98 protein-coding genes, 4 pseudogenes and 1 riboswitch (1 of these 103 only partly in view) are annotated in these 112413 nt (G+C 73.0%); of the genes and pseudogenes, 44 read left to right on the top strand and 58 right to left on the bottom strand.

Annotation, left to right across the window (positions count from 1 at the left end; genetic code table 11):
* The 5 genes and pseudogenes from AB0E62_RS21825 to AB0E62_RS21805 all read right to left on the bottom strand — a co-directional run.
* Window positions 1–215, bottom strand: partial view of a SpoIIE family protein phosphatase gene (locus tag AB0E62_RS21825; RefSeq protein ID WP_362196068.1) — the beginning only. It extends 1078 nt beyond the left edge of the window; 215 of the gene's 1293 nt are visible here — the first part of the coding sequence; it begins with the start codon at window positions 213–215; its stop codon lies beyond the left edge, outside the window.
* Window positions 215–1018 (bottom strand): alpha/beta hydrolase, encoded by an 804-nt coding sequence (locus AB0E62_RS21820; RefSeq protein ID WP_362196065.1) that lies wholly within the window; start codon window positions 1016–1018, stop codon window positions 215–217. The genes AB0E62_RS21825 and AB0E62_RS21820 overlap by 1 nt, the downstream gene beginning before the upstream one ends.
* A gap of 209 nt (window positions 1019–1227) precedes the next feature.
* The gene (locus AB0E62_RS21815) at window positions 1228–1719 is read right to left on the bottom strand and encodes a TIM barrel protein (RefSeq protein ID WP_362196062.1); all 492 of its coding nucleotides are present in this window, start codon (window positions 1717–1719) and stop codon (window positions 1228–1230) included.
* 334 nt (window positions 1720–2053) lie between these two features.
* A pseudogene (locus tag AB0E62_RS21810) lies at window positions 2054–2332 on the bottom strand (DUF6379 domain-containing protein); the annotation flags it as partial.
* Window positions 2333–2387: 55 nt separating this feature from the next.
* A complete protein-coding gene (locus tag AB0E62_RS21805; protein ID WP_362196059.1) occupies window positions 2388–2855 on the bottom strand; it encodes an MFS transporter in 468 nt (155 codons plus the stop codon).
* Here AB0E62_RS21805 and AB0E62_RS21800 point away from each other — a divergent pair.
* Complete coding sequence (locus tag AB0E62_RS21800) at window positions 2809–3222, top strand: GMC family oxidoreductase (protein ID WP_362196056.1); 414 nt, start codon at window positions 2809–2811, stop codon at window positions 3220–3222. The two genes, AB0E62_RS21805 and AB0E62_RS21800, sit on opposite strands and share 47 nt — an antisense overlap.
* On the opposite strand, the gene AB0E62_RS21795 is transcribed toward AB0E62_RS21800, so the two are convergent.
* The 23 genes from AB0E62_RS21795 to AB0E62_RS21685 all read right to left on the bottom strand — a co-directional run bounded on the left by AB0E62_RS21795 (window position 3206) and on the right by AB0E62_RS21685 (window position 36564).
* Entirely contained in the window at window positions 3206–4630 is a 1425-nt protein-coding gene (locus AB0E62_RS21795) for a non-reducing end alpha-L-arabinofuranosidase family hydrolase (protein WP_362196053.1), read from the bottom strand. The genes AB0E62_RS21800 and AB0E62_RS21795 overlap by 17 nt on opposite strands.
* A gap of 416 nt (window positions 4631–5046) precedes the next feature.
* Window positions 5047–6195 carry an SGNH/GDSL hydrolase family protein gene (locus AB0E62_RS21790; protein ID WP_362196050.1) on the bottom strand — a complete coding sequence of 383 codons (1149 nt, stop codon included), beginning with the start codon at window positions 6193–6195 and terminating at the stop codon, window positions 5047–5049.
* A gap of 195 nt (window positions 6196–6390) precedes the next feature.
* Window positions 6391–7278 carry a peptidoglycan-binding protein gene (locus AB0E62_RS21785; protein WP_362196047.1) on the bottom strand — a complete coding sequence of 296 codons (888 nt, stop codon included), beginning with the start codon at window positions 7276–7278 and terminating at the stop codon, window positions 6391–6393.
* Window positions 7278–8825: a DUF6519 domain-containing protein gene (locus tag AB0E62_RS21780; protein ID WP_362196044.1), complete on the bottom strand. Its 1548-nt coding sequence runs from the start codon at window positions 8823–8825 to the stop codon at window positions 7278–7280. The genes AB0E62_RS21785 and AB0E62_RS21780 overlap by 1 nt, the downstream gene beginning before the upstream one ends.
* Window positions 8826–8879: 54 nt before the next feature.
* Window positions 8880–11039, bottom strand: a complete 2160-nt coding sequence (locus AB0E62_RS21775; RefSeq protein ID WP_362196041.1) for a hypothetical protein — start codon at window positions 11037–11039, stop codon at window positions 8880–8882.
* Window positions 11039–14812, bottom strand: coding sequence for a putative baseplate assembly protein (locus AB0E62_RS21770; protein WP_362196038.1), 3774 nt, complete (start codon window positions 14810–14812; stop codon window positions 11039–11041). Before AB0E62_RS21770 ends, AB0E62_RS21775 begins: the two co-directional genes overlap by 1 nt.
* Window positions 14809–17913 (bottom strand): putative baseplate assembly protein, encoded by a 3105-nt coding sequence (locus tag AB0E62_RS21765; protein ID WP_362196035.1) that lies wholly within the window; start codon window positions 17911–17913, stop codon window positions 14809–14811. The genes AB0E62_RS21770 and AB0E62_RS21765 overlap by 4 nt, the downstream gene beginning before the upstream one ends.
* A complete protein-coding gene (locus AB0E62_RS21760) occupies window positions 17910–18302 on the bottom strand; it encodes a GPW/gp25 family protein (RefSeq protein ID WP_362196032.1) in 393 nt (130 codons plus the stop codon). Before AB0E62_RS21760 ends, AB0E62_RS21765 begins: the two co-directional genes overlap by 4 nt.
* A complete protein-coding gene (locus tag AB0E62_RS21755; RefSeq protein WP_362196029.1) occupies window positions 18299–18634 on the bottom strand; it encodes a hypothetical protein in 336 nt (111 codons plus the stop codon). Before AB0E62_RS21755 ends, AB0E62_RS21760 begins: the two co-directional genes overlap by 4 nt.
* Before the next feature lie 18 nt (window positions 18635–18652).
* Window positions 18653–19189, bottom strand: coding sequence for a phage baseplate assembly protein V (locus AB0E62_RS21750; RefSeq protein ID WP_362196026.1), 537 nt, complete (start codon window positions 19187–19189; stop codon window positions 18653–18655).
* A gap of 36 nt (window positions 19190–19225) precedes the next feature.
* Complete coding sequence (locus tag AB0E62_RS21745; protein ID WP_362196023.1) at window positions 19226–20365, bottom strand: hypothetical protein; 1140 nt, start codon at window positions 20363–20365, stop codon at window positions 19226–19228.
* Window positions 20358–20720: a hypothetical protein gene (locus tag AB0E62_RS21740; protein ID WP_362196020.1), complete on the bottom strand. Its 363-nt coding sequence runs from the start codon at window positions 20718–20720 to the stop codon at window positions 20358–20360. The genes AB0E62_RS21745 and AB0E62_RS21740 overlap by 8 nt, the downstream gene beginning before the upstream one ends.
* Window positions 20721–20727: 7 nt before the next feature.
* Window positions 20728–21414 (bottom strand): hypothetical protein, encoded by a 687-nt coding sequence (locus AB0E62_RS21735; RefSeq protein ID WP_362196017.1) that lies wholly within the window; start codon window positions 21412–21414, stop codon window positions 20728–20730.
* Window positions 21411–22037, bottom strand: a complete 627-nt coding sequence (locus AB0E62_RS21730) for a hypothetical protein (RefSeq protein WP_362196014.1) — start codon at window positions 22035–22037, stop codon at window positions 21411–21413. The genes AB0E62_RS21735 and AB0E62_RS21730 overlap by 4 nt, the downstream gene beginning before the upstream one ends.
* Window positions 22034–28654 (bottom strand): DUF4157 domain-containing protein, encoded by a 6621-nt coding sequence (locus tag AB0E62_RS21725; RefSeq protein ID WP_362196011.1) that lies wholly within the window; start codon window positions 28652–28654, stop codon window positions 22034–22036. Before AB0E62_RS21725 ends, AB0E62_RS21730 begins: the two co-directional genes overlap by 4 nt.
* On the bottom strand, window positions 28651–28935 hold the full coding sequence (locus AB0E62_RS21720) for a hypothetical protein (protein ID WP_362196008.1): 285 nt from the start codon (window positions 28933–28935) through the stop codon (window positions 28651–28653). The genes AB0E62_RS21725 and AB0E62_RS21720 overlap by 4 nt, the downstream gene beginning before the upstream one ends.
* Window positions 28926–30887 (bottom strand): ATP-binding protein, encoded by a 1962-nt coding sequence (locus tag AB0E62_RS21715; protein WP_362196005.1) that lies wholly within the window; start codon window positions 30885–30887, stop codon window positions 28926–28928. The genes AB0E62_RS21720 and AB0E62_RS21715 overlap by 10 nt, the downstream gene beginning before the upstream one ends.
* A gap of 36 nt (window positions 30888–30923) precedes the next feature.
* Window positions 30924–31841, bottom strand: coding sequence for a DUF4255 domain-containing protein (locus tag AB0E62_RS21710; protein ID WP_362196002.1), 918 nt, complete (start codon window positions 31839–31841; stop codon window positions 30924–30926).
* Between the two features lie 90 nt (window positions 31842–31931).
* The gene (locus tag AB0E62_RS21705) at window positions 31932–32672 is read right to left on the bottom strand and encodes a hypothetical protein (protein WP_362195999.1); all 741 of its coding nucleotides are present in this window, start codon (window positions 32670–32672) and stop codon (window positions 31932–31934) included.
* Window positions 32665–33393, bottom strand: coding sequence for a hypothetical protein (locus AB0E62_RS21700; protein ID WP_362195996.1), 729 nt, complete (start codon window positions 33391–33393; stop codon window positions 32665–32667). Before AB0E62_RS21700 ends, AB0E62_RS21705 begins: the two co-directional genes overlap by 8 nt.
* Window positions 33394–33431: 38 nt before the next feature.
* Window positions 33432–33956, bottom strand: a complete 525-nt coding sequence (locus AB0E62_RS21695; RefSeq protein ID WP_070029421.1) for a phage tail protein — start codon at window positions 33954–33956, stop codon at window positions 33432–33434.
* Between the two features lie 34 nt (window positions 33957–33990).
* Entirely contained in the window at window positions 33991–35850 is a 1860-nt protein-coding gene (locus tag AB0E62_RS21690) for a phage tail sheath subtilisin-like domain-containing protein (RefSeq protein WP_362195993.1), read from the bottom strand.
* 540 nt (window positions 35851–36390) lie between these two features.
* Complete coding sequence (locus tag AB0E62_RS21685; protein WP_362195990.1) at window positions 36391–36564, bottom strand: hypothetical protein; 174 nt, start codon at window positions 36562–36564, stop codon at window positions 36391–36393.
* Here AB0E62_RS21685 and AB0E62_RS21680 point away from each other — a divergent pair.
* Window positions 36563–37003, top strand: coding sequence for a VOC family protein (locus tag AB0E62_RS21680; protein WP_362195987.1), 441 nt, complete (start codon window positions 36563–36565; stop codon window positions 37001–37003). The two genes, AB0E62_RS21685 and AB0E62_RS21680, sit on opposite strands and share 2 nt — an antisense overlap.
* 36 nt (window positions 37004–37039) lie before the next feature.
* On the top strand, window positions 37040–37648 hold the full coding sequence (locus AB0E62_RS21675) for a YdcF family protein (protein ID WP_362195984.1): 609 nt from the start codon (window positions 37040–37042) through the stop codon (window positions 37646–37648).
* Between the two features lie 271 nt (window positions 37649–37919).
* Here AB0E62_RS21675 and AB0E62_RS21670 read toward each other — a convergent pair whose 3' ends face one another.
* Entirely contained in the window at window positions 37920–39677 is a 1758-nt protein-coding gene (locus tag AB0E62_RS21670) for an immunity 49 family protein (protein ID WP_362195981.1), read from the bottom strand.
* A 506-nt stretch (window positions 39678–40183) separates the two neighbouring features.
* Between AB0E62_RS21670 and AB0E62_RS21665 the strand changes: the two genes are divergently transcribed.
* On the top strand, window positions 40184–40645 hold the full coding sequence (locus AB0E62_RS21665) for a DUF3237 domain-containing protein (RefSeq protein WP_362195978.1): 462 nt from the start codon (window positions 40184–40186) through the stop codon (window positions 40643–40645).
* Window positions 40646–40778: 133 nt separating this feature from the next.
* Here the strand turns inward: AB0E62_RS21665 and AB0E62_RS21660 are convergent, their stop codons facing one another.
* A complete protein-coding gene (locus AB0E62_RS21660; protein WP_362195975.1) occupies window positions 40779–41192 on the bottom strand; it encodes a MarR family transcriptional regulator in 414 nt (137 codons plus the stop codon).
* 225 nt (window positions 41193–41417) lie between these two features.
* Between AB0E62_RS21660 and AB0E62_RS21655 the strand changes: the two genes are divergently transcribed.
* From AB0E62_RS21655 to AB0E62_RS21630, 6 genes are all read left to right on the top strand, one after another.
* Window positions 41418–42329 (top strand): SDR family NAD(P)-dependent oxidoreductase, encoded by a 912-nt coding sequence (locus AB0E62_RS21655; protein ID WP_362195972.1) that lies wholly within the window; start codon window positions 41418–41420, stop codon window positions 42327–42329.
* 16 nt (window positions 42330–42345) lie between these two features.
* Entirely contained in the window at window positions 42346–43218 is an 873-nt protein-coding gene (locus AB0E62_RS21650; RefSeq protein WP_362196287.1) for an amidohydrolase family protein, read from the top strand.
* Window positions 43219–43228: 10 nt separating this feature from the next.
* Window positions 43229–44776, top strand: a complete 1548-nt coding sequence (locus AB0E62_RS21645) for a long-chain fatty acid--CoA ligase (protein WP_362195969.1) — start codon at window positions 43229–43231, stop codon at window positions 44774–44776.
* A gap of 37 nt (window positions 44777–44813) precedes the next feature.
* Window positions 44814–45272 carry a MaoC family dehydratase gene (locus AB0E62_RS21640; RefSeq protein WP_362195966.1) on the top strand — a complete coding sequence of 153 codons (459 nt, stop codon included), beginning with the start codon at window positions 44814–44816 and terminating at the stop codon, window positions 45270–45272.
* Window positions 45273–45564: 292 nt separating this feature from the next.
* Complete coding sequence (locus AB0E62_RS21635; RefSeq protein ID WP_362195964.1) at window positions 45565–46158, top strand: GNAT family N-acetyltransferase; 594 nt, start codon at window positions 45565–45567, stop codon at window positions 46156–46158.
* Window positions 46159–46523: 365 nt separating this feature from the next.
* Complete coding sequence (locus AB0E62_RS21630) at window positions 46524–48542, top strand: Ig-like domain repeat protein (RefSeq protein WP_362195960.1); 2019 nt, start codon at window positions 46524–46526, stop codon at window positions 48540–48542.
* A 50-nt stretch (window positions 48543–48592) separates the two neighbouring features.
* Here the strand turns inward: AB0E62_RS21630 and AB0E62_RS21625 are convergent, their stop codons facing one another.
* Together AB0E62_RS21625 and AB0E62_RS21620 are read right to left on the bottom strand one after the other, a co-directional pair.
* On the bottom strand, window positions 48593–48778 hold the full coding sequence (locus AB0E62_RS21625; RefSeq protein ID WP_362195957.1) for a hypothetical protein: 186 nt from the start codon (window positions 48776–48778) through the stop codon (window positions 48593–48595).
* 142 nt (window positions 48779–48920) lie between these two features.
* The gene (locus tag AB0E62_RS21620; protein WP_362195955.1) at window positions 48921–49457 is read right to left on the bottom strand and encodes an isochorismatase family cysteine hydrolase; all 537 of its coding nucleotides are present in this window, start codon (window positions 49455–49457) and stop codon (window positions 48921–48923) included.
* 528 nt (window positions 49458–49985) lie between these two features.
* Between AB0E62_RS21620 and AB0E62_RS21615 the strand changes: the two genes are divergently transcribed.
* Both AB0E62_RS21615 and AB0E62_RS21610 read left to right on the top strand, forming a co-directional pair.
* Window positions 49986–50438 (top strand): hypothetical protein, encoded by a 453-nt coding sequence (locus tag AB0E62_RS21615; protein WP_362195952.1) that lies wholly within the window; start codon window positions 49986–49988, stop codon window positions 50436–50438.
* A 132-nt stretch (window positions 50439–50570) separates the two neighbouring features.
* Entirely contained in the window at window positions 50571–51047 is a 477-nt protein-coding gene (locus AB0E62_RS21610) for an MSMEG_6728 family protein (RefSeq protein WP_362195950.1), read from the top strand.
* A 389-nt stretch (window positions 51048–51436) separates the two neighbouring features.
* Here AB0E62_RS21610 and AB0E62_RS21605 read toward each other — a convergent pair whose 3' ends face one another.
* From AB0E62_RS21605 to AB0E62_RS21595, 3 genes are read right to left on the bottom strand one after another with little or no spacing between them, the layout of a single operon-like run.
* Entirely contained in the window at window positions 51437–52978 is a 1542-nt protein-coding gene (locus AB0E62_RS21605) for an FAD-dependent oxidoreductase (RefSeq protein ID WP_362195947.1), read from the bottom strand.
* Complete coding sequence (locus tag AB0E62_RS21600) at window positions 52975–53703, bottom strand: class I SAM-dependent methyltransferase (RefSeq protein ID WP_362195944.1); 729 nt, start codon at window positions 53701–53703, stop codon at window positions 52975–52977. Before AB0E62_RS21600 ends, AB0E62_RS21605 begins: the two co-directional genes overlap by 4 nt.
* Complete coding sequence (locus AB0E62_RS21595; protein ID WP_362195941.1) at window positions 53700–54950, bottom strand: lycopene cyclase family protein; 1251 nt, start codon at window positions 54948–54950, stop codon at window positions 53700–53702. The genes AB0E62_RS21600 and AB0E62_RS21595 overlap by 4 nt, the downstream gene beginning before the upstream one ends.
* Window positions 54951–55431: 481 nt before the next feature.
* Between AB0E62_RS21595 and AB0E62_RS21590 the strand changes: the two genes are divergently transcribed.
* From AB0E62_RS21590 to AB0E62_RS21580, 3 genes are read left to right on the top strand one after another with little or no spacing between them, the layout of a single operon-like run.
* Window positions 55432–57144, top strand: coding sequence for a phytoene desaturase (locus AB0E62_RS21590; protein WP_362195938.1), 1713 nt, complete (start codon window positions 55432–55434; stop codon window positions 57142–57144).
* On the top strand, window positions 57141–58172 hold the full coding sequence (locus AB0E62_RS21585) for a phytoene/squalene synthase family protein (RefSeq protein WP_362195935.1): 1032 nt from the start codon (window positions 57141–57143) through the stop codon (window positions 58170–58172). Before AB0E62_RS21590 ends, AB0E62_RS21585 begins: the two co-directional genes overlap by 4 nt.
* On the top strand, window positions 58169–59176 hold the full coding sequence (locus AB0E62_RS21580; protein WP_362195932.1) for a DUF5914 domain-containing protein: 1008 nt from the start codon (window positions 58169–58171) through the stop codon (window positions 59174–59176). The genes AB0E62_RS21585 and AB0E62_RS21580 overlap by 4 nt, the downstream gene beginning before the upstream one ends.
* 72 nt (window positions 59177–59248) lie before the next feature.
* Here the strand turns inward: AB0E62_RS21580 and AB0E62_RS21575 are convergent, their stop codons facing one another.
* Window positions 59249–60448 carry a PP2C family protein-serine/threonine phosphatase gene (locus AB0E62_RS21575; protein ID WP_362195929.1) on the bottom strand — a complete coding sequence of 400 codons (1200 nt, stop codon included), beginning with the start codon at window positions 60446–60448 and terminating at the stop codon, window positions 59249–59251.
* Between the two features lie 227 nt (window positions 60449–60675).
* Window positions 60676–61098, bottom strand: a complete 423-nt coding sequence (locus AB0E62_RS21570) for a DUF6003 family protein (RefSeq protein WP_362195926.1) — start codon at window positions 61096–61098, stop codon at window positions 60676–60678.
* 281 nt (window positions 61099–61379) lie between these two features.
* Here AB0E62_RS21570 and AB0E62_RS21565 point away from each other — a divergent pair, with 281 nt between their 5' ends.
* A complete protein-coding gene (locus AB0E62_RS21565; protein ID WP_362195923.1) occupies window positions 61380–62906 on the top strand; it encodes a glycosyl hydrolase family 18 protein in 1527 nt (508 codons plus the stop codon).
* A gap of 262 nt (window positions 62907–63168) precedes the next feature.
* Window positions 63169–64035, top strand: coding sequence for a Rieske (2Fe-2S) protein (locus AB0E62_RS21560; RefSeq protein ID WP_362196284.1), 867 nt, complete (start codon window positions 63169–63171; stop codon window positions 64033–64035).
* A gap of 89 nt (window positions 64036–64124) precedes the next feature.
* Here AB0E62_RS21560 and AB0E62_RS21555 read toward each other — a convergent pair whose 3' ends face one another.
* Window positions 64125–64814: a phosphodiesterase gene (locus AB0E62_RS21555; protein WP_362195921.1), complete on the bottom strand. Its 690-nt coding sequence runs from the start codon at window positions 64812–64814 to the stop codon at window positions 64125–64127.
* Between the two features lie 387 nt (window positions 64815–65201).
* Between AB0E62_RS21555 and AB0E62_RS21550 the strand changes: the two genes are divergently transcribed.
* Together AB0E62_RS21550 and AB0E62_RS21545 are read left to right on the top strand one after the other, a co-directional pair.
* Window positions 65202–69485: a HAMP domain-containing protein gene (locus AB0E62_RS21550; RefSeq protein ID WP_362195918.1), complete on the top strand. Its 4284-nt coding sequence runs from the start codon at window positions 65202–65204 to the stop codon at window positions 69483–69485.
* Window positions 69486–69522: 37 nt separating this feature from the next.
* Window positions 69523–71967 carry a SpoIIE family protein phosphatase gene (locus tag AB0E62_RS21545; protein ID WP_362195915.1) on the top strand — a complete coding sequence of 815 codons (2445 nt, stop codon included), beginning with the start codon at window positions 69523–69525 and terminating at the stop codon, window positions 71965–71967.
* A 72-nt stretch (window positions 71968–72039) separates the two neighbouring features.
* On the opposite strand, the gene AB0E62_RS21540 is transcribed toward AB0E62_RS21545, so the two are convergent.
* On the bottom strand, window positions 72040–72615 hold the full coding sequence (locus AB0E62_RS21540) for a dienelactone hydrolase family protein (RefSeq protein WP_362195912.1): 576 nt from the start codon (window positions 72613–72615) through the stop codon (window positions 72040–72042).
* A 200-nt stretch (window positions 72616–72815) separates the two neighbouring features.
* Between AB0E62_RS21540 and AB0E62_RS21535 the strand changes: the two genes are divergently transcribed.
* Window positions 72816–73670, top strand: coding sequence for an MBL fold metallo-hydrolase (locus AB0E62_RS21535; protein ID WP_362195909.1), 855 nt, complete (start codon window positions 72816–72818; stop codon window positions 73668–73670).
* A gap of 68 nt (window positions 73671–73738) precedes the next feature.
* Here AB0E62_RS21535 and AB0E62_RS21530 read toward each other — a convergent pair whose 3' ends face one another.
* Window positions 73739–75265 (bottom strand): alpha/beta hydrolase domain-containing protein, encoded by a 1527-nt coding sequence (locus AB0E62_RS21530; RefSeq protein ID WP_362195906.1) that lies wholly within the window; start codon window positions 75263–75265, stop codon window positions 73739–73741.
* Window positions 75266–75504: 239 nt separating this feature from the next.
* On the opposite strand from AB0E62_RS21530, the gene AB0E62_RS21525 reads away from it, so the two are divergent.
* Window positions 75505–76485 (top strand): membrane dipeptidase, encoded by a 981-nt coding sequence (locus tag AB0E62_RS21525; protein ID WP_362195903.1) that lies wholly within the window; start codon window positions 75505–75507, stop codon window positions 76483–76485.
* 87 nt (window positions 76486–76572) lie between these two features.
* Here AB0E62_RS21525 and AB0E62_RS21520 read toward each other — a convergent pair whose 3' ends face one another.
* Complete coding sequence (locus AB0E62_RS21520; protein ID WP_362195900.1) at window positions 76573–77076, bottom strand: MarR family winged helix-turn-helix transcriptional regulator; 504 nt, start codon at window positions 77074–77076, stop codon at window positions 76573–76575.
* Between the two features lie 236 nt (window positions 77077–77312).
* Here AB0E62_RS21520 and AB0E62_RS21515 point away from each other — a divergent pair, with 236 nt between their 5' ends.
* Both AB0E62_RS21515 and AB0E62_RS21510 read left to right on the top strand, forming a co-directional pair.
* A complete protein-coding gene (locus AB0E62_RS21515; RefSeq protein WP_362195897.1) occupies window positions 77313–78845 on the top strand; it encodes an MFS transporter in 1533 nt (510 codons plus the stop codon).
* 339 nt (window positions 78846–79184) lie between these two features.
* Window positions 79185–80723: a pectate lyase gene (locus AB0E62_RS21510; RefSeq protein WP_362195894.1), complete on the top strand. Its 1539-nt coding sequence runs from the start codon at window positions 79185–79187 to the stop codon at window positions 80721–80723.
* Between the two features lie 162 nt (window positions 80724–80885).
* Here the strand turns inward: AB0E62_RS21510 and AB0E62_RS21505 are convergent, their stop codons facing one another.
* Entirely contained in the window at window positions 80886–81608 is a 723-nt protein-coding gene (locus tag AB0E62_RS21505) for a DUF4232 domain-containing protein (protein ID WP_362195891.1), read from the bottom strand.
* Between the two features lie 332 nt (window positions 81609–81940).
* Between AB0E62_RS21505 and AB0E62_RS21500 the strand changes: the two genes are divergently transcribed.
* Window positions 81941–84247, top strand: coding sequence for a helix-turn-helix domain-containing protein (locus tag AB0E62_RS21500; protein ID WP_362195888.1), 2307 nt, complete (start codon window positions 81941–81943; stop codon window positions 84245–84247).
* Window positions 84248–84289: 42 nt separating this feature from the next.
* On the opposite strand, the gene AB0E62_RS21495 is transcribed toward AB0E62_RS21500, so the two are convergent.
* Entirely contained in the window at window positions 84290–85387 is a 1098-nt protein-coding gene (locus AB0E62_RS21495) for a DUF4157 domain-containing protein (protein ID WP_362196281.1), read from the bottom strand.
* 278 nt (window positions 85388–85665) lie between these two features.
* On the opposite strand from AB0E62_RS21495, the gene AB0E62_RS21490 reads away from it, so the two are divergent.
* The 3 genes from AB0E62_RS21490 to AB0E62_RS21480 all read left to right on the top strand — a co-directional run bounded on the left by AB0E62_RS21490 (window position 85666) and on the right by AB0E62_RS21480 (window position 87910).
* Window positions 85666–86088: a nucleotidyltransferase domain-containing protein gene (locus AB0E62_RS21490; RefSeq protein ID WP_362195885.1), complete on the top strand. Its 423-nt coding sequence runs from the start codon at window positions 85666–85668 to the stop codon at window positions 86086–86088.
* Window positions 86089–86291: 203 nt separating this feature from the next.
* On the top strand, window positions 86292–86936 hold the full coding sequence (locus AB0E62_RS21485; protein WP_362195882.1) for an HD domain-containing protein: 645 nt from the start codon (window positions 86292–86294) through the stop codon (window positions 86934–86936).
* A 23-nt stretch (window positions 86937–86959) separates the two neighbouring features.
* Window positions 86960–87910, top strand: a complete 951-nt coding sequence (locus AB0E62_RS21480; RefSeq protein WP_362196278.1) for a GlxA family transcriptional regulator — start codon at window positions 86960–86962, stop codon at window positions 87908–87910.
* A 136-nt stretch (window positions 87911–88046) separates the two neighbouring features.
* Here AB0E62_RS21480 and AB0E62_RS21475 read toward each other — a convergent pair whose 3' ends face one another.
* Both AB0E62_RS21475 and AB0E62_RS21470 read right to left on the bottom strand, forming a co-directional pair.
* Window positions 88047–88817, bottom strand: coding sequence for a formylglycine-generating enzyme family protein (locus AB0E62_RS21475; protein ID WP_362195879.1), 771 nt, complete (start codon window positions 88815–88817; stop codon window positions 88047–88049).
* A 100-nt stretch (window positions 88818–88917) separates the two neighbouring features.
* Window positions 88918–89343, bottom strand: a pseudogene (locus AB0E62_RS21470) (TetR/AcrR family transcriptional regulator C-terminal domain-containing protein); the annotation flags it as partial.
* A 77-nt stretch (window positions 89344–89420) separates the two neighbouring features.
* Between AB0E62_RS21470 and AB0E62_RS21465 the strand changes: the two are divergent.
* A complete protein-coding gene (locus AB0E62_RS21465; protein ID WP_362195876.1) occupies window positions 89421–90095 on the top strand; it encodes a hypothetical protein in 675 nt (224 codons plus the stop codon).
* On the opposite strand, the gene AB0E62_RS21460 is transcribed toward AB0E62_RS21465, so the two are convergent.
* Window positions 90036–90692, bottom strand: a complete 657-nt coding sequence (locus tag AB0E62_RS21460) for a CGNR zinc finger domain-containing protein (RefSeq protein WP_362195873.1) — start codon at window positions 90690–90692, stop codon at window positions 90036–90038. The genes AB0E62_RS21465 and AB0E62_RS21460 overlap by 60 nt on opposite strands.
* A gap of 66 nt (window positions 90693–90758) precedes the next feature.
* Here AB0E62_RS21460 and AB0E62_RS21455 point away from each other — a divergent pair, with 66 nt between their 5' ends.
* The 3 genes from AB0E62_RS21455 (at window position 90759) to AB0E62_RS21445 (ending at window position 93647) form a co-directional block, all read left to right on the top strand.
* Entirely contained in the window at window positions 90759–91523 is a 765-nt protein-coding gene (locus AB0E62_RS21455; RefSeq protein WP_362195870.1) for an AzlC family ABC transporter permease, read from the top strand.
* Window positions 91520–91828, top strand: a complete 309-nt coding sequence (locus AB0E62_RS21450; RefSeq protein ID WP_362195867.1) for an AzlD domain-containing protein — start codon at window positions 91520–91522, stop codon at window positions 91826–91828. Before AB0E62_RS21455 ends, AB0E62_RS21450 begins: the two co-directional genes overlap by 4 nt.
* Window positions 91829–91928: 100 nt before the next feature.
* The gene (locus AB0E62_RS21445; RefSeq protein WP_362195864.1) at window positions 91929–93647 is read left to right on the top strand and encodes an alpha/beta hydrolase; all 1719 of its coding nucleotides are present in this window, start codon (window positions 91929–91931) and stop codon (window positions 93645–93647) included.
* On the opposite strand, the gene AB0E62_RS21440 is transcribed toward AB0E62_RS21445, so the two are convergent.
* Entirely contained in the window at window positions 93552–94475 is a 924-nt protein-coding gene (locus tag AB0E62_RS21440) for a TIGR04222 domain-containing membrane protein (protein ID WP_362195861.1), read from the bottom strand. The two genes, AB0E62_RS21445 and AB0E62_RS21440, sit on opposite strands and share 96 nt — an antisense overlap.
* A 206-nt stretch (window positions 94476–94681) precedes the next feature.
* Between AB0E62_RS21440 and AB0E62_RS21435 the strand changes: the two genes are divergently transcribed.
* Complete coding sequence (locus AB0E62_RS21435; protein WP_362195858.1) at window positions 94682–95182, top strand: DUF4232 domain-containing protein; 501 nt, start codon at window positions 94682–94684, stop codon at window positions 95180–95182.
* Between the two features lie 51 nt (window positions 95183–95233).
* On the opposite strand, the gene AB0E62_RS21430 is transcribed toward AB0E62_RS21435, so the two are convergent.
* From AB0E62_RS21430 to AB0E62_RS21405, 6 genes are all read right to left on the bottom strand, one after another.
* Window positions 95234–95581, bottom strand: coding sequence for a hypothetical protein (locus AB0E62_RS21430; protein ID WP_362195855.1), 348 nt, complete (start codon window positions 95579–95581; stop codon window positions 95234–95236).
* 184 nt (window positions 95582–95765) lie between these two features.
* A complete protein-coding gene (locus AB0E62_RS21425) occupies window positions 95766–96770 on the bottom strand; it encodes an ABC transporter substrate-binding protein (protein WP_362195852.1) in 1005 nt (334 codons plus the stop codon).
* Between the two features lie 8 nt (window positions 96771–96778).
* The gene (locus tag AB0E62_RS21420) at window positions 96779–97546 is read right to left on the bottom strand and encodes an ABC transporter ATP-binding protein (protein WP_362195849.1); all 768 of its coding nucleotides are present in this window, start codon (window positions 97544–97546) and stop codon (window positions 96779–96781) included.
* 2 nt (window positions 97547–97548) lie between these two features.
* Entirely contained in the window at window positions 97549–98571 is a 1023-nt protein-coding gene (locus AB0E62_RS21415; protein WP_362196275.1) for an iron ABC transporter permease, read from the bottom strand.
* A 139-nt stretch (window positions 98572–98710) separates the two neighbouring features.
* Window positions 98711–98846: riboswitch (cobalamin riboswitch) on the bottom strand.
* A 22-nt stretch (window positions 98847–98868) separates the two neighbouring features.
* Entirely contained in the window at window positions 98869–99459 is a 591-nt protein-coding gene (locus AB0E62_RS21410) for a Sua5/YciO/YrdC/YwlC family protein (RefSeq protein WP_362196272.1), read from the bottom strand.
* 101 nt (window positions 99460–99560) lie between these two features.
* On the bottom strand, window positions 99561–99857 hold the full coding sequence (locus AB0E62_RS21405; protein WP_362195846.1) for a hypothetical protein: 297 nt from the start codon (window positions 99855–99857) through the stop codon (window positions 99561–99563).
* A 497-nt stretch (window positions 99858–100354) separates the two neighbouring features.
* Between AB0E62_RS21405 and AB0E62_RS21400 the strand changes: the two genes are divergently transcribed.
* Window positions 100355–100609, top strand: coding sequence for a DUF5133 domain-containing protein (locus AB0E62_RS21400; RefSeq protein ID WP_362196269.1), 255 nt, complete (start codon window positions 100355–100357; stop codon window positions 100607–100609).
* 140 nt (window positions 100610–100749) lie between these two features.
* Here the strand turns inward: AB0E62_RS21400 and AB0E62_RS21395 are convergent, their stop codons facing one another.
* From AB0E62_RS21395 to AB0E62_RS21385, 3 genes are all read right to left on the bottom strand, one after another.
* Window positions 100750–101412 carry a GNAT family N-acetyltransferase gene (locus AB0E62_RS21395; RefSeq protein ID WP_362195843.1) on the bottom strand — a complete coding sequence of 221 codons (663 nt, stop codon included), beginning with the start codon at window positions 101410–101412 and terminating at the stop codon, window positions 100750–100752.
* A 115-nt stretch (window positions 101413–101527) separates the two neighbouring features.
* Window positions 101528–101857 (bottom strand): AzlD domain-containing protein, encoded by a 330-nt coding sequence (locus AB0E62_RS21390; RefSeq protein WP_362195840.1) that lies wholly within the window; start codon window positions 101855–101857, stop codon window positions 101528–101530.
* Window positions 101850–102599, bottom strand: coding sequence for an AzlC family ABC transporter permease (locus AB0E62_RS21385; protein ID WP_362195837.1), 750 nt, complete (start codon window positions 102597–102599; stop codon window positions 101850–101852). The genes AB0E62_RS21390 and AB0E62_RS21385 overlap by 8 nt, the downstream gene beginning before the upstream one ends.
* A gap of 62 nt (window positions 102600–102661) precedes the next feature.
* On the opposite strand from AB0E62_RS21385, the gene AB0E62_RS21380 reads away from it, so the two are divergent.
* Window positions 102662–103120: an Lrp/AsnC family transcriptional regulator gene (locus AB0E62_RS21380; RefSeq protein WP_362195834.1), complete on the top strand. Its 459-nt coding sequence runs from the start codon at window positions 102662–102664 to the stop codon at window positions 103118–103120.
* A 61-nt stretch (window positions 103121–103181) separates the two neighbouring features.
* Here the strand turns inward: AB0E62_RS21380 and AB0E62_RS21375 are convergent, their stop codons facing one another.
* A complete protein-coding gene (locus AB0E62_RS21375; protein WP_362195831.1) occupies window positions 103182–104099 on the bottom strand; it encodes a LysR family transcriptional regulator in 918 nt (305 codons plus the stop codon).
* A gap of 127 nt (window positions 104100–104226) precedes the next feature.
* Between AB0E62_RS21375 and AB0E62_RS21370 the strand changes: the two genes are divergently transcribed.
* The 7 genes from AB0E62_RS21370 to AB0E62_RS21340 all read left to right on the top strand — a co-directional run bounded on the left by AB0E62_RS21370 (window position 104227) and on the right by AB0E62_RS21340 (window position 111113).
* Window positions 104227–105228 carry a fumarylacetoacetate hydrolase family protein gene (locus AB0E62_RS21370; RefSeq protein WP_362195828.1) on the top strand — a complete coding sequence of 334 codons (1002 nt, stop codon included), beginning with the start codon at window positions 104227–104229 and terminating at the stop codon, window positions 105226–105228.
* Complete coding sequence (locus AB0E62_RS21365) at window positions 105225–106187, top strand: cyclase family protein (protein ID WP_362195825.1); 963 nt, start codon at window positions 105225–105227, stop codon at window positions 106185–106187. The genes AB0E62_RS21370 and AB0E62_RS21365 overlap by 4 nt, the downstream gene beginning before the upstream one ends.
* A gap of 23 nt (window positions 106188–106210) precedes the next feature.
* Window positions 106211–107341 carry an FAD-dependent oxidoreductase gene (locus AB0E62_RS21360; protein ID WP_362195822.1) on the top strand — a complete coding sequence of 377 codons (1131 nt, stop codon included), beginning with the start codon at window positions 106211–106213 and terminating at the stop codon, window positions 107339–107341.
* Window positions 107338–108336 (top strand): amidohydrolase family protein, encoded by a 999-nt coding sequence (locus AB0E62_RS21355; RefSeq protein ID WP_362195819.1) that lies wholly within the window; start codon window positions 107338–107340, stop codon window positions 108334–108336. The genes AB0E62_RS21360 and AB0E62_RS21355 overlap by 4 nt, the downstream gene beginning before the upstream one ends.
* 4 nt (window positions 108337–108340) lie before the next feature.
* Entirely contained in the window at window positions 108341–109273 is a 933-nt protein-coding gene (locus AB0E62_RS21350; RefSeq protein ID WP_362195816.1) for a VOC family protein, read from the top strand.
* A 116-nt stretch (window positions 109274–109389) separates the two neighbouring features.
* Entirely contained in the window at window positions 109390–110361 is a 972-nt protein-coding gene (locus AB0E62_RS21345; RefSeq protein WP_362195813.1) for a fumarylacetoacetate hydrolase family protein, read from the top strand.
* Window positions 110358–111113 (top strand): SDR family oxidoreductase, encoded by a 756-nt coding sequence (locus tag AB0E62_RS21340; protein WP_362195810.1) that lies wholly within the window; start codon window positions 110358–110360, stop codon window positions 111111–111113. Before AB0E62_RS21345 ends, AB0E62_RS21340 begins: the two co-directional genes overlap by 4 nt.
* 61 nt (window positions 111114–111174) lie before the next feature.
* On the opposite strand, the pseudogene AB0E62_RS21335 reads toward AB0E62_RS21340, so the two are convergent.
* Window positions 111175–111414: pseudogene (locus tag AB0E62_RS21335) on the bottom strand (hypothetical protein); the annotation flags it as partial.
* Here AB0E62_RS21335 and AB0E62_RS21330 point away from each other — a divergent pair.
* From AB0E62_RS21330 to AB0E62_RS21320, 3 genes and pseudogenes are all read left to right on the top strand, one after another.
* A pseudogene (locus AB0E62_RS21330) lies at window positions 111371–111688 on the top strand (aminotransferase class V-fold PLP-dependent enzyme); the annotation flags it as partial. The pseudogenes AB0E62_RS21335 and AB0E62_RS21330 sit on opposite strands and share 44 nt — an antisense overlap.
* A 59-nt stretch (window positions 111689–111747) precedes the next feature.
* A complete protein-coding gene (locus AB0E62_RS21325; RefSeq protein WP_362196308.1) occupies window positions 111748–111939 on the top strand; it encodes a hypothetical protein in 192 nt (63 codons plus the stop codon).
* 186 nt (window positions 111940–112125) lie between these two features.
* Entirely contained in the window at window positions 112126–112344 is a 219-nt protein-coding gene (locus tag AB0E62_RS21320) for a hypothetical protein (protein ID WP_362195807.1), read from the top strand.
* Window positions 112345–112413 lie beyond the last annotated feature (69 nt).

Genomic DNA, 112413 nt, shown 5'->3' with positions numbered 1-112413 from the left:
CCCACCACCGCCTCCCGCTCGGCACCGAGCCAGTTCAGCAGCGTGGTGTTGATCTTCGCGATGGTGCCGTCCATCAGCGTCGACAGGTACCCGCACGGTGCGTTCTCGTACAGTTCCTCGGCGCTGTCCTCGAGCAGCGCGGCGAACGCGGCGTCGCCGGCGGATACGTCGTCGCCGGTCTCGTGCGGCTCGGGCTGCTGCCCGGTGCGGCACATCATCGCAGGGCCGCCAGGAACTCCATGATCGCCTGGTTGGTGGCCTCGGGCGCGGACAGATGCGGGCAGTGCCCGGTCGCGTCCAGCGTGACCAGCGTCGAGCCGGGGATCGCCCGGTGGACGAAGGCGCCCACCTCCCGGGGAGCGATCACGTCCTGGGTACATTCCAGCACGAGAGTCGGCACCCGCACGCTCTTCAGGTCGTCCCTCGAGTCCGACAGGAACGTGGCCCGGGCGAAGACGCGCGCCATGTCGGGATCGGTGGCGCAGAAGCTGTTCTTCAGTTCCTCGCCCAGTTCCGGCCGGTCCGCGTTGCCCATGATGACCGGGGCCATCGCCGCCGACCAGCCCAGATAGTTCGCATCGAGGGACGCCAGCAGCTCGTCGATGTCATCGGCACTGAAACCGCCGTGGTAGCCCTCGTCGTCGATGTAGCGCGGCGACGGGGCGACCATGACGTGCGCCCCGATCCGCTCGGGCACCAGGGCGGCCGCCAGCACGCCGATCATCGCGCTGACGGAGTGGCCCACGAACACGGCGTCGCGCAGATCGAGGGTCTCGCACACCTCGACCACGTCCTGGGCGTAACCGGTCAGGGAGGCGTAACGTTCCTCCGAGAACGCGGTCGCGTCCGAGCGGCCCGAACCGACGTAGTCGAACAGCACCACCCGGTAGTCCTCGGCCAAGGCAGGCAGGGTCAGCCGCCACATGTTCTGATCGCAGCCGAACCCGTGTGCCAGTACCACCGCCCGCCCCTGCGGATTGCCGGTGACGGTCACGTTGTTCCTGCGGGCGATGTCCATACCCGCCAGTCTCTCAGGCCGCTCCCGGTGGTCCGGTCCGGCCCCTGGTCCCGCCTCCGCACACGGCTCGCGGCCCCGGCGGACCGGCGCCTCGCGGGATCCGGCGGGAGACCGCGGTGGGCGGTGGGAGCGGCCGGACCGCCCCGCCCGGAGGCGGGCGGCAGGCCCCGTCACCGGCGCCCGTCACGCCCTCGGCCCGCCCGGCGTCGTCATGCCAGGGCGGCGCTCCCGTTCAGCGAGCGGAGCAGTGCGTGCTGGCGGCGGACCTGGTCGCGGCCTCGGCAGGGCTCGCGCCGTCCCTCGTACTCGCTGGAGAGCCAGCCCTGCCAGCCTGCCGTGCGCAGGGTGGTGATGATGTCGTGCCACGGGATGTGCAGGTCGTGGAGGTCATCGTCGATCTCGAAGAACTTCGCCTGGATGAAGTGCACGTGCGGCAGCACGTCGGCGAGGTCGGACATGGGGACGGCCAGGGGTTCCAGGAACGCGGGGCGCTTCTTGCCCTCGAAGCCCTCGTGGCCGTCGTCGACCGGGGCGGTCTGGAAGATGCCGGTGTCGATGAGCAGCTTGAAGTGGTCGCTGCCGGTCCGGTCGATGAAGTCGAGGTACGCCTGGGTGACCGGGTGCTTGATCGGGGTGGGGCTGTGGATCTCGGGGCAGATGACGATGTCGAGGTCCGCCGCGAGGCCGAGGACCCGCTCCACGGCGGGCTGCCAGAGGGGGTGCGGGTCGAGTTCCGGGGTGACGACGCCGAACTTGGGCCGGATCGAGGTGAGCCGAGCAGCTTGGCCAGGCGCAGATCGCGCTCCAGCTGTGCGCGGCCCTCCTCGGCGGTGAGGTCGCGGTCGCGTACAGGTCGCCCGAGTAGCTGTAGAGCGAGACCCCGTGGCGCAGCCCGTGGGTGGTGCCGTCCTGGCCGGGCACGATCGTGGCGTCGGTGGCGGCGCGGAAGACGGAGGGTCCGGCGACCTCGGGGATGTAGGGCCGGCGCAGGTGGACCGCGACCTCGATCCGGTGGACGCCCGCGGACAGGCCGCCCGGGTGGTCGACGGTGAGCGTGGCGGTCTCGTCGAGCTGCCAGCGTACGTCCCTGGAAGCGCGCAGTTCGCCGAGGGTGAAAGTGCGGCCCTGGAGTGTCCAGCGCTGCGCTTCTCGCGGGAACGGGTGTCCGTCGACGATCACGTCGGCGCCGTCGACGAGGCTGCCGGCGACCCCTCGGTAGTTGGGGTTGCGCAGGAGGAGCTGGAAGCCCGTGACACCGGTGCCGTCGGTCGCGTTGCGGAATCCGCGCTGCTGGATGATCGGCCGTTCGAGCATGGTCGTCCTTCGTGACTGGGTGCGGTGAGGAGGGGTGGTGGGTGCGGCCGCGGGGTCAGGCCGTGCGGTCTTCCAGGCCGTAGAGGGCCATGCAGGCGGCCTGTGCCAGGCAGAGCGCCGCGGGAAGCCCGATGAAGGCCCACTCGATGGCCTGGCTCGCCCGCGCGGAGACGTGGTCGGCGTGGTATCCGCCCCAGGCCAGGGCCCAGGCGAAGAGGGAGCCGCCGAGGGCCGTGCCCACCTTGGTGGCGAAGCTGTAGCCGGCGTACAGCAGGCCCTCGTCGCGGCGTCCGGTGAGGGTCTCGTGGTGGTCGATGGTGTCCGAGACGAGCGCCGGGGCCGCGACGAAGCCGAAGCCGCCGATCAGGTTGGCGAACAGGAAGACGGCGAGGAACACCGCCGGCTGTCCGTCCAGGAAGAAGAGGAGGACGTACAGGGCCGCGGTGACGGCGAGGCCGGTGTTGATGCCGCGGCGCTTGCCGGCGCGCGAGCCCGATGCCTGCGGGCTGCCCGCCCCGCGCATCCACTACCGCTACAGCGACCGCGACCTGGCCACCATCGAACAGGCCAAGAAGGCCGTCGCCGAGGCGGCAGCCGCGATCGGCATCCCCCTCGGCGACAGCCCTCTCCTGCTGCCCGCGGGCAGCTCACTGCACTACCAGGGCACCACCCGCATGGGCCCGGCCGATGACGGCACCAGCGTCTGCGACAGTCACAGCCGTGTGTGGAACACCCGCGGACTGTGGGTCGCCGGCAACAACGTCATCCCGACCGCCACCGCCTGCAACCCCACGCTGACGTCCGTCGCCCTCGCCGTCCGGGGCGCCCGTGCGCTCCTGGACCACCTGGAGCGCACGGCCGGGCAAAGCAGGGTCAGCGCTGCAGGGTGAGGACACCCGGGCGCCACGGCAGCTGGTCGTAGGGGCCGCTGGCGCTGGGGGACTTGCCCTGGTAGAGCAACTGCAGGTTGCAGGGGTCGATGGTCATGGTCTGGTCCGGGTTGTCGCGGACCAGGTCGCCGTGGCTGATGTCGTTGGTCCAGCCGGCACCGCTGTTGGCCTTGCCCGCGAAGGGGTTGCTCTCGCTGGCGGCCTGCGGGGTCCACGAGCCGCTCAGGCTGGAGGCCGTGAAGGAGCGGAAGTAGCGCCCGTTCGCCCCCATCGCCTCGACGATCATGAGGTACTGGTTCTGGCCCTTGACCTTGTAGACCTGCGGTGCCTCGAACAGGTTGGCCGTCGTGTCGCTCATGACCGTCGTGTACGACGAGCCGAAGTTGCCCGGGAAGTTCCCGATCGGCATGCTCGCCCGGTAGATCTTGCCGTTGTCACCGGCGAAGAACAGGTACATGTTCTGGTCGTCGGCGATCAGGGTCTGGTCGATCGGACCGGTGCCGGAGCCCGAGATGCTGCCGGTGAACAGCGGCTGCGGGGCGGACCAGCCGTTGGGGTTGGTGGGGTCGCTGGAGGTGCGGTAGATGAACGGCCAGGCACCCCACTGGTAGGCCAGCACCCAGATCTTCTTGGGCGCGAAGTAGAACAGCGTGGGCGCCACCGCGGACTGGCTCATGCCGGTCTGGCCGGCCGACGCCATGTCCGACCAGTTCGTGAAGGGACTGAACGCCATCGAGCCGTACGACGATCCCGAGACGTTCGACGCGTAGACCAGGTGCTTGCCGTTGTACGTCACGTTGGTGAAGTCCTTCAGCGCGGCCCATCCGTTCGCCGGCTGCGCCAGGGCGCCCGTGGACGACCAGCGGTACGTCGACGGGAGAGCACACGAGCCGTCCGTCGGCGGCGTCCCGGTCAGCCCGGTCCACTTCTGGTTGCTGCCGCCGTTGCACGTCCCGATCTGCACCGCCGTGCCGTTGGCCGTACCGGCGCCGGCGGCCTCCAGGCACAGCCCGGACTCCGTGCCGACGACCGTGCCGTCCGCGTTCACCCGCCACTGCTGGTTCGCACCGCCGGAGCAGGTCCAGATCTGCACCCGGGTGCCGGCCGTGGTGGCGTGCCCCGGGACGTCCAGGCACTTGTTGCCGTACACGGTCAGCTGGTTGCCGTCCGTCAGCGTCCACTGCTGGTTGGTCCCGCCCCAGCAGTCGTAGAGCTGCAGGGACGTGCCGTCGGTCTGGCTGGCGCCCGGCACGTCGAGACAGCGGTTGGAACCGACGCCTCGCAAGGCGCCGCTGGCAGCCGCCTGCGCCGGCGTGGCCACGAGCAACGCCGCCAGCGCGGCCAGGGCCGCGACCAGGGCGCCGAGGACCGCGGGCGTATGCCCGCGGGTGGAACTTCTTCCGTACATGGGGACTTCCCAACCTTTCCTGGGCGGCTCCGGTTCACCTCGCGCGCGGCGCGTGAATTGAGGAGGACATGACATATCCACGCGACAGGCTCCCGGCTCACCTTTCGCCGAGCGGGAGACGCGGGGCCCGGCGACCGCCCTCTGTGTGATGGAAACGGCTCTCAGGTTCGTGATATCGAACGTCGCTCGGAATGTCGAGCATGCTGAATCATAAGGAACGGTTGAACGTCGTCAATACCTCTCGCAGATGTCGCTTCTGACAGCGAAATGTTTCGCAGTGCGCATGCGCTGTCGCCGCACGTCACGCCCCTGTCGTGCCGCCTGCCGGAAGGGGGTCGGCCGCGCGTTGCCTCGCGTGGCGAGCGCAAGATTCGGCGGACGGTCCGGGGCCCGCGCGGCCCGGACCGTCCGCCCCGTCACCAGTCGAGCGGCAGGGTGGCGAGGTGCCGGTCGAGCAGGCCGGAGATGATCCGGTGGTCGTGCAGCGAGGGGTGCCAGTCGCAGCCGAGCCGGTCCAGGCCGGGATCGTCGTAGTACCAGTAGCCGACCCGGCCGTCCCCCCGGGCGTTGCGCTCCCTCACGACGGCCCGGGCGGTGTCGGCGAAAGCGCTGCCGGCCACCGGGGTGGCACTGACCACCAGGAACGTCCTGCTTCCGTAGCGCGCCCGCAGTGTGTCGAGGAAGCCGTGGTAGGCGCTCGCGTAGGCGGTGATCAGCTCGCTCTGCGTGGCCCACGGCTCGCCCGGGCGGAGCGGGGTCGAGAAGTCGTTGATGCCCAGGCCGATGACCACGACCTGCGGCCGCCAGCCGCGCGGCTTCCGCCAGACGTCGCCGGCGACGTTCAGCAGGGCCCGGTCGTAGTAGGTGCGGTAGTCGGTGCCGGGGTCACCGCCGTTGTAGTTGCGGACCATGCCGCGGCCGGAGAACGCGTTCTGCTGGTAGTCGGCGTCGAGCTTCCGGGCGGTGAGGGGACCGAAGGCGAGGTTCGCGTTGCTGTTCCGGTCGACTCCCCCGTTCGCCGAACAGTCCCGCGTACCCGAGGCGTTGCCGTACCCGGCGGTGAAGGAGTCGCCGATGAACTCGATCTGCCTGCTCCGCGCCGCGGGGGCGGCGAGCACCTTTCCTCCCCGGGCGGCGGTGAACCCGCCGAAGCGGCCGGCGGCCCACGCGCTCTCCGTCCGCTTGACGAGCCGCACGGTGTGCTCGGTGTCGGCGAGATCCCTGACCCAGGACGTGGTGCGCCCGGGCGTCACCAGGGTGGCGACGGTCGTTCCGTCGATCTGGACGTCGTAGTCGTTGGCGGAGTCGTCGAGCACGATGCCGACGCCGGTGCCGCGGAACCGGCCTTCGAAGACGATGCCGGGCCAGGTGTACTGCACCCAGCCGTCGGCCGCCTCCTTGACCCGGCCCACCGTCCGGAACCCGGCGAAGCCGGCGGACGGCAGGGCGCGGCGGGCGGCCGACGCCTCGGCGGGGGCGGCCGCCGCGGCGGCGACGGCCGCGGTGACGCTCGCCGCGGCGGCCGTGAGCAGGGTCCGCCGGGAGACAGGGGGAGCGGTACGCATGAGCGGTCCTTCCGGTGTCGGAGCGCGTACGAGAGTGCGGGAGCGCTCCCATCATGGCCCTGCCGGAGCGGCACGGGGAGTGGCCGGTGACGACGGGCACGAAAGACACCGGTGGGGCGGCCGGAAAGACGCCCTCACGGCCTTCGTGTGCGGCGCGGGCGCCGGGCCGGCCGGCGCCCGCGCCGCACGGGCCGGTCAGTCGTCCGACGGGACCTTCAGTCGGTCCCAGCTGGCCCGGCCGGGCACCCCGTCCGCGTCCTTGCCGCGGTAGCCGAGTTTCCGCTGCCAGGCCGCGTAGGACGTGCGGTCGGCGTCGGTCCACTCGGGGCCGGGGCCCTTCCCGTAGTGGCCGCAGCCCTCGGCGACGAGGCGGCGGCCCATGGCGGTGATCACGTGGGACTTCTGCCCGGTGCGGAAGAAGCCGGCGCCGGGGAAGGGCACGTACTCGGGCTCGGTTCCGGGCTTGGGGCCGCCCGGCTCCTTGCCGCCCTTGCCGGCGAGCCGGTCGGCTATGCGCGCCCGCATGGCGTCCATGGTGAAGCCCCGCGGGTCCTGCTTGCCGGGCTGCCACTCCTTGTGGCCGATGACGGAGCGCTCCGACCATCCGTGGTGCCGGCAGATCGCGGCGGACACCTTCTCGATGGCCTCCTTCTGCACCTCGGGCCAGGGGTCCTTGCCATCGCCGAGGTTGACGCACTCGAAGCCGTAGAAGTGCCGGTTGCCGTCGACGTCGGCCTGGTTGTCCCGCGGCAGTCCCGTCTCGTCGACCACCGCCCGCAGGACGTCGCTGTCGCCGAGACCTGCGTGGTTGGCGCGGCCGTTGCCGACGAGGTGGACGTGGCCCTCCTTGTCGATGACCCCGTGGCACAGGGGTCCGGGCAGGCCGGGGTAGCCGTCGTAGCAGATGTTCACGGAGTTCCGGGTGCCCGAGGTGACGGTGTGGTGGATCATGACGCCGTTCACCGGGCCCCAGGGCCCCTTGGTGTTGCGGTTGTGGTGGCGCCAGTCGCGCACCTCGTGGACCGTCAGGCCCTCCGCGCGCAGGACTTGCAGCAGCTTGGACGCGCTCATCGGCTGTGCCATCACTCGTCTCCTTCCGCGGCGGCCCCCGCCGCCGTGGTCCGGGAGCGGCCCCGGGAGGGGCCGGCTTCGGCGGTGCGTTCCTCGTGCGCGGCGCGGGCCTCGGCGTCCAGGGCCGCCTGGTCGGCGGCGGGGACGTCCGCGGCGAGCGCGCCGAAGGCCCGGCGCAGATCGGCGGTGCTGCCCTCGCCGGTGACCAGGGCCAGCGGGGCGAGGTGCCGGTCGATGCCCGCCGGGGCCTTCAGCAGCGGGCGGCGGGCGGCGTCCGTGTCCCACTCGACGCCTCCGGTGGCGGTGCGGGCGGGGATCAGCCAGTGGTCGCCGGTGCGGTACGCGCCGTTCTCGGCGAAGTAGACCTCGACGCCGTCCTCGAGCGGCAGCCACTGCCCCTCGGTGAGCGGTACGGCGCCGCCCTTCAGGGAGGGCGCGCGGCCCTTGCGCCGGGGTCCTTCGCGGTGGTCCCAGCGGCGCAGGAACGGGTGCAGGTGCGGCAGGCGTCCGACACGCGGGTCCGGCTCGGCGGACAGGCGGACGCGGCGGCCGGGCAGGTCCAGTTCCTCGACCCGCAGCAGGGGCAGCGCCTGAAGCCGGGAGGCGTAGGCGGTATCGGTGAACTCGACGTGGTCGCCGACCTCCAGGGCCAGTTTGGAGTCGAGGCCCAGGGTCGCCAACTGCACCCAGGTGCCGTCGAGTTCGTCGACCGGGAAGACGACCGAGCCGTTCTCCCGGGACCACTTGAAGGTGGCGTCGGCCGCCTCGCCGCCCGTATGGATCTCCACCCGGTACAGCTGGTTCTCCGGGCCCCGGTAGCGGGCGTCGGGGCGGACCAGGCAGGGGTCGTCGTCGGCGTGGTCGGGCCGTTCGCTGCGGGCGGCGAGCCGGGCGGAGGGCGCCGTCCGGGTCTCGGCCCACTTCTCGAAGGCGTCGCGGACGGCTTTCGGGGACGGTTCGGCACCTTCGATGTCCAGCGCGGTCAGGGGCAGCGGCAGCACCTGCCAGACGACCTTGGCGCGGACGGCGGTGTCCGGCAGCGCCGCGCCGAGGGCGACCTCGCGCAGCGCCGGGTCCTCGGCCGCCGGGACCGCCCGCTCCCACACCTGGAGGTAGACGACGAAGGGCGACCGGGCGGGCGAGGGCAGCCGGTCACCGGGCCGCTCCGGGTCACGGAAGGCGTCGGGCTGGTTCCAGTAGTCCCAGCAGGTCTCCGTCCCGGCGGGCTGCTGGTCTTCGGTGTCCTCGTCCGGTACGGGGACACCGGGCGCGGGGCGGACGGCGTCGCACAGGATGCCGTCGACGTAGTAGCGGCCGCCGTGGATGTACAGGGTGTCGATGTCGTGCCTGCCGCCCACGTACTCGATGCGGAAGCCGCAGGCGCCGGCGGGCCCGCCGTGCCGGCCGATGAGGTCGGCGGCGAGGGTGCGGGCCTGGTGGAGCTGGATCGCGGTCTGTTCGTTGAGGTCGGCGTCCAGCTGGACCCGGCCCTGCTGGGCGAGGACCGCGGAGTAGTGCCGTTCAGGGCGGAAGGTGGCGCGGGAGAGATCGGCGTGCATGAAGGGGGTCCCCCTGGTTCGGAAGTCTGCGGGTGGGTCGTACGGCGGCGCCGCTCACGTCACGAAGAAGATCCCGGCGTCCGCGATGGCGGGTGTGTACTCGGCGAGCCGTGCCCTGAGCGCGTCCTCCCGCTGGGGGCGGTACAGGTCGTGGAACGCGCCGAGTTCGCCGCCGTCGTCGGCGCCGCGCCGGATCTGTTCGGGGCCCCGGTCGGCCAACTGGCCGTACCAGGGCGTTCCGTACCGTGTGGAGGTGAACAACGGCCGTACCGACCCGGCCCGTTCGGTGCCGGCGAGGTCGGGCTGGCAGCGGTGGCGGCGCGGGGTGCGCGAGCCGGGCGGCACATAGCAGTGGCGCAGGCAGCCGGTGCCGCGCCGGGCCACGTGCAGCCGGCCGGTGAAGAGGGAGTTCTCGGCGAACTCCACGGCGTGGGTGCGCACTTCCCCGATGACGGTGGTGCGGTGCAGGTGCAGCACGGCGTGTGCGTGGCGGCAGTCGGGGGCGGACAGGGCCGTGCGGTCGTCGCCGGTGGCGTCCAGGACGCTGTCGCGCAGGTGGATGTCGAGGGGGTCCTCGCTCACTTCGTCGCCGATGACCTCGATGGTGCCGAGGATGCTGTGTTCGATCCGGAGGCAGGCGGTGGTGCGTTCGAGGACGATGCTGGGTTCGTCGGGTGAGTGCGGCGCGCACTCGGGCTCCAGCGACCAGCCGGGTACGAGGGTGCAGTGCCGGACGACGACGGCGCCGACGGCACCGGTGACGTTGAGGCCGCGCCCGGCGACGAGGAGTCCGTCCAGGACGATGCGCGGCCGCTCGTGCGGGGCGCAGTCGGCGTCCGCGGCGCGGATGTTGAGGGCGTCGGGGCGGTTGCTGTACCAGTCGAGGAGCCGGATCACCGGCCGGGTGCCCTCGGCGGCGCGCAGTTCGAGGCGGTCGCCGGGGTCGAGGTCGAGGTCCAGCTGCTCCTGGTAGGCGCCGCTGTGGGTGATCTCGATGATGCCGGTCCGCCCGGGGCGGCGGCGGTCCTGCCAGGCCCGGTAGGCGTCCATGATCCGCCGGTAGGGCCCGCCGGGGCCGACCCGGTAGAGGTCGGCGTCGGGGCGGGGGGCGCGGTCGGGGCGCTCGTACTGGCCGCCGCCCATGTCGGCGGCGAAGGCGTGGTGGTAGTCGACCCAGACGCCCTGGCGGGGGGCGCGGCGGGCGCCGAACGCGATCCGGCCCCGTTCCGGGTCGACGGCGATCTGCCCGCGGCCGGGCCGGTAGCGCCAGTCGGACAGGTCGGCGACGACGATGTCCTCGAGGGGGACGGGCCGGTCGTCGCCGTCGCGCCGGATGCACAGGCTCTTTCCGGGGCCGTAGTAGTCGGCGAGCCGGTCGTGCAGCAGCCGGCGGGTGATGAACGCGGGCACGTTGTCCACGGCGGCGAGGTGCGCGGGCGAGGGTTCGGGCACCGGGCGGGTGAGCAGCGGGGTGTCGTTGCCGAGGAGGGAGAAGGTGTAGAGGTTGCGGGCGCGGTCGACGCAGTAGGCCGGGGAGGCGGTGAGGGCGTGCGGCTCGAGCCGCCAGACGAAAAGCCCGACACCGGCCGGCGTCCGGCCCCCCTGCGTCCTCGCCGAGTCGGCACGGCGTACGTCCACGGTGCGGGACGCGGTGTCGAAGGGGCCGCCCGCGGCGGCGAGCGCCGAGCCGTCCCTGAGGTCGAGCAGCCGGCCGTGCTCGGTGCGCCGGCCGGTGCCGTGGAGCCGGACCGGCTGGGTGCGGGCCAGGTGGCGGGACAGTTCGACGGCGCGGGCGGGCCAGTCGGCGACGCGGTCGGAGAGTTCCTCCAGCAGGTGCAGGGTGCCCTTGCGGCGGCGTTGGGCGACCGTGGCGGCCACGTCCCGGCGGGGGGCGACGGCCTCGGCGAGCGCCGCGCGGCCACCACCGTGCAGGCCGGTGGTGAGAACCCGCTCGTACCCGGGGAGGGTGCGGTAGCCGACGAGGTCGCCGAGGTAGGGCAGCACCCACGGTGCGGCGGTCTCCACGAACAGGTCCTCGTAACCCTGTCGCACGCCGTCGCGGACCCGGTCCAGCTGCTCGCCGATCACCGCGAGCAGGGCCCGCAGCGGTTCGCCCTCCTCGGCGTCGCGCCATCGGTGCCAACGGGGCAGCAGTTCGGCGAGTCCGTCGGGGTGCCGGCCGTCCGGCGTGCGCGCTTCGGTGTCGGGGGACATCACTTGACCTCCGTCAGGATCAGGGTGTCCGCGGCCCGCGCCGGCAGCATGGCGAGCTGGGCCGGGCGGATGCCGCGGAAGACGACCACCGTCCGGCCCTTGGCCAGGCGCCGGGTGTCGGTGATGCCGGGGTTGAGGCGCAGCAGCCGGCCGAGCGGGATGCCGTGGCGGGCGCAGACCGAGGACAGGGTCTCGCCGCCGGGGTCGCGGACCGTGTAGGTCTGCTCGTCGTAGGCCGCCGGATGCGCGGGGACCGACTGCCGCGGGGTGCCGGGGCCGGCGAGCAGGGCGGTGAGCCGGTCCGGGGTGGCGGAGGCGGGCACGCCCGTGAAGACGTCCACGTCCACGTGGTCGACGCCGGGCACGGTGTGGGCGGTGGCGAGCACCTCGGAGAGGCGGGCGGGCCGGCCGAGTTCCCGTCCCTCGTAGCCGAGACGGAGCAGCAGCGCCTGGCGCAACCGGGGTTCGACGGTCTCCCAAGCGTGGTCCGGGGCGAGCTTCACCTTGGCGGCGACCAGCAGCAGGACGAGTTCGCGGGCGTCCACCCGGACCGGCAGGTTGGGATCGCCGTACTCGGTCAGGGCGGCGCGCAGCGGCCGGAGGTTGTCGTCGGTGAGGGGCACGTCGTCGGTGCCGGCGACCGTCACATGGAGCACGCGCCGCCGTCCGTCGAAGAGTTCGCGGGCGGCGGCCCGGCCGATGCCGGCACGGGAGCGGGCGAAGTCCGCGTAGTCGGCCGGTGAGACCAGCCGGTCCAGGGCCAGGACGGCGAGCGGGATCGTACGCCGGGTCAGACCCGGCCCGTCCGGGTCCGAACCGCCGGTGGCGGGGAGCGGGTTGGTGACCGCGGTGACGCCGAGCGGACGGGTGAGCGGTTGGGTGATCCGCTCGGCGGGGACGTCGGCGGCCTTGCCGGTGCCGAAGCGGTAGCGGGCGCGGACGTTCTCGTGTCCGCTGGGCAGCCGGGCGCCGTGGACGCCGTCGCCGAAGGTCACGGTGGTGCGGCCGTCGGCGGTGGTGCCGGTGAGGTGGACGCGCTCGGCGGGGCCGCGCCCGGCGAGGCTGTCGGTCTCGTGCCAGAGCAGGCCGTCCACGCGGATCTCCAGGACCGGGGCGGCGCCGAGGGGGTTGCCGGCGGCGAGCCAGGTCAGCGGGGACTGCCAGAGGGCGAAGGTCTGGTTGACGCGGTCGGAGTCGCCGCTGCCGATGGCCTCCTCGCGGCTCTCGCCGTGGGTGGCCTCGACGACGTTGCCGAGGACGCGCACGCTCGCCCGGCGGTAGCGGTGGGCCAGGTTCGTGGTCAGGGTGAGGCGGGTGTGGACGTGGTCACCGGGGAGCCCCGGGTCGACTGCCGGGTCTGCGGCGGCGAGGGTGACGACCTCGGCTGCGGTGACCCCGCGTGCGCCGGGTACGTCGGTGCGCTCACCGCTCACGACGAGGGTGCGGCCGGGGCGCAGTCCGTCGTACAGCTCGGCGAGTTCGATCTCGTTGCCGTGCACGTCCTCGCCGAGCGGTTCGTCGGCCGGGCGCAGCGGTTCGCCCGCCGCGTGCACGGTGGTGTCGCGGATGTGGGAGAGCAGCACGTCGAACTCGTCCAGCCAGGCGTCCGCCAGGGTGAGTTCGGTGCCTCGGCCGGTGATGCCGTAGGCGGCGTACGCGGTGGTGCGGACCGCCACCACCTGGGTGGTGACCAGGGCGAGTGCGGCGTCGCCGGGGACATGTGTGCCCTTGCCCGGGCGCTCGATCGCCACCCAGCTGCCGACGGTGACGGCGTCCTGGACGCTGTCCAGTCGCAGGACGCGGCGGTTGAGGGGAGCGGGCCTGCTCGCGATGACGATCTCGACGTTCGGTTCGGTGCTGCCGACCGTGTAGGCGACGCTCACCTGGTACTCGCCGTGGGGGAACTGCCTGCTGTCGCCGGGCTCGAGGGAGAACCGCTCGGTGGTGCCGTCGGTCAGGGCGATGTGTACGGTGCCGTCGTCCTCGGGCCGGGACACGAACAGGCTGCCCTCGGGCAGGCCGGCGTGGAGGCGGGCGGTGACGCCGGGTTCCCCGTCGGCGGCCGGACGCGCCGGCTCGTGGTCACGGGCGGCCCGGGTGGACAGGTCGACCCGGCCGGGTCCCAGGGCGAAGGTGACGGGCTGGACGGCGGGCAGGTTCTCGGCGCGCTGGTCCGAGGTGCTGCCCTCGGCGTACTGGAACTCGGCGCGGACCGGCGTCCTGCCCGCGGGGTCGTGCACCACGCGCATGCTCACCAGGGCGGCGCCGGTCAGGGGCCAGTCGGCGGTGCGGATGACCCGGCCGCGGGCGTCCTGGACCGGTTTGAGGGGGGCGTGCGCACCGAAGGGGGCGGCCGTGACGCGCATCGCGAGGAGGGCGCGCAGCAGTGGGCCGGTGGCCGGGGCGGTGGCGGTGCGCCAGGCCGGGTAGAGGCCGGCCAGGCCCGGGTCGAGGGCGGTCAGCAGGCGGGCGGTGTCGCTGCCGGGGCGGCGGGTGCGTGCTTCTCGCCGGGGCGCGGGGGCGGCGGTGCGCAGGGCGGGGAGGACGGTGTCCAGGGCGCGGAGGGCGGCTTCGCGGGGGTCGGGCCGGGTGGGGTCGGGGGCGCCCGTCCACGCTCGCTGGGTGCCGTCGCCCTGGGCGGCGGGACTGCCCGCGGCGGTGACGGCGGGCTGGGCGGGCGCCAGTGCCAGCGCTCGTGCGGCCAGTTCCGTGAGGACGGCCTCCAGTTGTTCGAACCACGCCGCGACCTGCTCGTACGGCTCCGCCAGGACCTGGGCCTCGCGCAGGCGGGCCACCGGCTCGCCGAGGCGGGCGGCGAGCTTCTCCGGGGTGTCGATGGTGTCCAGGTCGGTGCGCAGGGGGGCGAGGACCTGGTCGTCGAAGTCCTCGATCAGACGGCTGACCGGGCGCGGGCCGGGGACTTCGGGGGTCGGCGGCTCGTCACCGGGTTCGCCGGGGGCGGCCGGCTCGGCGGTCCAGCGCCGTACCTCGGCCACCAGTTCCCTGAGCGTGGGCGGGGCCGACTGGGGCAGGGTGAGCGCGGTGATCTCTTCCTCGCGGTCGGTGCGGACGCCCGCGACCGGGATCAGCTTCCTCAGTCCGCCTGCCCGTTCCCCGAAGACGAAGAGAAGCCGGTCGCCGGTCCGCAGGGAGGTCTCGGTGCCCTCGACGAACAGTTCGGAGCGGCGGGCGAGGTCCTCGGGGGTGATCAGGGCGGGCCGGCGGCGCCGCACCGTCAGTTCGTTCCAGTCCCAGCGGGCGGTGAGGTCCTGGGAGGTCTCGAAGGTCTGCGGCTGCTCGTCGGCGGAGGCGGGCACGCTGTGGCTGCGGGCCCCGCGCGGGATCGCCACCGGCAGGGTCTCGGCGCGCGGGTCGCGTTCCAGGGTGTACGCCAGGTGGGTGGTGGCGGCCACTCCGGGGCGCGGCCGGTGCCCGACGAGCCGCCCCAGCAGGACCAGGGAGCGGTGTTCGCGTGCCGTGCGGAGAAAGGCCTCGTCGGCGATCCGCTCGGAGTGGAAGGTGAGCAGGTCGGCAAGGACGGCGGCGGCGTCGAGGAGCCCTACGGCCGGGTCGTCGGGGGTGCGTACGGTGAGCCGGGCGAGGGCCGGGTACGCGGGTGAGGCGAGCCGGTCGAGGAGGGCGGCGAGGAAGCTGCCGTACTCGCCGACGCGGTAGTGGAGGGCGGTGTGGCCGGGCGGGTTGTGGAGGGATGCGGGGGCGAGGCGCTCGTCGTGGCCGCCGCACGCGCCGCCGCAGGAGCAGGGCCGGTTCATCGGGTGCCTCCCAGGGTGATCTCCAGCCGCCCCTGTTCGGGCCGGTCGGGGTCGTTGTCGCAGGTGGCGATCTCCAACGGGCCGAGCCGCAGCACGCCGTCCGCCCTCTCTCCCCGGTCCGGTGCGAACAGCCGCCGCAGCCGGGTGACTTCGACGTCCTCGACACCGGGGACGGCCGCGGCGGCGGCGACCAGACGGCTGAGCCGTACGGGTTCGCCGAAGGTCAGGGCGTCGGGGTGGAAGAAGCCGAGCCGGCCGCCGGGCAGCCGGCCGCGGCCGAGGACGCGGTACAGGTCGGCGAGGATCCGCCCGTGCTGGTGCCCGGGCAGGGCGCACACCCGCAGCGCGATGTCCACCGGCACCGGCCGGGCGGGGCCGACCACCAGGTCGTGACCGATGCGCCGGTACCTCTCCAGGGTCTGGGCCACCGTGTCGAGCAGGCGCTGCGACGGGGGACCGCCGTACGCGTCGACGGCGATGTGGGCCTCCTGGGCGCTGCCGGTCCAGCGGAGGTCGGCGGCGGCCCGCTGGACGCCGGGCACGGCGGAGGCGAGCGCCGCGTAGTCGGCGGCGGTGACGGCGCGCAGCCGGGTGCGCCGCAGCTCCAGAGGGGCCAACTGGCGCACCAGTTCCAGGGGTTCGGGCTCCGTGCCGCCGGTGGCCGGCAGCGGGTTGCGGACGGTGGCGGCGGGTACCGGCTCGCCGGGATCGCCCCCGGCCACGACGAGGTGGCTGATCGCCTCCGCGCCCACGTTGCCCGCGCTGCCGCCGCCGACGCGGTAGCGCACCGTCAGGCGTGCTCCTGGGGCCGGGGCGGCGCCGTGCCGTCCGTCCCCGAAGCGCAGGGCGAGCCGTCCGTCGTCCTCCGGTTCGCCGACGAAGTGCCGGTCGCGGGGTGCGCTGTCGAGCAGGTCACGGCGTGGCTCCCACACCGCCTCGCCGTCGGTGAGGCGTACGGCGGGCAGGGCGCGGCGCGGGTCCTGGCTGAGCGCGGCGCTCGCCGGGCCGCGCAGCACCGGCTCGTCTGGGTGGAGTCCGGCGGCGTGGGCCGGGCCCCAACTGTGCGCGATCTCCCAGGCGATGGAGGCGTCGAGGACGGTGCCGGCGCGGGCCCGGGCGGTGAGGACGGCGATGCGCCGCTGCTTGGGGGCGAGCAGCTCGGGGCCGCGGTGCAGCAGTTCGCGCAGGGCGCGGACGGGGTGCCGGCGCAGTTCCAGCCGTTCCAGCAGCTTCAGGCCGAAGATCACGGCGAGTTCGGCGATCTCGCCCTCGGCGAGTCCGTCGCGGTCGCGGGCGCTGCGCCACAGCTCGACCAGTCGTTGCCGGACCCGGTCCGGGATCGCGGCGATCCGCTCGGCCTGTGCGGCGGCGACCGTCGCCGGGTCGGGGAACGGCGCGGCCTGGGTGACGGGAGCGTGGCCGAGGACGGGGCAAAAGCGCGGCCGGATGCCGGGGTGGATGCTCTGGGCGAGCAGCGTCCGCAGCGCCGCGGCCTGCGCGTGCACCGTGCCGGGCACCACGTGTTCATGCCGTTGGCCGGCCCGTTCCAGACCGATCCCGGCGCGCAGGACGGCCCGCTCCCCCACGCTGCCGAAGAGTTCGCGGACGTCGTCCGGGCGCAGCGCCCGGCCGCTGTCGGCGCGCTCCGTCAGCGAGGCGATGAGCCGCGCCGGTGCGTTGCCCCCGGTGTGCGCCTCGCATCCGCTGCCGGGCGGGCCGCAGGGCGCCGCGACGGCCGGGGCCGGGGGCACGGTGAGCGTCCCGGCGGTGCCGGAGCGGCCGTGGTCCACCAGGACGGTGTTGCCACGGGCGAGGGTGACGTCCTCGACGGGCAGGCAGTCGCCGCCGCCCCGGGTGGTGAGGCGGAACGGGTGGCGCAGGGCGTCCTCGGCGGCCCAGGTGACCTCCAGCACGGGCTGGTGCTCGACGTGGTCCAGGCCGGGGGTGACGGAGGTGAGGCGGACGGCCTGCCGGTGGGCGGGGTCCGCGTCGCCCGGGGTGCCGGTGCGCGGGCCTTTGACCTCCTCCAGGATCAGCACGTCGCCGGGTTTCAGCGCGAGCCTGCGGCCCCGGCGGGTCTCGGGATCGGCCCACTCGTCGCGCAGGGTGGCGGCGGTGGTTCCCACGGGCAGGGCGCACACCTCGCCGTCCCAGGTCCACAGCCGGATCGCGTTGTGCGCGACCCGCAGTTCCAGCGGCTCGGTGCGGACGACGGGTTCGAAGACCTCCACGCGGCCGCGCTCGTCGAGGTCGCCGAGGTCAGTCTCGTCGATGACCGTGCCGGGTTCGGGTCGGTCGTGCGGGTCGAGGGTGCGTACGTCGACCGAGGCGAAGCGGTAGCTGCCGGGCGCCAGGGTGCGGTCGGCGGCGGTCTGGACGGTCACGTAGGCGCGGGCGTTGCAGCCGTCGTGCATCGCGTAGTCGATGAGCCGGACGTGCCGGCGTACGGAGACGCGGCGGCGGGCGGTGTCGAGGTAGGCCTCGGTGGCGACGGCGTCCTGCTGGTAGCTGATCTGGTCACCGGTGCAGGCGAGCAGTTCCACCAGGGTCGTGCCCAGGTCGGCCGGGTTGCGCTCGGCCCAGTCGGGGGTGGTCAGCGCGAGCCGGTCGAGCAGGAGCTTGCGGAGGGTGTCGTAGTCGCGGGCCGTGTAGTCGATCACGGGCGCGGCCGGGAGGGCGGGGCTCCCCTCGTCGTCGTCCGCGCAGTCGAAGGGGCTCGGGCAGTCGGGCCAGAACGCGAACTCCGCGCCGGCGTACCGCTGGTCGAAGCCGTGGTACGGCTCGGTGCCCGGTCTGCCGCAGTGGTCGGCCTCGACCAGCGACAGCCGGTAGCGGGAGGTGTCGCCGGCCCGGTCGAGGGTGACGTGGAGCCGGTCGTCCAGCTCGGGGTCCTCCTCGCGTTCCACGCTGACGTCCACGGCGGTGAGGCCGGTGACGCGCCGGCCGCCGTCGATGCGGACGTTCTCGGGGCCGAGGGCGGCCGGCGCCTTGCCCAGGAAGGTGACGGTGAGCAGCAGCCCGTCGTCGCTCACCTCGACGGCGTCGATCCCGTTGAGGTCGGCGGCGCGCACCTTGGCCCGCCGGGTGGCTCCCGCGCTCATGCCGCCCTCCCTTCGAAGAGGTCCTCGTGGACGGCGCCCGTGGCGCGGACCAGGTAGGACAGCCGGACGCGTACGGTGTCGTCGTCGCCGGCGAGGTCGAGGGACACCACCTCGATCAGATCGCCCAGCCAGCGCTGGAGGGCGGCCTGGACGGAGAGTTCGTGGGTGCTGAGCAGTTCGGGGCCGGCCGGCGCGAAGACCAGGTCGAGCAGTCCGCAGCCGAAGTCGGGGCGCATGACGCGTTCGCCGGGGCTGGTGAACAGGAGCTGTTCGATGAGGTCGTGGACGTGTTCGGCGGGGCGGGCGTGCGCGGTGCGGCCGCGGTGGTCGGCGTGGAAGGGGAACGCGATGTCGCTGCGCGGTCGGGGGTGTCGGCTGGGCGGTCTCATCGGACGGTGACCTTTCGCTGCGCGGCCTGGACGACGGGCGGCCCCTGCGGGACGAGGGCCGCGCTGAGGCACTGGGCGGCACAGGTGTCGAGCAGCACGGGCGCGCCGTCGACCGTGACGCCGGTGTCGGCGGCGGTCCAGCGGACGGACACGCACGGCGAGGGCACCTCGTCCACGGTGTGCGGGCAGCCGGTGACGATGTAGGCGTGGGCGGTCGTGGCCGCGGCGGCGCCGTCGACGCGGACGCCGCCGGAGGGTGCGGTGGCGGGTGCGGCTCGGCCGCCGTGCGGGCAGCCGATCACGGCGCCCGCGTGGAGCAGACTCCCGGACAACTGTCTTCCCCCGTTTGTCTATCGCTTGGACTGAGCGGTCAACTGGCCCTGATTGATGGTCACTTCACGGCCACGCAAGGTGATCTCGGCGCCCGCGCCGGTGGCGATGACCACCGCTTCCTTGGTGATACGGATGTAGGCGCCGCCCTGGGCCTGCAGGAGGATCCCCTGTTCGGCGCCGGGCGTGTCATTGAGGACGATCTTGTGGTCACCCGGGGTCTGTACGACGACGGGTTTGGTCGCGGCGTTCGCCTGCAACGCGCGCCGCGCGTCGGGCGGCAGCTCGCTCGCGTCGCCGTACCAGCATCCGGTCCACACCGGGAAGCTGGGGTCGCCCTGCTCGAACTCCATCCAGACGCCGGCGCCGGGCGGCGGCACCACGAACTGCCCGGACTCGGGCCCGGTGAACGGCAGGCAGGGCAGCGCCCAGGTGGACGGCTCGTCGCCGAGGACGTCCGGGACCTCGGCCGTGATCCGGCCGAGCCGCAACGGGTCGTCGTTGCTGACCACCCGGCCGCGGAACTTGCCGAGGTAGCGAGTGCTGGGTGCCGCCATGGTCGGGGTGCTCTCCTGGTCGGTGGGTCGGGTGTGTCACGGCCGGACGACGTCCCCGCGCGCTTCCAGGCCCTCCCGGGAGAGGGTGAAGTTCTGCTGGAAGGAGCCCGGACGGAGGTTGTGGGTGACGGACTTGACGTAGTAGTCGCCGTCGTAGGCCCGTCCGGCGCCGCGGACGCCGACGAGCCGGCGTGGCTGGAGGAGGTAGCCGTGCCGGTTGACGTCGAGCGAGCCGGAGCCGGAGATGACGTCGGCGGAGACGGCGGCACGGGCGAGGAGTTCGGCCTCGGCCTGCTCCCGTTGCTGTTTGGCGGTGCCGGAGAGGGTCTTGCGTTTGAGCGCGGGGGTGGCCCGGCGGCCGAGCGGCGGGCGCAGGGGGCTGATCGGCGGCTGGGGCAGCAGGGTGGACTGGCGGGTGCCGGGGTCCTGCCAGCGGGCCTGGGGTTCCTCGCGGGCGGTGCCGTCGTAGGCGAAGGTCAGCTGGTCCACGGTGGACAGGGCGTCCATGTTGACGTTGAGGGCGTGCTGGCGCAGTCCCAGCCGGATCTCGGGGCCCCAGCGTGCCGACGAGTGACCCGGGCCGGGGCCGGGTTCCAGATAGAAGGTGTAGCCGTTGGCGCGGGCCAGTTCGGTGACGTACTGGAGGTCGGTGCCGGTCTGGTAGTGGACGCGGAGGTCCTGGTGCGGGGGCTGGGCGATCTTCTCGCGGTAGACGTCGGGGCGGATGCCGTAGTCGGAGTAGCGGCGCAGAATCGCCAGCACCCGCTGGGACGGCGGCAGGTTGGGGTAGCGCGCGGTGCGTTCCTCCAGGTCCATCAGGAGCGTCAGATCCTCTCCGGTGACGGTGAGGGTGGAGTGGCCGGGGAGGTTGCTGGCGCCGACCTCCTGGCGCACGATCAGCCCGTCGAACAGCACTTCGGGGGTGCCGCGGACACTGACGGTGAGGATGACGCGGGTCTTCGGGTCGAAGAAGCCTTCGGGCAGCAGCCGTCGGCTGAGGGGCCCGTTCTTCGTGAGGTCGAAGGCGAACTGGAACCCGCTGCGCTCCCCCGCCGTGGCCGTGATCTGCGCGGACAGCAGCGCCTCGGCGACCTCCCGGGGGACCGGGCGGGCGAGCTTGGGCCCCATGAGGAGCTGCAGGTGTACGGGGCCCTTCCCCACGGGTTGTTCAGACACGCCGCTCTCCACGCGGGAATCCGCCGGCGAGCGGGATGCCGATGACCCGTCCCGGCTCGTCCGTCAACTCCCGCGGGTCCAGTACGGGGTTGGCATCCGCGATCCGCCACCACTGGCCGGGGTCGCCGAGGAAGCGCTGCCCGAGCAGGTCGGGCCGCTCGCCGGCGCCGACGCGGTGCGGCTCGGTCTCCTCGTCCAGCGGCGGGAGCAACCGCCGTTTGGCGTAACGGACTTCGGTGCCGTCGGCGCGCCGGTGAACACCGATCTCGGCGTCGTGGTACCGGCTGGTGCGTGGGTAGGGATGGGCGCCCGGAATCGAGTCCAGCGCGTTCTCGTACGGCTCGGTCTCCGCCATCTCGTCCTCATCCCCTTCCGGTCGGCAGGCCGGCACCGCCGGGGCCCGGAGGGCCGAGGCCGGCTCCGCGCGCGGCGGCCGCGAGCCGTTCCTTCTGTGCCAGGTGCGCCAGGTACAGATCCGCGCCCCGGTGTCCCGCGGGCAGGTCACTGACGGTCAGGATCTTCATCCCGATGCTGAGCGAGGCCCGGATCGGGTTGAGGTTCACGTCGAACGCCGACTCATTGACGGACAGTTCGGTGAGCCGTACCGGCATCACCCGCTTGCTCCCCCAGGTGAACAGCGTCAACGGCATTTCGATCGGACTGATCTCGATGCTGCCCTGCTGCGTCAGTCTGGTGGCGGCGCGCAACTGCGCGGTGGTCGGCTGCACCAGCATCTCCAGCACGGCGAGCTGCGGATGGATCCCGTCCGGCGCGGCGATCTCCAGCTGGTCGGTGGCGTCGATCTCGGCGGTGAACTTCCACGTCTCCTGCGCGGGGCCCTTCAGCCGGAGAGCCTCGTTCCGGTCCCCGCTGCCGGTCCCCCCGCCACCGGCGTCCCCGCTGTCCCCGGCGGACTGGGGCGAGATGCCGCGTTCCAGGGTGTCGGGGTTGAACTGGAGGACGATGACGCGTCGGGGAGTGCCGTGGTCAGGGTCCATGACGACCAGGCCGGAGCGGACGGGTCTGGGGATGTCGGGGTAGCGGGTCATGGAACAATTCCTTCCTGACGCATGTACCCCGCGAACGCGGTCGCCTGGGCGCGAATAACCGGATTCACTTCACTTTCGCTCATCGATTCGACTTCCGGGAGGAGCCGGGGCCACAACGCATGCGCTGCCGCCCACAGACCGGCCTCACGTACCTGCTCATCACCAGAGTGCATTGCCTCGATGATTTTCGCCAGAAAGCGTGGCTCTTCATCGGCGGGGGCCGCAACACCGAGACGCACCAGGGATTCCCTCTTCCGTTCGACAGAATCGGCACGGTCGACGTCGGCAAGAACCTCTTCGCCGCTCGGTGGCTCGAAATAGTCTGTCAGCATCTGCGTCAATTCGGCAACCTGCGCCTCCGCCGGCCCGGAAGCGAAGACGAACTGGATGCCGAACGGGTATTCCTTTCCGTAGTGCAGGTAGTAATCATCGACCACCCGCCACGTGACCTCGCGCGAAAGACCGATTTCCACTGATGCGACCACGTCTCGCACCTTTTCAGCGTTCATGAGAGACGCCGCCTCGGCCACATCGGTCTCGTCGAGTCCAGCAGAGAGGATGACGCGGCGGCCGCGATGGGCACCCCATTGCATGACAGTATTTCTCCTCACGTGCAGGGTCACGGGGTCCACAGCCCGGGAACCCGGTCCAGGACCTGCGGATCGTGCTCCATTATCTCGCGGATGATCTCCTGCATCCTCTCGAGCATGTCCTCATAGCCATCAAAGGTGACATGCACATCATCCGGAGTCATCCGTGCGATCCACAGCGTCGTCCTGTCGAGCAACTGCCTTCCGGTCTCCGCGGACGGCTTTGTCTCGGCCTCGGAGGGAATGCGCTGCTGTTGCTTCTCGGCCCACTTCACCTCTTTCTTGTGCACATATTTGAGCGCACTTACAGTAGGCTCCTTCAACACTTTCCGCACAACCTTGTCATCAAGATTTTCCGTATTGACCTCTCCTCCTGGGGCCACGATGTGTGCTGCTGCACGCAGGTCACGGGCCAGTGCCACATTCTTGTTCTGCGTCATCAAACCTTTACTGAGAATTTCGTCCAGCCGGACTCGCGCCTGGCTTTGGGAGTCGGCACGCTTCGCCCAGCCAATCTCTGCCTGACCCATCACCTTCATGAACGGCTCACGCCGGGACTCCACGACGGTACGCAAGAACGCGAATTCCAGCATCAATTGCATGTCCTGACCCGTGTCCGCCGCCGCTGCGAAATCTCCACGCTGAATGGCATCGACACCCTGGATGAACTTCTTGTAATCCTTGATCTTCTTGGCGGTCAGCCTCATGTCCTGGTAACGCCCCGAGCCGCTCTTGGAGAAGAGGAAGCCACCGGGATCGCTCTTGAATCCTCTGTTCCACCGCAGCACAAGATCGACGCTGGGTACCTGCACATCGACCCGCCCGCCCTTGTGGGCCTTCGCCGCGGCCATGGCCTGATCGATGACAGGGAACTGCCTGAGGAGAGGTTCCTGGACGAGATGGGCGGTGAAGGTGCTGGTCCCTTCCTTCGGTTCCAGCTTCTCCGATGCAGCAGGGAGCGCCTTCTCGGACTGTTTCCGGGCGAATTCCTGAGCCTTCTGCACCAGCTGGAACTGCTTGGCGAGCTTGTGTTTTTCGCTTCCCTCCGTCTCTGGATTCAGGCGCGCCTTGACGACCTCGCTGTCCCCACCCTCGACAGTGTGCGAGGTCAATCGATACCAGGACCGCAGCGCCGCGAGCACAGCCCGGAGCACGAACGACCCGGTCCCCTTGCGGAGCTTGGCATCGACCCGTGGCTTCGTCTTCGCGACGATCTTGCGGAGCCGGTCCTCCTTCGTGTACGTCGACTGTTCTTCCTTCTTCCGCCGGTCTTTCCTGTCGCGCCTCTCCTTTCCCTCTTCCGACCCCTTTTTCTTCGGCCTTCCCTCCGCATCCCGCTTCGCCCGCTTCGAGCCCCGACCATCCTTCCGATTCTTTTCAGGATCGTTCCGGGTTTTCTTGCCGTCCTTGCGGTCCTTTTCAGTGCCCTTGCCGTCCGCGCGGTCTTCCGGTTTCCTGCCGGCCCCTCTCCCGTCAGCCTTGGGCTCTGCCGTGTCGGCCTCGTGCTTCGGGCGGTTGGGATGCCGCTCCCCGGGTTTCGGCTTGCCCGGACCCCGGTCCGGTGCCTTGTCGTCGGCGCGCACGGGCTTGGGTTCGGGCTCGGTCCCCGGCTTCGGACGGGGCTCCGGCTCGGGCTTCGGCCTGGCGGTCGGGGTGGGCGTGGTGTCCGGCTTCTCGGTGGCAGCCTTCGGGCGGCCGTTGCTGTCCTTGGCCGTCGGCCCGGGGGCGGTGGGCCTGTTGGGTCTGCCGTCCTTGGTCCGGGGCGCCTTCGGATCCGCGACCCGTGGTGTCTTGCCGTCCGAGTCGGGCTTGCGGCCGGTGGGCTCCGCGTCCTCGGGCTTCTTCCGGCCCCGGCCCTCCGTGTCCCCCGTACCCCCGCGCCCCCGGCCCCCCGGCTTGCCGGACTTGGCGAGTCCGGCCGCGACGCCCCGCAGGCGGCGGCCCACCTTGGCGACGTACTTGCCGATCTGGCTGAGGAGGGCCTGGTAGAGGACCTCCAGGAGGGCGACCACGCCCGCGGCGACGGCCTTGGCGAAGAGGATGCCGGCGCCGCCCGTGCGGACGGCCTTGAGCCAGCCGAGGACCGCGTCGAGGGAGCTGAGAATGGCGCTGAGGGCGCCCCACGCGGTGCGGATCGCGTCGATGACCGCCATCACCCAGCCGGCGCCGGGGATGAGCTTCGCGACCACCTTGGTGATCACCAACTCGCCGATGATCAGCGGGAGTTGCGGGACGACCGCGTCCCAGGCCTCCTTGACGATCCGGGCGAGGGAGAAGCCGCCCCTGATCAGCCTGTCGATGATCGCCTTCGGGACGCCGATGATCTCCTGGATCTTCTCCTGGAACCAGGTCTTGACGGCCGTGGACACCTCTCGGAAGAGGTGGTTCTTCGCGCCGTCCACCGCGGAGTTCTTCGCGCCGCCGAGCCAGCCGCCCGGATCGGAGAGGAAGTCGACCGCGATCAGCATCCAGGCACCCAGCGCGTTCAGGAGCTTCGAGGCGAGGTCGAGCACCGACTTCACCGCCGCGACGACCGCCTTCACCGCCGCCTGGAGTGCCTTCTTCAGGATGTCCAGGAGGCCGCTGAGGAACGTGCCGATGGCGTCGAGGAGGTCGGAGACGGCCTGCTTCAGCGCCTGGGCGAGGCGGTTGACCAAAGCGATCGCCGCCGAGATCAGGTGGGTGATGAACGTCCGGATCCGCGCGGCGAGTTCGATCACCGCCCGCACCATCGCCACCGCGAACTCGATCAAGTCCTTGATGAGGTTCTTGATCGCGTCGACGATGTTCTTGCGCGCCTCGTTGATCCAGCGCTCGACCGTGTCCTTGAAGTTCCTGATGAAGCCGACGACCGCGTCGCGGGCCGCCCGGATGACCCGGACGATCGCGTTCTTGATCTCGATGACCTTCTGCTTGATCCACTCGAAGGCCTTGCTGACCCAGTTGCCGGAGTCCTTGACGGCGCCGTCGCGCTTCTGGTCCGCCTCGCGTCCGGCCTTGTCGCTCTCGTCCTGGATCTTCTTGTCGCTGTCCTTCTTCTCGTTGTCGACGTCGTCGTCGGTCTTCCTCTCCTTGTCCTCGACGTCCTTGCGGACCTTGTCGTGCCGCTCGCTCTTCTTGTCGCCGAGGGACTTGAGCCGCTCGTCCTGCTCCTTGCGCCAGTCCTCCCGCTGGGCGGTGACCTCGCCCATGGCCTTCTCGCGCTCCCCGGCCTGCGCCCTGGTACCGGCCGCGATCTCGGCGTCGACCTTCTGCCGATGCCGGTCCTGCGCGTCACGGACGTCGCGGTCCTTGGTCTGCCGGCCCTCGGACATGCCCTTCGCACCATCGGTGAACGCCGCCCGGAACTGCGGGCCCCGCTCGTGCTCCGCGACCTCGGAGGCCGCCTCCGGGGGCACGGCGCCGTTCGCCCCGCCGCTGTCGGCCGCCGCGCCCTGACCGCCCCGGGCGCCGGGCACCTTCGCGGTCATCGTCTCCCGGGGCGCGTCCGGGTAGACCTGGTCCTCGCCCATCCGCCGGCCCGCGTCGTCCCGGGCGGTGCCGATCGTCTCCTGGCCCTTGGCGTCGACATGGCCGTCCTGCTCGCCGGCCGACTGCTCCGCCGCGCCCTTCATGCCGACGCCCGGCGCGTCGCCCGCCCGGGCCTGTTCGAGGGCGTCGTCCTTCGTCGGCAGCCCCGCGAACTTCGCGGCCAGCGCCTGCGGATCCACCACCGGCCTGTCGGCGCCGAACAGGCTCGCGACACCGTTCACGATCTTGGCGCCGATGAAGCCGAGGGCCATCTTGAAGGTGTCCCAGCCCCCGGGCTCCTCGGCCTTCTCCGCCTCGATCCGGCCCTCGGGCTTCCTTGCGCCGGTGACCTCGGCGTCCTTCTGTTCCGGCGCCTGGGCTTCCTGGGGCTTGTCCTCGGAGTACTGCGCCGGGGCGTCCGTCCGCGGCTCGCCCCGCAGCGTCTGCGGCGCGCCGGCCGGGCGCTGCATCGAGGGGGGCGCGGCGGCCAGGGCCTTGTGCTCGTCGCCGACGGAGCGGTCCACCGCGCCACCGACACCGCCCATGGCCTGGAGCGCCTTGTGCGGCTTGAGTTTCGAAGCCGTCGCCAGGCCCGCCTCCGGGGACACCCCGGAGAGGTCGGGTACCGGCGCGCTGTCCTTCTTGCCCCTGGGCCGGGCCGGGGCGGCACCCGCACCGCCCCGGGAGGCTGCCCCGCCGGCCGCCTTGGGCGCCGGTGCCGGGCGCGGCGCGGACTCCGGCTCGGCGGGCGACTCCGTGGCCGTCCTCGCGGGCCCCGGGGCGGGCTTCGCGGCGGCGGGCGCGGACCGCGGCTCCGGCGCCGCTGTCGCCGTGCCGGATCTCGGTGTCGTACCGGTCTCGCCGGCGGGGGCCTCGCCCGCCGCCGGCGCAGGCGGCACGGGGACTGACGGCGCGCCCGGGGCCGTGGGCCCGGCCGGGGCGGCGGAGGCGTCCGGCACGGATTCCGGGGTCCCGGCGCCCCGCGCGCCCGCTGTCTGCCCTCCGGCGGTCCCGGCCGGACCGGCCCCCGCGCCCGCCTCGTCGGCCTCGGCGTCCTTCTGCGCCGACTGGCCGCCGGTCGCCTTCTGGGACTCCTTCTCCTGTCCGCCGGCACCCTTGTCCCCCGCGGCGGCGGTGCCCTTCTCGGCCTTCGCGGCCGCCTCCCCCGCCGCGCCGCCGCCCTCGGTGGCCCCTTCGGCCCGGCCCGGCGCCTGCTGCACCGCGGTCTGCGCGGCGACCGGGCCCGCCTTGGGGTCGTCTCCGCTCTTGGGGTCCCGGGTACCGGGGGCGGGCGGGGCCGCGGCGGCCCGTTCCACCGCGGGGTCGTCCGGACCTCCCTCGGTCTCCGGCGCGGACGGTCCGGGTCCGTCCGCCGGGCCGGTCCCGGCCGGTTCCTCCTCGGGTCCGGCCGCAGCGTCCTCCGCGTCCTCCGCGTCACGCTCGGCCTGTACCTGTTCCGCCCTGGTCGGTGGTGGGGCGGGGAAGGCCGGGACCGACGGGGTCGCGGACGTGCCGGGGTCGAGCGTGTCCGCCGTCGGTACGGCGGACACGTCGAGGTCCTGAGCCGGCAGGAAGTCCTCGGGCCGGAGTGTGACGTCCCAGGCGCTCCGCTCCCCGCCCCCGACGTCGACCTCCGACTCGCTGCCGGAGGCGAGGGGCTCGTCCTCGGTCGTCTCCCCGGAACCGTCGAGGTCCTGGTTGCGCCTGCCCTCGAGCGTACTGAACGGTCCCGGGAGCTGAATGGCCGTGCCCGCAGCCGTCGGGGAGCCGGTGGGCTCCTGCCGCCCTCCTCCGTCCTGCTGCCGCGGCTGCTGTCCGGTGACGGCGGCCTCGGCCGCACCCGGACGGTTCCTCGCCGCGGACTCCTCCTCGCTCGCGGCGTGGGTCCGCGTCTGCTCGGTCCCCTCCCGGCCCTCGGCGCCCGCCTTCCCGCTCCGCTCGCGCTCCGCCGCCGGCGCCGGCTCCGTGTCACTTCGCCGTCCGCCGTCCGGTGCCGCCCCGGAAGTGGTGGTCGGCGCGGCCTGTGGCTGCCGGCCGGGGGCCGTCGCCGTACCCTCCGGTGCCGGGTCCCGCGCCGGGCCCGGTGGCCCCGGCGGCTTCTCCCGCGTTGCGTGCGGGGCGCCGCCGCCCCGCGGCGTACTCGCGTGCTCGGGCGTACCGCCGTTCTGCGGGGTACTGCCGGCCGCGCCCTGGTCGACGGCCCGTTCCTTCTCCGGTCCCGGCGCGATCTCCAGCCGTTCCGCCTCGGCCCGCCGTTGTCCGCGGGTCCGCAGTGCCTTCTCCCGCTCGGTGCGCAGCTGTTCGGCCGTGTCCGGCTCGGCCTCGGGCGCGTCGGGCACGTCGGTCCCGAGGTCCTGGGCGTGGTCGTCGTACGCCCCGGCCTCCTCGACGAGGTCGAGCAGCCGGTCGTGCTCCGGGGCCAGCAGCCGGTTCTCCAGGCGGACCAGGACACCGTCCAGCAACTCCTCGGGCAGTCGCGCGAGTTGTTTGCGGGTCCGCCGGGACAGGTCCTCCGGGTCACCTCGCAGGGACCGTACGACCGAGTTGGCGAGCCGGTCGAGGAGGGTCGCCGGGTCCATCGCCTCCGCGCGGCCGCGGTCGGCGTCCACGGTGGCGTAGCGCAGCCAGCCGGGTGTGGGCCGGTTCTCGGTGATCTGCGGTGCGGATTCCCCGGTTGGGGGGCGGACGAGGTCCTGGGCGGCGGACTCGGCCTCGCGTTCGATGGACTGCTGGGGGAGACTGACCGTGCCGGACTCGCGCCCCGCCCGTAAGGCGCCCAGGCCGTGCGGGTTCTGGACGGAGTGCAGCAGTTCGTGGGCGAGCAGGCGGCGGCCCTCGTCGGTGCCGGGCCGGAAGGCGCCCGAGCGGAAGAGGATGTCCTGGCCGACGGCCACCGCGTCGGCGCCGAGCAGTTCGGTGAGACGGTCGGCGTCACGGTCGGTGTGCAGGCGGACGCGGCTCAGGTCGTGGCCGAGCCGCTCCTCCAACTCCCTTCGTACGCCCGGGTCGAGGGGCTGTCCGGCGCCGCTGACGATGTTCTTCGGTTCGGGCGTGCGGGACGCGGCGGCGCGTTCCCTGCGTCTGCGGCGGCGCTGTTCGGCCGTCTGCCGGTCGTCCGCGTCCTGGGTCCGGGGGGTCATGGGGTCACCTCCCCGTGGCCGCTGAGCCCTTCGTGGACCGCGCGGGCCAGCTCCTGGCCGAGGCGGCGGGCCGACAGTCCGGCGCGCAGCGGGGGCAGGCCGGTGAGCGCCGCCACGGTCACGGCGCCGTTCGCCGCGAGCGGCACGCCGTGCTGCCGTACGAGACGGGCGAGTTCGCTCTCGAACGCGGCCGAGACGCGGGCCGGGTCGGCGTGGAAGCCGTCCAGGACCAGTTCGCCGATCTCCACGCGGATGGCCGAGGGCCGCCGGTTCACACCCATCCGCGCACCTCCGCGGGGGTCAGTGAGCGCTCCAGCTTGAGGTATTCGGTGCGGGCCGCGGCGAGCATGTGCCGCATCTGCAACCGGTCGCCCTCCTCCGCGGCGAGGAACGCGCCGGACAGGGCGATGTTGCGGATGGAGCCGCCTGCGACGGTGAGCCGGGCCAGCAGATCCGGGGCGATGTCCTTCAACGGGGCCTGTGGCGGCAGCACGCGGCGCCAGATCTCGGCGCGTTCGTGCTCGCCGGGGAAGGGGAAGTCGACCACGAAGCGGATACGGCGCAGGAAGGCAGAATCGAGGGCCTGCTTCATGTTGGTGGTGAGGATGGCGAGGCCCCGGTAGGACTCCATCCGTGTCAGCAGATAGCTGACCTCCAGGTTGGCGTACCGGTCGTGGCTGTCCTTGACCTCGCTGCGCTTGCCGAACAGGGCGTCGGCCTCGTCGAACAGCAGCAGGGCGCCGCCGCGGTCGGCGGCGTCGAAGACGCGGCGCAGGTTCTTCTCGGTCTCGCCGATGTACTTGCTGACCACCTGGGAGAGGTCCACGACGAACAGGTCCAGGCCGAGTTCGTTGGCCATGACCTCGGCGGCGAGTGTCTTGCCCGTGCCGGAACCGCCCGCGAACAGCGCGGTGACGCCGAGCCCCCGGCGCAGTGTCGCGGCGAATCCCCATTCCTGGTGGACGGTGGGCCGCTGCCGCACGTGTGCGACGATCTCGCGGAGCACGGCGGTCTGGCGGTCGTGCAGCACGAGGTCGTGCCAGCCGGCCCGGGGCGCCGTCCGGCGGCCCAGCTCGTCCATGCCCGCGCGGGCCTCCTCCAGCCCGGCCCGCCAGGCGAGTTCGGCGGCGCCCGTCGCGTCCTCGTGGCCCAGTCGGCGCTCCACCGCGGCCGCGGTGGAGCGGACCACGTGCGGGGGCAGCTCGAACTGGGCGACCAGGGAGCGCAGTTCGCCGTCGCTCAGGACCGCCACGTCCGTGAAGGCGTCGGCCCACAGGGCGAGTTGTTCGTCGTCGTCCAGGCGCGGCACGGCCACGCGGGTGCCGTGCGGGCGTCCGGAGGGCAGCGGGTCCTGGCTGGAGACGACGACGGGTACGGCGGCCCCGGCGAGGAAGGCCTCGGTGGCCGCGCGTTGATCGCGGTCCAGGTCGCCGGCCTCCACCAGCAGGGCGGCGGGCAGCAGGACGGCCTCGCGCTGCCACAGCCGGGCCAGCCGGTCGCGCTCGACGGGGTCGGCCGGCAGGTCCTCGGCGCTCATCGCGTACAGCGCCAGTCCGCAGCGGGCGGCCGCCGTGGCCGCGAGTTCGGCGCGGCTGCGCGGGTCGCCGCCGGTCACCTCGGCCACGGGCGGCGCGTCGGAGCCTCGGCCGTCCTCCCGCCAGCCCTCGGCGAGCCGGCTGGCGGCCAGATCGTACGACGGCGGGAGCGTGCTCGGTGGGGTGGTGCGGCGGAGTCTGCCGTGCAGTCCGGCGTCGAGGTAGGGGGAGCCGAGCAGGAAGTGCAGGACGCGCTCGTCCAGCCGGAGCCGGGAGACGGTCAGCCGGGTCTCGTCCTCCAGTTCCACGATCCGCCAGCGGCGCAGGGGAGCCACGGGGGTGAGGGCGCTCCAGTGCGGTTCGGCGAGGGCGGCCAGGGCGAGGGAGAAGGTGGGGTACGCGCGCCGTGGGTCCCCCGCGGCCGCGGCGCACCGGGCGGCGGCGGTGGGGTCGAGTTCGTCGGCGGCGGTGAGCAGGACCAGGTCGCGTTCGAAGGGGGTGAGTCCGAAGAGGGCGACGAGGGCGTCGAGCGGGGTGACGGGGGCGGGCGAGGGTGCGGGGGCCGTGCCGGGGGCGTCCTGCTCCTCGGTGCGGCCCTGGCCGGTGCGGGCGGCGTGGGCGTCGACGCGGGCCAGGACGCGCCTGATCCCGGTGGTCAGCGCGGAAGTGCCGTCGGTCGTGGACTCGTCGTTCCCCATGTGCTCACCTGCCCTCGTCGGGTCGTTCGCGCCGGATCAGTCGTGGTCGGTGTGGTCGGTGCCGTCCGCGTCGCGGTGTGTCCTCCGCGCGGTCGGACGCGCCGCCTTCGCCGCCCTGAGGGCGCCCTTGCGGGCGCGCGCGGGCGACTTGGCGGGGGTTTTCGCGGGAGCCTTGGCGGGGGCCTTCGCCGGGCTCGTGATCACGGCCTCGGCCGCCTTCGCCGGCGCGGTTCCCTTCGCGCCGGTGCGGTCCGCGTTCGCCGGCGCGGTGTCCCTCGCTCCCGCCCGGGCGTCCTCCCCGGAGGGACCGCCCGTCCCCGTCCCCGGCGGCGGTGGCGCCCCCGGCGCGCCGAACGGCAGCACCCGTACCTCCGGCCGCTCCACCGGCCTGCCCGGCACCGGGGTCTCCCGGCCGTCGATGAGGATCAGGGACGCCTGGTAGACGACGGAGAGGGCGTAGGGGGTCTGGTAGAGCATCCCCCACAGCTTCGACGTCTCGTCGATGTCCATCACGTTCGGTGTGAACCGCACCCGCTGGGCCGTCTCCGCGAGGTCGCTGCCCGCCAAGTAGGGTTTCTCCCCCGCGAGTTCGATGATGTCCTTGGGCAGCACCGGGACCTCGTGCAGGGTGCGCACCACCGAGCCGAGCAGCCGCTGCCCGACGAGTTCGGTCTCGTCTCCGTACGCGCTGATCACGTAGTGGAGGTCCAGCGCCGCCCGGGCCCGGCGCGTCAGCGTGCCGTCGGGGGCGCGGGTGGGCAGGTCGTCGTTGCGCCGCGAGGGGTCGGGGGCGACCTGGTAGAGGAAGACGGAGATGGTGGGTTCGGCCGGCGGCTCGGCGGGCGGCTTGCGCGGCTCGACCTTGACGGCCATGTCGATCTCCGGCCGGAGATGGGACTCGATCAGCAGGGCGAGGGCCTGGCTGACATGGGCGATGGCGAGTGCGTTGCTCATGGCGTCAGTTCCCCGTTCCCTGTCTCCAGCTGCCGTCTCGTACCCGGCCGTTCACCGGCATCCCCACCCGCTCACCGGCACCGTTCGTGCTCACTCGCGCTCCCTGGCCAGGTAGTCGGCCAGGCTGAGGGTCGCGCCCGGCCGTCCGGCGGGGCGGGTGCCCGGCCGGGAACCGGTGCCGGCGGGCGGCTGGGCGGCCGTCACCTCCAGCCGGCCGATCTGCACCCGCACCACCTGCTCGGGCGCCCGGCCGGCGCGGCGCCCGGCGGATTGCCGTACCGCCGTGCGGGCCGCCGCGGTGTCCTCGGCGCTGGGGCGCGCCGCCCTGGGCACGACGGTGGGGGCGGCCTCCGCGCCCACGGGGGCGGGCTCTGTCGCCGCGATACGGTCCGCACCCGCCTCCGGGGCCGGTCGCCCGGTGCCGCGCGCAGTGGTGCGGGGCACCGGGTACGGTCCGGCCGTCAGGGGTGCGGCAGGGCGCAGCAGCCGCGGCTCGGACGGGACGGCCGGAGGTGTCTTGCCCGACTCCGGCCCCGTCGGGGCCGGTTCGGTGCGCACGACGGTCCGTTCGCGTTCCGTGCGGTGGTGAATCTCGGTGGCGGGCCGGGGGCCGTCCCGCTCGGGCGTGGTCCCGGGGGTGGTGACCGGCCCCTTGGTGCCGGCGGGGTCCGGCTCCGGGGTGCGGGGCCGGACGGCCTCGACGCGTTCGAACGGGCCGGGCAGCCTCGGCCGTACCCGGACGGCGTCCGGTGCGGTGGTGGTGTGCCGGGCGATGAGCCGGTCGAGGAAGTCGGGCGCCCGGGAGGGCCCGGTCACGGAGGGGTCAGGCATCCGCACACAGCTCCAGGTAGTAGCGGCGGCGCAGCGGGCTCAGCGCCAGGATCTCCGGTTCGCTCCAGCCGTAGGCGGTGGCGAGCAGATGGACGTCGAGGAGCGTGTCCCGCGCCCAGGCGTCGAGTTCGGTCCACAGGTAGGACGCGATGTCGAGCTCGGCGCGGGTGGCGGTGCCGCACTCGGGGCAGCCGATGTGGAGCGTCACGTCGGCGCCGGGGTCGGCGGCCTCGACGGCCTCGGCGATCCGCCGCTGTACCGGCGCCGGGAGCGAGCCGGCGGTGCGGGGTGTCCCGTCGTGGGCCGCCGAGACCAGGCAGCGGTCGAGCAGCGTGGTGCGCGGGTCGGCGGTGCGGGCCGCGGCCGCGAGGTCGGCCGCGGCGGGCAGCCGGAAGGCGATGTCCCAGCCGTCCTCCGTCAGCCGCACGACCGGCCGCGCGGGCCGGTCGAGAGTCCGGGCGAACTCCCCCGCGTCCAGGTCGAACTCCATGTCCGTGCCGCACGCGCGGCAGTCCAGCCGCACCTGCATCCGCTCCCCGAACAGGGCGCGGCGCAGGGCGAGCAGGTCGCCCTCGCGTTCGCCGAGCGGTACGGCGGGCAGCGCCCTGGAGTCGAGGTCCGGGCGCGCCGTGCCGTGCAGCAGCAGGGCGCGCCCGGCGGGCGCCTCGGCGAGGCCCGCCTCCCAGGTGGCCAGCAGCGCGGCCGGCCCGGTGTCCGCCATCTGTCCCCCCGGTTCCTCTCGCCTCACCGCGCGTCGTGTCAGGCCGGGTTGAGGAAGGAGGGCTCCTCGGGCTCGGGCACCTCGTAGTCCCGTTCCCAGCCCTCGCACTCGAGCTTCAGCGACTGGATGGCCACCGCGTTGGCGTTGGCGTCGAGTTCGCCGAGGACCTGGTACTCGCTGGGCCAGGTCCGGTACAGCTTGTGCGAGACGGCCACCTGGCCGGCCTCGTTGAGGACCTGGATGACGATGTCCTTGCGGAAGTCGGCGAGGGAGACCTCCGCACCGAGTCCCGCGCCGACCTGCCAGACCTTGTTGGCCCAGCGGTCGAACTCGGGGTCGTGGGTGACGCCGCGCTCCAGGGTGATGCCGTCGAACTCGGAGCGTCCCGGCGACTTGCGCGGGGAGCTGGGGTCTCCGCCGTGACGGTGCTTGACGACCTCGGTGGTGCGCTTGAGCGGACTGATCTTGCTGATGCCGGCGACCGTACGACCGTCCCACAGGACCAGGAACTTGAAGTTCTTGTAGGGGTCGAAACGATGGGCGTTGACGGTGAACTCTGCCATCGGATTCCTTCGGCTCTCCGGAATTCCCGCGGGACTACAGCTCGAACTGGCCGGACGTCTGCTGGATCCGCACGATCACGAACTCGGCGGGACGGACCGGTGCGATGCCGACCAGGACGTTCACGACGCCGTTCGCGACGTCCTCGTCGGTGGTGGTGTCGCCGTCGCACTTGACGAAGTAGGCCTCGCGCGGGGTACTGCCCTTGAAGGCGCCCTGCCGGAAGAGGGTGTGCAGGTACGAGGAGGCGGCGAGCCGGATCTGCTGCCACAGGTTCTCGTCGTTCGGTTCGAACACCGCCCATTGCAGGCCGCGTTGGAGGCTCTCCTCGACATGCAGGGCGAGCCGCCGTACGGGCACGTGTTTCCACTCGCCGTCCAGCGCGTCCGTGCCTTCCAGGGTCCGGGCGCCCCAGACCGTCGGTCCGGTCAGCGGGAACGTGCGCAGGCAGTTGACGCCGAGCGGGTTGAGCAGCCCGGTCTCCCGGTCGGTGAGGCCGACGGTGAGGGAGTGCACGCCGGCCAGCCGTGCCCCGGTGCCGGCCGGCGCCTTCCACACGCCGCGCTCGGCGTCGGTGCGCGCGATGACGCCGGCGACGGCGCCGGAGGGCGGGAAGGCGCGCAGCCGTCCGGTGAGCGGGTCGGTGAGCTGGAGGTGAGGGAAGTACAGGCCGGCGTGGCTGCCGCGGACCGTGTCGAAGGCGGCGACTCCGGCGCGTGCCGCGTCGGCGCTGACCCAGGCGGAGGGGGCGTCGACGAGCAGGAAGATCCGCCGCTCCTCGCACAGCCGCTGGGCGGCCGAGATCACGGTGAGGGCGTCCTCCGTCTTCTCGTACGCGGCGAGTTCGGGCAGCACGAGGAGGTTGACGTCGGCCACCTGGCGCAGCGCCTGGATGCCGGTCCTGGCGGCCTCGGAGCCGATCAGGTCGCGGGGGCCGGGTGCCGCGCCGTCCTCGCCGCCGGCCAGCGGGAAGACCGGCGGGTTGACGGAGGCCTCCAGGCCGAGGTCGTTGGCGCACTCGCCGACGAAGCGGACGACGTCCTCGGGGTCGGTGGAGCCGGCGACGACCTGGAGGCGGCGGCCGAAGACGGTGACCTGGGCGCCCGCGAAGGCGTGCTTGCCGGGGGCGTCGGGCAGGGCGCGCAGCTTGCGTTCGAGCAGCGGCGCCAGCTCGGCGACGGAGCACGGCGCCTCACCGTCGCTGTCGGGGTCGTAGAGGGTGAACTCGCGCTCCACCTCGCCGATCTTGACGGTCAGGTCGACGGCGAGGTCGGGCAGCCGGTGGCCGAACGGCTTGGAGACGGTGCCGGACGGGTCGGGGCGGCCCTCGCCGACCGCGTCGACGCGGATCAGCCGGGAGCCGGCGTTGACGACGGTGGGGGCGTAGCGGGCGCCGGCCGGGTCCATGGACAGACCGGTGAAGCTCTCGCGGGCCGCGCCCCGGGCGTCGTGGACGCGCAGGTCGAAGGTGTCGTCGGGGTGGGGGGTGTCGTGGTCGACGGCCAGGCGCAGGCCGTTGCCCCACACGCCGGGCTCCTTGGCGTGCACCTCCAGGACGTCGCTGTCGCTGTGTCCCTCGGTGGACTTCAGGGTGACGCGGGCGGCCCTTCCGCTGCACGCCCTGGTGACCCGGACGACGACGGCGACGGTGCCGCCGTTGCCGAAGAACTGGTGGACCGCGTAGCCGACCGCGCTGTGCGCGCTGAGACCGCCGAAGCGGCGCTCGAACTCCGCGAAGCTGGTGACGCGCACCGGCTCGTCGAGCGGGCCGCGCCGGGTGTGCCCGACGAAAGCGGTCACCGACGTGGTCAGGGTCGAAATGGTGCGGGTGCTGCTGGGAAGCTCCTCGACGTACACGCCGGGATACGTCGGCTTGGCGGCGCTCACCGAGCTCATCGGCTTTTCCCCTCCTGCCCCTGCCTCGGGCACCGGACAATGGCACCAAGAGGCAGGCGGCAAAGAGACAGGTTCCGTTCCGGCGTGGCAGACGGCCTCACGCGACCGATCGGTCAGCGCCGGACGTGCGCACGCATTCGAATTCCCCCGCCGATTCCCGGTCGGCGGTCGGCCGGCCGGGGCCAAGCAACGCTTGTTGCTCCTGATGCTCGTAGACGAATCAACCTTGATGGAAAGTCAGTTGGGGCAACAAGGTGCGTTCCGGCCACCCCGGACGAAAGTTTCGTGAAGGCGAATACCTGGCATTCCCGCATCGCACCCGCGTGTCACCGACAACAGATTCAAAGGATCTTCACAGGCAATACCGTCGGAATATGAAGATCCTATTCCGACGCACTCCGGACCGCGCACGGAGGAATACAGAATTCTGCCGCGCGTACATTCCGGGCTGGCGGGTTCCCATGTTTACAGGAACGCGGAGACTGCCCCGCCAGTGCCCCCGTTCCCAGGAAGGCGTGGGTGTCTCCGGTCCCCGGCGGTTCAGGAAGGCAGTGATCCGGTCAACGCGGCCTCGACCGCTTCACCGGTCAGGTCGATCAGCACGGCTTCCAGCGGCATGTCCGGGGGGAGGTGCGCATACGCTTCGGCACCGCAGAAGAAACCGGCGGCCCCGAGGAGACAGGGGGCCGCGCGACGCGACGGGAGAACCGTCATGGCACTTCAACGGATGGACAACGTCGGCATCGTGGTCGAAGACCTGGACGCCGCCGTGGCCTTTTTCGCCGAACTGGGTATGGAGGTCGAAGGCAAGGCACACATCGAGGGCCTCTTCGCGGACCAGGCCGTCGGACTCGACGGAGTCCGCAGCGACATCGCGATGATGCGGACCCCGGACGGTCACGGCAGGCTGGAACTCGCGCAGTACCGCACCCCCGCGGCGATCGGCGACGGACGGCACCACCCGCCGCCGAACACGGTGGGCCTGCACCGCGTCATGTTCGCCGTCGACGACATCGACGACACCATCGCCCGCCTGCGCGCCCACGGAGCCGAGCTGATCGGCGAGGTGGCGCGGTACGAGGACATCTACCGCCTCTGCTACCTCCGCGGGCCCTCAGGCATCATCCTCGCCCTGGCCGAACAGATCAGGTGACGGCTGCCCGGTACCGTGGTGCCCTAGAGTCGCCGCATGCGACGACGGACGGGACTGGCGATGGCCGGGGTGGTGGCACTGGCCTGGGGCGAGTGGGTGAACTGGCGCTGGTCCCGTGCCCTCGTGGGGAACAGGCCGGGCGCCTCCGAAGCCGTGGTCGTGCTGGGCTACCGGAACCCGCGATCGACGGCGAACTTCATCAACCGATGGCGAGTCCGTGCTGGAATCCGCTCCCTGGACGCTGACGGCACGCGCGACGTCCGCGTGGTCTTCAGCGGTGGCGCGACCGGCAACGGGGCCACGGAGGCCCAGGTGATGGCTGACTACGCGCGGTCCGTGCTGGAGTTCGACGGCACACTGCTCCTTGAGGAGCAGAGCACGACGACATGGGAGAACATCGCGAACGTGGTCCCGCTCCTGGAGGATGTCGACCGCATCAAGATCGTCTCCCAGCCGGCTCACGCGCTCAAGGCCCGTGCGTATCTGCGGCGGCAGCGCCCCGATCTCGCCGAGCGGCTCGTGCGAGCGGATGACTACCGCCCTGGTGAGTGGCCGGCCGGCAAACCACTGCTGGCTCTGTACGGGCTGTGGACACTCCGCGGCCTCAAGGCCGATGAACGGAAGGTCTCACACCCGCGCACGTGAGCGAAAAGGCCTCCCGGACCCGGCGTCGTGTGCCGGGCCCGGAGCCGTGATCGGTCCCTCGGCGAGCGATCAGCGGTTTCACGTGCGGCGGGTCTCTTCAGCCGCTCCTCTCCGCCCCTCTCCGCCCCTCTTCGCCCATCGGCCAGCCCCGGGGCCCGGCGTCGTACTTCCGAGAGCCACAGGCCCTCACCGCCGTGCGTCACGGACTCGTCGCCCGCCTCGGAGGATGGGCGGGTCCGCGTCGTCCTCCCAGCCGCGCTCCGGACAGCTCTCAGAAGGGCTGGGCGGCGCGCAGGAGGCTCTGCGGAAGGTAGGGGGACTCGACGCGGATGGCCCATCCCCGTCGGCGGGCGTGGCAGGCCAGGGCGAGGATGTCGAGGTTGACGGAGGCGTCCGGATCGTCGGCGCGGTCGGCGACCTGGTAGTAGTCGCGGTGGCTTTCGAGTGCGTCGGCCAGGGCCAGGTTGAAGCTCTCCTCGTCACCCTCCACGAGCTGCGAGAGCAGCACGGCCGGCGGCATCGCGAAACCCCAGTCCTCGGCCTTCTCCGCCTGCTCCAGCGCCCGCTGCGCGGCCGCCTCGGGGTCGGTGCCCTTCAGATAGGCGTGGAGGGCTTCGCGGTACGCGCTGAAGGCGGAGTCGTCGGGGCGGGCGAAAGCGGGGCCGGTGAGGACCAGCGGGGCGAGATCCTCGCGCGCGCCGGTGATCAGGGCCAGGGCGGTGGCCGTCTGCCAGGTGCCGGCGCCGGCTTCCTGACCCCGCTCGGCCGGGTAGCGCAGCGTGCGGCCGCCGATGAGCACCTCGGCCTCGGTGCCCGGTTCCGCGAGCGCGACGCGGAAGAGGGCCGCCCCCAGCTGAGAGGCCAGCCGCAGGGTCCGGAACTGGGCGTCCGTGGCGCCGTCGGGGCTTCCCGCACGCCACTTGAAGAGGCGTACCTGATCGTCCATGACACTGCCGAGCCGCCAGAGGGCGAGGGGTTCGCCATCGGGGGCGGTGAACGCCTCTCGGAGGTGTTCCTCGTACAGGGCCTCGATCTGCGGGTCCAGCGTCCCCTCGCGGCCGGGCCGCTGGACCACCAGCGGGCCCGCCGCGAGGGCCGCCACCGCGTCCGGCCGCCGGCCGCGGCCGAAGCCCGCGACCCGCGGGCCCCGGGTCTCGAAGCCGGTGATCAGCGCGTGCGGGAGGTAGTCGGAGCGGACGGCGGGCGTCCAGCCGAGAGTCCGGTACGCGAGCGCGGCCAGGGTGATGGGGACGAGGGGCAGAAGGGAGCGAGCGGAGGCCGTCGGGCCGTGCTGGGTGCTGTGCCCGGCCAAGAGGCCGGCCAGCGTGGCGTCGAAGGCCTTCCGGTCCTCGGCCACCAGGGCGCGCAGCGTGCGCAGCGCCCCCGAATCCGGGTGGTCCAGGAACGGTTCGCCGGTCGCCCGGGCATGGACGGCGATGCGCTCCAGGGCGGCGTCGAGGGCGGAGAGCTTGGCCCGCGCGCTCGGTGGGTACTCCTCGTCGTCGCCGGTGTCGTCCAGGACCACGGCCGTCAGTCCGGTGGCGAGCTCGCCGGCGGGAGTTCCCTGCGCGCGCCCGACGAACTTCTGCCGGGCGAAGTGGAACGCCTCGCCGTGCCACTTCGCCTTGTCGTTCAGGACCGCCAGGCACAGCGCGTCGATCCACTCCCCCGGCGTGACGCTCTCCGCGGGCGCGTCCTCCCCGGGGTCGTAGCTCATGCCGAAGTTCACGTAGTCCAGGAAGACCTGGAAACCGCAGTGCGGGTGGTACGCGGCGTAGCGGACGGCTCCCGCCGCGGCTTCGGAGGCGTCCTTGAGGACGGCCTTGGCCTCCGGGGTGCCGAGGTCCGGTGTCTCCACCGACAGAGCGCCCAGGTAGGCGAGGAACTCGTCGGCGATCGACTGCCATTCGTAGGTGGCCATGCGGCCTGCCCGCGACATGGACCGCACCTGTCCCCCGATCCGGTCCGTGAAGTCCTCGCGTGCCGCCGACACGGCGGCCGCGCCTACCTGGTGACGCTCTATCTGCACTGCCTGCTCCTTGATCACATCTTGGGAGAGCAGCCTAGGCGCCGGGTCCGACAAGAGAGCGGGAGGGCTGGTGCGGGACAACTGTTGTCCGGTGACGGTCTTCCGGCGGTTCGTCGGCCCGGGACTGGCTCAGAGCCCATGAGGGCGTCCACGACGGTTCCGGCGACACGGCCGGCTCGTTCCGGCGGTGAGGGCGGCGTCGGGGGCTCCCGCGGCCGGTGGACGCCTCGTGGCGGTGTCGTGGGCTCACCGCGGGGCAGCGCCCGGTCACGCGGCCGACGCCAAAAGTGCCCGGGCGCCGTGACGGTGGTCAGGCGCACGGGCCCGATGTCACGCTTGCACCTGGTGGGCCAACGCGCCACAGCAAGACCCCTCCGTCCCACGGCCCACGGAAGGCCACCGCCCGCCGTCATCGGGCCGGCCGGCGGCACGCCGTGAGACAGGACCGGGCGGGCCGTACGGGCGCCGCCCCTCTCACAGAACTCCCACAGAAGCGGAGAACCGCAATGCCCTTCACACCCGCCCTCGACTTCGTGTTCGAGATCCGCGCCGAGGTGTCCGACCTCCTGCACATCGGCCACGGAGACGGAGAGACCACCGAGTTCATCCCCATCACCGGGGGAAGCGTGGATGGGCCCCGGCTGCGGGGTGAGGTCCTGCCCGGCGGCGGCGACTGGAGCAGCAGGCGAGGGGAGGTGCGCCGGTTGGAGGCCCGCTATCTGCTGAAGGCGGAGGACGGCGCCGTGATCGATGTCGTCAACCGCGGCTACTACCGGCCGGATGCCGACACCGCGGACCAGTTCGACGGGGACCTGCACGTGGCCGAGGCCGGCCACTACTTCCGCACCTCGCCGGTCTTCCGCACGGACGCCGCCGCGCACCGCTGGCTCGCGGAGACGGTGTTCGTCGGACTCGCCCGCCCGGACGGCGACCACGCCGTGATCATCCGCGTGTACGCGCTCGGCTGACGCCCCGTGGCCCGCGTACACGCGCTCGACCGACGGTCCGCCATGGCACGTTCGCACGCGCTGGGCCGGCGGCCCCGCCGTGGCCGGCGTGGCCGGCCGCGCGGGCCAGGGCGGAGTCGCGCCGAACCGCCCGCTAGGACAGGGACCGCCACGTGCGGACGAGAACCTGGCGGAACACGTCGACCTCCTCGGCGCTCAGGTCAGCGACCATGCGCTCCTCCAGCCTGCGGGCCGGCTCCGCGTACTCGGCCAGCAACTGCCGTCCCCCGTCGGCGAGCAGGATCAGGCGTTCGCGGCGGTTGGCGGGGTTGGGCTCCCGGCGGATCAGACCGTGGCGTTCCAGGGCACGGACCATGTCGGCCATGGACTGGGCGGTGACGAAGGAGTCGCGGGCGAGTTGCGCGGCGGAGATGCCGTCGTGCCGCTGCAGCACGGTCAGGGCAGTGTACTGCAACGCCGTGATCCCGGCGGGCTTGAGCAGTTCCTCCAGGCGGGCGCGCACCGCCAGTTCCGTTCTCTTGATCAGGTAGAGCAGTGAGGTGCTCATGCCCGCCCTCCCGTGTCGAGGGTCCGCGCGGGTCGGTTCATGTCGTTCCCTTCGCTGTGCGCCGCGGAGCCGGCGTCGGACTCGCCGGCTCCACCCTAGGGCATTGACAGGAATCCTGTTGATTCCCCAGACTGGCATTCGTCAGGATTCCTGTCGATCCCGGCTCGGGCCGGCGCACTCGGTATCGGTATTCGTCCTTCCCACCCCGTACGAGAGGCACCTCTCATGGACCTTCAGGGCAAAGTCGCCGTCGTCACCGGCAGCGGACGCGGTCTCGGACTGGCCTACGCGCAGGCCCTGGCCGCGGCGGGCGCCGCCGTGGTCGTCAACGACACCGACCAGGCCGTCGTGGACGCGGCCGTCGCCTCGATCACCTCGGCGGGCGGCAGGGCGACCGGCGTCGTCGCCGCGGTCGGCGACAGCGAGACGGCCCAGCGGCTGGTCGACACGGCGGTGCAGCGGTTCGGGAGCCTCGACGTGCTGGTCAGCAACGCCGGCATCCTGCGCGACCGGGTGCTGTGGAAGATGACCGACGACGACTTCGACGCCGTGATCCGCGTCCACCTGCGCGGCACGTTCACCTGCGCCCGGGCCGCCGCCGTCCGCATGCGGGAACAGGGCACCGGTGGCCGGCTGATCCTGATCTCCTCGCCCGCCGGACAGCGCGGCAACTTCGGGCAGACCAACTACGCCGCGGCCAAGGCCGGCATCGTCGCCATGGCCCGCACCTGGGCGATGGAGCTGGGCCGCGCCGGCATCACGGTCAACGCCGTCATCCCGGTCGCCGCCACCGAGATGACCAAGACCATCCCGGCCTTCGCCCCGCTCATCGAGGAGTCCGAGCGCACCGGCCGGCCGCTGCCCGACTGGCTGCGCAAGGACGAGGGTCTCGGCACCGTCGAGGACGTCGCCGGTCTGATCACCTTCCTGGCCTCGGACGTCTCCAAGGACGTGACCGGGCAGGCCATCGGTGTCGGCGGCGACCGGCTGGCCCTGTGGGCCCACCCCAAGGAGAAGGCCGTCGCCTTCGCCGACGGCGGCTGGAACGCGGACGCCATCGCCGCCGCGTGGGCGGACGGTGTCGGCGCCGAGCCCGAGACCTACGGCATCCCCGCACCGCAGGCACCGGAGGCGTGAGATGGGCGGCCTCGCACTGGACCTCGACCGGCTGACCGCCATCGACGTGCACACGCACGCGGAGGTGTCCAAGGACGGCCACAGCGCGTTGAGCCTCGAACTGCTGGGGGCCTCCGAGGCGTACTTCAAGGCCCACGGACACCGGCAGCCAACCATCGACGAGATGGCCGGCCACTACCGTGAACGCCGCATGGCGGCCGTGGTGTTCACCGTCGACGCCGAACACGCCACCGGTCATCCCCGCATCTCCAACGAGGAGATCGCCGAGAGCTGCGCCGCCCACACCGACGTCCTGATCCCCTTCGCCTCCATCGACCCGCACAAGGGCCGCGCCGGGGTGCGTGAGGCCCGGCGCCTCGTCGAGGAGTACGGCGTGCGCGGCTTCAAGTTCCACCCGAGCATCCAGGCGTTCTCCCCGAACGACCCGCTCGCCTACCCGCTGTACGAGGCCATCGAGGAACTCGGTGTGCCCGCCCTCTTCCACACCGGTCAGACCGGCATCGGGGCCGGCGTCCCGGGCGGTGGCGGCATCCGGCTGAAGTACTCCGACCCGATGCTCGTCGACGACGTCGCCGTGGACTTCCCGCAGTTGCGGATCATCCTGGCCCATCCGTCCTTCCCCTGGCAGGACGAGGCCCTCGCGGTGGCCACCCACAAGCCCCACGTGTACATCGACCTGTCCGGCTGGTCCCCGAAGTACTTCCCGCCGCAACTCGTGCGGTACGCCAACAGTTTGCTCCAGGACAAGGTCCTCTTCGGCTCCGACTACCCCGTCATCACGCCCGACCGGTGGCTCGCCGACTTCGAACGGCTCGACATCAAGCCGGAGGTCCGGCCGAAGATCCTCAAGGAGAACGCCGCCGGCCTGCTCGGCCTGCGCACCGACTGAAGGAGCCGTCGTGTTGAACCAAGGCATCGGCTCATGGCCGGCGCGCCGGGCCCGCAAGACACCCGACCGGGTCGCCGTCGTCCACGAGGAGCGCGCCTGGACCTACCGGGAACTGCACGAGCGCGTACTGCGGCTCGCCCACGCCCTGCGCGGCCTGGGCATCGAACGCGGGGACCGCGTCGCCTACCTCGGTCCCAACCATCCGGTCTTCCTGGAGACCTTGTTCGCCGCCGGAGTCCTCGGCGCGGTCTTCGTCCCGCTCAACACCCGGCTGACGGCTCCGGAACTGGCGTACAACCTGTCCGACTCGGGCAGTACCGTCCTCGTCCACGGCCCGGAACAGGCCGAGGAGGCCCGCGCGGCCGCCGAGGAGGCCGGGGTCCGGCACCGGATCGCACTCGCCCGGCCCGACGACGACGGCGCCCTCGTTTACGAGGAACTGCTCACCGGTGGACAGACCGGTCCCCTGGACGAGGCCGTGGCGCTGGACGACCCGTGCATGATCATGTACACCTCGGGAACCACCGGCCGTCCCAAGGGCGCTGTCCTCTCCCACGGCAACGTCACCTGGAACAGCGTCAACGTCCTCGTCGACACCGACCTCGCCGGCGACGAGGTCACCCTCGTGGTGGCCCCGCTGTTCCACACCGCCGGACTCAACATGACCTGTCTGCCCACCCTGCTCAAAGGCGGCCGGGTGGTGCTGCTCGGTTCCTTCGACGCGGAGCGCGTACTGGAGCTGATCGAGAGCCTACGGGTGACCTGCATGTTCGGGGTGCCCACGATGTACGACGCGATGGCGGCGCGGCCCCGCTGGGCGAGCACGGACCTGTCCAGTCTGCGGACCCTGAACTGCGGCGGCGCCCCCGTCCCGGCCCGCACCATCGCCGCCTACCTCGACCGGGGCCTGGCCTTCAGCCAGGGCTACGGAATGACCGAGGCATCCCCCGGGGTCCTCTACCTGGACAAGGAGCAGGCCCGGGCGAAGGCGGGCTCCGCCGGCGTGCCGCACTTCTTCACCGACACCCGCCTGGTCCTGCCCGACGGCAGCGACGCCCGTCCCGGCGAGCGCGGAGAGATCCTCGTCCAGGGCCCCAACGTCATGACCGGCTACTGGAGCCGGCCCGAGGACACGGAGGCCGCCTTCACCGACGACGGCTGGCTGCGCACCGGCGACGTCGCGCGCGTCGACGCGGACGGCTACGCCTACATCGTCGACCGGGTCAAGGACATGTTCGTCTCGGGCGGCGAGAACGTCTATCCGGCCGAGGTGGAGGCCGTGCTCCTCACCCATCCCGCGGTCGCCGAGTGCGCGGTCGTCGGCGTGCCCGACCCGGTGTGGGGCGAGGTCGGCCGCGCCGTCGTCGTCCTCGACTCCGGTGCTCACGCGGACGAGGCCGGCCTCCTCGGTCACCTGCGGGGCAGGCTCGCCCCGTACAAGATCCCCAAGTCCCTCGTGGTGACGGGGAGTCTGCCCCGAACGGCCAGCGGGAAGATCGTCAAGTCCGTCGTGCGGGACACGTACGCGACTGATCCGCCCGCTCGCTCCCACCCGTGACAGCCGAACAACTCCCGTGCACCGGAAGGACCTTCGCATGCCCGCCACCGCCAACGGCCTCGACGAACTCAAGTCCCTCAGCGGAACCGACCTCGGCCGCACCGAATGGTTCGAGATCACTCAGCAGCGCGTGAACACCTTCGCCGACGCCACCGACGACCACCAGTGGATCCACACGGACCCGGACAAGGCGAAGGATGGCCCCTTCGGCGGCCCCATCGCCCACGGCTACCTCACCCTCTCCCTGATCATCCCCCTCTTCGGTGAGCTGCTCAGCATCACCGGCACCAAGATGAGCGTCAACTACGGCCTGGACAAGGTTCGTTTCCCCAGCCCCGTGCCCGTCGGCGCGCGGATCCGCCTCCACGGTGCCGTCGGCACGGTGGAGGAGGTCAAGGGCAACGGCGTGCAGATGCCCCTGACGTTCACCGTCGAGGTGGAGAACAGCACCAAGCCGGCCTGCATCGCCCAGGCCGTCTACCGCCACTACGCCTGACGGCCCGAGACGTCTTCCGCCACCCCGGCCGAGTTCCATGGCGTGCCGCGCCCGACCGGCAGGCTCCGTGCCGCGGGTTCCTCGTCACGCCTCTCCCCCGCCCGCCGGTTCTTCCGGCGGGCGGGACTGGCCCGGGGACGCGGTGCCGGGCGGCCGCGTGCGCGACTCGTCGTCGCCGCTCGGCTCGATCGCGGGAAGTCCCTCCCTGGCTCTCACCGGACCGGCTTGCTCTGACCCCGGGCCTGTACGTGTTCCGCCCACGCGGTGATCGACTCTTCGGCATGATGGGTCGATGACCGATCCGCTGGCCCCCGTGGTGTCACCCGGCCGTATGAGGCAGATACGGCAGCCGGAGTTCGCGCTGTCCGGAGGGATGCTCCTGCGCCCATGGCGGGAGGGCGACGCACAGGTCCTGGTGCGGTCGTGCCTCGATCCGGACATCCAGTACTGGAACCGTCCCGGTCGGCTGACCGCCGGCACGGCCCGGGAGAGGATCGCGCGGTGGGAGGTGCGGTGGCAGGACGAGGAGGCTGCGATCTGGGCCATCGCTCCCGCGGACGACGATGCCCCGGTCGGACTGATCGGTCTGTCCGACCTGGACCTGCCCGGCGGCAGCGGTGAGTTCGTCTACTGGCTGTTGCCTGCCGGCCGTGGGCGCGGGGTCATGGTCGACGCCACGCTCGCCGTCAGCCGATGGGCCTTCGGCGCTCTCGGGCTGCACCGCCTGCGTATCACGCACTCCGTGGCCAATGCGGCGTCCTGCCGGGTTGCCACCCGAGCCGGGTTCGCCCTGGAAGGGACCATGCGCAGCGCGCTCCTCCATGCCGACGGCTGGCACGACGAACACCTCCACGCGCGCCTCCAGGGCGACGCCGGGCCGTGGTGACGGCTTCCCGGCGCTTCAGGAGCGGGCGTAGCCCGTGAGCGGTGGGGTGCGCAGGGCGATGACCGCCTTGTCGTCGTGTCCGTTTCCGGGCAGGTGGTCGAGCAGCGCCCGGCACAGTTCCTCGGGTGAACGCCCGGCGAACCTGGAAGCGGTGACGGCCAGCGCGTCCAGCCCCCGGTCCAGCGGCTGACCGGGGGCTGGACGCGCTGGCCGTGGAGCCCCGCCAGGGACGTGAGCCGGGAATTCTCTCCCGGATATCCGAACGTGCGTGTCGGTGTGATGGCATACGCTGCGGTGCGGGCCGCCGCCCTGTCTCCTGTCCCGGGCGTCGAGCGGCCCCTCTCACCGTGGGGGTATCAGTCACTTTGCGCACGCGCAGAACCGCGACCGCGACGGCGCTCGCGGTCCTCTTCAGCTCTGTCGTCCTCGTCGGCGGTGCGGCCGATCCGGCCGTCGCCGATTCGAGCGCCTCGCTGCCGATCAAGTCGAGCGGCGACATCGTGGTGGACGGCGTCCACAAGCGGGTCTTCATCAGTGATCCGGCATCCGGCAAGGTCGTCGCGACGGATTACAGCGGCAAGGTCGTCCGCACGATCGGCTCGCTGCCGGGCGTGACCGGTCTGGAGCTGTCCACCGATTCCGGCACCCTGTACGCGGCGGTGTCGCAGGCCGGGGCGATCGCCGCCATCGACACGGCCACGCTCACCGAGACCAAGCGGTACGCCCTCGGCAAGGGCGTCGAACCGAGGTATCCGGCGATGGCCGGAGGCAAGCTCTGGTTCGGCTTCAACGGTCCGGACCCGGCCTACCGCGGCCAGATCGGCTCGATCGACGTGTCGTCGCCCGGCGCGGAGGTGACGCTTCCCTCGGACGGGGCGAACAGCTGGTACTCCGCACCGCGGCTGGCCTCCGACCCCGGCGCGCCCGATGTCCTGGCCGCGGCCCAGGAGGGCTCCAGCTTCGTCTCGCTCGCCGTGTACGACGTCTCGTCGGGTGCCCCGCAGAAGGTGGCCTCCGGTCCGAAGACGACCGACGGAACGTCCCCCGCGTACCTCAATGACTTCGACGTCACGCCGGACGGCAAGAAGCTGATCGTGGGCGGCGGCTCCCCGCAGGACGCCGCCCTGGTGTTCTCGACCGCCGACCTGTCGCTCACGGGTTCGTACCGCACGGGTTCGTGGGTCAACGCCGTGGCCGTCGCGCCGGACGGCATGCTCGCCCTCGGGAGTTCCCGGTTCTCGCCGGACGTCTTCGTCTATCCGTCGGGCACCACATCCGCCCTGCGCACGTACGCCTTCCCCGACAGCGGCGGCAGCACCACCGCCACGAACGACCTGAGCGAGAGCGGTCTCGCCTGGGCGCCGGACCGCAGTCGTGTCTTCGCCCTCACCACCAACGTGTACGAGGACGTGTACGCCCTGCGGGTGCTGACCGACCCGACGAAGTCGGCGACCAAGGTCACCGTGAACGCGCCGGCGAAGTCCGCGCTGGGCAAGAAGCTCACGGTCACGGGCAAGGTGGCGGCCAAGGGCACGTTCCCGGCGGGGACCAGGGCCACGGTCACCCGGACCGACGTCGAGTCGCCGAAGGGCAAGGCTCTCAGCCCGGTGACGCTGAAGCCTGACGGCACCTTCTCCTTCACGGACACCCCGACCGCCGGTGGCAAGGTCACGTACCGGGTGTCCTACGCGGGCGACGCCTCGCGCTCGGCCGCTTCGGGCTCCGACACGGTCGACGTGCCCCGGACCGCGCCCACGCTGACGCTGAACCACAACAAGGCGGTGTACGCGTACGGCAAGGACGTCGTGTTCACCGCCCACCTCGGCAAGACGTACAAGAACCGCACGGTCGAGCTGTACGTGGACCCCTACGGTCCGGACAAGCCGAAGAAGCGGGTCAAGTCCGCCAAGGTCAACTCGAAGGGCGATCTGTCGACGACGGTCGACATGACCCGCGACACCACGGTCACGGCCGTGTTCGCGGGTGACGGCAAGTACGCGCCGAAGACGGTCACCTCCACGGCGTACGCGCAGGTGAAGGTCTCGACCAGCATCTCGAAGCAGTACAAGACGGCGAAGATCGGCTCGACGTCGTACGCGTACTTCCACAAGAAGACGGACCCGCTCTTCACGACCACGATGAGCTACTACCCGGGGCGCAAGCACAAGCTGTCCCTCGAGATCTACTACCAGGGCAAGTGGCGGGACGCGGGCTCGGACTACTTCAAGCTCGGCGGCAACGGGAAGTCGGCCGTCACGCTGATCGGCCCGCACGACACGGGCTACCGGATGCGCGTCCGCGCGTCCTACGTGGACGGCTCGTCGGGCGACATAGTCAACTCCACGACGAACGGCGCCTGGAAGTACTTCTACTTCACCAAGTGACGTGAGCGACGGCCGCCCCGCAGTCGGATCCTCGCGGGGCGGCCGAGGGCCTACGGGGCGCTGGGCGGCAGCTTCGGCTCGAAGACGCTCCGCGGTGCACTCGGCCGTGAGGCGGGCGCCCGGTGCAGTACCTGCGCCAGGTCGCGGTGTATCCGGTCGGCTTCACCGCGGACCTGGACGGGGACGTCGCCTCGCTCGGCGACGAGGCGGTCGTAGACGGGTGTCTCCTGGAACACGGTGGGACGGTTTCCCTTCAGCGGGCGGCTCGCCGGACGGTCGCAGCATACGGGGTGCGTGCTTGCGACGCCCCACGGTAGGAGGCAACGGCCGCGAGCGGTACCTGTTTTGGCGCTGCCCGGCGAAGACGCGCGCCGCCGGTCACGTCCACAGGTCCTCGCTCGTGCACACGCGCGCTCCCATGTTGCGCTCCATCATCCGCAGCGCGGCCTGCGCGAGGTCCTCGTGGATGTGCGCCACGGCGTCCTTGGGGACGATCACCTCGAAGTGCCGGATGTGGGCGTCGAGCGCCGAGTACAGCACGCACTGCTCGGTCACCTGTCCGGTGAGCACCAGCTGGTCGATGCCCTGTTGCCGCAGGAGGTACTCCAGCGGCGTTTCGAAGAAGACCGAGTGGCGGGCCTTCACCACGAACAGGGAATCCCCGTCGGGCCGCAACGGGTCCACGAGAGAGCCGTGGGGGCCGTTCAGCGCCTTGTCCAGCAACTCTCCGTGGTGGGATCGCCACTCGCCGAAGTTGTCGTTCGCGTAGACCACCGGCAGTGAACGACCCCGCGCGCTCCGCAAGAGGTCCGCCACGACCGGGACGACCGCGCGAGCCGAGGGAAGCAGCAGGTCGGCGTCCTTGTGGTCGTAGGTGTTGATCATGTCGATGACCAGCAGTGCAGTTTTACTCACGCCCACCGGGTTCCCCGTTTGCACGTGTGTCCCCCTTGTTCTTGCCGCTGCCGCCTGAACCGGCACCGCCGGGGGCGGCGCCCAAACCGCTCTCGACCGCGAGTCGGACAACTGGCGCCTGTGTACACCGGCTCCATGCCCTGAGCGAGCGCGTCGCGCGTGTTCCGGATTTGTTCGTCCGGCGGGAAGCTCCCGACGGTGAACAAACGGGCACGGCCAGACATGTCCTGGCGAGGAACGCCGGGCATCAGCGCTTCGGCGGCGCCGCACGAAGCGGGGGCTCCGTGCCGTGGCCCGCCCCCGGAGCGCGCCCGGTGGCGGGGCCGCACGGACCCCGCTCGCGCGCCACCGGATGTCCGGCGTCACGGCCGACCGGCGCCTCCTCACCCGACGGGACCACACGGGACCACGCGCGACGCACGGAACGGAGGCGCGCTGACCCGTTCGGCCGACAGCTCACCCGCCGTCGCGGCGGAACGGGCAGGAAGACGGGTACACACACTGCGGCCACACCATCCAGGGAGGACCATGAACGACCACCGGGACATCCCCGACGAGTGGCACCGCCGCCCCGAAGGCGTCTGCGACCGGACCGTCGAGGCCCTTGGATCACTGTCGAAGGCGCTGGAGACCACCGAGCGTGCCCGCGGCCATCTGTACAGCTTCCACCAGCTCACCGGCGGGGCCGACCTGGAACTCGACCGGGCGGTACGGCTGCTGCGCGAGGCCGGGCACCCGGAGTGGGCGGACAAGGTGGAGACCGAGATCCTGGGGCGCAACGTCATCCCCGGCCACTGGACGTTCCAGATCGTCGAGGCCTACGACGACACCTACTACCGGCCCTTCCGGGAGCTGGAGCACAGCGCGGTGAGCGAACTCGCCCAGGGCCGCCGGCACCTGTACGAGGCGGAGATGAAGGAGGCCCGCCGCACCCCGGGGCACCCCGACCACATCGCGCGTCCGCCGGCCGCCGGGACGTGAGGGGCGCTGCGCAAGGAAAGGGGCGAAAGCCGCGGCACAGCCCCCTGGAGCACCGCACCGCAGGAATGCCGGGCATGCGGCGGCACGTCCGCCGCGACGACACCCACCCCGCACCCCGTCAGGACGGCACCCATGCAGACGTTCCTGCCCGACTCCGACTTCCGGCGTTCCGCCCTGCTCCTGGACCGCCGGCGCCTGGGCAAGCAGCGGGTCGAGGCGCTTCAGGTCCTCCGGGGACTGACCGTGCCCGGTTACGGCTGGCGCAGGCACCCGGCCGTACGGATGTGGAGCGGGTACGAGGAGGCGCTGGTCCGCTACGGGCTGGAGATCTGCCGGGTCTGGCGGGAGCAGGGGCACCAGGACAGCTGCGCGGCGTCGCTGGTCGCCGACTACGCCGGGAGCCACCCCGGTGCTCCCGTGCGCGACCAGGCCGCGCTGGCCCGGGCCGGGGAACTGCCGCCGTGGCTCGGTGACGCCGCCTTCCACCGCAGCCATCAGTCCGCGCTCGTCCGCAAGGACCGGGAGACCTACGCGGACGTGTTCCCCGGCGTTCCCGACGACCTGCCCTACGTGTGGCCGTCCTCGGACCGGGAGGGCACCGCCACCTGAGACGAGGTGCGGTCGCGGACATCGACCGTGCGGAGGGGCATCCGATGCTTCCAGCCGTTCTGGAGGCCGGCGATCTCCTCGTACACGGCGAAGGTCCTGTGCGGCGACGATGTTCTCCCGCCGCAGGTCGCCGTGGGTCAGGCACGGAGGCTGTCGTGGGACCAGTCCGGGCAGGGCCGCGCACAGCCGCTCCAGTGCCCGGCGCTCCTCACGGTCGAACGCGGCCTCGACCAGCGGTTCCGGCAGCCGGCGCAGGACACGCCGCTCCGCGAAGAAGGTGTGGCCGTCCGTCTCCCAGGTGTTGTCCTGGCGCATGCGGTTTCGCCGGCAGACATCCACGGACCACACCACGTCGCCCGCGAGCCGGAAAGGGATGAGCGCGGGGGCCCTCACCTGGCCAGGGCTCTGAGAAGTACGCTGCGGCCGCGGTCCGGCACCGTCCAGAGTGTCTGGCCCCGCACGCCCCACCGCTCCAGCAGGGCGTTGGCCGCGAGGAAGCCGCTCGTGGCGGCGCGTTCCATCAGGGCCACGGGCAGGCCGGTGCGGACCAGGTCGCCGGCCACGACCAGCCCGGGGTGCGGGGTGCGGACGGTGGGGCGGTCGCCGTAGCCGCCCACCGGGAACAGGGGGCAGTCCTCGTGCCACTCGTGGCGGGCGTCGAGGACCGTGGCCGGGCCGGTCTCCGGGTAGACGCGGCGCAGTTGACCGAGCAGGCGCTTCTGTTCGACGTCCCGGGCGGCTCCGGGCGGTACGGCGTAGGCGTGCAGTTCGACGACCGAGCCTCCGGTGCGCGCGCTCCAGCGGGCCGCCTCGTCCTCGTAGCGTTCCAGCACGCTGATGTTGTCGAGGGGGCCGAAGCCGCTGGTACCGAGGAAGCCGGGGCGGTCCGGGGCGACGGGCCGGTCCAGCCACAGCCGGGTGACCAGGAAGGGCGGGGCGGTGCGCAGCCGTCCGATCCGCTCGCGCCAGGGCGCGTCACCCAGTTGTCCGCTGCGCCCGACCAGCGCGCGCAGCCCGGCGGGGTCGAGGGCGAGGACCGCCGCGTCGTGGCGGCGCTCGTCACGGCCGGTGGTGACCACGAGAGCGCCGTCCCGGGTGGGTGCGAGGTGCTCGACGGCCGTTCCGGTGCGCAGCTCCGCGTGGTGCCGGGCCAGATAGCGGGCGAGCGGATCCCACAGGGCGGCCGGGAAGGGGGCGCGGGGCACGTCGAACAACAGGCCCTCGGCGGAGCCCAGGAAGTAGATGTGGAACATGAGTGCCATCTCGGCCGCCGACAGCTCGTGGGGATCGGCGAAGAAGCTCCGCGAGAACACCTCGAAGGCCAGGTGGCGGGCGCTCCGGGGGAAGCCCACGGCGTCCAGGAAGGCGTGGGCGCTGGTGCCGTCCAGACGGTCGTAGACCTCCGGCACGCGCACGTCGAGCAGCGGCAGGGCCGCCCGTGGGCGCAGGGCGCGCAGGTCCGTGAGCCGGAAGGAGGGGCTGAGCGCGGCGAAGCCGAGGGCGCTGAGCGGCGGGGTACGCGGGACGTGCCGGAAGCTGTCGGTCAGGCCGGCGGCGTGGCGCAGCGGGTAGTCCGGGAGGCCCGTGAGCCGCTCCAGGCCGGGATCGGTCCGGCGCAGCAGTCCACGCAGGTTGTAGTACTGCCGGAAGAACGCGTGGAAGCCGCGGCTCATGGTCACCGTGCTGCCGTCGCGCAGTGCGTCCGGCCAGCCGCCGACCCGCCCGCCGAGGTAGGGCCGCTGCTCGTACAGGGTGACGGCCACCCCGCGTTCGGCGAGGGCGGTGGCGGCGGCGAGGCCCGCGATGCCCGCGCCGATCACCGCGACCGACGGCGGGGGGCCCTGCACCCGGGAGGTGCCGGGCCGGGCCGGCAGGGTCACGGCCCGGCGGTCGCGGCCCCGGCGCGCGGCGCCCGGGTACCGGGTCCTCATGCGTCGCCCCCGTGGCCGGGTGCCCGGCGGGCGACGAAGGTGTGGGCGATGCCCGTCTGCCAGCCCGGCAGCGGCAGGGCGCGGACCTGGTCGAAGCCGGCCGCGCCGAGCCGGCGGGCGAACCGCCCGGCGGTGTCGAAGTCCACCACGCTGCGCCACAGGTGCCGGTACAGCGGCCCGTCGCCCAGCAGGGTCGCGACGGGCTGTACGACGCCCCGGCACACCAGTGTCCACACCGCCCGGTCCGCGCGCCGCCCGCGCAGGGTGTACTCGTGCACGCCGAGCCGGCCGCCCGGCCGCAACAGCCCGCGTACGGTGGCGAGAACGGCGTCGGGATCGGTGACGTTGCGCAGGAGGTAGGCCGCGAACACCGCGTCGAACGGGCCGGACACCCCGGCCTGCGGCAGCCGTTCGGCGGGGGTGTGCACGAAGGTGACTTCGTCCGCCCACGGCCTGGCCGCCGCCCGCCGGAGCATGCCGGCCGAGGCGTCCACGGCCGTGATGCGGGCGGCGGGCAGCACCGACCGCAGCGCGGCGGTGGAGGCCCCGGTGCCGCAGCCGAGGTCGAGCAGGCGCAGCCCCCGCCCCTGTCCGGGCAGCCCGAGCCGGCGCACGGAGCGGCGCAGGTGGGCGTGGTAGCCGGGGTTGGCGGCCACGAGCGTGTCATAGCCGCGGGCGGCGTGGTCGAAGGCGGCGGCGAGGCGTTCGTCGCGCAGCAGTGTCATGCGGTCTCCGTCGGGGGCAGGTGCGACGCGGGCAACGGTGGAGTGCCGGGAGGCGTGGGCAGGTCGAAGGGGCGCCGGGGCAGGCGGGGCAGTTCCAGGGCGGAGCGCAGCATCGGTCCGACGGGCGTGCGCAGGCCGATGGACAGGTCCTCGTACGGGCGGGTGGCTCCGTCGAGGAAGCGCAGCAGCCGTGCCATGGGGACGCGGGCGAACAGGCCGCTGAACAGTTCCGGGCCGTCGGCCCGGCCGCTGTCCAGGGCGCGCAGCAGGACGGCGTCCATGACGCGGGAACGCGCCGGGTGGGCGGCGGGCGGCACGGGTCGGCGCCCGCGACGCAGGGCGTCGGCGACGGCCCTGGTCTGGCGTTGCAGTCCGGCGAAGGTGTAGCCGGTGGCGGGGCGGGTCGCTCCGCCGGCGGCGCCGATGCGGAAGACCGAGGCTCCGGTGCGCCGGGCGATCGGCGCGTCGGTCATCGGGATGACTCCCGTCTCGGTGGCCAGGACCTGCCGTTCGCCGAGCCGCAGCACCTCGTCGGCGTAGTGCCGTACGGCGGCTTCGTAGCGGTCCGGCGTGAGGGTGCGCCGGGAGAACTCGGTGTACTCCACGAGCGCCTCGCACGGCCCGGTCGGCAGGACGTAGCCGAAGGACAGGCCGTGGGCGGGCTGCGGGGTACGGAAGTCCATCAGCTCCACGGCGGCCGGGTCGAAGGCGGGCCGGGCGGTGCGCACGAACCAGCCGTGGAAGTGCTGGAACAGGGTGGTGCGGGCGGCCGGAAGGCTGCCCGGGGGCCGGGAGTCGAGCACCCAGCGGGCGCTGAGCACGCGGGTCCGGCCGCCGGTGTCCCTCAGGTGGACGTGCGCGCCGCCGGGCACGTCCTCCACCGCCTCGACGGCCGCTTCCAGGCGCCGCACATTGGGGCTGCGGGCCAGGTCCCGGAAGACCAGGCGTTCGAAGTCGTCGGAGCGGATCATGCGGTACCGCAGCGGGTCGATGTCGCCCTCGACCGGGGCACCGGTGCGCGGGCGCACCCTCAGCCGCCGCCACTCGGCCCGCGCCGCCGCGTCGAACCGTCCCGTTCCCGCCGTCCAGTAGCACCAGGTCCGCGGGGCCGGCCGCAGCGGGCCGGGCGGGGCGTCCACCAGCACCACGGACGGTGTCCGCAGGCCGGGAACGCGGCCGGCGAGCCGGTGGGCCAGCGACAGCCCGGCGGCGCCCGCGCCCACCACGGCCACGTCCGTCTCCGGCACGGTGCCTCCCTTCCTCCGCGTCTCCTGCGCGCTGTCCGGCCGCGGCTCGCGCGAGCGGCGACGGACCGCGAACCGTCCGCCGGGGACACGGCGCCTCGGATTGTGTACCCCGGCCGACGCAAGGCGCCTCCTCGTGGCGAGCGGCCGAGCGCCGGACACGGCACGGTGGAGGGGGCGGATCCCCTGGTCCCCGCGTCCGCGCGGGATGTGCACGGGTCCGTCCGCACCGAAGCAGACGGGTGACGGGAACGACGGAGGGAACCGGGATGCGGCGCACCCAGGCGAAGGACCACCCCGCGACCGCGCCGCCGTGGCCGGTCCCGGCGGCGCCCGTGGCGCCGGTTCCGCGCGGGACGGCACCCACGGGCGCCAGCGTGGGGGCCGCGGCGGACCGGCGGCCGGCAGGGCAGGCCGGCGTACGCCCGCGGACCGCGCACGACGCGTACGCGGACCGGGCCCGTGGCGGCGCGGGGGGCGGCCGGTGACGCGCGCCCTGCCCGGTCGCACGGACCACGTGGTGGTGGTCGGCGCCGGCCTCGCCGGGCTGTCGGCGGCACTGCACCTGCTGGGCGCCGGACGCCGGGTCACGGTCGTCGAGCGCGAGGAGCTGCCCGGCGGCCGGGCCGGGCGCCTGGACCTGGGCGGGTACCGGATCGACACGGGGCCGACCGTGCTGACCATGCCCCACCTGGCCGACGAGGCGTTCGCCGCCGTCGGCGAGAGCCTGTACGAGCGGGTCGAGCTGATCCCCCTGCACCCGGTCTACCGGGCCTGCTTCGCGGACGGCAGCAGCCTCGACGTGCACAGCGGCGCGGACGCGATGGCCGCGGAGGTGGAGCGGTTCGCCGGGGCGGCGGAGGCGGCGGGGTACCGGCGGCTGCGCGACTGGCTCCAGCGGCTGTACCGGGCGCAGCTGCGCAGGTTCATCGACGCCGACTTCGACTCGCCGCTCGGTCTGCTGCACACCGATCTCGCCCGGCTGGCCGCCCTCGGCGGCTTCGGCCGCCTGGACGCCAGGATCGGCCGTTTCCTGAGCGACGAGCGGCTGCGCCGGGTGTTCTCCTTCCAGGCGCTGTACGCGGGTGTGCCCCCGGCGCGGGCGCTGGCCGCGTACGCGGTCATCGCCTACATGGACACTGTCGCCGGCGTGTACTTCCCCCGGGGCGGCATGCACGCGCTGCCGCGGGCGATGGCCCAGGCGGCTGCCGCGGCCGGCGCCGAGCTGCGGTTCGGGCAGCCGGTGACCCGTCTGGAACGGTCGGGCGAGCGTGTCACGGCCGTGGTGACCGCCGCCGGCCGCATCCCGTGCGACGCGGTCGTCCTCACCCCGGACCTGCCCCTCGCCTACCGGCTGCTCGGCCGTGCGCCGCGCCGGCCGCTGGCACTGCGCCACTCCCCCTCCGCGGTCGTGCTGCACGCCGGCACGGACCGCACCTGGCCCCACCTCGCCCACCACACGCTCTCGTTCGGTGCGGCGTGGCACCGCACCTTCGACGCACTCACCCGCGCCGGAAGCCTGATGAGCGACCCGTCGCTGCTCGTCACCCGGCCCACCGCCACCGACCCCGCTCTCGCGCCACCGGGCCGGCACCTGCACTACATCCTCGCTCCCTGCCCCAACACCGACATCGGCCCGGACGCGGCGGCCTGGGGCGACCTCGGTCCGCGCTACCGGGACACGCTGCTGCGGGAGCTGGAACGGCGCGGGATGGACGGCGTCGAGGCCGCCATCGAGGAGGAGTGCCTGGTCACCCCGGCCGACTGGCACGCGCGGGGGCACGCCGCCGGAACCCCCTTCTCGGTCGCCCACACCTTCGCGCAGACCGGACCGTTCCGTCCGCGCAACCTGGTACGCGGCACGGAGAACGCGGTGCTGGCCGGCTGCGGCACCACGCCCGGCGTCGGTGTGCCGACCGTGCTGCTGTCGGGGAAGCTGGCCGCGGCCCGCGTCACCGGCGTACGCGGGCGCGGCGGCAGCCGCCCGCGCTCCTCCCCGGCCGCCGCCGCGCTTGCGGAGCGCGGCGGCGCACCGGCCCCGGCGGGGTCCCGGACCGCCCGGCGGCAAGCGGCTGCCCCGCCACGAGCCGATGCCGCTCCACAGGCCCGTGCCGTCCCCCGGGCGCATGAGGAACCCCGCCGCCGGCGCGCCGCGCAGGAGCCGCCGGCCCCCGCGACCGAAGGCAGGACAGGATGACCGATCGAGAGCTGGACGCGGCGGGGATCGGCGATCCGGGGCTGCGTGCGGCCTACCGCCACTGCCGCGCCCTCAACGCCCGGCACGGCAGGACCTACTTCCTCGCCACCCGGCTGCTGCCCGCCGAACGCCGGCCCGCGGTGCACGCCCTGTACGGCTTCGCCCGCTGGGCCGACGACATCGTCGACTCCCTCGACCCCGGCGCCGGAGCGGACGTACGGGTGCGGGCCCTGGCCCGGCTCCAGGCGGAGCTGGCGGAGGGGCTGCGGCGGGGCGGCAGCGGTGAGCCGGTGGTGCGCGCGCTCGCCGACACCGCCCGCCGCTACGCCATCGACCACGCGCACTTCCGGGACTTCATGACCGCCATGCGCTCCGACCTGGTCGTGACGGCCTATCCCACCTACGCCGACCTGCGCGTGTACATGCACGGCTCGGCCGCGGTGATCGGGCTCCAGATGCTGCCCGTGCTGGGCACGGTGGTGCCGCGCGAGGAGGCCGCGCCGTACGCCGCGGCGCTCGGCGTCGCCTTCCAGCTGAGCAACTTCCTGCGGGACGTCGGCGAGGACCTGGACCGCGGGCGGGTCTACCTGCCGGCCGATCTGCTCGCCGGGCACGGCGTGGACCGGGAGCTGCTGGTCTGGAGCCGCTCGACGGGCCGCCCGGACCGCCGGGTGACCGCCGCGCTCAGGGAGTTCGAGGCGCTGGCCCGCGGGGTGTACCGGGAGGCGGTGCCCGGCATCGAGCTGCTCGATCCGGTGGCCCGGCCCTGCATCCGCACCGCGGCCGTCCTGTACGGCGGCATCCTGGACGCCGTCGCCCGGGACGGCTACACCGTGCTGCACCGGCGGTCGGCGGTGGCGCGGCGGCGCAGGGCGGTGGTCGCCGCCGACGGGCTGGTCCGGGTGGCTGCGGCCCGGCTGCGGGCGCGGACCGCTCCCCCGCACCGGCCGGCCGCTCGCCGCCGTACCCTGCCCGCGGCCTCGCTCCCGCCGACGACGGCCGTCCCCTCGCCCGAGGGGGTGGCGTGAGCCGCCGGCGCCTGCCGCTGTCGGTGCGCCGCCCTGCCGTGCCCTGGGCGGGGCAGCGGCCCACGTGGCGCGAGGCGCGGCCCGGGCTGATCGCCGGGGCGCTGAAGCGGGCGCAGGCGCGGCCGGCCGGGAACTGGTACGTCGTCGGCGCCTCCCGGGCCCTGCGCGGGGACGGCAAACTGGCGCGGACCGTGGCGGGGCAGGAGATCGTGGTGTGGCGGGGGCCCGACGGCCGCGCCGTCGGCGGACCGGGGATCTGTCCGCACCTGGGGGCGCCGCTGCGGGACAGTCCGGTGCGCTGCGGCACGCTGGTGTGCCACTGGCACGGACTGGCCCTGGACGGCGGCCCGTACGCGGGCTGGTCGCCGCTGCCGGTGCACGACGACGGGGTGCTGGTGTGGGCGCGGCTGGACACGGTGGGCGGCGAGGAGCCGCTGGACGCGCCGGTGGTACCGCCCCGGCCGGAGCCCGCGCGCGCCCTGACGGCCGTCTACACGGGCGTGGGTGTCTGCGAGCCGGAGGACGTGGTGGCCAACCGGCTCGATCCGTGGCACGGGGCGTGGCTGCACCCGTACTCGTTCGTCGACCTGACCGTGGTGGACGCCCCCGGTGACCCGGCCGGTGCGAGCGACGACGGCCCGGACGCGCTGACTGTCGACGTGTCCTTCAGGGTGGCGGGCCGGCTGGTCGTACCGGTCCGTGCCGTCTTCACCGCGCCCGGTCCCCGCACGGTCGTCATGCGCGTCACCGGGGGCGAGGGTGCGGGCTCCGTCGTGGAGACGCACGCGACCCCGCTCGGCGCGGACGGGGCCGGCCGGCCCCGCACCGCCGTCATCGAGGCGGTGATCGCCACCTCGCCCCGCCCGGGCTTCGCGGCCGCGCGCCGGGCCGCGCCGCTGCTGCGGCCGCTGGTACGGGCCGCGGCCGGCCGGCTGTGGCGGGACGACCTGGCCTACGCCGAGCGGCGCCGGCACCTGCGGTCCACGGGCCGTTTTCCGGGCTGAGCGGCCGGGGAAGCACGACCGTTCGATGCCCGGGGCCGGTCTCCCTGCGGCGAGGCCGGCCGGCCTGCCGGGTCAGGTGTCGGAGCCGCCGCTGGTGCGGCGCCGTGCCGACCGGCTGCCGTGCCAGTCCAGCACCAGGAGGGTGGCGTCGTCGGGCAGTTCCCCTCCGCACGCCTCGTGCACGGCCCAGGTCAGGGCCCGGACGACCTCGCGGGGGTGCTCGTCGCGCGTGGCGGCGACGAGGGAGACCAGGTCGACCGCGGCGGCCGCGCGTTCGCGCATGCCGTCGGTGATCAGGATGAGGCGGTCGCCGGGCTCCAGGGGAAGCTGCTGCACCTCGTAGGTGACCGGGACGGGGACCCCGAACGGCATGTTCACCCGGACGGCCACTTCCTCCGCGCGGTCGCCGCGCAGCCGCAGGGGCCAGGGATGGCCCGCGTTGACCAGTTCGCAGGCACCGGTGTCCAGCGGGACCCGCAGCAGTTGCCCGGTGGTCATGCCGCGGCTGTGCCGGGTAATGGCCTCGTGCGCGGCGTGCGCCTGGTCCAGGACGCCGGCCCCGGCCCGGCGGGCGCCGCGCAGGGCGTTCACGGTCAGCGTCGCCAGCATGGCGGAGTCGGTGTCGTGGCCCATGGCATCGGTGATCGACAGGTAGAGGGCGTCCTGGTCGAGGGCGTAGTCGTAGGTGTCGCCGCCGATGTCGTCGGCCGGGACCAGGCCGCCGGCCAGGGTGAACTGCGCGGCCTCGCAGCAGGACGCCGAGGGCAGCAGCTGGTGCTGGATCTCCGCGGCCAGGGTCATGGTGGTGGTGCGCCGTCCCCAGTGGTAGAGGTCGGTGAAGCGGCGGTCGGTCACCACGATGTACGCCAGCGCGTGCGCCGCCCGCGCGACCGCCTCGCGCAGCGCGCCGTCCACTCGGGGCACCACCAGGTCCAGGACGCCGATGCAGTCGCCGCGGTTGGTGACCGGGGCCGCGAGCCGGTGGCCGCCCCCCGCCGCCGGTTCCTGCTGCGGCTCCTGGGCGCGCAGTACCCGGTCGTACAGGCTGCCGGTCAGCTCGAGTCTCTCCCTGCCGCTGTGCTCCTGCCCGGCGGCGCCGGCTCTGGGCAGCCGCACGGCCGACTGTCCGAGCACGTCGACGAGCCAGAAGGAGACCTCGCGCGCCGCGAACCGCTCCTCCAGTTTCCGGGCGATCACGTCCACCGACTCCACCGGCGCGGCGTCCTCCGCCGCCCGCAGCACCTCGTCCAGGCCCAGTCCCTCGTCACCCACCGCGGCACCTCCGATCCGTCCGCCCCGGCTTCCCTGCGGAATCTCCCGGATGTGCCCGGGAAGCTGCCAGGACCGACACGCGCCGGACCGGCGCCGGCTCCCGGAAGGCGCAACGGATCCTCGGCGGAAGAACGCGGGCATCGCCGACCGCCACGAGCCCGCTCCGGTCCGGGGGCCGGTCGCGCGGAGCGGGAATCCACCTTGCCGGCCGACGGGCCGCACGGTGCTCAGCGGGTGGCCGCCTGGACGGTGGCCAGGTCCTCGCCGGTCAGCTCCGCGACGCGGTGCGCCGGCACACCGGCCGCCAGGGCACGGGCGAGCAGCGCGTCACGGCCGTCGGTGCACGAGCGGTAGCCCAGCAGTTCGTCCTCCAGCCGCGCCAGGTCGGGCGGGGCGGTGCGGTGGCGGAGCCGGCTCAGTTCCTCGTCGCCGAGCGGCACGGGCAGCCGCTCGGCGTCCTCGGGGATGGCCGCCGTCTCCTCGGGCGGCACCAGCCGCAGCTCGGCGGAGGTCTCGGTGACTCCCTGGGCCTCGAGCCAGGCCCGTACGGCGGGTGTCTCGAGACAGGCCAGGCCGCCGACCGCCGCGAGCGGCACACCGGGCGTGCTCGTCGGATCGGACCCCAGCACCAGATAGGCGTCGTCGGTCATCGTCTGCTCCTCCCTCGGAAGACTTCGTCGGCTCGGCAGCCCTTGTACCCGCGTTCGGCGCGCGTGGTCATCCCGACGCGGACCTGGTCGAACGTTCGAAAGATGGTCCAGTCGCCGCCGGGTGTCCTGGGCTGCGCCAGGGCACGCTCACCCCGCAAATTGGTCTAGTCCCTTTTTGGTCCAGACCATTGACCCACCCTCGTGGGGGCGCTATCCCAGTAGTCGGCAACACCCTCCCCGCGCAACACCTTTGGCCCCCTCCTCCACACACCTGGACTGACATGAGACTCGTGCGTTCCTTCCGCGCGGCCCTCACCGCGGCCGCCACCACGGCGGCCGCGGTGGGCCTCGCCCTCACGGGAACCGGCACCGCCGAAGCCGCCACCCCCCTGCCGAACCACGTCTTCGCCCCCTACTTCGAGGCCTGGACCGGCGAGAGCCCCGCCGCCCTGTCCGCCCAGTCGGGCGCCAAGCACCTGACGATGGCGTTCCTCCAGACCGCCACCAAGGGCTCCTGCACGCCGTACTGGAACGGCGACACGAGCATGCCGATCGCCGCCTCGACCTTCGGCGCCGACATCAAGACGATCCAGGCGGCCGGAGGCGACGTCATCCCCTCGTTCGGGGGGTACACGGCCGACACCACCGGCACCGAGATCGCCGACAGCTGCACCGACGTCCAGCAGATCGCCGCCGCGTACGAGAAGGTCATCACGACCTACGACATCTCGCGGCTGGACATGGACATCGAGGTGGACTCGCTCGACAACTCCGCCGGCATCGACCGCCGCAACAAGGCCATCAAGCTGGTGCAGGACTGGGCGGCGGCCAACGGGCGCAAGGTGGAGATCTCCTACACCCTGCCGACCACCACGCACGGCCCCGCGGAGAACGGCGAGGCGCTGCTGCGCAACGCGGTGAGCAACGGCGCCCGGGTCGACGTCGTGAACCTCATGACGTTCGACTACTACGACAACCAGCCCCACGACATGGCGAAGGACACCCAGACCGCCGCCCAGGGCCTGTACGACCTGCTCGCCGAGCTGTACCCGGGCAAGACGCCGGCGCAGTTGTGGAACATGGTCGGTGTCACCGAGATGCCGGGCGTGGACGACTTCGGCAAGGCGGAGACCTTCACCCTGGCCAACGCCCGCACCGTGTACGACTGGGCGGTCGCCAAGGGCATCAACACCCTGTCCTTCTGGGCGCTGCAGCGGGACAACGGCAGCTGTGCGGGCGGTGGAGCCGCGGACAACTGCTCGGGCATCGAACAGAACACATGGGACTTCACCCGCATCTTCGCGCCGTTCACCGGTGGTGGCGCCCCCACCCCGGCCAACGACTTCTCCGTGGCGCTCAGCCCGGCCTCCGGGTCCGTGACGGCGGGTCAGTCCGCGACGGCCACGGTGAAGACGGCCGTGACGAAGGGCAACGCCCAGGACGTGAAGCTGAGCGTCAGCGGGGCCCCGGCGGGTGTCACCGCCTCCCTCAGCCCCGCCTCGGTCACCGCGGGCGGCTCCTCCACCCTCACCCTGGCCACCACCTCGGCCGCGGCGTCGGGCACGTACACGGTCACCGTGACCGGCGCGGGCGCCTCGGGCAGCCACTCGGCGGCCTACTCCCTGACCATCACCGGCGGCTCCGGCAGCCAGTGCACGGCCGCCCCGTGGGCCAAGGACGCGGTGTACACCGGCGGGCAGCAGGTCTCGTACAAGGGCCACACCTGGAAGGCCAAGTGGTGGACGACGGGCGAGGAGCCCGGCACCACCGGCCAGTGGGGCGTCTGGCAGGACCTCGGCGCCTGCTGAACCGCGCCACCACCGCCCGACGGCAGGCCCAGTGCCCCGGGACCGCCCACCGGCCGGTCCCGGGGCACTGGGCATCCGTGGGACACGGGCTCCCGGTGCGGGACCGCGAGCCTCCGGCGCACCCCGGCCGCACACCCCCCATGAGCGGTGCCCCGGCGAACCGGCGGGGCACCCGAAGCGGTCCCCAGTACCCCGGTCGGACCGTTTGCGGCATGCGCGGCGGGGGACCCAGCGACTCATGACGACAACATCACCTCGGCGGATGCGGCGGGACCTGGTCCCGCGGCTCCTGGACAGTCTCGAACGGCAGCCGCGCGGCGACGCGGTGATCGACGCGCTCGGCCGGGGCGTACGGGCCCTGCCGCTGCGCGGCGGCCGGGACCTGCTGCACGGCAGGTGGCTGGGCCACCCCGTGCACCCGCTGCTGGTGCAGGTACCGGTCGGCAGCTGGCTGTCGGCCGCGGTGCTGGACCTGTGCCCCGGCCGGGCGCGGGAGGCGGGCTCGCTGATCGCCGTCGGACTGGCCGCCGCCGCCCCGGCCGCGCTGGCCGGAGCCGTCGACTGGGCGGAACTGCACCCCCGCCAGCAGCGCGTCGGCCTGGTGCACGCGCTGGCCAACACGGCGGCCCTCGGTCTGTACGCCGCCTCGCTCGCCTGCCGTGTCAAAGGCCGCGCGAAGACCGGCCGCGGCCTCGGCTTCCTGGGGCTGACGGCGGTGGCGGCCGGCGGCCTCCTGGGCGGCCACCTCGCCTACCGGCAGGCCGCGGGCGCGAACCACGCCGAAGAGGTCCCGCAGGTCGTCTCGGAGGGCTGGCACCGGCTCGGGCCCGTGGCCGGGTTCCCGGCGGGCCGGATGGTACGGCGCACCGTTGACGACGTCCCGGTCCTGGTCGTCCGCGAGGCCGACGGGACCTTCCACGCGCTGGCCGACCGGTGCAGCCACCTTGCGGGTCCGCTGTCCGAGGGCACCCTGGAGGAGGACGGATGCGTCCGGTGCCCCTGGCACGGCAGCGTCTTCCGGCTCGCCGACGGCTGGAACGTACAGGGCCCGGCCACTTCTCCCCAGCCCGTCTTCGACACCCGCGTTGCCGACGGCGAGCTCGAGGTGCGGCTGCGGGAGCGGGACTGAGCGTCGCCCGGCAGGGGCGGAAGACGGGAGACACCACCGACGGCCTCCGGCGCCCCAGCGGCACCGGAGGCCATGTCACGCCACCGCGCTCAGCGGTGGCCGGCCCGCGAGCCCCGGTACGCGGCGCGGCGGACGGCGGCGAGGGCGGGACCGGGGGTGAAATCCCGGGCATCGCGCTCGTAGATGTCGAAGCCGGCGCTCTCCCTCGGCCCCGCCGGCAGCGCGGAGCGCACGGTGAGCACGGCGAACGGCCGCCAGGGACGGCCGGGTTCCGCGGCGCACAGATCGAGGACGAGCGGTCCGGCGGCCAGCGCCCGCACCAGGCTCGCCGGGTCACCGTGCACCGGGGCCTGCCCGGCCCGCCGGGGAAAGGCGGCCAGAACACAGGAGCGACCACCCACCCGGTAGGGCAGCAGACTGGAGTACGCCCCGCCCAGCGCGTCGGCGCGGAGCAACGGCAGGTGCCGGGCCACGCGACCCCGGCCGCTGCTGGTCAGCAACAGGTCGAGGGCCTGGCCGGGACCGTCGGCCCCGTCCACCCGTACGGCCAGGCCCAGCGCGTCGGGCAGGCGCCGTGGCAGCCCGGCCGCCCGGGAGAACCGGACGGTCGCGGCGAACCGGCCCGGTGCCTCCAGCCACGGAGCGCCCCAGCCGCCCGAGCCCTCCGGTACCTCCACCTCGCCCGCGCACATCAGTCCGTGCGGATGCAGGGCGGGAGCCCGGCGCAGGCGAGCCAGCAGCCGGAAGCCCGCCTCGACTCCTCGGACCGGCAACGACACCGCCGGCTCATGGACCGGCGGGGCCTGCGCACCCCTCAGCATGCTCGCCCCTGCCCTCACCGTCGCTGTTCCTCGGGACCCGTCCCGGCGGCCCCTCCTCCACAAGGACCACCGGGTACCCCGGACCCGCTGCCCTCACGCGTGGCGCCACGGCGGTGAGACGCTCCGCGCCTGCCCCACCCAACCGTGGGCCCGGGCGACGTGTCGGGGGTGCGCGGGGAGGGGAGGTTTTGTGCGGCGGGGGCGGAGCGGGTTAGCCTTCGGCGTATTTTCTCATCGCGCAGATCCGTGAAGTGCGGAAATGCACAGTGTTCGGGCCCTTGCGGGCCGCCGGGGTGTTCGGGTCCTCACCGCTGAGGGCCCCTGGGGAGCGGGACGAGGTTGCGCATGACCAGCGACAAGTCCGAGACGGTCGACGCCGCGCCGGGCGACCAGGAGCTGCGGCAACTCCTGGCGGGCCTGACAGCCGTGCGCGACGGCGACTTCGGGACGCGCCTGCCGGAGGACGCCCACGGTCTCATGGGTGACATCGCGACCGTGTTCAACGGCATGGTCGACCAGTTGTCCGTGTTCACCTCCGAAGTCACCAGAGTGGCCCGCGAGGTCGGCACCGAGGGCACGCTCGGCGGGCAGGCGGAGGTGCCCGGGGTCTCCGGGACGTGGGCCGACCTGACCGACTCCGTCAACGCCATGGCCGGGAACCTCACCACCCAGGTCCGCGACATCGCCCAGGTCGCCACGGCGGTGGCCAAGGGCGATCTGTCGCAGAAGATCGACGTGCCCGCGCGCGGCGAGATCCTCCAGCTGAAGAACACCGTCAACACGATGGTGGACCAGCTCTCTGCCTTCGCCGACGAGGTCACCCGCGTCGCCCGCGAGGTCGGCACCGAAGGACGCCTCGGCGGCCAGGCGAAGGTGCCGGGGGTCGCCGGTGTGTGGCGCGACCTGACCGACTCCGTCAACTTCATGGCGGGCAACCTCACCAGCCAGGTCCGCAACGTCGCCCAGGTGACGACGGCGGTGGCCAAGGGCGACCTCTCCCAGAAGATCACCGTCGACGCCCGCGGCGAGATCCTGGAACTCAAGAACACCATCAACACGATGGTGGACCAGCTCTCCGCCTTCGCCGACGAGGTCACCCGCGTCGCCCGCGAGGTCGGCACCGAAGGACGCCTCGGCGGCCAGGCCGACGTCAAGGGCGTCAAGGGCACGTGGCGGGACCTGACCGACTCGGTCAACTTCATGGCGGGCAACCTCACCAGCCAGGTCCGCAACGTCGCCCAGGTGGCGACCGCGGTGGCCAAGGGCGACCTCTCCCAGAAGATCACCGTCGACGCCCGCGGCGAGATCCTGGAACTCAAGAACACCATCAACACGATGGTGGACCAGCTCTCCGCCTTCGCCGACGAGGTCACCCGCGTCGCCCGCGAGGTCGGCACCGAAGGACGCCTCGGCGGCCAGGCCGACGTCAAGGGCGTGTCGGGCACCTGGAAGGCCCTCACCGACAACGTGAACGTGATGGCGTCGAACCTGACCGGCCAGGTGCGCTCCATCGCCCAGGTCGCCACCGCCGTGGCCCGCGGCGACCTGTCCCGCAAGATCACGGTCGAGGCCAAGGGCGAGGTCGCCGCGCTGGCGGACGTGATCAACACGATGGTGGACACGCTCTCCGCGTTCGCCGACGAGGTCACCCGCGTCGCCCGCGAGGTCGGCACCGAAGGACGCCTCGGCGGCCAGGCCCACGTGCCGAACGTGGCGGGCACCTGGAAGGACCTCACCGACAACGTCAACTCCATGGCGAACAACCTGACCGGTCAGGTGCGCAACATCGCGCTGGTGACGACCGCGGTGGCCAAGGGCGACCTGTCGAAGAAGATCGACGTGGACGCGCGGGGCGAGATCCTGGAGCTGAAGACGACCATCAACACGATGGTGGACCAGCTCTCCGCCTTCGCCGACGAGGTCACCCGCGTCGCCCGCGAGGTCGGCACCGAAGGACGCCTCGGCGGCCAGGCCGAGGTGGAGGGCGTCTCGGGCACCTGGAAGCGGCTCACGGAGAACGTCAACGAGCTGGCCGGCAACCTGACCCGTCAGGTGCGGGCCATCGGCGCGGTCGCCAGCGCCGTGGCCGAGGGCGACCTGACCCGCTCGATCACGGTGGAGGCCTCCGGCGAGGTCGCCGAGCTGAAGGACAACATCAACTCCATGGTGGAGTCGCTGCGGGAGACCACGCGGGCCAACCAGGAGCAGGACTGGCTCAAGACCAACCTGGCGCGCATCGCCGGCCTGATGCAGGGCCACCGCGAGCTGCCGGTGGTGGCCGAGCTGATCATGGAGGAGCTGACGCCGCTGGTGGCGGCCCAGTACGGCGCCTTCTACCTCTCCGAAGACGGTGACCGCGGCCCCGAGCTGCGGCTCGTCGGCTCGTACGGCAGACCGGACGACGACCAGCGGCCCGACCGTTTCCCCGTCGGGCGCTCGCTGGTCGGCCAGGCGGCCCGCAGCCGCCGTACGATCACCGTGGACGAACTGCCGCCGGGCTACGTCACCATCTCGTCCGGGCTCGGCCGGACGGTCCCGACCGCGCTGATCCTGCTGCCGATCCTGTTCGAGGACCAGGTCCTCGGTGTCATCGAGCTGGCGTCGGTCACCTCCTTCACCGCGATCCACCGGGACTTCCTGGAGCAGCTGCGCGAGACGCTCGGCGTGAACCTCAACACGATCGTGGCGAACGCCCGCACCGACGAGCTGCTGGAGGAGTCGCAGCGGCTGACCGCCGAACTCCAGGCCCGCTCGGCCGAGTTGCAGTCCCAGCAGGACGAGCTGCAGCGCTCCAACGCCGAGCTGGAGGAGAAGGCCACCCTGCTCGCGTCGCAGAACCGCGACATCGAGGCGAAGAACCTGCAGATCGAGCAGGCCCGGCAGGAACTGGAGGCCCGCGCCCAGCAGTTGTCGCTGGCCTCCAAGTACAAGTCGGAGTTCCTGGCCAACATGAGCCACGAGCTGCGCACCCCGCTCAACAGCCTGCTCATCCTGGCCCAGTTGCTGGCCCAGAACCCGTCGCGGAACCTGACCCCGAAGCAGGTCGAGTACGCCGGGATCATCCACTCGGCGGGCAGCGACCTGCTCCAGCTGATCAACGACATCCTCGACCTGTCGAAGGTCGAGGCCGGCAAGATGGACGTCACCCCGGAGCGGGTGCCGCTGCGCCAGCTGATCGACTACGTGGAGGCCACCTTCCGGCCGATGACGTCCCAGAAGGGGCTGGAGTTCGCCGTCCGCACCGCGCCGGGCGCGCCCGGCGACCTGCTCACCGACGACTCCCGGCTGCGGCAGATCCTGCGCAACCTGCTCTCCAACGCGGTCAAGTTCACCGAGCAGGGCAGCGTCGAGCTGGCCATCGAGCCGGCGGCCGACGAGGAGGTCCCGGACGGTGTCGTGCGGGGCGGTGCCGTCGTGGCGTTCCGGGTGCGGGACACCGGCATCGGCATCCCGGAACAGCACCTGGAGACGATCTTCGGGGCGTTCCAGCAGGCGGACGGCACCACGAGCCGCAAGTACGGCGGGACCGGCCTCGGCCTGTCCATCACCCGGGAGATCGCGCATCTGCTCGGCGGTGCCGTCGCGGTGGACAGCACGCCCGGCCGGGGCAGCACCTTCACGCTGTACCTGCCGGTGGCCCGCCCGGACTTCGAGCAGTTGCTCGGCAGCGGCCGGCTCGCGCCGAAGGAGCCGGCCGAGCTGAACCCGGTCGCCGCGGCCGCGCAGGACACCGCCGCACCGCAGGTGCAGGTCTCCCCCGCCCGGCAGCGGCCGCGCCGGCTGCTCGTCGTGGAGGAACGGCCGCGCGGCCTGCTGACCCTGGTCGCCGAGAGCGTGGTCGCGGAAGTGGCCCGGCACAGCCCGGACGACGGCTCCCCGCTGCCCGCCGTGGAGGTCATCACCGCCGTGGGGGCGCAGGAGGCGGCGGGCGCGCTGGCCGCCGAGCCGTGCCACTGCGTCGTGCTGGACCTGGACATGCCGGACGGGGAGGCGGGCCGGTTCCTGCAAGCCCTGCAAGGCGACTCGGGGCTGGCGGGCGTACCGGTGCTGGTCCACAGCGGCCGTCGGCCGGAGGAGGCCCGGGACGAGGCGTTGCGCTCGCACCGGGACGACGGGGCGCTGGAGTTCCTGTCCAGCCTGGACGAGCTGCGCGAGCGCATCGCCCTGCACCTGTCGGCCGAGGAGCCCGGCGACGTGCTGACCCTGGTCCGGGGCGAGGACCCGCAGGACCTGGCCCCGCCGGTCGACGACAGCTTCCGGGGCCGTACGGTCCTGGTCGTCGACGACGACGCGCGCAACCTGTTCGCGCTGAGCGGGATCCTGGAGATGTACGGATTCCGGGTGCTGCACGCGGAGAACGGGCGCAAGGGCATCGACACGCTGCTCGGCAACCCCGACATCGCGATGGTGCTGATGGACGTGATGATGCCGGAGATGGACGGCTACACGGCCACCGCCGAGATCCGCAAGCTGCCGCAGTACGCGGATCTGCCGATCATCGCCGTCACCGCCAAGGCGATGCCCGGTGACCGGGAGAAGTCCCTGGCCTCGGGCGCGAGCGACTACGTCACCAAGCCCGTCGACACCCACGACCTCATCGCCTGCGTCCGGCGCTGGCTGTCCGCGTGAACGCGCCAGCGCGCTTGCGCCGAGGAGTACCCCTGTCGTGAGCACGAGCGAGCAGTCACACGAGCCCGAGGACATCGGTCCGCGCCCCGAGCCGTCCGCTTCCGTCGAGCGGCCGGCCACCGGCGACCCGGTGCCGGCGGACCTGGCCGGTGTCGCCCCGACGTCCCCTGTCGGCAGGCTCGCCGCCACCGTGGAGCGGCTGCGCCGCGAGGTGCGCGCCGCACAGGCGGAGGCGGAGGGCAGGGCGCTGATCGAGCTGGCCAAGGGCATCCTGGTGGAGCGGCTGGGCTGCGGCCCGGCGCAGGCCGCCCGGCAGCTCGCCGAGCTGACCGAGCAGGCCAGGGCGACGCCGCTGGAGTTCGCGGTGGAGGTCATCAACCAGGCCGCCCGGGACCGGATGTCGGAGATCACCACCACCTTCCTGGCCGCCGCCACGGGCGCCGCGGAGCGGGACGCCGCGGCCGTGCGGCTGCGGGCGGCCGAGAGCGGGGCGCTGGCCGCGGACGACACGCAGGCCGTCGCCGACTCCCTGCTGGAGCACGCGCTGCGCCCGCTGGGCGCGGTGGCCGTGGCGGTGTGGGCCGCGGGCGCCGACGGCTCGCTGACCCTGGCCGGCAGCGCGGGGTTCTCCCCGGCGGAGGCCACCCGATGGCGTTATGTGCCTCCGGAGGTGGCGACGGTGGCGCGCCGGGGCCTGACCGAGCGCGCCGGACAGTGGTTCGGCTCCCTCGCCGAGACCGGGCTGCCCACCATCGGCCGGCATCTGCACCCGGACGGCGGCCGGGTGGCGGTGCCCGCGGGCACCGGGGGCCGGATCCACGGGGTGCTGGAGATCGCCTGGCCGGGACCGCTGGAACCGCAGCCGCCCCAGGTCGTCCGGCAGGTGGAGGCGCTCGCCGAGCTGTGCGCGCACACGCTGGAGACGTACACGCTGCGCCGGGAGGCCGGGCAGGAACCCCGCGTCCTGCCCGACACCGCCGAGCTGATGGACCTGGCGGACGGGCTGCACGACCCCGCGCTGGTGCTGGTGCCGTACCTCGACGACTCGGGGCAGCTGGCCGACTTCCGCATCCAGCACATCAACAACCACTTCCTGGACCCGGCGGGCCGCCCGCGGGCGGTGGTCAACGGTGCACTGCTGCTCGAGGCCTACCCGATGGCCGCGGGCAAGAGCGAGCTGTTCCAGCGGGTGGAGCGGGTGTACGCCACGGGGGAGCCGTTCCGGGCCCGCCGCATGCAGCTGACCTCGCTGGTCGACCAGGTGTCGCTGTCGGCGGTCGCGGACATCAGCATCAGCCGGCACGGCACCAGCGTGCTGCTGATCTGGCGCATCGAGGACGAGACGGCGCGGCTGGCGAGCCTGCTCCAGCACGCCCAGCGGCTGGGCCGTATCGGCGGGTTCGAGGAGAACCTGCTCACGGGTGAGATCACCTGGAACGACCAGTTGTTCCATCTCTACGGCCGGTCCCCGACGAGCACGCCCGTCCCGCTGGAGGACCTGCCCGCGTACGCGCACCCGGACGACGCCGTATCCCTCGGCCGGTTCCTGCGCACGGTGCTGCACCAGCGCCGGCCCGCTTCGGCCGCGTTCCGGCTGCAGCGGCCGGACGGGGTGACGCGGCACATCCGCGTGGTCGCCGAGCCGGTGCTGGACACCGACGGCCGGCTGTTCGTCGTACGGGGCGCGTACCAGGACATCTCCGCCCAGCACTGGACGGAGGTGGCGCTCGCCGCGACCCGGGACCAGCTCGCCCACACCGAGCAGCAGGCCGCCGAGCGCAACCGGCTGACCCTGCAGTTGCAGCACGCCATCATGCCCCCGACCCGGGCGCCGCTGACGGTGCCCGGTCTGGAGGTCGCGGTGCGCTACCGCCCGGCGGAGACCGAGCACCTGGTGGGCGGCGACTGGTACGACGCCGTGGTGCTGCCGACCGGGCTGGTCCTGATGTGCGTGGGCGATGTCGCGGGCCATGGCATCGAGGCCGCCACCAGCATGGTCGTCCTGCGCAACGCGCTGCGCGGCCTCGCCGTGACCGGTGCCGGGCCGGGCCAGCTGCTGTCCTGGCTGAACATCGTGGCGCACCATCTGACCGGCGCGGTCACCGCCACGGCGGTCTGCGCGCTGTACGACCCCGAGCGGCACACGCTGCGCTGGGCGCGGGCGGGCCACCTGCCGCCGGTCCTCGTCCGGGGCTCGGAGGCGGCGCCGTTGCCGCTGGTCAAGGGGCTGCTGCTGGGCGCGGTGCCGGAGGCCGTGTACGAGGAGGCCGAGCTGGAGTTCGCGCCGGAGGACACGCTGCTGCTGTACACCGACGGCCTGATCGAACGCCGTGACCGGTCCGTGGAGGAATCCCTGGCCCATCTGCTGACCGCGGCCCGCACGGTACCGAAGACCCTGGACCAGCAGCTGGACGGCCTGCTGACCTACAGCAGGTCGGACACGGACGACGACACCTGCATCGTGGGCATCCGGGTGGTGTAGCCACGGCCCGGCGTCCCGGGCCGTGGGAGCGGGCTTCCTCCGGCCTCGGTGGTCCTCACCCGCTGTCCCGGGCTACGGGACGCGGGTGAGGAAGTCCAGTACTCGGTCGGTGACCAGTGTCGCGGCGTGCGCGTCGTACGACGGCAGGCTGCTGTCGGTGAACAGGTGCCGGTCGCCGGGGTGGAGGAACAGTTCGGCATCCGCCGCCGTGGCGACGAGCGCCCGGGCCGCGTCCACGTCGCCCTCCCCCGCGAAGAACGGATCCGCGTCCATGCCGTGGATCTGGACCGGGACGCCGTCGGGCCAGCCGCCGGGCTCCGCGACCGGGAGGCACGCCTCCAGCAGCAGCGCGCCCTGTGCGCCGGGCCGGGCCTGGGCCAGCTTCTGCGCCGGCAGGACGCCGAGCGAGAACCCGACGTACACGAGTTCCGCGGGCAGCCCCTCGGCGGCGGCGGTTCCCCGCGCGACGACCGTGCCGAGCCCGGCGTCCTCGACGTAGCCCAGGCCCTCTTCGAGGGTGTCGAACACCCGCCCCTCGAACAGGTCCGGGACGTGCACGGTGTGCCCGGCCCGTCGCAGTCGCTCGGCGAACTCACGGACGCCGGCGGTCAGCCCGTGTCCGTGGTGGAAAACCAGCACTTCAGCCATGTCGCCCCCTCGTACCGCGGTGCCCGTGCGGCGCCGCGGTACGAGTATGGCCCGTACCACTGACATCCACCGGCGCCCGCGGACACGGGCGAGCACGACGGGGCTGGACGAATCACCGCGGAGGACAGGGGTACCCCGCCCGGGGAAAGCCGCCGGGCGCGGGAGGCCCACAGGCTCAGGCGGAAGGAGTGGGTGCCTCCATGGCCACCACGGACGAGCCCACCGACGACGCGCTCGATCTCCACTTCATCGGCAACGCCACCGTGCTGCTGCGGTACGGCCCCCTGACCCTGCTCACCGACCCGAACTTCCTGCACCGGGGCGAGTACGCCTATCTCGGCTACGGTCTGCTGAGCCGGCGCCTGACGGAACCCGCCCTCGGTCCGGAGGACCTGCCCCGCATCGACGGGATCGTGCTGTCCCATCTGCACGGCGATCACTGGGACCGCAGGGCCCGGCGCTCCCTGGACCGTGGGGTCCCGGTCCTCAGCACTCCCCATGCCGCACGCCGCCTGAAGGTGCTGCACGGTTTCCGGCAGACGGCGGGACTGCGGACCTGGCAGGCGCTCACCCTCCAGCGGCAAGGGGTACGGGCCACGGTCACCGCGCTGCCCGGCCGGCACGCGGGACACCCGGTGCTGCGCGGGCTGCTGCCGCCCGTGATGGGCAGCATGGTCGAGTTCGGTCCCGTGGGCGGCCCGGCACGGCTGCGGCTGTACGTCTCCGGTGACACGCTCCTGCACGACGGCCTGGAGGAGATCGGCCGCCGCTTCCCGGCCGCCGACCTGGCCGTCCTCCATCTGGGCGGAACGCTCCTGCCCGGCGGGTTCCTGGTCACCATGAACGGGGCGCAGGGCGCGGAGCTGGTCCGGCGCCTGCGTCCGCGCGCCGTCCTGCCCGTGCATTACGAGGACTACACGGTGATGCGCTCACCCCTGTCCGCGTTCCTGGCCGAGACCGGCCGGCTCGGCCTCGGCGACCGGGTCGTGCCCTGCCCGCACGGCGGCCGGGTGCGCCTGCCCGCCGGGCCGGGAGCGGTACCCGTCGTCCACTGACCGGGGGCACCGCCCGCGGCCCCATGCTCCGGCAGGGGTGCGGCGCGGGGTCGCGGGCGGCCGGTGGGTCAGCCGCCGATGTCCGAGTTCTGCGCGGCGGTGACGATGGCCGCCGCGTCCTCCGGCAGCAGGTATCCGGCGTCGACCGACGCCTGCGCGGCCGTGCGCACCTTCTCCACGTAGCCGGCGTGGGTCGGGTAGAGCCGGCTGAGCGCCGGTTCCGCGGTGGCCGGGAAGGAGGGGTCGGACGGGTCGCCGTCGTCGTGCCGGTCCCAGGCGTCGGCATCGCCGTTCCACGGGTCGCGGGCGCCGTACAGGCCGCAGAAGACACCGCTGCCGCTGGTGTCGCGCAGACCGGTGAGCGTACGGGTGGGCACCGTGACGTCCGGCAGACGGACACCGCCGGTGGCGAGGCCGGTGGCCGGGTCGCGCAGGACGGTGCTCAGCGGCTGACCGCTCGGCGGCCGCGCGCCGCCCCGCGCCCAGCCGGCCAGGTGACGCAGCGCCGCGTTCATCGCCCAGTGGCCGGGCCCGTCGTTGAAGGGGGCCGAACCGGCGGCGCAGTCGGCCGACGGCGCGGCGGAGCCCGCCGACTTCCGCACGGTCGGGTCGCCGAGGTCATAGGCCCACTGGTCGCCGTGCGCGGTGCCGGCCAGTTCCCAGTGCACGACGCTGTCGGTGTCCGGCTGCCGGGCGATCGCGGCGCCGGGCACGTCGGTCTCGGTGAGCACGACGAACGTCGGCACCGACAGGTCGGTCCTGATCCGGGACGGGTTCGGCATCAGCAGGGTGTCGGCCAGCTCGCCGCTGATCGGGGAGGCGATCGCGCTGTTGCTGTGCACCATGAAGCCGTCGTAGACCTTGGACACGGGCTGGACGGCGTTGACGTACGTCGTCATGAAGCCGGCCGACTGCGACTCGCCGTCGGCGAGCAGCGTCCGGACCGGGAGCCCGCCGAGCGGGTCGGGTCCGTTCGGGGAGCGCAGGGCCTGGCCCGCCTGGGAGAAGATGTCGTACGCGAAGGCGTCGCCGGGGTGGACCAGGCTGCCGTAGCGCGCCGGGTCCCAGCCCTTGAGGCCCTTGATCTCGCCCAGCCCGCCGTTGACCCCGACGGCCTGCGCCGAGACGCCGACCCAGGCGTACCCCCGGCGCAGCAGCTCGTCCCGCTCGAACCAGTAGTCCGGGGAGAGGTCGAGCTGGCCGCTGACGTTGAGCCACTCCACGACCACGGTGCCGTTGAACTTCGCCGGGTCGGCGGGGCGGCGCACCAGCAGGCGGCTCTTGTACGCGGCGGTGCCGGACGCGCGGACGTTCCACCGGCCGTTCGAGGTCCACAGGCCGGACTTGGCGTACGACGTGGCGGTGCCCGCGATGAAGTACTCGCTCTCCGTGTAGCCGAACGAGCCGAGGTCTTCGGCCGCGGCGAGGAACGGGAAGCCGTGATCGCCGGCGGGCGGGACGGTGACCGTGGGGCTCGCGGCAGCGGTGGGCGAGGCGGCGGCGGGGGCGGCCAGCGGGGTGCCGAGGAGACCGCCGCAGAGCAGCGCCCCCAGCGCGGTGGCGGTGACGGACCGCCGTGATGAGCGAGCAGGCATGCGCACGGGTTGCCTCCGTGAATGCGGGTCCAATGGGTCGGGACCGCAGTCTCGGCGAACCGCGGCGGGCTGCCATCGGCGAATCCACCGGTGTCCGGCTCATCCCCCCGCACACATGACGGCGGCAGGGGACGAGGACCTGTTCGCCGCTTCTGGCGACGTGCGGCGGTCTCCGGTCCGGCCGGAAGCGGCCCCCCTCCGGCCTGTTGGGGACGGCGAGGCACGGGCATGCTCCCCCCATGGCGAACGAAGGCCCGGCAGCGCACCGCCCGCCCCTGCTGTGGGAACAGCACTGCTGCCTGCCGTTGCGGCGGCAGGCGGACGTCGGCGAGCTGGCCCGCTACCGCAGACCGGGGGGCAGCTTCGTGTCGGTGAACGTCGGTTACGTCCCGCACGGCGCCGCCGACGTCACCGGCCTGATCACGAGCTGGCGGCAGCGGATCGCCGAGGATCACCGCTTGCGGCCGGCGGGGAGTGTCGAGGACATCGAGGCCGCGGCGCGGGCGGGGGACGTGGCAGTGGCGTTCGACCTGGAGGATTCCGGTCCGCTCGAGGGGCGGCTGGACCGGGTGCGCCGGTTCTACGATCTCGGTGTCCGCACGATGCTGCCGAGCTACAACACCCGCAACGCGGCCGGCGGAGGCTGCCTGGACCTGACCGACGAGGGGCTCACCGCCTACGGGCGGGCGCTGGTACGGGAGATGAACGCCGTCGGCATGGTGGCGGACGGATCGCACTGCGGCGCCCGTACCGGGCTGGAGATGTGCGAGGTCTCCGAACAGCCGGTGATCTACAGCCATTCCTGCATGCGCTCGCTGTGGGACCACCCTCGCAACATCACCGATGAGCAGGCCAGGGAGTGCGCGGCCACGGGCGGCGTCATCGGCATCACCGGAGTCGGAATCTTCCTCGGTCCCAACGAGGCCACCGTCGAGGCGCTGGTGCGGCACATCGACCACGCCGTCGGACTCGTCGGCCCGGAACACGTCGGAGTCTCGACCGACTACCCGTTCGATCACGAGGACTTCAACACGATGCTCGCACAGAGCCCGGAGCTGTTCCCCGACTCCTACACCCGCTGGGGGCCGATCGACTTCATGCCCCCGGAAGACCTGCTGACCGTGGACGACGCGCTGCGCGCCCGCGGGTATCCCGACGACGCCGTCACGGCGATCCTGGGCGGCAATTTCCGCCGCGTCGCCGCCCAGGTGTGGCAGTAGCCCACAGCCGCGCTCCGGCCATAGCAGGCCTGCCGCTGCGGGGCGGGGCCACGGACAGCTGCTCGCCGCCGCGGCACCCGGTACCGGCTACGGCCTCGGGGCCGGCGATGTCGCCCAGGCCCGGCCGAGGGCCGGCTCCGGGGAAGCCGGTCCGTGCGCGAGCCGCAGGGTGAGCAGCGCCTCGGTCAGGGCCGCGGCGGAGGTCTCGTCCAGGGGGGCGAGGAAGTCACGTTCGACACGCTCGCGGGCCTCTTCCGCCTCCCCCAGGCACGTCCGGCCGGCCGGAGTGAGGGTCACCACATTGCGGCGCCGGTCACGCTCGCTGCGGTGGCGCTCCACGTAGCCCTTGTCCTCCAGCGAGTCGATGACGCCGACCATCGTGGTGCGGTCGACCCCGAGCCGGGCCGCGATCTCCAGCTGGGACGGCTGTTCCGGCGAGGCGGCGATCACCGCCAGCACCCCGAGTTCCCGCGGGACGAGACGGAAGGGCGCGAGCGCCGTGTCCAGTTCGCCGGCCAGCGCCGCGTAGGCGTGTTTCAGGAGATATCCCAGCCGACGGGAAAGTACATCCGGGGGACGCTCATCCTTCATGCGGAACAGCGTACACTTCACTGACCGTCAGTCCGACCGACGATCTGCCTCCATGACCGATCATTGGTCCGTTCGGGCCACCGGTGAACGGGACACCCGTATCACCCGGGCCCGCGCACCACTCACGGGACCGCAACCTTCAGGGGCGGGGTGCCCCAGCGACGCAGCGCCCCACCGCCCCCGCGCACGCGACCCCCGTACACCACCATCACCAGCAAGGAAGTGACGTTCACGTCATGAGTGACTCGCCCCCGGCCGAGACCATACGCACGGCTTCGGCCCGCCCCGCGCCCGGCGCCGCCGACGGCCCCGACCCCCGTCGCTGGTGGGGCCTGGTCGTCATCGCCCTGGCGCAGTTGATGGTGGTCCTCGACGCGACCATCGTGAACATCGCGCTGCCGTCCGCGCAGAAGGCCCTCGGCATGTCCGACGGCAGCCGCCAGTGGGTCATCACGGCCTACACCCTCGCCTTCGGCGGCCTGCTGCTGCTCGGCGGCCGCATCGCCGACCTGGTCGGCCGCAAGCGCACCTTCATCATCGGCCTCATCGGCTTCGCCGTCGCCTCCGCGATCGGCGGCGCGGCCGGGAGCCCCGGCATGCTCTTCGCGGCCCGCGCCCTGCAGGGCGTGTTCGGCGCCGTCCTCGCGCCCTCCGCGCTCTCCCTGATGACCACCACGTTCACCGACCCCCGGGAGCGCGGGAAGGCGTTCGGCATCTACGGCGCCATCGCCGGCGCGGGTGCCGCGATCGGCCTGCTGCTGGGCGGCGTCCTCACCTCGTACGCGAACTGGCGCTGGTGCCTGTACGTGAACATCCCCATCGCGGCCGTCGCGGTGGTCGGCGCCCTCGTGCTGCTGCACGACCGTCCGGGGCACCGTGAGGCCAGGCTGGACATTCCCGGGGTGATCCTGGGCTGCGGCGGACTGGTCGCCGTGGTCTACGGCTTCTCGGAGGCCGAGCCGCGCGGCTGGAGCGACGGCCTGGTGGTCGGCCTGCTGATCGGCGGCGTCCTCCTGCTGACGGCGTTCGTGTTCTGGCAGGGCAAGGCCAAGCACCCGCTGCTGCCGCTGCGCATCCTCGCCGACCGCAACCGCGCGGGCTGCTTCCTGACCATGGGGCTCGCCACGATCGGCATGTTCGGCCTCTTCCTGTTCATGACCTACTACTTCCAGGGCATCCTCGGTTACACCCCGGTCAGGAGCGGTCTGGCGTTCCTGCCGATGTCCGCGATGATCATCCTGGGCTCCACGCAGATCTCCGCCCGGCTGCTGCCCCGCACGCCTCCGCGCCTGCTGATGGTGCCCGGCATGCTGCTCGCCGCGTCGGGCCTCCTCGTCCTCACGCAGCTCGGCGTGGACTCCGCGTACGCCACCCACGTGCTGCCCGCCGAACTGCTGCTCGGCCTCGGCATGGGCCTGACCTTCATGCCGGTCTTCTCCACCGCGACCCACGGGGTGCGGCCGCAGGACGCCGGGGTGACCTCCGCGATGGTCAACACCTCGCAGCAGGTGGGCGGTTCGCTCGGCACGGCGCTGCTGAACACCATCGCCACCTCCGCGACGAGCACGTACGTCGGTCAGCACATGACCAGCCCCGCGCGCAAGGCGCAGGTGCTGCGTGAGGGCATCGTGCACGGCTACACGCACGCCATCTGGTGGGGCGTCGCCGCGATGCTGATCGCCGCCGTGGCCTCCGGTGTCCTGGTCGTCGCCCGGCCCACCCGCCACGGCCAGGGCGGCACGCCGGCGGGAGCGGCCGCCGCACACTGATTCCGGCCGTCGCTCCCCATGCGCCCCGCTCCGGCATCGCCGGGGCGGGGCGCGGCCGTAGGGGCAGGTCTGCCGGCGTCGTCGTCCGGTGCGTCCGTCGACGAGTACAAGCGTTTTCTGCCACGCCTCACCGGAGGACGCCCTCGATCGGAGTGATGCGTTCCGTAACTGTCCAGAACCTTGCCGTTGACCGGCGGCCACCCTATCCTCGCCGCACGGAAAGCGCTTTCCCACGCACGGCTGAGCAGAACCGCACGGCCTCACAGCACGAGGCGCACGAGCAGCACGGCCCAGAATCCGCGCCGCGTCCGGCGGCGAACGACCGAGTGGGAGACGAGGATGAGACGACCAGCCGCCATGCGACTGTATGCGGCCCTGGCCACGCTGGGGGTGGCCGCCGCGGCCGGGGTGGGCGTGGCGATGCCCGAGGAGGCGTCGGCCGCCACCGCGAGCGCCACGGGATACGCGACACAGAACGGCGGGACCACCGGCGGCGCGGGCGGCAGGACCGTGCGGGCCACCACCGGCACCGCGATCCACGCCGCCCTGTGCTCCCGGGCCACCAGCAGCACCCCGATCGTCATCGAGGTCGAGGGGACCATCAACCACGCCAACACCAGCAAGGTGTCCGGCAGCAGTTGCAACACCGCCGACGGCGTCATCGAGCTGAAGCAGGTCAGCAATGTGACGATCGTCGGGGTAGGCGGCGGGGCCGTCTTCGACCAGCTGGGCATCCACATCCGCGCGGCGAAGAACATCGTCGTCCAGAACGTGACGGTGAGGAACGTCAAGAAGTCCGGCTCCCCCACGTCCAACGGCGGGGACGCCATCGGCATGGAGAGCGACGTCCGCAACGTCTGGGTCGATCACGCGACGCTGGAGGCCTCGGGCGGGGAGGCGGAGGGCTTCGACGCGCTCTTCGACATGAAGGACAACACCCAGTACGTGACCCTGTCGTACAGCATCCTGCGCAACTCGGGCCGGGGCGGCCTCATCGGGTCGAGCGAGAGCGACCTGTCGAACAGCTACATCACGTTCCACCACAACCTGTACCAGAACATCGACTCCCGCGCTCCCCTGCTGCGCGGCGGCACCGCCCACATGTACAACAACCACTACGTCGGCCTGAACAAGTCCGGCATCAACTCCCGGGCCGGCGCCCACGCCAAGGTGGAGAACAACTACTTCGAGGACTCCAAGGACGTCCTGGGCACCTTCTACACCGACGAGCTGGGCTACTGGCAGGTCGCGGGCAACGTCTACGACAACGTGACCTGGACCAGCCCCGGTTCCGACAACCACCCGGCCGGCCCGGACCCGCAGTCCAACACCACCGTCGCCATTCCCTACGCCTACACGCCCGACGCCGCCGGCTGCGTACCGGACATCGTGAGCCGGACGGCGGGCGCCCATACGGGGCTGCGCGTCTCCGACGGCAACTGCACACCGCAGACGCCGACACCCACCCCCACACCCACCCCGACGCCGACTTCCGGGCCCACGCAGCCCGGTGGGACCAACCTCAGCCTCGGAGCGGGCTCCGACGGCTCCAGCAAGGCCGACGGCACGAGCTACGGCAATGTGCGCGACGGTGACCTGAGCACCTACTGGTCGCCGGCCGGCACGACCGGCTCGGTCTCCATCAAGTGGGGCTCCCCCACCGCCCTTTCCTCGCTCACCATCCGGGAGACGGCGGGGGCCGCGGGCCGCATCGGCGCCTGGCGCGTCCTCAACGGTGACACCGGGGCGGTACTGACCTCCGGCAGCGGCGCGGGCGCCATCTCCCTCCCCCGTACGACGCTCTCGAAGGTCACCTTCCAGATCACCGGCGCGAGCGGCACCCCGCAGGTCGCCGAGTTCGAGACGTACGCCGGGTAGTTCCGCGCCGCCGCCGCCCCGGCCGGGTGCTCTCCGTACGGGACGGGACGGGGGCCGGTGCCGTGATCCGGCGCGGGCCCCCGGTGCGGTGGCGGTCCGGAACGCTCCGCGCGCCGACGGTCACCCGGTGGGCAGGGGGACACCAGGAACCCGTGGGGAATCTCAGAAGTCGTCCGCGCCGTTGCGCAGTTCGGGGGTCCAGTAACCGGTGAGGGCCTTGGCCGGGTCGACGGCGATGCCCTCGCTGCCGGGCGCGGTGACGGCGATGACCGTGGAGTCGCCCTCCAGCGTGACGGAGAACGCCGAGACGGGCTCGGTGTCCTCGTCGGCTCCGCCGTCCGACAGCTTCACGAGAGCGTAGGCCGGGGCTCCCGCCGTGAGCACGACCGGAGTGGCCGGCTTGCTCTTGGCCACGGCCGGGACGTCCTGCTTGTGGCTCTCCAGGAACTGGATGTGCGGGAAGCCCGTCAGCCGGCAGACGTGGCGGGAGGTGTTCTTCGCCGTGAGCACGAGGTGGGTGTACGGCGGACCGTCCTGCGTGGCGGCGGTGACGGTGACGTCCCCCGCGGTGCAGACCGGGGCGGAGGCGGAGGCCTGCTCCCCGGTGGTGCCCGTGGTGCCCGCGGTCCCCTTCGATCCGGTCGATCCCACCGATTCCGTCGATTCCGTCGAGCGCGCCGAGTCGGTCGTTCCCGTCGTCCCGGAGGTGCCGGTGCCCTTGCCGCCGGCCGACCGCGCGGTCGCCCCGGCCGACGCCACCGTGGCCTCGGGAGCCGCCGAGGACTTCGACGCGGTGTCCCCGTCGCTCTGACAGGCGGTGAGGGAGAGGACGAGAGCCGTACCCGCGACGGCGAGCAGCGCTGAGCGGTGACGCGAAGTGTTCATGGAGAGTTCCCCCGTAGTGATGGGCGGCCCCGGCGCGGTGCCGTGGGCCATGGTCGTCCTGCTGGTGTCACGCGGTTTGCCGTGTTTTCCGTCGACGGCGGAACGGTCCCTGCCGCTCCCGGGCCCCCAGGCGCCGGCCCCCGGCGGGCCGTCCGCCGGGAACGCGTCGCCAGGACCGCGTTCGCACCGGAGGACCGGCCGTTCCGTGTCGGCCTTCAGTCGATCACTTCCGGTCTCCGCCGCCCAGGCGGTTCTCCCGGCAGAAGTACCGTCGGCCATACTTCTGCCGGGGGCTCTCACGCGGACGAGCCGGACGATCGGAGACATCAGCGGTGGGCGACGGCACGCCATCCACGGGGGATTTCGGGCAGCGGTTGCGCCATCTGCGGACCCGCGCCGGACTGAGCCAGGAAGCCCTCGCGCACGCCGCCCAGGTGAGTGTCAGGGCGCTCGCGGACATGGAACGCGGGCGTACCCGGGGGCCGCAGCGCCGTACGGTGCGGGCGCTGTCCGAAGCGCTGGGACTGGACGACGACGAGGCGGCGCGCCTGGAGGAGTCCGCCGCCCTCGGCCGTCCCCGCCCCCGGCCGGCCGCCGGCCCGCCCGGCCCCGGCACCCTGGCCCTGCCGCGCGACATCCAGGACTTCACCGCGCGCGGACCGGCCCTCGCCCGCCTGCTGCACCTGGCGCGGGACGCCGCTCCGGGCCGGCCGGGGGTCAGCGTGATCGCCGGGCAGCCCGGCCTGGGCAAGACCACCTTCGCGGTGCATGCCGCGCACTGCCTCGCCCCGCACTTCCCCGACGGGCAGTTCGCCCTGGACCTGCACGGCATGGACCCGGAGCCGACCACCCCCCGGGACGCGCTGGCCCGGCTGCTGGGCGCGCTGGGAGTCTCCGAGGACGCGCTGCCGGCCGGCACCGACGACCGCGCCGGCCTGTGGCGGTCCCTGGCCGGTGACCGGCGCATGCTCCTGCTGCTGGACAACGCCTCCGACGAGGCCCAGGTCAGCCCCCTGCTGCCCGGCACCGGTCCGTCCCTGACCCTCGTCACCAGCCGCCACACCCTGGCGGGTCTGGAGTCCGTCCACCGCACGGATCTGGCCCTGCTGCGGCGCGAGGAGGCGGTGGAACTGCTGACCCGCATCATCGGCCCGGACCGGGTGCGGGCGGAGGCACAGGCCGCACGCGACCTCGCCGACCTGTGCGGGCACCTCCCGCTGGCCGTCCGGATCGCCGGCCAGCGGCTCCTCAGCCGCCCGCACGAACGCCTCGGCAAGCTCGTCGCCCGCCTCGCCGCCGAGGGCCGGCGGCTGGACGGCCTCCAGGCCGGAAGCCTGCGGGTGCGCGCCGCCTTCGCGCTCTCGTACCGTCAGCTGCCCCCGGCCTCACGGACCTTGCTGCGCCGTGCCGCACTGGCCGCCGGCCCCGACTTCAGCCCGGAGACCGGCGCGCTCCTGGCCGGCCTGTCCCACGACGAGACGGTCGCCCGCACCGAGGAACTGACCGACGCCGGTCTGCTGCAGAGCGATGCCACCGCCGAGCGGTACCGCTTCCACGACCTGCTCAGGCTCTACGCGGCCGAACAGGCCGAGGCCGAGGACGGGCCCGAGGTCCGTGCCGCCGCCCTCGACCGGACCGCGCACTGGATGCTGCGCCGGGCCACCGCCGCCGCACTGCACTTCGACGTCGGCCACGAGGTGACCGGTGCGCAGGGCGACCCGGACCCGGACACGGCGCCCACCGGCCGGGAAGAGGCACGGGCGTGGCTGGAGGCGGAGCGGGCCCAGTGGCTCGCCGCCCTGCGCCGGGCCCACGACACCGGCCGGCACCGGGAGGTCCTGGACACGGCGGAGGCGATGCACTGGTTCTCCGACCTGAACCAGCACTGGGAGCTGTGGGTGGAGGTGTTCCGGCGCTCCGCCGACGCCGCCCGCCGCCTGGGCAGCAGACGGGAGGAGGCGGTGCACCTCAACTACCTGGCCTGGGCCTACAACCTCTGCGTCCACGACCCCCGAGCCGCCCTGACGAGCGCGGACGCCGCGCTCACGGCGGCCCGCGACTGCGGGGACGGGCTGCAGGAGGGCTGGGCCCTCGGCTACGGCGCGGGCGCGCTCAACCGGCTGGGCCGCATGGAGGAGGCACAGAACCGCCTGCGCGACGCGGCCCTTTGCCTCGCCTCGCAGGATTCACCGCAGGGCCGGCTGGCCGAGCTGTCGGTCCTCAACAGCCTCGGCACCCTGCTGCGCCAGACCGGCCGGGCGGCCGAGGCCCTGGACGTCCACCGCCGCAGCGAGCGGATCTGCCGGGCGGGGGTTCCGGGCCGGACCGAGGAGGTGATCGCGTTGTACCACGCGGTCGCCCGGCAGCAGATCGGCAACGACCTGGCGGCGCTGGGACGCTGGCAGGAGGCGGAGGCACCGCTGCGGCAGGCCCTCGCCGCCTTCGAGGCCGCGCAGATGCCCGCCTGGGCCGAGCAGGCCCGGCTCGATCTGGGCCAGGCGCTCGGTGCCGTGGGACACCCCGAGGCCAGGGAGACGCTGTCCGCCGCCCGTGACGCCCTGGCTGCGCTGAAAAGTCCACGGCGGGTCGAGGCCGACGCCGCGCTCGACGCGCTGGACCGGGCCACCGCCGGCACGTGAGGTCGCACGCGCGCGGACTCGGCGGACGCCGTGCGCCCCGGGCTACGGCTTGGTCACCGTGACGGTGATTCCGGCCGCCCGCATGGCTTCCACCGCCTGGCGAGACGCTTCCTTCGCGCCCGCGTGCGGCTGGTAGTAGTGGTCGCAGGAGATCGAGATCCGGAAGGTGTGGCCGTCCAGGCCCTGGGTCGCCAGCTCGATGAGGCGCTCGGCGCATCCGTCCGTACTTCCCGGCCGGCCCTTCCTGGAGGTGACCGGCAGCTTGGCGCCGGTCTGCGGGTCGTCGCGCTCGATGGTGGTGCAGGGGCTGGCGGTCAGTCCGGTGATGACCAGGGTGTTGACCGGTTGGAGCACTTCCGGGTGCTTCCAGACCACCGTCTCCAGCAGGTCGAGGATCGCGTCTTCGGCGTGGTCGCTGCTCGACTTGTCGTGGGCCTGTCTGGCGCTGGCGTAGACCCCCAGGTCCGTTCCGTTCAGGGAGGCGTCGAGGATCACCTGGTTGCGCGGATTGTGGGTGGCGAGGAACTCGTCACGGCCCTCCGGAGGGATCTCCATGCGCTGCGCGACATGTCCGGGGCGTGCCTGGCCGTGGCCCGTACCGCTCCGGTCGGTGCCGGGCGCCCGACGGGCCATCACCCGCTTCGCGTTGGCTTCCGCCTCCCGCTCGAAACGGTCGGACGGGTCGGAGATCCTGAGGCCCCTGCCGTCGTCGGTGCCCGCCACGGGCCCCTGGCGCTGCTGGATGACGTGGGTGAGTTCATGGGCGAGCGTGTGGGCGTCGGCACCGCCGTCACCGATGACGATGTGGTTGCCGGAGGTGTAGGCGCGGGCGCCCAGTTCGGTGGCCGACGCCCTGGCGGCGCTGTCGGAGTGCACGCGGACGTCGGAGAAGTCGGCGCCGAGCCGGGCCTCCATGTCCGAACGGGTGGCGTCGTCCAGCGGCCGGCCGCCCCCGCGGAGGACGTCCTGGACCGCGGAGCGCTGCACGTCGGGCTGCTGGTGCCCGCAGTCCGCACCGTGCTGGTGCTCGTCCGTGCGGTGCCCGCTCCGGCGGAGCAGCTGGACCACGGCCGCGTTCCCGGCGGTGCGCTGGAGGGAGCGCAGGTCCCGCGGCGCCGCCGGCGCTCCCGGGCGTACCACCGGTCCGGCGGCGCGGGTGCGGGCCGGAGCGTGGCCGTTGCCGGCGGTCGGCTGTCTGGCGTCGTCTCGTGTACGCACGCTGCCTCTTTTGGCGAGTGGACATCGACATCCCCTGTATACGCGGTCCGGGGCCGCCCCGGCCAGGCGCCGAAGGGCAGGAGTGCCTGCCCGAACGGACAGAATGGGAGTGCCCGCGGGGGCGGCGAGGTTCATCCGTGGCCCGAGCGTCTCGCCCCCCGGCTCGTCAACCGGTGACCCGACAGGGGAAAGAGGGGCGTATGAGCATCGATCGGCACCAGGAAGTAGCCGCGCTGCTGGACTGGGCCGGGCGGTGGGCCGGCGGCCGCGGCGATGTCGCCGGCCTGCTGCTCGCCGGCTCGTGGGCCAGGGGCGCGGCGCGCGACGACTCGGACGTGGATCTGGTCCTGCTGAGTGACGACCCCTCGGTGTACGACGCCGCGTCGTTGGAGGAGGAGTCGGCACTCGGAGCGTTCGTCACGACCCGCGACTGGGGGCCGGTCACCGAGTGGCGGTTCGTCCGGGAGTCCGGGCTGGAGATCGAGCTGTGCGTCGGGACCCCGGACTGGGCGAGCACCTCGCCCGTGGACGCGGGCACCCGCCGCGTGGTCCGCGACGGCGTACGCCCCCTGTACGACCCTCGCGGCCTGATCGCCGGGATCGTCGACGCGTGCGCGGGGTGACCGGCCCTCTCCGTCCTGCCCGCGACGGCCCGTGCGGGCGGTTCTCCGGCCCACCGCCACCTCCCGCGCGGGCCGGCCACCGCACCGGTGTCCGGATGTGTGGGATGCCTGTCCCCGTGGACATGGTGCCGCCCGGCCGCGCGGACAAGACTGAGGTCACAGCGCGACCTCGCGCGCAGGCCCGACAGACATGAGGTGGGACGATGACTGACGGAACACTGGCCGCCGGAGTCGGCGTGCCGGACACCAGGCTCACCCGGGAGGCGACCGAGCTGGTGCGGGACGAGACGAGCGAGCTGATCTATCACCACTCACGCCGGGTCTATCTGTTCGGTGCCCTCCAGGGCCGTCGGCGGGGCCTCGGCTTCGACCCGGAACTGCTCTACATCGGCGCCCTGTTCCACGACCTCGGCCTCGGCCGGCGCTTCCACGACAGCGGCCGGCGCTTCGAGGTCGACGGGGCGGACGCGGCCCGCCGGTTCCTGCGGGAACACCACGTGCCCGAGGACGGCGTGCGCCGCGTGTGGACGGCCATCGCCCTGCACACCACGCCCGGCATCCCGGAGTTCATGGAACCCGAGGTCGCCCTGGTCACCGCCGGTGTGGAGTACGACGTGCTGGGCATCGGCTACGACGACATCTCCCCCGCCGACCGCGCGGCCGTCCTCGCGCTGCACCCCCGTCCCGGTTTCAAGCGGCGGATCCTGGAGGCCTTCACCGAGGGCATCCGCCCCAAGCCCGGGACGACCTTCGGAAACATCAAGGCGGACGTCCTGGAGCACTACGTGCCGGGATTCGAACGGGGCGATTTCGTACGGGCCGTCCTCGACTCGCCGTGGCCGGAGTGAGCGGCCGGCGGCCACGGCAGGTCGTGGCGATCCTGGCCTTCCCCGGCGTCCAGCTGCTGGACGTGGCCGGGCCCGCCGAGGTCTTCACCGCGGCGAACGCCTACGGGGCCCGGTACGACGTGCGGATCGTCTCCGCCGCTGACGGACCGGTGACCACCTCCGCCGCCGTCCTGCTGGACGCCGGCAGCGGCCGGCAGGAGCTGCCGGAGCGGGTGGGAACCCTGCTGGTGCCGGGGCGGCGGGAATGGCGCGAGGCCGTCGCCGACCCGGCACTGGTGGCCATGACGGGGGACCTGGCCGGCCGTGCCCGCCGCGTGGCCTCGGTGTGCGCCGGTGCCTTCATGCTCGCCGAAGCCGGGCTGCTCGACGGGCGGCGGGCCGCCACCCACTGGCGGCTGGCCCCCGAACTGGCGCTCCGCTATCCCGAGGTCACCGTGGAGCCGGACGCCCTGTTCGTCCGCGACGGTCACGTGATCACCTCGGCCGGGGTCACGGCGGGCATCGACCTCGCCCTCGCCCTGGTCGAGGAGGACCACGGGCCCGACGTGGCCCGGGAGGTCGCACGGGAACTCGTGGTCTTCATGGCGCGCCCGGGAGGGCAGTCGCAGTTCAGCGCGCGGCTGACCCTGCGGGAGTCCACGCATCCCATCGTCCGGCAGGTCATGGACCTCATCGGCGCGGATCCGGGTGCGGACCACGACCTGACCGCTCTGGCGCGCGGCGCCGGGGTGAGCGTACGGCACCTCAACCGGCTGTTCCGGTCTCACGTCGGGACGACCGTCGGGCGCTACACCGAGGCGATCCGCCTGGAAGCGGCGCAGGCCCTGCTGGAGTCGGGCACCGAGTCCGTGGACACCGTCGCGGCACGTGCCGGTTTCGGCTCCGCCGAGGCGATGCGCCGGGCGTTCCAGAACGCGCTGGGTGTCTCACCGACGGTCTACCGGGCCCGTTTCCGCACGACGGTCCCCGGGTGAGTCCGGCCTGCCCGGGCCGGTCCGGTGCCACCGTGCGGACGAGGCAGCGGCTGATCCTCGCCCCGGTCCTGCCGGGCGGCGAGCAGCGCCCCCTCATGGCGCGCCCGCGCCTTCCGGGGGCGCCCGGCACCTGGTCCTACACGGCCGGGGCCGCCAGGCGGAAGCCCACACCGATCGCTTCGAGATCCGGTTCATAGGCACCGTGCCTGCGGGCGCAGCGGGCGAGGTCGCGGTCGTGGCGGAAGGCGCCGCCCCGGGTGATGTGCGGGTCGAACGCCCAGTCCTCGGTGGTCGGTACGCCGGCGGGCGCGCCGGGGTAAGGGGCGTAGCGGGTGGCGGTCCACTCGTCGGCGTTGCCCGCCATGTCCAGCACCCCGAAAGGGCTGGCGCCCTCGGGGAACGAGCCGACGGGTGTCGTGGTGCCGATGCCGAGGTCCACCAGATTGGCCAGGCCGGTGCGGTACTCGTCGCCCCAGGGGAACTCACGGTCGTCGTCGCCCCGTGCCGCCCGCTCCCACTCGTCCTCGGTGGGCAGCCGTACCCCGAGACCGCCCAGCCGTTCCCCGAGCCACCGGCAGTAGGCCGTCGCCGCTTCCCAGGCGACCCCGATGACCGGGTGGTCCGTCGGCGCCTCGGGGACCGGTCGGCCCGTGGCCGCCGCGAAGGGTGCCCACTGGCCCACCGTGACCGGGGTGCGGGCGATCCGGAACGCCGGGACGTGGATCTCCGCGCGCGGGGCTTCCTTCAGGTACCACTCCATGGGCACGCCGGTGTCCGCGTAACGGCGGGCCACTGCCGCCACCTCGCCGGCCGGCGTGCCCCGACGCACCACCCCGGCCGGAATGTCGACCCAGTCCACTTGCTCCACCTGCACGGCTCCTCCTCGGCTCGAGCGGACGGATCTCATGATCGCCCCCTCGGGCCGGGCGTCCATCGGCCGATGGACCTGCCGCGGCAGCGACTTTGGACCGAGGACGCCGGTCCCGGGAACCGGTCCCTCGCCGGCGTCAGGGGATCCGGGCCTCGATCCGGGCGAGCTGGGCGGCGAGGATCTCTTCGAAGGCGGCGCGGCGGTCCGCTCCGAGGGGGCGGATGTCGCGCGCGAAGTGGGCCAGGGCGGGGAAGCGTTCGGGGCCGGCGCCGAGCACCGCGACGCGGAACTGTTCCATGGCCTGTTCGTACTCCTCGGCGGTGATGGTGCTGATGCCGGCCTCCGAGGTGATCAGCGCGGCGAGGAGGATCACGATGCGGTGGTACCGCACCGGGACCTCCTCGTCGGGCAGGCCGGACGCGCGCAGGGCCTGCAGCACCTCCTCCATGACCAATCGGGACCCGGTGCCGCCGGAGGCGTAGCGCCCCCACACCGCCGCGAGTTGGGGTTGCTCGCCGAAGGCCTCACGCAGGCGCAGGGCCAGGGCGGTGATGCGCTGCTTCAAGTGGTGGACCGCGCCGAGGTGGTGATCATCGCCGTGCGCCGCCAGGACCACCGGGAGGCACTCGCCCGCTGACGGTGGACGACGACAGGACCGTGGTCAGTCTGATGGCCGGCGTCGCCGCCGACGACCTGCGCCGAACCCTCGCCACCGGTGCCCCCGTCGTCCGCGCCATCCCGCTGCCCGCGGTGCGCGAGCGCCGCTCGGTCACCGTGACCTGCCCCTCCCGTCCGGCAGTGGAATCCCCCTTCGAACGGCTGGGCGGGACACTCCCCGTCGCGGACGAGGACGCCTTCGACGTCTTCTCCGCACTGACCGGAACGCTCACCGCCCACTACGCCTACCTGGCCACGCTCACCGCGTGGGCCACCGGCCACGGCATCGCTGCCGACGCCGCCGAACGCTGCGTACGCGATCTCTTCCGGAACGTCGGCCACTCCCTGCGCGACGAGACGCGCCCTCTGCACCGACTCGCCGCCGACCACGGAACACCGAACGGCAACAACGAACGCATCCGCACCACCTGGTTCAGTCAGGCCAACGCCGCAGCCCTCGAGAAGGCACTGGACGGCCTCCTCGCCGATCTGGGGCAAGACCGTCCGCGCGGGAAGGGTTTCCGGGGCATCCCTGACCCGGCCCCGTACATCCCGACCCCGTGCATCCCGGCCACGCGCCTGGCGGACGGAGAGCGCTCAGGGGCGGGAACGGTGGTAATGGCGGCGGGCGCGGTCCCGGTTGCCGCAGTCGCCTGAACTGCACCAGCGGCGCGTGCCGCTGCGGCTGCGGTCGAGGAAGAACCATCCGCAGCCCGGGCCCTCACAGCGCCTGATCCGGCGCACGAGCGGACCGGCGAGGAGTTCGTCGGCCCGCAGGGCCAGGGCATGGGCGAGGTCCGCGAACCCGGTCACCCGCACCTGCCAGCGCAGCGGCAACACCGCCGGCAGGTCGGCTTGCTGACGGGCCGTCACGATCGACCGACGGAGGATCCCCCAAGGACCGTCCGGCAGGCGGCTGTTGTCGGCCAGCGCGTCCAGCACGTCCCACAGGGCGCTCCTCAGGGTCTCCAGGGCCGCGAGTTCGTACGAGGCGCGGGACGGGTCGGCCCGCCCGTCCGGCGAGGCGGGGCCCAGGAGCACTGTCGCCTCCTCGGCGGTGAACAGCTCGGCGCGGCCGGCCCAGCGGATCCATGCCTCGACGCCCTCCACGCGAGTGGCGCGGCGACCGGGGTCCGTACGCCAGGCGACCGTGTTGGCGAAGTCGAGGACGGGGTGCCCGCCGATGAGGGTTACTTCCGCGTGGGTCGGGCGTGCCCCGGGTCCCCTGCCGGCCGTGTCCTGGGCTCTGTTCACCTTCACCACCCTAACCATCCCTCTCGCCTAATGGTCATCATCCTTTATGCCTGTTAGGTTGCGGTCATGTCCAAACAACTGCCCTCGCACGAGGGTGCGTTACCCCGGCACCGCCTGCGCGCGGGACTGCGCGTCGGGTTCGCCCTCGGGACGGCCTCGTTCCTGCTGGCCGTGAGCTTCGGGGCGGTGACGCAGTCGCAGGGGTGGGCCGCGGCCGGCGCCGTCCTCTGCTCCATGGCCGTCTTCTCCGCTTCGGCGCAGTTCGCCCTCGTCTCGACGCTCGGCGCGGGCGGCGGGGTCGCCTCGGCCGTCGTCGCCGCCGCCCTCGTCAACGCGCGTTTCCTGCCCATGGGCGTGTCGGTCTCCGGTGCCCTTCGCGGAGGGCGGCTGCGCCGGGCGGCGGAGGCCCAGGCCGTGGTGGACGGCTCATGGGCCGCCGCGCACCGGGGCGGCGGCCGCTTCGACCGGCCGGTGCTGTTCGCCGCCAGTGCCGTCCAGTGGGTCCTGTGGGTCGCGGGCACCGCGCTCGGCGCCGTGCTGGCACCCAGCCCGCGGCTGCTGGCCTCGCTGGGGCTGGACGTGGTGGCGCCCGCCATGTTCCTGTTCCTCCTTCTCGACGCGCCGCGAACCGGCCGCCCGTACTGGACGACCGCGCTGCTGGGCGGAACCGTCGCCGCGGGACTGTCCTTCCTCCTCCCTGCCGGACCCGCGCTGACCGGCGCCGCCTGCGCGTCCCTGACGGCCCTGGCACGCCCCCTGCCGAAGGACGACCAGGACGGTCCGCGGTGGCGGCACCCGAGCGACCGAACCGGAACGGAGCCCGCGTCATGACCCCATGGCCGGCCATCGCGGCCGTCGCCGCCCTCAGTTTCGCGCTCAAAGCCGCCGGTCCGGCCGTGCTCGGCGAGCGGGAGCTGCCCCCTCGCGCCCGGGCGGTGATCGCGCTCATGGCTCCCGCGCTGCTGGCGGGACTCGTCACCGCCGAGGTCGCCGGCGACAAGTGGCGAACGGTCGACCCCGCCCTCCTGGCGGCCCTGGCGGCCGTCCCGCTCCTCCGCCGGTGCCGGCTGCCCATGCCCGCCGTCCTGGTCGGCGCAGCCCTCGTGGCCGCCACCGTACGCGGGCTGACGAGCTGACCGCCCGGATGTTCCCCGAGTGCATCTGGGGGATCACCCCACCTGGTTTCAGGGCTTTCCCGGAGTGCGCCGAGGCATCCGCCGACCGTAGCGTGCAGTCATGCCAACTTCCCGGCACCTCATGGTATTCGTGACCTGTGCGGCGGTGCTCGCCACCCTCGCGACGACCGCCACCGCCGCCACCGCCGGCCCCGACCCATTGGCCCGCTTCCACAGTCAGCACGTCGACTGGCACGCCTGCGCCCTCGGCCCCGGAGACGAGCTCGGCCGGAGGCTGGACTCCGCCGGCGCCGACTGCGCCGGCATCGCCGTGCCGCTCGACTACGCCGAGCCCGGCGGTCGCACCCTCACCGTCGCCATATCCCGCCTGAAGGCCACCGACACCGCCCACCGCGTCGGCCCGCTGCTGTTCAACGACGGCGGCCCGGCCGGCCCCGGGCTCCACATGCCGCTGACCAAGTCGGAGGTGATGGGAACGGTCGCCGGCCGTTACGACCTGATCGGCATGGATCCGCGCTTCGTCGGCCGGAGCACCCCGCTGGACTGCGGCTGGAACCTCGGCTCGGCACCGCTGCGCTCCGCGGGCACCGGCCCGGCGGCCTACCGCGAGGAAGTCACCCTCGCCCGCGAACTGGCCCGGCAGTGCGAACGCGCCCAGGGCGAGGTGCTGCCGTACGTGACCACCCGCAACACCGCCCGCGACATGGACGTCATCCGCGCCGCCCTCGGCGCCGACACCCTGTCCTACGTCGGTTACTCGTACGGCAGTTACCTCGGCGAGGTCTACACCCAGCTCTTTCCCGGCCGCACCGGACGCATGGTCCTGGACGGCGTCATGTTCCCGCCGCGCTACAGTCCCGCCCTCCTGCGCGGCGCCGAGGCGGCCAACGAGGCGGCCCTGCGCGCCTGGGCATCGTGGGCCGCCACGCGGGACGGCACCTACGGGCTGGGCGCCACGCGCGGCCAGGTCCTGGCCACCGTGAAGCACCTCCTCGACGCCGCCGCGCGGAGACCACTGCGCATCGGCAAGGAGTACCTGCTGGACGAGCACGTGCTGCCCACCGTCCTCCTCGGCGGTCTCGGCAGCGATCTCGACGAGCGGCGCGCCGACCTGGCCGACACCGTACGGCTCCTGGCACGCGCCGCGGACCGCGAACCGGTCGAACCGTCCGACCGGCTGGCCGGGCAGCTGGAGTTCCTGCTGACCGGCGCGGGCTCGGCCGCCGCCGGACAGATGACCGCGATCATCTGCGGTGACGTGGCGGAGCGACGCGGTGTCCGCAGCTACTGGCGTGCGGTCGAGACCTCCCGCGAGCGGTTCCCCCTGAGCGGGCCGGTGGCCGGCAACATCACTCCCTGCGAGTTCTGGGACCGGCCCGCCGAGGCGCCGACCGTACTCGACAACGACGTCCCGGCCCTGCTGGTCGCCGCCACCGGCGACCCCCGCACCCCCTACGCCGGCGCGGAGGCCATGCGCGGGCAGTGGCCCGGCTCCCGGCTCCTCACCGTGCGGGGTGCCCGCCAGCACGGCCTGTACGGCGAGTACGGCAACGCGTGTGTCGACACCCTCGTCAACGGCTACCTGCGCTCGGGGCGGCTGCCCCCGCACGACCCGGCCTGCGAGGCGTCGGATCCGCGCGTGCCCCATCAGGAGCCCCCTGCTGAGCGACAGGTCACCCTCGGGGGGAGCTGCCCGGTCGCCTCACTCCTGGGGCGCCGTCCGTCACGCCCCCGCGCTTCCGCATCCCCCGCCGTCGCCCGCGCCACACCCACCGCCGTCGCCCGCGCCGGCACACCCGAACGCGCCCCAAAGCCCTGACGTGCCGCCACCGATGGCAGAGGAACCACCGTAGGCCGGGTCCCCAGCCCTCCAGGTCTCCGGGGTGACCAGCGCCCCGAACTCCGGGTCCCGCGAGGCGGCCAGCCCGCCGAGGGCCACCGCGCCCACCGGGGTGACGGCGAGAGCGGACAGAGCGCCGCCCGGACGCCAGGGCGCCGGACGCTCCCGCTCACCGCGCAGGATGCCGAGCGTCGACCGGACGCGGTACGGCACCCGGTCCCGGGCCGGCCTGACGAGCGTGGCGGTGGCGGCCGCGCTCGCCGACAGGGCCGCACCGGCCCACCAGCGGCCCGGAGTACCGGCAGCGACGTCCCACACCGTGAGCACCGGGGTCAGGACCGCCGACCACCACAGCAGGCGCCGCGCACGGTACTGCCGGCGTCCCAGGGCGGAGTGGATCAGCAGGCCCTCCGCCTCCAGGCGATCACCGAACGTCCGCACCGCACGGCTCTCGGCGGTCCGGGCCACCAGCTTGCCCACCCGCTCGCTGCGGGAGATGCCCGCCGCCTCGATGAGCGCCTTCTCGATCCCGGCCGCCGCCCCGGTCGGGTGCACGCCGTCATGGACGGTGGCCGTGCCGTCCTCCGCCACGGTCAGCCGGCCCTGCCCGGCCATCCGGTACAGCACCGTCGCCGCCAGCCGCCGCGGCCCGCCGGCCAGGAAGGCCAGTTCCTCGACGGACAGGTCGTCACGGACCGGCACCTCCGTCCGCAGCATCGCCGCGATCCGCACGGCGACGATGAGCCGGTACCCGATCGCGCCCGCCGTCAGGACCAGCGCCGCGAGACAAACCCCTTCGTACGGCATCGTCATTCCCCCCGTCGCCCCCGTCCGCCCAGGGTGGTTGTCCCCACGACGGGAGATCGACAAGCTCACCGGCAGCGTCCCCGCACGTCCGGCGGCCGGGGTCAGTGGTTCAGCGTTCAGTGGTTCACGGTTCAAGAGGGGTCCGTCGTCCCGTACGCGGTACCGGATACCTGCCAGCACTGCCGCCACACTCATCGGAGGCCCTCATGCAGCGCGCCCGGAACCTCGCACGCTGGGTCGCAGCCGGCGCCCTGGCCACTTCCGTCGCCGTCGCCGTCCCGGCCACGGCCGCCCCCGGCTCACCTGCCTGTGACCACGTCGCCCTGTCCTGGGCAGGTGGCACGGCCGAGCAGGGCGGCGGCAGCGACCGGCAGGAGACGGCCCGCGTCCAGGTCAAGAACACCGGGGACCGCGCCTGCTCCCTGCTCGGCGCGCCGTCGGTCGAGCTCACCACGAACGGCGTGCCGGAAAGGCTGCTCCAGCAGCGCGGAGGCCACAGCGTGGATCTCGCCCCCGGCAGGACCGCGACGTTCACCATCACCTTCCTCGGCGACACCGGGAAGAACGGGAACGAGATCATCCGTCCCGACCAGGCCGTTGTCACCCTGCCCGGCGGCACCGTGAAGACCCTCACGTGGCGGTGGGGCAGCGTGACCCGGCAGGAGGCCGCCAGTCGCCCGGGCAACTACGTCAGCCCGGTCACCTGACCCGTACCGCGCCGCCCGGCGACCCGGGCCCCAGCGGGAGAGCGGGCGGTGTCACGAGGTCAGCGTGATGTGCCGGGTCTCGTCGGCCGTGTCCACACATTCCTGGTACGGGTTCGGGTCGCCCTGCCGTTCCTGGCAGCGCCACACGGTACCGTCCGCGTCGACCGTGGTGACCGCTCCGCTCCCCCGCGTCCCGGTCCCGGTGTAGGCGCCCGCCACCCGCAGGGCGACCGCGCAGTCCTCCGTGCTTCCGGCCGACACCGCCAGGCCCGTGGCGCTGTCCGTCCCGCAGACCACGCTCGGTGCCCCCGCGCCACCGGTCTCGGCGGAGACCGCCGCCGGGGCGGAAAGCCCCAGCAGGGCCAGGCTCACCAGCGCCCCGGCCCTCACTGTTCCCATTCGGTTCATACGCAGATCCCATGATCTCGGCAGTTGTCCGGACGACGGCTCTCACGGCCCCCTGGACCGGCGGCAGGCAGTGCACGCGGACCAGGAGCCCGGCGTCCCTCGCCCACCACGATGAGCCCGCCCGTCGAGCGGCGCCACTTGTACGGCCCGCCTCGGGTACGCGGCGAACGGCCGCTCACCGGCCGGCCGCCACCGTCCGCAGGTAGGCGCCCAGCCGGGCGACGGCCGACGGGTTGCGGGGGCTCTCGACCAGGTCGGCGTAGTCGAGGGAGACGATCCTGCGGTGCTTGACGGCGGAGACGTTCCGCAGCGGGGGGTAGGAGAGCAGGAACTCCTTCTTCCGCTCGGCGCTGACATCGCCGTAGTCGCAGATGACGATGACCTCCGGGTTCCGCCGCACGACGGTCTCCCAGCCGATCACGGCCCAGGAGTCCGCCAGATCGTGCATGACGTTGACGCCGCCGGCTTCCGTGATGATCTGTTCCGGGGCGGCGTAACGGCCGGAGGTGAAAGGTGCGTCCCGGCCGCTGTCGTAGAGGAAGACCGAGGGACGGTCGGCTCCCCGGGGCGCCTCGGCCCGCACCTGTGCGATCTGCTTCCTGAAGCCGGCGATCAGCGCGGCCGCACGCTTCTCGACGCCGAAGAGTCTGCCGAGGTTGGTGAGGTCGGCGTAGAGGGCGTCCAGCGGTGGCATGATGCCGCGGGAGGAGGCCGAACGGCCGTTGCGGCAGGACTCGGTGAGGATGTACGACGGGATGCCGAGCTTCTCCAGGGCGTCGGGGGTGAAACCGCCGTCCTCGCGGAAACCGTAGTTCCAGCCGGCGAAGACGAGGTCGGCGCGGGCATCGAGGACGTTCTCCTTGGTGAGCTGGTCCTTGGACAGCCATGTCGTCTTCTCGTAGCCGTCCTTCCACGGCACACCGCGCAGGTCTCCCTTCTCGTCGGGCATGGCGAAGCCGGCCATGCGGTCCTCCAGACCCAGGGCGAACATCAGCTCCGTGATGCCGACGTCGTTGGTGACGACCCGCTCGGGGACCTTGTCGTAGGTCACCCGGCGACCGCAGTTGGTCAGGGTGACCGATGTCGAGGTCTTCGCGTTCCGCGACGGCTCGACCGAGGCACCGCAGCCGGTGGCGGTGGCGGCGAGACAGAGGGCGGTGGCGAGGAGTCGCTTGCGCATGGCGTCCTTCAGAGGGTGGTCGGGAGCAGGTCGAACAGCAACTGGCGGACGCCCGTCGCGGGGTGTCGGACGGTGTGGGCCCGGACGCCGAACACCTCTGCCAGCAGCGGGGGTTCGAGGACGTCGTGGGGTGGCCCGGAGGCGATGATCCGGCCGCCGTCGAGGACGTACAGGACATCGCAGTGGGCTGCCGCCAGGTTGAGGTCGTGGAGGGCGGCCAGTACGGTCAGGCCACTGCCGCGGACCAGGGACAGGACGTCCAGCTGATGGGCGATGTCGAGGTGGTTGGTGGGTTCGTCGAGGATCAGGACGCGGGGCTGCTGGGCGAGGGCGCGGGCGAGGAGGACGCGTTGCTTCTCGCCGCCCGACAGGCCGGGGAACCCGCGGTCGGCGAGGTGCGCGACGCCGGTGCGTTCCATCGCCCGGGCGCAGATCTCCCGGTCCGAGGCGGCCGTGCGGCCCTGGTGCGGCAGCCGTCCCATGGCGACCACCTCGGTGACGGTGAAGTCGAACTCGGCCGAGGATTCCTGCGGCAGCGCGGCCAGCACCCGGGCGGCGGCCCGGGGGTCCATGGCGTGCAGGTCACCGCCGTCCAGTCGCACCACTCCCCCGGACGGCCGCAGGGCCCGGTAGGCGGAGCGCAGCAGGGTCGTCTTGCCGCTGCCGTTGGGGCCGACGAGTCCGACGAACGCCCCGCTGTCCACGGTCAGGTCGACGTGCTCGACCAGGCGGGTTCCGGCGGCCTCGATCGTGACGTCGTCGATGTCGAGTCGCATGCTCAGCGCCCTCCGAACGCGTAGCCGCCCCGCCGCATCAGCAGCAGGAACGCGGGCACACCGACCACCGCGGTGATCACTCCGACCGGCAGCTCGGCCGGGGCGAACACCAGCCGGGACAGCACGTCGGCCCACACCAGCAGTACGGCCCCGGCGAGCGGGGCGACGGCCAGCACGCGCCGGTGGTCGGCGCCGACCAGCATCCGCGCGACGTGCGGCACCATCAGTCCTACGAATCCGATGGCACCGCTGACCGCCACCACCGTCCCGGTCACGGCCGCGGTGACGAGGAACAGCTCCCGGCGGAGCCGGGCCGGTCCGACGCCGAGCGCGGCCGCGGTCTCGTCGCCCATGGCGAGCGCGTTGAGCGCCTCGGCCCGCCGGCGCAGCCAGGCCCATCCGGCCGCCACGGTGACGGCGGCGAGCGGCACCTGGGCCCAGGTGGCGCCGCCCAGGCTGCCGAGCAGCCACATCATCGCCGACCTGGCCGCCTCGCCCCGGGCCGCGCCGAACACCATGACCGTGGTGACGGCCTGGAAGCCGTACGCCAGTGCCGTGCCGGTCAGGATCAGCCGCAGCGGTGACAGGCCCTGCGGGGAGCGGGCCACGGCGTACACGAGCGCCATGGCCGCGAGTGCCGAGACGAAGGCCGAGGCGGACAGCGCCCAGACCCCGAGCCCGGCGAACGCGCCGAGGAGGATGACGGCGTTGGCGCCCACCGCCGCGCCCGAGGAGATGCCGAGGACGAACGGGTCGGCCAGCGCGTTGCGCACCAGGGCCTGCACGGCGACACCGACGGCCGCGAGGCCCGCTCCGACGGTGGCGCCGATCAGCACCCGGGGCAGCCGGATCTCCCACACGATGGTGTAGGCGGCCGCGTCGCTCGCGCGTACGGTGCCGCCGGTGAGCCCGGCCCACAGGAAGCGCGGCACCTCCGCCCCGCCGATCCCGGCGGCGCCCAGCGTCACACCGGCGACGAGCGACACCAGGAGCAACAGCAGCAGTAACAGGCTGAGCGGCAGCACGGGTATGCGGCTGGGGGCGGTCCTTCGGCGCACGGGTGGGCCGTCCTTCACACGGGCCGCCTGCTGGACGTCGAGCAGGAGCAGCCCGCGCGGCCGTACCCGGCCGGCGATCCCCTCTCGCAGTCCACGGCGAGCAGTCAACGGGTCGACATGCCCCCGCAGGCGATCGGGCTCGCACGGCACTCCTGGAGGGCGGTGCCGTGCACACCGTTGCGGGTCAGCGCCGGACTCTCACCGGACTTCCCCCACGGAGGGCTGGGCAAGCCTAACAAACAGCCCCCGAGGCCCCTTTCGGCGCTAACGCGGATCGGTGTAGCGGCTGGTGAGGTGGCTGAGGTAGTCGTCGGCAGTGGCGTAGGGCCGGTCCTGGGCGCCGTGGCGGTGCAGTTCGAGGCGGCCGTCGGGGTGGACGCGCACGGTGGTCGTGGCCCTCCGCGGTCCGTCGGCCGGCGGGACCGCCTGGCCGGGGGCGAGTTCTTCCAGGACGGCGACTGTCTCGGGGAACATCGCCAGCGCTTCCGCACTGGTGGTGGCGGGTGGACGGCCGGTGCGGTTGGCGCTGCTCGCGTAGAGGACGGGGTGCTCGTCCAGCAGGGGGCGCAGCGGCTGCCAGCGGGCGCCGAAAAGCAGCATCCAGCCGTCTTTGACCGCTGGGCTCAGCCAGGCCGGCCGGCCGGTGTCCTGGCGCAGCGGCAGGAGCACGGTGAGGTGTTCTTCGGCCAGGAGCCGTCGGGCCGTCCGGCTGCTGCCGGGGTCCAGATCCCAGTGGCGGGCGAGGGTGTCGAGGGTGTCGGGGTGGTGGGCCCACAGGGCGACCGGCTGGTCGGCGGGCCGGGCCTTGGCCTCGTTGACCGTACGGGGCCGTGTGGCGGTGACGACGCGCGTCAGGGGCGCCGGGTTGGGCAGAACGACGGCTCGGCCGGCGGCGAGGGCCTGGCGTACCGCCGTGAGGGGAACCGTCGTGGACTGCTGGGGGCTGCTGACCGGTTTCAGGGCTGGCTCCTCGCGGTGGCGTGGGTGAGGCCGTCAAGGTAGTCGGTGAACGCGTCGCCGTCGATGACGGCCCGGCCGGTCCGGAAGGCACGGTTCTTGGCCCGTGTCAGGGCCGTACGGTTCTGGTCATGGTCCAGGCTGTGACCGAGGCGGGCGGCGCCGACGGTGACGACGCGGGCACTGGCCGGCCGGGCGAGGACCACGCTCGGGGTGGAGACCACGTGCCGTACACCGTCCGCGCCGGACAGGCCGCCCGTCTCCCGTGCCAGCCGTACTCTCGCGGCGGCCGTCATCGGTCTCCGGGGCGATCTCCATGGCCGCGTACGGGCTGGTCGTCCGGGCCCCGGCCCACGGCGACGTGACCGCCGTCGCGGCCTTGCGCTAGACCGGCATCCTCGTCGCCGCCGTCCTCGCCGCCCTGTTCCTCCGCGAGCCCTCCGGCCGTGCCCGGCCGGCGGCCGGGGCGGTGGTGCCGGCCGGTATCGGCCTCATGCGCCACTGACATGGTGGACGCGCGTACGAGGAACCTGAGAGCCTGTCAGCCGAGGGCCGGGGGTATCCGACGGGTCGCCACGCGACCGGGACCGACGTCCTTCCCGGAGGACGTCCTTCCTCGAATCCGCAGTGACCTGCGCGAGCCCTTGACCGCGGCCACGGCGTGCGCGACAAGAACCGTGCATAGAACGGTCTCGCGGGGGCAGACGCCCCCCTGAAAAGAGCCGGCTGACACGTGCGCTCCCGGATGGCGGGGCCCGAGGGGACAGCCGGCGTTGGGAGAGGGATTGTGACTGTGCTGCCGCCCGCGGAGAAGGAACTACGCGCGGTACTGGCCCGCTTCGCCGAGGCCCGCTTCCGCCACGACCTGCAACCCACGGGTCGTTCGAGCCGGGAACTCGATGAAGCCTCCCGCAGGTTGTGCGCCCTGACCGTCACCACCACCGTGGACCAGGCCCTCGCCGCAGCCGACGCCCTCCTCGACCGGCTGCGGGCGGATCGCCGGGCCGACCGCCGAGCCCAGCGGACGCCGTGGAGTCCGGCAGCCTGACGGAACGGCACCGGTCGACCGGTCACGCGTGACGCGGCCGACGGGTCGCCGGCGCGGAACACCGGAAGCCGCACCGGACAGCAGTCCGGCCCCGGCCCTCCGCGCCGGCAGCCCGTCGGCGCCGGCGGGAAGGCCCCCGACTAGGCTCCGTCGTCTCCCCCGTCCCGGACGGCGGCGCTCAGCGGAGCCACCACCCGCCAGCCCAAGGTGGCGTACAGCGCCCGGCCCTCCTCGGTCGCGCCCAGCACGGCCGCCCGCGCGCCCTGACGGGCCGCGGCTCCGGCGAGCGTGCCCATCACGACGCGCCCGAGTCCCCGGCGCTGATGCGCCCGGTGCGTCTCCACCTGGTCGACGACGGCGGTCGGGCCGGTCATCGCGATCTGCCCGCGCGCGGCGAGGGCGCCGTCGGCGGTACGCACCACCACGCGGGTGACATCGGCCCGCTCCCAGCTCTGCAGCCGGTAGCCGTCAGGGAGGCCGGGCGGGGCCTCCACAGCGCTCAACCGGGCGGCCATGAGGGCGGCGTGGCCGTCCAGGAGGACCCAGCCGGGCGGCAGCCACGCCTGCAGGGTCCGGGCCGGCACGAACACCTTGAGGGCGATGCCGGGTGCGGTGGTGTCGTCCGCCAGCTTGCGGACGGTCGCCTCGTCGTCGGCGGCCACGACGTGCCGGGCCACTTCCCTGGGCGAGCCCACGTCCACGGTGAACCCCCAGGGCTGGGGCGTCGGCGGGGCGGCACCACGCGATACGACCCATCCCTCGACCCACGCGTGCACCGCCTCGGCGGTGGTCCTGAACGGCACGGCCCCTCCCTGTGGTGGTAATAGGTGCCTGGCGATGCGAGTCATTACATCATGAAGGCCGGCGCAAGGGCCGGGAGGAGCGGGCGGAGTACCGGCGAGTGGGAGGCGCCCCCGGTCAGTGTGCGAAGACCGTGCTGGACAGGATGACGTGGACTGCGGTGCCGCCGAGAATGCTCAACAGGGCGTTGCGGCGCCACAGATGCAGGCCGACGGTGACGGACAGGGCGGCCGCCGGGGCTGTGGCGCGGGCCTCGGCCACCGGGAGGTCACGCAGGCAGTAGACGACCAGGATCACCATGACGCCGCCGGGCATACGGGTGCTGAGGAACCGCACGGTGGCACTGGCCCGCAGGGGAGCCAGCACCACGAACGGCAGGGCACGCAGGGCCCAGGTGACGGCGGCGGTGACGAGGATGGCGGCGACGGCGTAGCCGGTGTCAGACATGAGCACGCTTCCTGCCAGTGGCGAAGTGGCGGGTCAGGAGAGTGGCGGTGAACAGGGCGAAGGCGGCCGGCAGCATCTGGGACGGGATCAGCAGCCGGGCGGCCAGGGCGCTGAGCAGGGCCAGCAGGGGGGTGGACAGGTCGCCTCGCAGGTCCCGCGCGGCATCGAGGGCGAGGACGGTGAACAGGGCGGTCAACGCGAAGTCCAGGCCGGAGACACCCCCGGGCACGAGGGACCCGAGCAGGGCTCCGGCGGTCGAACTGCCGGCCCAGTACACGTGCAGGAAGAGTTGGAGCCACAGGATGCGCGGACCAGACCAGGAACGGGCCCCGTTCCCGGTGGTCATCGCGTACACCTCGTCACACATCGTGAAGGTGCTGTAGGCCTTGCCCAGGCGGCCTTTCACACGGTCGAGGGGGAAGGACAGCGCGTAGAAGACGTGCCGGACGTTCACCAGGAACGCGGACACCGCGATCCCGGCCAACGGGACTGCGGCGGTGACCATTCCGATGAGCAGGAACTCGAACGAGCCGCCGAAGACCAGCATCGCGGACAGCCCCGCCCACCACCAGTCCAGACCCGACTGCGTCACCAGAGCACCGAAGGCGAGCCCCAACGGAAGGAATCCGAGGCCCACTCCGGTGGAGTCCCTGAACGCCGCCGCCGCTTGCGACAGCGCCCCGGGCGGAGCGGCGGGGGCTGGCCCGGGCCGCTCACCGGCGGCGACAGAAGGTGCGTCCATGACGCAATTTTAAGAAGAAACGCGCCTTATATGGTTGCTTGAATGTGCCGTACGATCAGCGGGTGAGCAATGAAGTGAGCCTCGATGCCATTGATCGAGAAATTTTGTTTCATCTCCGTGAAGACGGCCGGCTGACCAATGTCGAACTGGCCAAGCGGGTCGGGCTCACCCCGCCCCCCTGTCTGCGCCGGGTCAAACGGCTGGAGGAGGCCGGCGTCATCACCGGGTACCGGGCCGTGGTCGATCCCCGGGCCCTGGGCCGCGCCCTGGAGGTCCTGATCGACGTCGAGATCTACGCCCAGGACCGCAAGAGCTTCGAGGAGTTCGAGGACACCGTGGCCTCCTACGAGGAGGTCGTGGAGTTCCGCCGTATGTACGGGCGCCCCGACTATTTCATCCGCGTGGCCGTCGCCGACCACGCCGCCTACGAAGCCTTCCTCACCGGCAGGCTCAGCTGCCTGCCCGCCGTCCGGCGCCTGGAGTCCCACCTGACCATGAAGGAGCTCAAGACCATCGAGTAGGCCGGCACTCGAGCACGTACCGGACGACCGCCGTCCGACCCGTGGACGGCCTCGCGGCGGCTCAGGTCCCGGCTGCGTCGGTCATCCGCCGGCCGACCCGGGCGGCCGTCTCCCGCAGCCAGATGTGGGCCGCGTCGTGGGTGTGCACGGGGTGCCACCACAGGGCCTCGCGCAGGGGCACCGCCTCGTACGGCGGCTCCACCACGCGGACGGCGGTGAGCGGTGCGAGGAGACGGGCGAGGCGGGCCTGGATGAGTGCGATGCGCCGGGTGCCGGCCACCAGCAGCGGCATGATCTGGAAGCTGTCCACGGAGACCTCGACCCGGGGTTCGATGCCGAGCATGCCGAGCTGGCGCACGGCCGGGGCGTCGTAGGTGCGCTGGTAGGTGACCCAGGGCAGCCGGGCCAGGTCCTGGCGGGTGAGCCGGTCGCCGACGCTGGGGTGGTCGTCGGCGACGAGGAAGACCCAGCGGTCGTCGTAGAGATCGGTGGCGGGAAAGTCGCTGATCACGCCGTACGGCATGAGCAGCCCGTCGATGGTGCTCAGCAACGTGTCCGTGGCGTCCACCACCGCGGGCGGGGTCTGCGCGAACCGCAGCCGGATCCCGGGGGCCTCCTCGTGCACGACGCGGGCGAGTTCGGCGCCGAAGACGGCGACCGCGTAGTCCGAGGCGACCAGCTCGAACTCGCGGCTCTCGCGGGCCGGGTCGAAGTCGGCCTGGCTGGCGAAGAGGCGTTCCAGCACGTCGTAGGCGGTCGCGGTGCGGTCCAGCAGGACCTGGCCGAGGGCGGTCAGCTCGTAGTGGCCGCCGACGCGGGCGAGCAGGTCGTCGTCGAAATGACGGCGCAGGCGGGCCAGGGCGGCGCTCATGGCGGGCTGGCTCAGCCCGACGCGCTGCCCGGCGCGCGTGACGTTGCGCTCCTCCAGCAGGGCACGCAGGGCGACGACGAGGTTGAGGTCCAGACGGCTCAGATTCACGGGCTTGTCCCTGGCTGTACGGCAGCGACCAGGGCGAATCCATGCCATGGATGACGATCATCCACAGAATCGATTTCCCCGATCACGGGTGGCGGGTCCAGATTAGTCACACCGCAATCAGGAGGACATGTCCGTGAAACCTGAAGCCGCGTCCGCACTCTTCGCCGGACCCTTCGCCCTCGCCACCCTCTCGCTCCCGGACGGGCCGGCCTTCCCCGCCCTGGTCACGCCCGACGGCCGCGCGATCGACCTCCGAATCGCCTTCGGCGACGAGCAGTTGACCGTCCGCGGCCTGCTGGAGGTGTGGGACACGGCCGCCGGACGGCTCGCCGCGCTCGCCGGTGACGGAGCCGCTCGGACGCGTCCGCTGACGGACTTCCGGGTGCACGCCCCCGTGGAGCCGCGCCAGGTGTTCCAGTCCGGCGCGAACTACCGGCAGCACGTGATCGACCTGCATGTCGCGCATCGCGCGCCGGGCGACGACCGTCCGGAGGAGGTCAGGCGCGCGGAGGCGGCGGAGATCATGGACCGCCGGGCGGCCGAGGACCTGCCGTACGTGTTCATCGGCCTGCCCAGCGCGATCACCGGCCCCTACGACGACGTCGTGCTCCCCGCCTGGGCCGAGCAGCCCGACTGGGAACTGGAGCTGGCGGCCGTCATCGGGCGGGTCGCCCACCGGGTGTCCGTCGAGGAAGCGCTGGACCACGTCGCCGGTTACACCATCGCCAACGACCTCACCGACCGCGCCACCGTCTTCCGCCGGGACATGCCGCAGATCGGCACCGACTGGCTCCGCAGCAAGAACGCGCCCGGGTTCACCCCGCTCGGCCCCTGGATCGTGCCCGCCGGATCGGTCGCCCGCCCGGACGACCTGCGTCTCACCCTGAAGCTGAACGGCGAGACCATGCAGGACGAGTCCACCAAGGACATGATCTTCGACGTGGCGCGGATGGTCTCGTACGCGTCGCAGACCGCCCGGCTCCTCCCCGGCGACCTGGTGCTCACCGGTTCACCGGCCGGCAACGGCATGCACTGGGGCCGGCTGCTGCGCGACGGCGACGTGATGGACGCCTCGATCACCGGACTCGGTGCCCAGCGCACGCGCTGCGTGGCGGAGGTGGCCCGGTGACCTTTGACCGCACCGACCCGGAGGGATCGATCGCCCGGGCCGCCGAGGCGTACTCGAACTGGGGGCGCTGGGGCGCGGACGACGTCCTCGGCACCCTCAACTTCCTGGACGGGGCCAAGCGCCGTGAGGGTGCGGCGCTGATCCGGAAGGGGGTGAGCTTCTCCCTCTCCCAGCGGTTCGACATGAACGGCCCGCAGAAGGGCTGGCGGCGGCGCACCAACCCGGTGCACACCATGCTGGACACCGGCACCGACGCGGCCCTCGGCCTCCAGGGGTTCCCGCACGGGCTCGGCGGCGCCGACGACGTGATCGCCATGCCGCTCCAGTGCTCCACGCAGTGGGACGGGCTGGGGCACATCTTCGACCACGGGAAGGCGTGGAACGGGCGGGACGCCGAGAAGGTCGTCACCTCAGACGGTGACCTCGTCACCGGCATCGAGCACATGGCCCCGCACATCGCCGGCCGTGGTGTCCTGCTGGACGTCGGCCGGGTGATCGGTGAGGACGGCGAGCTGCCCGACGGCTTCGCGATCACCGAGGAGCACCTCGCCGCCACCGTCGAGGCGCACGGCGTGAGCGTCGGGCGAGGCGACATCGTCCTCGTGCGCACCGGGCAGTTCGCCCGCGCCCGCCGCGACGGCTGGGGCGACTACGCGGGCGGCCCGGCCCCCGGTCTGTCCTTCACCACGGCGGGCTGGCTGCACGGGAGCGAGATCGCCGCCATCGCCACCGACACCTGGGGTTTCGAGGTCCGCCCGAACGAGTTCGAGCACGCCTTCCAGCCGCTGCACCAGGTCGTCATCCCGCACATCGGCCTGCTCGTCGGTGAGATGTGGGACCTGGAGGCACTCGCCGACGACTGCGCGGCCGACGGCACGTACGCCTTCTGGCTGACCGCCGCTCCCCTGCCCATCACCGGCGCCGTCGGCTCCCCCGTCAACCCGATCGCCGTCAAGTAGACCGAGGAACGAAGGAGTTCTTCATGACCCAGCCCCGCACGGTCCTCGTCATCGGCGGCGGCGCGGCCGGCAACGCCGTCACGATCCTGCTGCGTCGCGCGGGCATCGCAGTCGACCTGGTCGAGGCCAAGGACGACTGGAACGCCACCGCCGGCTCCGGCATCACCCTCCAGGGCAACGCCCTGCGCGTCCTGCGTGAACTCGGGGTGTGGGAGCAGGTGGAGGAGTCCGGTTACGGCTTCGGCTCCGTCGGCTTCACCACCGTCGACGGCACCGTCCTGCACGTCCACGAGGACCTGCGCACCGGCGGCGACGACCTGCCCGCCACCGTCGGCATGCAACGCCCGCAGCTCCAGAGGATCCTCATCAGTGCCGTGCGCGCCGCCGGCGCGACCGTCCGCCTCGGCACCACCGCCGACATCCTCGGCCAGGACGCCGACGGTGTCCGCGTCCGTCTCTCCGACGGCACCGAGCGCCGCTACGACCTGGTGATCGCCGCCGACGGCCTCGGCTCGGCCACCCGCGCGGCGATCGGCATCACCGACCGGCCGGAACCCACCGGCATGGCCATCTGGCGGGTCGCCGCCCCCCGTCCGGCCGGTGTCACCCGCACCGACCTCGCCTACGGCGGCCCCGCCCACATCGCGGGCTACTGCCCCACGAGCGACACCACCCTCTACGCCTACGCCGTCGAGGCCAAGCGCGACCGCGCGTCCATACCGCCCGGGTCGTACGCCGACGAGATGCGCCGTCTCACCCGGCACTACGGCGGCTTCTGGCCCGAGATCACCGAGCACATCACCGACCCGGCCCAGGTCAACTACACCTGGTTCGACCGGCTGCTGGTCGAGGGCTCGTGGCACCGCGGCCGGGTCGTGCTCGTCGGCGACGCCGCGCACTGCTGCCCGCCCACCCTCGCGCAGGGCGCCGCCATGTCCCTGGAGGACGCGTGGGTGCTGGCCCGGCTGCTGACCGGGACGGACACCTGGGACGACGCGCTGTTCCAGGCGTACCACGAGCGGCGGATCGCCCGTGTCCGGCCGGTCGTGGAGGCGTCGGTGCAGATCGGGCGCTGGCAGCTCGACGGGGTGCGCGACGCCGACGTGCCCGGTCTGATGGCCCGCACCATGACCATGCTCAGGGAGATCCCGTGACCGTGCCCACCGTCGATGTCCACGCCCATGTCCTGCTGCCCAGGATCGAGGCGCTGGTGGAGGGGCGGCCGGGGCTCGCCGAGGCGCGTGCGCTGGACGCCCGCCGCAACGGCCCCGCCGCGTCGGCGGTCAGCGGGCCCATGGTCCGCGAGCGCCTCCCGCGCCTGACGGACCCGGCCGTCCGGCTGGCCGCGATGGACGCGCAGGGCGTGGACGTCCAGCTGGTCAGTCCCTCCCCCTCGCACTATCACTACTGGGCCGGCGAGGACACCGCCCAGGAGGTGTGCCGGCTCGCCAACGAGGCGACGGCCGGGCACTGTTCGGCTGCCCCCGACCGGCTGCGCGGTCTCGGGCTCGTCCCCCTGCAGCACCCGGACCTGATGGTGCCCGCCCTGGAACACGCCCTGGAACAGGGCCTGTACGGCGTGGAGATCTCCAGTCACGCCCCGGGGCGGGAACTGTCCGACCCTGCCTACGAACCGTTCTGGACACGGGCCGAGGAGACCGGTGCCCTGGTCTTCCTGCATCCCTTCGGGTGCACCCTCGACGAGCGCCTCGACCAGTGGTACCTGTCCAACACCGTCGGCCAGCCCACCGAGAACGCCGTCGCGCTGTCGCACCTGATCTTCTCCGGGGTGCTCGACCGGCATCCGGGCCTGACGCTGATCGCGGCGCACGGCGGGGGTTACCTGCCCACCCACATCGGCCGCTCCGACCACGCCTGGTCGGCCCGCTCCGACGCGGGCGCCGGCTGCGCCCACCTGCCCAGCAGCTATCTCAGGCGGCTGTACTTCGACTCCCTCGTCCACGACCCGCAGGTGCTGCGGGAACTGGTGCGGGTCGCCGGGGCCGACCGGGTCCTGCTCGGTTCCGACTTCCCCTTCGACATGGGCACCGAGGACCCCGTCGGCGCCCTGCGTGCCGCGCGGCTTCCCGAAGCCGACTTCCACGCCGTCCGGGGCGGCAACGCGGCCGCCCTCCTCCGGAAGGACTGACACCATGCGCCTGCTCACCCATCTGCGGCACGTCGACCTCGCCGTGCCCGACTACGACAAGCAACTCGACTTCTACGCCGGCGTATGGGGCCTGACGAAGGTCGCCGAGGACTCCGGCATCTCCTTCCTGGCCGCCGAGGGCTCCCCGGAGCAGTATGTCGTCCGGCTCCGCAAGGCCGACGAGAAGCGGCTGGACCTGGTCTCCTACGGAGCCGCCTCCCGTGCGGACGTCGACACCCTTGCGGAACAACTCCTGGCGGGCGGCGCCCAGTTGGTCTCCCAGCCGGGCCAGGTCGACACTCCCGGCGGTGGTTACGGCTTCCGCTTCTTCGACGTCGACGGCCGTACCGTCGAGGTCTCCGCCGACGTCGCGGTACGGCAGCACCGCAGGATCGAGGAGAAGGAGGCGATCCCGGTCAAGCTGTCGCACGTCGTCCTCAACTCCCCGGACCTCAACCGCACCAGGGAGTGGTACGAGCGGCACCTCGGGTTCCGGCTCTCCGACACGCTCAGCTCGCCGCACATGGGCGAGGTCATGCACTTCATGCGGATCAGCAACCAGCACCACTCCATGGCACTGGCGAAGGGCCCGCACACCTCGCTGCACCACGTCTCCTTCGAGATGCGCGGCCTCGACGAGTACATGCGCGGCTCCGGCCGCGTCATGCGCGCCGGCTTCAGGAAGATCTGGGGCCCGGGGCGGCACATGGCCGGTGACAACACCTTCACGTACTTCCTCGATCCGCACGGCAACACCGTGGAGTACACCACCGAACTGGAGTGCCTGGACGAGGACACCTGGCACCCGCACGTCTACGACTTCTCGCAGCCCGAGGTCACCGACCAGTGGGGCACCGCCAACCCGATGAACGAGTTCGTCGCCAAGGAGTCCTTCAACGACCCCGACCGCGGCGTCTTCGTCGCCCCGCCGGTCTAGACCGGCCCCACGGCCCCGGGGGCGCGGCGGTACGGACCTGCCCTGACGCGCGCCGCCCCGCCCCCGGTACCTCGACGCGCCCTCTCGCCCGCCTCTCCCTCCGCTGGAGCCGCACCATGCGTTTCGCCGCTTACGAACATCAGCACCGCCACCGGGTGGCGGTCGTGGACGAGGACGGCACCCTCTTCCCCCTGCCCGGTGTCACCTCGCTCACCGCACTGATCCAGGAGGCCGGCGGACTGCCCGGCCTGCTCGCCGCCGGAGCGGCGGCCCTCGACGTGCCTCCCGGCCCGCACGTCTCGCAGGTCCGGCTTCTGGCCCCGCTCCAGCCCGCCTCGGTACGGGACTTCGTCACCTTCGAGGAGCACGTCGAGGGGGTGCGCCGCTCCGTGGAGGGGACCGGCGGCGTTCCCGAGCAGTGGTACGCGGCCCCGGCCTTCTACTTCACCAACCCGCACGCCGTCCACGGCCCGCACGACGGCATACCCGTGCCGCCCGGCTCGGCCGTGCTGGACTTCGAGCTGGAGGTCGCCGCCGTGATCGGCCGCGAGGGCCGCGACCTCACCCCGGAGCAGGCGCGGGAGCACATCGTCGGCTACACCGTCTTCAACGACTGGTCCGCCCGCGATCTCCAGTCCGCGGAGATGAAGGTCGGTCTCGGCCCGTGCAAGGGCAAGGACACGGCCACCTCCCTCGGCCCGTACCTCGTCACCGCCGACGAACTGGAGCCGCACCGGGACGCCGACGGATTCCTGCGCCTGGCGCTGACCGCCGAGATCAACGGGGAGGTGGTCGGCACCGACCTGCTGTCCAACATGAGCTGGACCTTCGAGGAGATGACCGCCTACGCCTCCCGCGGCACCCGCGTCGTGCCCGGCGACGTCCTCGGCTCCGGCACCTGCGGCAACGGCGGCTGCCTGGCCGAACTGTGGGGCCGGCGCGGCGAGCAGTCCCCGCCGCCGCTGCGGCCCGGCGACACCGTCGTCCTCACGGTCGAAGGCATCGGCACCCTCGCCAACACCGTGGTTCCCGGCGCCGAGCCGGTCCCCCTGCCGTCCGGTCGCCGGCGCACCCGGGAGCGGCCGTGACCGGTCTGCGGCCCAAGAGGCTGCTGGGCAAGGTCGTCGTCGTCACCGGCGCGGCCCGCGGCCAGGGCGCCGCCGAGGCCGAGGCCCTCACCCGCGAGGGTGCCCGCGTCATCGCCACCGACGTCACCGACGCGCCCGGCTGCCGCCGGCTCGACGTCACCGACGAGCGGGACTGGGCCGGTCTGGCCGACGGCCTCCGCGAGGCGTACGGACAGGTGCACGGCCTGGTCAACAATGCCGGCGTCACCTGGCGCGCCCGCGTCGGCGACGTACGGCCCGACGACATGGCGCGTGTCCTGGCCGTCAACGCCACAGGTCCGCTGCTCGGCATCCAGCACCTGGCTCCCCTCATGCCGGCCGGCGCCTCCATCGTGAACGTCGGCTCGTCGGCGGGGCTCACGGGCCACTATCCGGTCGCCTACACCACCAGCAAGTGGGCGCTGCGCGGCCTGTCGAAGACCGCGGCCCTGGAACTCGGGCCGCGCGGCATCCGCGTCAACACGGTCCACCCCGGCTACATCGAGACCGACATGACCGCCTCCGCGGCCCCCGCCTTCCGCGAGGCCAACATCCGCGAGACGCCGCTGGGCCGCACCGGGAGCGTGGACGAGGTGACCCCGCTGGTCGTCTTCCTGCTGTCGGACGAGGCGTCGTTCATCACCGGCGCCGAGATCCCCGTCGACGGCGGGCTCACCGCGCACGGCGGCGTGAAGTCCGTCTCCGACGCGCTGCGTGAGCAGGTGCGGCCGTGAAGCGGCGGGGAGGCCGGGGCCCCGCTCTCCGGTGCCGGGCGCGGTCACGCCCGCCGTCGGCTCACTGATCGCCGCGGGGTGCCTGCCGGACGAGGAACTCCTCGAACGCCGCCCTCTGCTTCGGGTCCATGAAGCCCTGCCGGACACCGCGCGCCTTCTCCTCGAGCCAGTGCGCCTCCTCGGGATCCAGCAGCTCGGCGACCACCACACCGCCGCGGGCGACCGCCGTACGTCCGCCCACGCGTCGCCGGAAAAGGGTGAACGGGCCGAATTCGGCGGGGTGGGCGAGCTCCGGCCCCTCCCCCACCGCCGGGTCCTCGTCGCGCGCGTCACGCGCCGGGCATGCGGTGGGGGCCCAGTGCCTCGGCCTGCACGCCGCGACGTGGACGGACGCGCAGACGTACGAGATCCGCCCCGACGCCCGGCGCTTCGAGGCCCGGGAAACCAATTACGCGGCCGAGATCGGCCTCGGTGTGGCCGTGGACTACGCCCTGAGCTGGGGCATCGAGGCGATCGAAGAACGGATCACCGCCCTCGCCGCACAGCTCCGGCTCCGGCTCGCGCGGGTGCCTGGAGTGACCGTCCAGGACCGGGGGCGGCGCCTGTGCGCGATCGTCACCTTCACCGTCGCGGCATGTCCCCCGCCGACGTGCACCGCCGGCTCGCCGTGTCGGGCATCAACACGAGTGTCTCGGCGGCCACCTCTGCCCGCTACGACTTGGGCGCGCGCGATCTCCCGGCCGTGGTACGGGCGTCGGTGCACTACTACAACACCGAGGAGGACATCGAGGCGCTGTGCGGGGCGCTGCGCTCGCTCGCGGCCTGACACGGCGGCCGCCCCGGGCGGGTGAGCCGTTCCCGGTCGCGGAGCCCGCGATGACCAGGCCATGGCGTTCCTCCGCATCAGGCAGGGCGGGACGAACGTCACCCGTTTGGCCGTACAGGGCGGGCGGACGTCCCGGATCGGGGAGACGGTGGCTGTGTCTGCAGACCTCTGTCAGAGGAGCAATTCATGATCATCAAGAAGCTGCACGAGGCGGGTGTGCGCAGCGACCACGCGTATACGGCCGCTATCGCCTCGATCGGGCTTTCGTTCCTGTCGTGGGCGGCCTCGGTGAAGGGCGAGTCGGCCGGTCTGGACCGTGCTGATCGCTGGGGCATCTTCGTCGGCGAGTGGGCCCCCACGTTCTTCGGGCTGGGACTTGCCCTGGCCCAGTACGAGAAGGGCTGACGAGCGTCGAACTCGTCCAGGGAGACGATGCGCAGATACAGATCGGAGAGGTCGTTGGTGCTGGTCCGC

The organism is Streptomyces sp. NPDC038707 (assembly GCF_040636485.1).
In the GTDB taxonomy this organism is placed as follows: Bacteria; Actinomycetota; Actinomycetes; order Streptomycetales; family Streptomycetaceae; genus Streptomyces.
Note: the sequence above shows the minus strand (reverse complement) of the source record. Positions and strands in the feature narration are given on the sequence as shown.

What these genes read in the sequence shown, in the direction of transcription:
- AB0E62_RS21820 (WP_362196065.1), bottom strand. Translation starts at nt 1,018, where the DNA reads ATGGACATCGCCCGCAGGAACAACGTGACCGTCACCGGCAATCCGCAG.
- AB0E62_RS21805 (WP_362196059.1), bottom strand. Translation starts at nt 2,855, where the DNA reads ATGCGCGGGGCGGGCAGCCCGCAGGCATCGGGCTCGCGCGCCGGCAAG.
- AB0E62_RS21795 (WP_362196053.1), bottom strand. Translation starts at nt 4,630, where the DNA reads ATGTACGGAAGAAGTTCCACCCGCGGGCATACGCCCGCGGTCCTCGGC.
- AB0E62_RS21790 (WP_362196050.1), bottom strand. Translation starts at nt 6,195, where the DNA reads ATGCGTACCGCTCCCCCTGTCTCCCGGCGGACCCTGCTCACGGCCGCC.
- AB0E62_RS21785 (WP_362196047.1), bottom strand. Translation starts at nt 7,278, where the DNA reads ATGGCACAGCCGATGAGCGCGTCCAAGCTGCTGCAAGTCCTGCGCGCG.
- AB0E62_RS21780 (WP_362196044.1), bottom strand. Translation starts at nt 8,825, where the DNA reads ATGCACGCCGATCTCTCCCGCGCCACCTTCCGCCCTGAACGGCACTAC.
- AB0E62_RS21775 (WP_362196041.1), bottom strand. Translation starts at nt 11,039, where the DNA reads ATGTCCCCCGACACCGAAGCGCGCACGCCGGACGGCCGGCACCCCGAC.
- AB0E62_RS21770 (WP_362196038.1), bottom strand. Translation starts at nt 14,812, where the DNA reads ATGAACCGGCCCTGCTCCTGCGGCGGCGCGTGCGGCGGCCACGACGAG.
- AB0E62_RS21765 (WP_362196035.1), bottom strand. Translation starts at nt 17,913, where the DNA reads ATGAGCGCGGGAGCCACCCGGCGGGCCAAGGTGCGCGCCGCCGACCTC.
- AB0E62_RS21760 (WP_362196032.1), bottom strand. Translation starts at nt 18,302, where the DNA reads ATGAGACCGCCCAGCCGACACCCCCGACCGCGCAGCGACATCGCGTTC.
- AB0E62_RS21750 (WP_362196026.1), bottom strand. Translation starts at nt 19,189, where the DNA reads ATGGCGGCACCCAGCACTCGCTACCTCGGCAAGTTCCGCGGCCGGGTG.
- AB0E62_RS21740 (WP_362196020.1), bottom strand. Translation starts at nt 20,720, where the DNA reads ATGGCGGAGACCGAGCCGTACGAGAACGCGCTGGACTCGATTCCGGGC.
- AB0E62_RS21735 (WP_362196017.1), bottom strand. Translation starts at nt 21,414, where the DNA reads ATGACCCGCTACCCCGACATCCCCAGACCCGTCCGCTCCGGCCTGGTC.
- AB0E62_RS21725 (WP_362196011.1), bottom strand. Translation starts at nt 28,654, where the DNA reads ATGACCCCCCGGACCCAGGACGCGGACGACCGGCAGACGGCCGAACAG.
- AB0E62_RS21720 (WP_362196008.1), bottom strand. Translation starts at nt 28,935, where the DNA reads ATGGGTGTGAACCGGCGGCCCTCGGCCATCCGCGTGGAGATCGGCGAA.
- AB0E62_RS21715 (WP_362196005.1), bottom strand. Translation starts at nt 30,887, where the DNA reads ATGGGGAACGACGAGTCCACGACCGACGGCACTTCCGCGCTGACCACC.
- AB0E62_RS21710 (WP_362196002.1), bottom strand. Translation starts at nt 31,841, where the DNA reads ATGAGCAACGCACTCGCCATCGCCCATGTCAGCCAGGCCCTCGCCCTG.
- AB0E62_RS21705 (WP_362195999.1), bottom strand. Translation starts at nt 32,672, where the DNA reads ATGCCTGACCCCTCCGTGACCGGGCCCTCCCGGGCGCCCGACTTCCTC.
- AB0E62_RS21700 (WP_362195996.1), bottom strand. Translation starts at nt 33,393, where the DNA reads ATGGCGGACACCGGGCCGGCCGCGCTGCTGGCCACCTGGGAGGCGGGC.
- AB0E62_RS21695 (WP_070029421.1), bottom strand. Translation starts at nt 33,956, where the DNA reads ATGGCAGAGTTCACCGTCAACGCCCATCGTTTCGACCCCTACAAGAAC.
- AB0E62_RS21690 (WP_362195993.1), bottom strand. Translation starts at nt 35,850, where the DNA reads ATGAGCTCGGTGAGCGCCGCCAAGCCGACGTATCCCGGCGTGTACGTC.
- AB0E62_RS21680 (WP_362195987.1), top strand. Translation starts at nt 36,563, where the DNA reads ATGGCACTTCAACGGATGGACAACGTCGGCATCGTGGTCGAAGACCTG.
- AB0E62_RS21685 (WP_362195990.1), bottom strand. Translation starts at nt 36,564, where the DNA reads ATGACGGTTCTCCCGTCGCGTCGCGCGGCCCCCTGTCTCCTCGGGGCC.
- AB0E62_RS21675 (WP_362195984.1), top strand. Translation starts at nt 37,040, where the DNA reads ATGCGACGACGGACGGGACTGGCGATGGCCGGGGTGGTGGCACTGGCC.
- AB0E62_RS21665 (WP_362195978.1), top strand. Translation starts at nt 40,184, where the DNA reads ATGCCCTTCACACCCGCCCTCGACTTCGTGTTCGAGATCCGCGCCGAG.
- AB0E62_RS21660 (WP_362195975.1), bottom strand. Translation starts at nt 41,192, where the DNA reads ATGAGCACCTCACTGCTCTACCTGATCAAGAGAACGGAACTGGCGGTG.
- AB0E62_RS21655 (WP_362195972.1), top strand. Translation starts at nt 41,418, where the DNA reads ATGGACCTTCAGGGCAAAGTCGCCGTCGTCACCGGCAGCGGACGCGGT.
- AB0E62_RS21640 (WP_362195966.1), top strand. Translation starts at nt 44,814, where the DNA reads ATGCCCGCCACCGCCAACGGCCTCGACGAACTCAAGTCCCTCAGCGGA.
- AB0E62_RS21635 (WP_362195964.1), top strand. Translation starts at nt 45,565, where the DNA reads ATGACCGATCCGCTGGCCCCCGTGGTGTCACCCGGCCGTATGAGGCAG.
- AB0E62_RS21615 (WP_362195952.1), top strand. Translation starts at nt 49,986, where the DNA reads ATGAACGACCACCGGGACATCCCCGACGAGTGGCACCGCCGCCCCGAA.
- AB0E62_RS21610 (WP_362195950.1), top strand. Translation starts at nt 50,571, where the DNA reads ATGCAGACGTTCCTGCCCGACTCCGACTTCCGGCGTTCCGCCCTGCTC.
- AB0E62_RS21605 (WP_362195947.1), bottom strand. Translation starts at nt 52,978, where the DNA reads ATGAGGACCCGGTACCCGGGCGCCGCGCGCCGGGGCCGCGACCGCCGG.
- AB0E62_RS21600 (WP_362195944.1), bottom strand. Translation starts at nt 53,703, where the DNA reads ATGACACTGCTGCGCGACGAACGCCTCGCCGCCGCCTTCGACCACGCC.
- AB0E62_RS21585 (WP_362195935.1), top strand. Translation starts at nt 57,141, where the DNA reads ATGACCGATCGAGAGCTGGACGCGGCGGGGATCGGCGATCCGGGGCTG.
- AB0E62_RS21570 (WP_362195926.1), bottom strand. Translation starts at nt 61,098, where the DNA reads ATGACCGACGACGCCTATCTGGTGCTGGGGTCCGATCCGACGAGCACG.
- AB0E62_RS21565 (WP_362195923.1), top strand. Translation starts at nt 61,380, where the DNA reads ATGAGACTCGTGCGTTCCTTCCGCGCGGCCCTCACCGCGGCCGCCACC.
- AB0E62_RS21560 (WP_362196284.1), top strand. Translation starts at nt 63,169, where the DNA reads ATGCGGCGGGACCTGGTCCCGCGGCTCCTGGACAGTCTCGAACGGCAG.
- AB0E62_RS21550 (WP_362195918.1), top strand. Translation starts at nt 65,202, where the DNA reads ATGACCAGCGACAAGTCCGAGACGGTCGACGCCGCGCCGGGCGACCAG.
- AB0E62_RS21540 (WP_362195912.1), bottom strand. Translation starts at nt 72,615, where the DNA reads ATGGCTGAAGTGCTGGTTTTCCACCACGGACACGGGCTGACCGCCGGC.
- AB0E62_RS21535 (WP_362195909.1), top strand. Translation starts at nt 72,816, where the DNA reads ATGGCCACCACGGACGAGCCCACCGACGACGCGCTCGATCTCCACTTC.
- AB0E62_RS21530 (WP_362195906.1), bottom strand. Translation starts at nt 75,265, where the DNA reads ATGCCTGCTCGCTCATCACGGCGGTCCGTCACCGCCACCGCGCTGGGG.
- AB0E62_RS21525 (WP_362195903.1), top strand. Translation starts at nt 75,505, where the DNA reads ATGGCGAACGAAGGCCCGGCAGCGCACCGCCCGCCCCTGCTGTGGGAA.
- AB0E62_RS21520 (WP_362195900.1), bottom strand. Translation starts at nt 77,076, where the DNA reads ATGAAGGATGAGCGTCCCCCGGATGTACTTTCCCGTCGGCTGGGATAT.
- AB0E62_RS21515 (WP_362195897.1), top strand. Translation starts at nt 77,313, where the DNA reads ATGAGTGACTCGCCCCCGGCCGAGACCATACGCACGGCTTCGGCCCGC.
- AB0E62_RS21510 (WP_362195894.1), top strand. Translation starts at nt 79,185, where the DNA reads ATGAGACGACCAGCCGCCATGCGACTGTATGCGGCCCTGGCCACGCTG.
- AB0E62_RS21505 (WP_362195891.1), bottom strand. Translation starts at nt 81,608, where the DNA reads ATGAACACTTCGCGTCACCGCTCAGCGCTGCTCGCCGTCGCGGGTACG.
- AB0E62_RS21490 (WP_362195885.1), top strand. Translation starts at nt 85,666, where the DNA reads ATGAGCATCGATCGGCACCAGGAAGTAGCCGCGCTGCTGGACTGGGCC.
- AB0E62_RS21485 (WP_362195882.1), top strand. Translation starts at nt 86,292, where the DNA reads ATGACTGACGGAACACTGGCCGCCGGAGTCGGCGTGCCGGACACCAGG.
- AB0E62_RS21475 (WP_362195879.1), bottom strand. Translation starts at nt 88,817, where the DNA reads ATGAGATCCGTCCGCTCGAGCCGAGGAGGAGCCGTGCAGGTGGAGCAA.
- AB0E62_RS21455 (WP_362195870.1), top strand. Translation starts at nt 90,759, where the DNA reads ATGTCCAAACAACTGCCCTCGCACGAGGGTGCGTTACCCCGGCACCGC.
- AB0E62_RS21450 (WP_362195867.1), top strand. Translation starts at nt 91,520, where the DNA reads ATGACCCCATGGCCGGCCATCGCGGCCGTCGCCGCCCTCAGTTTCGCG.
- AB0E62_RS21445 (WP_362195864.1), top strand. Translation starts at nt 91,929, where the DNA reads ATGCCAACTTCCCGGCACCTCATGGTATTCGTGACCTGTGCGGCGGTG.
- AB0E62_RS21440 (WP_362195861.1), bottom strand. Translation starts at nt 94,475, where the DNA reads ATGCCGTACGAAGGGGTTTGTCTCGCGGCGCTGGTCCTGACGGCGGGC.
- AB0E62_RS21435 (WP_362195858.1), top strand. Translation starts at nt 94,682, where the DNA reads ATGCAGCGCGCCCGGAACCTCGCACGCTGGGTCGCAGCCGGCGCCCTG.
- AB0E62_RS21430 (WP_362195855.1), bottom strand. Translation starts at nt 95,581, where the DNA reads ATGGGAACAGTGAGGGCCGGGGCGCTGGTGAGCCTGGCCCTGCTGGGG.
- AB0E62_RS21425 (WP_362195852.1), bottom strand. Translation starts at nt 96,770, where the DNA reads ATGCGCAAGCGACTCCTCGCCACCGCCCTCTGTCTCGCCGCCACCGCC.
- AB0E62_RS21420 (WP_362195849.1), bottom strand. Translation starts at nt 97,546, where the DNA reads ATGCGACTCGACATCGACGACGTCACGATCGAGGCCGCCGGAACCCGC.
- AB0E62_RS21405 (WP_362195846.1), bottom strand. Translation starts at nt 99,857, where the DNA reads ATGACGGCCGCCGCGAGAGTACGGCTGGCACGGGAGACGGGCGGCCTG.
- AB0E62_RS21390 (WP_362195840.1), bottom strand. Translation starts at nt 101,857, where the DNA reads ATGTCTGACACCGGCTACGCCGTCGCCGCCATCCTCGTCACCGCCGCC.
- AB0E62_RS21385 (WP_362195837.1), bottom strand. Translation starts at nt 102,599, where the DNA reads ATGGACGCACCTTCTGTCGCCGCCGGTGAGCGGCCCGGGCCAGCCCCC.
- AB0E62_RS21370 (WP_362195828.1), top strand. Translation starts at nt 104,227, where the DNA reads ATGTCCGTGAAACCTGAAGCCGCGTCCGCACTCTTCGCCGGACCCTTC.
- AB0E62_RS21360 (WP_362195822.1), top strand. Translation starts at nt 106,211, where the DNA reads ATGACCCAGCCCCGCACGGTCCTCGTCATCGGCGGCGGCGCGGCCGGC.
- AB0E62_RS21350 (WP_362195816.1), top strand. Translation starts at nt 108,341, where the DNA reads ATGCGCCTGCTCACCCATCTGCGGCACGTCGACCTCGCCGTGCCCGAC.
- AB0E62_RS21345 (WP_362195813.1), top strand. Translation starts at nt 109,390, where the DNA reads ATGCGTTTCGCCGCTTACGAACATCAGCACCGCCACCGGGTGGCGGTC.
- AB0E62_RS21325 (WP_362196308.1), top strand. Translation starts at nt 111,748, where the DNA reads ATGTCCCCCGCCGACGTGCACCGCCGGCTCGCCGTGTCGGGCATCAAC.
- AB0E62_RS21320 (WP_362195807.1), top strand. Translation starts at nt 112,126, where the DNA reads ATGATCATCAAGAAGCTGCACGAGGCGGGTGTGCGCAGCGACCACGCG.